This window comes from Leclercia pneumoniae, assembly GCF_017348915.1.
Classification (GTDB): Bacteria; Pseudomonadota; Gammaproteobacteria; order Enterobacterales; family Enterobacteriaceae; genus Enterobacter; species Enterobacter pneumoniae.
Window position 1 is genome coordinate 1 of record NZ_CP071383.1, and the last position, 115343, is coordinate 115343.

Consider the following 115343-nt stretch of genomic DNA (forward strand, 5'->3'; position numbering starts at 1 on the left):
GTGTCACTTTCGCTTTGGCAGCAATGTCTTGCCCGATTGCAGGATGAGTTACCAGCCACAGAATTCAGTATGTGGATCCGCCCGTTGCAGGCGGAACTGAGCGATAACACGCTGGCTTTGTATGCGCCAAACCGTTTTGTGCTCGATTGGGTAAGGGACAAGTACCTTAATAATATCAATGGACTGCTAAACGATTTTTGCGGTACCGATGCCCCACAGCTGCGTTTTGAAGTGGGCACCAAGCCGGTCACCCAAACCCTTAAAGAGACCGTTAACGTAGCCGCTCCTGCGCAGGCGACACAGGTCCATCAGCCGCGCGTCGTGCCTGCGGCACGTTCAGGCTGGGATAACGTTCCGGCCCCGGCGGAGCCGACCTACCGTTCCAACGTTAACGTCAAACATACCTTCGATAACTTCGTAGAAGGTAAATCAAACCAGCTGGCCCGTGCGGCAGCCCGTCAGGTAGCGGATAACCCCGGCGGGGCGTATAACCCCCTGTTTTTATATGGCGGTACCGGTCTGGGTAAAACGCACCTGCTGCATGCCGTGGGCAATGGCATCATGGCGCGCAAGCCAAACGCCAAAGTGGTGTATATGCACTCCGAACGCTTCGTTCAGGACATGGTAAAAGCCCTGCAAAACAATGCGATCGAAGAGTTTAAACGCTACTACCGTTCCGTTGATGCCCTGCTGATCGATGACATTCAGTTCTTCGCTAATAAAGAACGATCCCAGGAAGAGTTTTTCCACACCTTCAACGCCCTGCTGGAAGGTAATCAACAGATCATTTTGACCTCGGATCGTTATCCAAAAGAGATCAACGGCGTTGAAGATCGTCTTAAGTCCCGCTTCGGCTGGGGCCTGACCGTGGCGATCGAACCGCCGGAGCTGGAAACCCGTGTGGCGATCCTGATGAAAAAGGCAGATGAAAACGACATTCGCCTGCCGGGTGAAGTGGCATTCTTCATCGCCAAGCGCCTACGCTCTAACGTGCGTGAGCTGGAAGGGGCACTGAACCGCGTCATCGCCAACGCCAACTTTACCGGCCGGGCCATCACTATTGATTTCGTGCGTGAAGCGCTGCGCGATCTGCTGGCGTTGCAGGAAAAACTGGTCACCATCGACAATATTCAGAAGACGGTGGCGGAGTACTACAAAATTAAAGTGGCCGACTTATTGTCGAAACGCCGTTCACGCTCGGTAGCCCGACCTCGCCAGATGGCGATGGCGCTGGCAAAGGAGTTAACCAACCACAGTCTGCCGGAGATCGGCGATGCGTTTGGTGGCCGTGACCACACCACCGTGCTGCACGCTTGTCGTAAAATCGAGCAGCTGCGGGAAGAAAGCCACGACATAAAAGAAGACTTCTCCAATTTAATCAGAACATTATCATCGTGACGCTATGAAATTTACCGTTGAACGTGAACATTTATTAAAGCCGCTACAACAGGTGAGTGGCCCATTAGGCGGCCGCCCGACGCTGCCTATTCTTGGTAACCTGCTGCTGCAGGTCGCAGACGGTACGCTGTCGCTAACCGGCACCGATCTGGAAATGGAGATGGTTGCGCGGGTGACGCTGACTCAGCCGCACGACGCAGGCGCCACCACGGTTCCGGCCCGTAAATTCTTTGATATTTGCCGTGGCTTGCCTGAAGGGGCAGAGATCGCCGTGCAGCTCGAGGGCGACCGCATGCTGGTCCGCTCTGGCCGCAGCCGTTTCTCTCTCTCTACCCTGCCAGCCGCGGACTTCCCGAACCTGGATGACTGGCAGAGCGAAGTGGAATTCACCCTGCCACAGGCGACGATGAAGCGTCTGATTGAAGCCACGCAGTTCTCTATGGCACATCAGGACGTTCGCTACTACTTAAACGGCATGCTGTTTGAAACCGAAGGGGAAGAGCTGCGTACCGTCGCCACCGACGGACACCGCCTGGCGGTCTGCTCTATGCCAATTGGCGTTAGCCTGCCAAACCATTCGGTGATCGTGCCGCGTAAAGGGGTGATTGAGCTGATGCGCATGCTTGACGGCGGTGATACTCCGCTGCGCGTGCAAATTGGCAGCAATAACATTCGCGCCCACGTGGGGGATTTCGTCTTCACCTCGAAGCTGGTTGACGGGCGTTTCCCGGATTATCGCCGCGTATTGCCGAAGAATCCCGACAAGACGCTGGAAGCGGGCTGCGACAGCCTTAAGCAGGCATTTGCCCGTGCGGCCATTCTCTCCAACGAGAAGTTCCGCGGCGTGCGTCTGTATGTGAGTGAAAACCAGATCAAAATCACCGCGAATAACCCGGAGCAGGAAGAGGCAGAAGAGATTCTGGACGTCACCTACGCCGGCGCAGAGATGGAAATCGGCTTTAACGTTAGCTACGTGCTGGACGTACTGAATGCACTGAAATGCGAGAATGTTCGCATTCTGCTGACCGACTCTGTATCGAGCGTACAGATTGAAGATGCTGCATCCCAGTCCGCTGCTTATGTTGTTATGCCAATGAGACTGTAGTGATAACTATCGGGCTATCTTACTTGCCATTTTCAACCTGGGCTGTGCTCGCCCCTGTCACGTACTGCGTGTACGCGCCAGGGTCTGCGCGCAGTCCGCGTTGAAACTGGCTGCGCCGATTACGCCCTGGCCCGAAGAAATTCAGATATGTCACTGACGCGCCTTTTAATCAAAGATTTCCGTAATATTGAAAATGCGGATCTCGCTTTATCCCCCGGCTTTAACTTCCTGGTTGGCGCAAACGGCAGCGGCAAAACCAGCGTGCTGGAAGCCATCTATACGCTTGGCCACGGTCGGGCGTTTCGCAGCTTGCAAATTGGCCGCGTCATTCGCCACGAGCAAGAGTCCTTTGTTCTGCATGGGCGTCTCCAGGGCGCAGAGCGTGAAACCGCCGTCGGCCTGACCAAAGACAAGCAGGGTGACAGTAAAGTCCGCATTGATGGTACCGACGGGCATAAGGTGGCCGAACTGGCGCTCTTGATGCCGATGCAGCTGATTACGCCCGAGGGGTTTACTTTACTCAACGGCGGCCCCAAATACAGAAGAGCGTTCCTTGACTGGGGATGCTTTCACAATGAAGCGGGATTCTTTAACGCCTGGAGCAACCTCAAGCGTTTGCTCAAGCAGCGCAATGCCGCGCTGCGCCAGGTGACGCGCTACGCCCAACTGCGCCCGTGGGACAAAGAGTTGGTCCCGCTGGCGGAACAAATCAGCACCTGGCGTGCCGAATACAGCGCAGGTATCGCCGAAGATATGGACGACACCTGCAAACAGTTTTTACCGGAGTTCTCTCTCACCTTCTCCTTCCAGCGTGGCTGGGAGAAAGAGACGGATTATGCCGAGGTGCTGGAGAGAAGCTTCGAGCGCGACCGCCTGCTGACCTATACCGCGCATGGCCCGCATAAAGCGGATTTCCGCATTCGTGCTGACGGTGCGCCGGTAGAAGATACATTATCGCGTGGGCAGCTTAAGCTCCTGATGTGCGCGCTACGGCTGGCACAGGGGGAGTTTCTCACCCGCGAGAGCGGCCGACGCTGCCTGTATCTGATAGATGATTTTGCCTCGGAACTCGACGACGCGCGGCGAGGGCTGCTAGCCAGCCGCTTAAAAGCCACGCAGTCGCAGGTTTTCGTCAGCGCGATTAGCGCTGAACACGTTATGGACATGTCGGACAAAAATTCGAAGATGTTCACCGTGGAAAAGGGTAAAATAACGGATTAACCCAAGAATAAATGAGCGAGAAACGTTGATGTCGAATTCTTATGACTCCTCCAGTATCAAAGTCCTGAAAGGGCTGGATGCGGTGCGTAAGCGCCCGGGTATGTATATCGGCGACACGGATGACGGCACCGGTCTGCACCACATGGTATTCGAGGTGGTAGATAACGCTATCGACGAAGCGCTCGCGGGTCACTGTAAAGACATCGTGGTGACGATCCATGCGGACAACTCCGTATCCGTCACCGATGATGGTCGTGGCATCCCAACCGGTATTCACCCGGAAGAGGGCGTATCTGCTGCGGAAGTTATCATGACCGTTCTGCACGCAGGCGGTAAATTCGATGATAACTCCTATAAAGTCTCCGGCGGCCTGCACGGCGTAGGCGTCTCCGTGGTTAACGCCCTGTCGCAGAAGCTGGAGCTGGTTATCCAGCGTGAAGGCAAAGTTCACCGCCAGATCTATCAGCATGGTGTGCCGGAAGCGCCGCTGGCAGTCACTGGCGATACCGAAAAAACCGGTACCCTGGTGCGTTTCTGGCCGAGCCTGGAAACCTTCACCAACGTCACCGAATTCGAATATGAAATTCTGGCCAAACGCCTGCGTGAGCTGTCGTTCCTGAACTCCGGCGTCTCCATTCGCCTGCGCGACAAACGCGACGGCAAAGAAGACCATTTCCACTACGAAGGCGGTATCAAGGCGTTCGTTGAGTATCTGAACAAGAACAAAACGCCTATTCACCCGAATATCTTCTACTTCTCTACCGAAAAAGACGGTATCGGCGTGGAAGTGGCGCTGCAGTGGAACGATGGTTTCCAGGAAAACATCTACTGCTTCACCAACAACATTCCACAGCGTGACGGCGGTACGCACCTGGCGGGCTTCCGTGCGGCGATGACCCGTACCCTGAACGCCTACATGGACAAAGAAGGCTACAGCAAGAAAGCGAAAGTCAGCGCCACCGGCGACGATGCTCGTGAAGGCCTGATTGCCGTGGTTTCTGTTAAGGTGCCGGATCCGAAGTTCTCCTCTCAGACCAAAGACAAACTGGTCTCCTCTGAGGTGAAATCGGCGGTTGAACAGCAGATGAACGAACTGCTGAGCGACTACCTGCAAGAAAACCCGTCTGACGCGAAAATCGTGGTCGGCAAAATTATCGATGCGGCACGTGCCCGTGAAGCGGCGCGTAAAGCCCGTGAAATGACCCGCCGCAAAGGCGCACTCGACTTAGCTGGCCTGCCGGGCAAACTGGCAGACTGTCAGGAGCGCGACCCGGCGCTGTCCGAACTGTACCTGGTGGAAGGGGATTCCGCGGGCGGTTCTGCGAAGCAGGGCCGTAACCGTAAGAACCAGGCGATCCTGCCGTTGAAGGGGAAAATCCTCAACGTCGAGAAAGCGCGTTTCGACAAGATGCTCTCTTCGCAGGAAGTGGCAACGCTGATTACCGCGCTCGGCTGCGGCATCGGTCGCGACGAATACAACCCGGACAAGTTGCGTTATCACAGCATCATCATCATGACCGATGCGGACGTCGACGGCTCGCACATCCGTACGCTGCTGTTGACCTTCTTCTATCGTCAGATGCCGGAAATCGTTGAACGTGGCCATGTCTACATTGCGCAGCCGCCGCTGTACAAAGTGAAGAAAGGCAAACAGGAACAGTACATCAAAGACGACGAAGCGATGGATCAGTATCAGATCTCTATCGCTCTGGATGGCGCAACGCTGCATGCGAACGCCAGCGCTCCGGCACTGGCCGGCGAGCCGCTGGAACGTCTGGTGTCCGAGTTCAACGCTGCGCAGAAGATGATTGGCCGTATGGAGCGTCGTTATCCGAAAGCGCTGCTGAAAGAGCTGGTGTATCAGCCAACGCTGACCGAAGCCGATCTGAGCAGCGAGCAGACTGTCAGCCGCTGGGTCAACGCGCTGGTAAGCGAGCTGAACGAGAACGAACAGCACGGTAGCCTGTGGAAATGCGATGTTCAGCAGAACGCTGACCAGCTGTTCGAGCCGATCGTCCGCGTGCGTACCCACGGTGTGGATACAGACTATCCGCTGGAGCACGAGTTTGTGACCGGGCCGGAATACCGTCGCCTTTGCACTCTCGGCGAAAAGCTGCGCGGTTTGATCGAAGACGATGCCTACATCGAACGTGGCGAACGCCGTCAGCCGGTTGCCAGCTTCGAGCAGGCGCTGGAGTGGCTGGTGAAAGAGTCCCGTCGTGGTCTGGCAATTCAGCGTTATAAAGGCCTGGGCGAAATGAACCCGGATCAGCTGTGGGAAACCACTATGGATCCGGAAAGCCGCCGTATGCTGCGCGTTACCGTAAAAGACGCGATTGCAGCGGATCAGCTGTTCACCACCCTGATGGGCGATGCGGTTGAACCCCGTCGTGCCTTTATCGAAGAGAACGCGCTGAAAGCGGCGAATATCGATATCTAAGCTGTTATCCCCCTCACCCTAACCCTCTCCCCATAGGGGAGAGGGGATGTACGGTACCGCCTTTTCTCCCTCGCCCCTGTGGGGAGAGGGCCGGGGTGAGGGGAGATTCTTAGCCTGCAAAAGAGGAATCCCCTCCTCATATCCAATCCCCTTTCTTACCGTGTTTTTTGAGCGGAATCGCGTTAGCATGAGTGCAGACTCATTCAATCCGGGGATCCCATGGCCATCAAACTCATTGCAATCGATATGGACGGCACGCTGCTGCTGCCAGATCACACCATCTCTCCAGCCGTTAAAAATGCGATTGCCGCCGCCCGTGCAAAAGGGGTGAATGTGGTACTGACGACCGGTCGCCCCTATGCCGGTGTGCATAATTACCTGAAAGAGTTGCACATGGATAAACCGGGCGATTACTGCATTACGTATAACGGTGCCCTGGTTCAGAAGGCCGCCGACGGCAGCACCGTCGCCCAGACCGCGTTGAATTATGACGATTACCTCTATCTCGAAAAACTCTCCCGCGAGGTGGGTTCACATTTCCACGCGCTCGATCGCAACACGCTCTACACGGCCAACCGCGATATCAGCTACTACACCGTACACGAATCCTATGTCGCCACTATTCCACTGGTTTTCTGCGAAGCAGAAAAAATGGATCCGCAAACGCAGTTCCTGAAGGTGATGATGATTGATGAGCCAGCCATTCTCGATAAAGCCATCGCCCGCATTCCGGCTGAGGTAAAAGAGAAATACACTGTGCTGAAAAGCGCGCCGTACTTCCTCGAAATCCTCGATAAACGCGTCAATAAAGGCACCGGCGTGAAATCGCTGGCCGATACGCTGGGTATCAAGCCTGAAGAGATCATGACCCTGGGCGATCAGGAAAACGATATTGCGATGATCGAATATGCGGGCATGGGTGTGGCAATGGATAACGCGATCCCATCGGTGAAAGAAGTGGCCAATTTCGTCACCAAATCTAACCTGGAAGACGGCGTTGCCTACGCGATCGAGAAATTTGTCCTGAACTAAGCGTGGCTAAATACATCGGCCCTGGTTATCAACCGGGGCTTTTTTTTGCCCTGAATTTATCAAATTGTTCTTTTTGTGATCCAGATTGTAGTACAACACAAATTTGATTGTACTACATTGCAACCAAGGTCTTAACGAATTGCATCACGTTTGTACTGCAAAAGTGAGGCGGAATTCAGCGGTCGCGGTAAAGTAGTGATGGACACAAAAATCATAAGGACCCTCCATGACTCTCAATAAAACCGACCGCATTGTCATCACGCTGGGCAGCCAGATTGTGGGTGGCAAATACGTACCCGGCTCGCCGCTTCCTGCAGAGGCGGAGCTATGCGAAGAGTTTGAAACCTCGCGCAACATCATCCGGGAAGTGTTCCGCTCGCTGATGGCGAAGCGGCTAATTGAAATGAAGCGTTATCGCGGAGCCTTTGTCGCCCCACGTAGTCAGTGGAACTACCTCGATACCGATGTTCTGCAGTGGATACTGGAAAACGATTATGACCCACGGCTGATTGGCGCCATGAGCGAGGTGCGAAACCTCGTAGAACCGGCGATAGCCCGCTGGGCCGCCGAACGCGCCACCTCGGGCGACCTGGCGCAGATTGAGTCGGCGCTGAACGACATGATCGCCAATAACCAGGATCGGGATGCCTTCAACGAAGCGGATATTCGCTACCACGAGGCGGTGCTCCAGTCGGTGCATAACCCGGTGCTACAGCAGCTTAGCGTGGCGATCAGCTCGCTACAGCGCGCGGTATTTGAACGGACCTGGATGGGCGATGAGGCCAACATGCCGAAAACGCTCCAGGAACATAAAGCGCTGTTCGATGCGATACGGCATCAGGACGGCGATGCGGCAGAGCAGGCGGCGCTCACGATGATCGCCAGCTCGACACGAAGGTTAAAGGAAATCACATGACATCTCGCTACATCGCTATTGACTGGGGATCGACCAATCTGCGCGCCTGGCTTTATCAGGGTGAGCAGTGCCTGGAAAGCAGGCAATCAGAAGCAGGTGTTACGCGCCTGAACGGTAAATCCCCCGAGGCGGTGTTAGCAGAGGTGACACAAAACTGGCGCGACGGCGCCACGCCAGTGGTAATGGCGGGCATGGTGGGCAGTAACGTAGGCTGGAAAATTGCGCCTTATCTGCCCGTACCGGCTCGTTTCTCCGCTATTGGCGAACAGTTAACGTCCGTTGGCGACAAGATCTGGATTATTCCCGGCTTGTGCGTCTCTCGCGACGATAACCACAACGTCATGCGCGGCGAAGAGACGCAACTGCTCGGCGCGCGCACGCTTTCTCCTTCTTCTGTCTACGTTATGCCCGGTACCCACTGCAAGTGGGTACAAACCGATGCAGAGCAGATCCACGATTTTCGCACCGTGATGACCGGTGAATTACACCATTTGCTCCTTAAGCATTCGCTGGTGGGGGCGGGTTTGCCGGAGCAAGCCCCCTCGCCGGAGGCATTTGCCGCCGGGCTTGCGCGCGGGATCGCTTCTCCTGCCGTTTTGCCGCAACTTTTTGAGGTTCGCGCCTCGCACGTGCTGGGACAACTCCCGCGCGAGCAGGTTAGCGAGTTTCTGTCCGGCCTGCTGATTGGCGCCGAAGTCGCCAGCCTGAGTGAACGCTTCGCCGGGCAGCAGGCCATTACTCTGGTCGCAGGCTCATCGCTGAGCTCACGTTATCGCCAGGCGTTTCACGCCATCGGCCGGGACGTGGCGGTGGTAGAGGGCGACACGGCATTTCAGGCTGGAATAAGGAGCATCGCTCATGCAGTGGCAAACTAACCTTCCCCTTATCGCGATATTGCGCGGCATCACCCCCGACGAGGCGCTGGCGCACGTAGGCGCGGTGATTGAGGCCGGATTCGACGCGGTGGAAATCCCGCTCAACTCCCCGGAGTGGGAAAAGAGCATCCCGGCCGTCGTCGATGCGTTTGGTGATAAGGCGCTGATTGGCGCAGGCACGGTGCTACAGCCGGAGCAGGTCGACAGGCTGGCGAAAATGGGCTGCAAACTTATCGTCACGCCCAACATCAACCCCGAGGTGATCCGCCGCGCGGTGGGCTACGGCATGACCGTCTGCCCGGGATGTGCAACGGCAACCGAAGCCTTTACCGCTCTCGATGCGGGCGCGCAGGCGCTGAAAATTTTCCCGTCATCGGCTTTTGGCCCGGAGTACATCAAGGCGCTGAAAGCGGTATTACCCGCCAGCGTACCGGTCCTGGCCGTGGGCGGCGTGACGCCAGAAAACCTGGCGCAGTGGATGAAAGCTGGCTGTGCAGGCGCCGGGCTGGGTAGCGATCTCTATCGCGCCGGACAGACCGTAGAGCGCACCGCACAGCAGGCGGCAGCATTTGTGAAAGCGTATCGAGAGGCAGTGAAATGAAAATAACCAAACTCACCACGTACCGTTTACCGCCGCGTTGGATGTTCCTGAAAATCGAAACCGACGAAGGGGTAGTGGGCTGGGGCGAGCCGGTAATTGAGGGCCGTGTGCGCACCGTCGAGGCCGCTGTGCACGAGCTGGGTGAATACCTGATTGGGCAGGATCCCGCGCGCATTAACGATCTGTGGCAAGTGATGTACCGCGGGGGCTTCTATCGCGGCGGCCCCATTCTGATGAGCGCCATCGCCGGTATCGACCAGGCGCTATGGGATATCAAAGGGAAAGTGCTGAATGCTCCGGTGTGGCAGCTGATGGGCGGCCTGGTGCGCGACAAAATTAAGGCCTACAGCTGGGTAGGGGGCGATCGCCCTGCCGAAGTCATTGATGGCATCAGAAAGCTGCGCGGGATTGGTTTTGATACCTTCAAGCTCAACGGCTGTGAAGAGATGGGAGTCATCGACAATTCACGTGCGGTAGACCGGGCGGTAAACACCGTGGCGCAGATCCGCGAAGCCTTTGGCAACGACATTGAGTTTGGCCTGGACTTCTACGGCCGCATCAGCGCGCCAATGGCGAAAATATTAATTAAAGAGCTGGAACAATACCGCCCGCTCTTTATTGAAGAGCCGGTGCTGGCGGAGCAGGCAGAATATTATCCACGGCTGGCGGCGCAAACCGCTATTCCTATCGCTGCAGGGGAACGTATGTTCTCGCGCTTCGAGTTTAAACGCGTACTGGAGGCGGGCGGAATCGCGATCCTGCAGCCGGATCTCTCCCACGCGGGGGGCATCACCGAATGCTACAAAATCGCCGGTATGGCAGAAGCCTACGACGTGGCGCTGGCTCCGCACTGCCCGCTGGGGCCGATTGCGCTGGCGGCCTGTCTGCACGTCGATTTTGTCTCCCGCAACGCGGTGTTCCAGGAACAGAGCATGGGGATTCACTATAACAAGGGCGCGGAACTGCTCGACTGGTGATGCTGCCAACTTACTGATTTAGTGTATGATGGTGTTTTTGAGGTGCTCCAGTGGCTTCTGTTTCTATCAGCTGTCCCTCCTGTTCAGCTACTGACGGGGTGGTGCGTAACGGCAAAAGCACCGCCGGACATCAGCGCTATCTCTGCTCTCACTGCCGTAAAACATGGCAACTGCAGTTCACTTACACCGCTTCTCAACCCGGTACGCACCAGAAAATCATTGATATGGCCATGAATGGCGTTGGATGCCGGGCAACCGCCCGCATTATGGGCGTTGGCCTCAACACGATTTTACGTCACTTAAAAAACTCAGGCCGCAGTCGGTAACCTCGCGCATACAGCCGGGCAGTGACGTCATCGTCTGCGCGGAAATGGACGAACAGTGGGGCTATGTCGGGGCTAAATCGCTCCAGCGCTGGCTGTTTTACGCGTATGACAGGCTCCGGAAGACGGTTGTTGCGCACGTATTCGGTGAACGCACTATGGCGACGCTGGGGCGTCTTATGAGCCTGCTGTCACCCTTTGACGTGGTGATATGGATGACGGATGGCTGGCCGCTGTATGAATCCCGCCTGAAGGGAAAGCTGCACGTAATCAGCAAGCGATATACGCAGCGAATTGAGCGGCATAACCTGAATCTGAGGCAGCACCTGGCACGGCTGGGACGGAAGTCGCTGTCGTTCTCAAAATCGGTGGAGCTGCATGACAAAGTCATCGGGCATTATCTGAACATAAAACACTATCAATAAGTTGGAGTCATTACCGGATTAGGCCTGCCGCCTGTTTTAGGCAAGATTAAGGATTTGACCAACAGCTATCACTACGGCCTGCTGATTGTAGCTATTGCGCTGATACTAGGGGGGATTATCGGTATCGCCGTCTCTCGCCCGGGTAAAAGCACATCGCTCAAGCAGTCAGCCCCCTCTTCTTTATAAGTGAACGGATAACGATGAAATTGAAAGTTTTGAAACAAGCCTCCCTGCCTGACCAGCTAACGGCAGAACTGGAAAAACGTTACGACGTTTATGAATATGCAGCGCTTAGCGAGGAGGCATTCGCGGACCTGGCCGGACAATTTACCGTGATGATTACTAACGGTGAGGCCGTCGTCACGCGCCAGCTGATCGCCAGCCTGCCCTCTCTGGAACTGATTGCTGTTTTTGGCGTGGGATACGACGGTGTCGATGTGGCGGCTGCGGCAGATCATCATGTGGCCGTCAGCCATACGCCGGGCGTGTTAACGGACGATGTTGCCGATTTGGCGATGGGACTCATGCTGGCGACATCGCGCCAGATCGTTTCTGCTCAGAAGTTTATTGAGGCGGGAAGCTGGCATCAGGGAGGATATCCGTGGACACACAAGGTTTCGGGGGCGCGAGTCGGCATTGTGGGCATGGGGAGAATTGGCCAGGCCATCGCACAACGTTGTGAAGGCTTTGCCATGCACATTGCTTATAGCGATAGCAAAGTTATCCCGGGGCTGAATTATACCCGAATTGAGGACATTGCCTCCCTGGCGGCAGAAAGTGATTTCTTGATGATATGTACGCCGGGTAGTGCAAAAAACCAGGCGCTGATTGATGGCCGGGTTCTCGCGGCGCTGGGTGAGAAAGGAATATTGATCAACATTTCGCGTGGTAGCGTAGTGGATGAGCCCGCGCTGATTAACGCGATTGAACAGGGCACCATCGCCGGGGCCGGACTGGATGTGTTCAGTCGCGAGCCGGACGTTCCGCAGGCGTTGCTCCAGCGCGCTAACGTGGTGGTGACGCCACATATGGCCAGCGCGACCTGGAGCACCAGAGAGGCGATGTCCCGGTTAATGCTGGAAAATGTTTTGGGTTGGGCCAGCAATAAGCGTCTGGTAACCCCCATCCCTGAGCTGGACGCGTAGTCATTTTCCGGCAGATCCATTACTCTGAAGCGCAACTGTCGCTTCAGAGTTTATTCGTTCATGAAACAAGTCACCTTCGCTTCCCGCCATCACCAGCTCACCAATATCAACACCTGGACGCCAGATAGCCAGTGGTTGGCCTTTGACGTACGCCCATCCGGCGCATCGTTCACCGGTGAAACCATCGAGCGGGTAAATATCAGTACGGGCGAGGTTGAGGTGATTTATCGCGCCACAAACGGCGCGCATGCCGGGGTGGTGACCGTTCATCCTGCAGAAGACAAATATGTCTTTATCCATGGCCCGGAAAACCCGGATGCCGACTGGCAGTACGATTTTCACCATCGTCAGGGCGTGGTTGCGCACAATGATCGGGTGGATAATCTCGATGCGATGGATATCACCGCTCCCTACACGCCCGGCGCACTGCGCGGCGGCAGCCATGTCCATGTCTTTAGCCCGAACGGGCAGTTCGTCAGCTTCACCTATAACGACCATGTTCTGCACGAGCGCGACCCAGCGCTTGATTTGCGCAACGTGGGGGTCGCCGCGCCTTTTGGTCCCGTGAACCCACCGGCTACGCATCCCCGAGAATATGCGGGCACCTTCTGGAGCGTGCTGGTCACTCGCACGACGCCGAACCCGCCGCCAGGCAGCGATGCGATCAATCGCGCCTACGAAGAGGGCTGGGTAGGGAACCACGCGCTGGCGTTTATTGGCGATACCCTGTCTGAGAAAGGCGACAAGGTGCCGGAGCTCTTTATTGTCGATTTACCGAAAGATGAGCAGGGCTGGAAGCACGCCGGGGATGCACCGCTACAGGGTACGCCAGAGACCCTGCCGGCACCTCCGGCGGGCATGGTGCAGCGTCGGTTAACCTTTACGCATCAGAACGCGTACCCGGGGCTTGTGAACGCGCCGCGCCACTGGGTGCGTAGCAATCCGCAAGGTACGCAGATTGCCTTTTTAATGCGCGATAACCAGGGAGTGGTGCAACTCTGGCTTCTCTCACCCGAGGGCGGCGAGCCGCGCCAGTTAACCGCTAACCGCAGCGATATTCAGTCGGCCTTCAACTGGCATCCGTCCGGCAACGGGCTGGGATTTGTGCTGGAAAATCGTCTTGCATACTGCGATGCGGTGACGGGGAGCGTGACGTTTTTGACGTCCGATCACGGCAATCCGCCTTCTGCGGATGCCGTGGTCTTTTCACCGAATGGGCGTTATATCGCCTGGATGGAAGAGGCGGAGGGCTTCCGCCAGCTGTGGATCACTGAAACCGGGCGCTGATCAGCGCACGGGCATGGCGGCAGGGGGAATAACCGAGTTGGTGGCCAGCGTCTCCTGCTCGCTTTTTTCAACGCGCGAGCGCACGGAGCTGTCCGTACGGAAGAAATCCCAGGGCAGCAGAAGCGTATCGAATACCGCCGTAAAGGGCATATCCAGAATCACCAGAGATTTGGTGCCCCAGTTGGTGTCATCATCTGACAACATTGTGGCACTGGCTCGCGTGCCGGGATAGGTCCCTTCTTTACCGCCGGTGTGCGACATCACGCTTGAACATCCGCAAAGCAACACCACCGCGCTGAACGTCGTCAACTTTATCAGAACATTTTTCATCATCAGTTTGTCATCATCAATGGCGCGATATGAACCAGCAACCCGGTTTATAACGGGCCATATGCAAATTGAACAGTTGAAAAGCGCCGCTCTGTGGCAGCCATCGCAATTTAACCCTTTGTGCTGCCATCCCAGTCTAAGCCAGTGACAGTAAAGTGCAAAAAAAACTGTTCAGGATCCGCTTGAAATGATCGAAATCAGACCCATTTTAGAGATGTGTCCATGAACAAACGCGCCTGATGGGTGTTTGGGATACCGCAGCCTGTCCATGGTGGAAGGCTACAATTTCTCGCTGATTTCAGGAGTTTTAACTTATGCGTAATTTCGATCTCTCCCCGCTATACCGTTCTGCAATTGGTTTTGACCGCCTGTTCAACCATTTAGAAAATAACCAGAGCCAGAGCAACGGCTACCCTCCTTACAATGTTGAACTGGTTGACGAAAACCACTACCGCATCGCCATTGCCGTCGCCGGTTTTGCAGAGAGCGAACTGGAGATCACCGCCCAGGATAATCTGCTGCTGGTGAAAGGCTCGCATACGGCCGAACAGAAAGAGCGTACCTACCTCTATCAGGGCATCGCCGAGCGTAACTTTGAACGCAAGTTCCAGCTTGCTGAGAACATTCACGTTAAAGGCGCAAATCTGGTCAACGGCCTGCTGTTTATCGAACTGGAACGTGTGATTCCGGAAGAGAAAAAACCGCGTCGTATCGAAATCAACTAATTAGACGGGTCGCCATCGCGGCCCACTCAGAATTGCTTGCCGAACCGGGAGCATAGGCGAATCCGTAAGGATTTGCAGGAACAACTGCGCACAAAATTAGACTGTGCCGAACTCGCTTCTCAGAAGGAGATTTAGTATGCGTAACTACGATTTATCCCCCCTGCTGCGTCAGTGGATTGGTTTTGACAAACTGGCTAACGCCCTGCAAAGCACCACCGAGCAACAGACATTTCCGCCGTACAATATCGAAAAAAGCGACGATAACCACTATCGCATCACCCTTGCGGTAGCCGGATTCCGCCAGGACGATCTGGATATCCAGCTTGAAGGAACGCGCCTGACGGTGAAAGGTACCCCGGAAAAACAAGAAACCGAGACGAAGTGGCTGCATCAGGGTCTGGTGACGCAGCCGTTCAGCCTGAGCTTTACGCTGGCGGACCATATGGAAGTCTCTGGTGCGACCTATACCAACGGTCTGCTGCATATCGACCTGACCCGCAACGTGCCGGAAGCAATCGCTCCGCAGCGTATCGCCATTAGCGAACGCCCTGCGTTAAACAGCTAACAGTATGCGGGCTGATGCCTTCTCCCACAGGGGGAGGGCGCAAACACTAAAAACGGTCACCTTCGGGTGACCGTTTTGCTTTTACCTTCGGTTTTTTTGTGCGCCATCGCCCATACAACCGCCACCGGTTCTGAGAGAATCCCCACCATAACTAAGGTTATGCACAGGGAGTGGATCATGAGTGATATCGCGTTAACCGTCAGCGTGTTGGCCCTGGTCGCAGTAGTAGGACTGTGGATTGGCAACATCAAAATCCGCGGCGTCGGGTTTGGGATTGGCGGGGTCCTGTTCGGGGGGATTTTTGTTGGCCATTTTGCCGACCAGTTTGGCCTGGTACTCAGCGCCGATATGCTCCACTTCATCCAGGAGTTCGGCCTGATCCTCTTCGTCTACACCATCGGTATTCAGGTCGGTCCGGGTTTTTTCGCCTCCCTGCGCGTCTCCGGGCTACGGCTAAACCTCTTTGCCCTTGGTATCGTGGTAATGGGCGGGCTGGTCACCGCCATTCTGCACAAAATCTTTGCTATCCCTCTGCCGGTGGTACTGGGTATTTTCTCCGGTGCGGTCACCAATACGCCGGCGCTCGGGGCAGGCCAGCAAATTCTGCGTGATTTGGGGATCGAGCCCGGCATTGTCGACCAGATGGGGATGAGTTACGCCATGGCTTATCCGTTTGGCATCTGCGGTATTCTGCTCTCTATGTGGCTGGTACGGGTGCTGTTTCGTATCAACGTCGAAGAGGAGGCGAAGGCGCACGAAACCGCGCATACCAACGGCCATATGCCCATCAAAACCATCAATATTCGTGTCGACAACCCCAATCTCAATAAGCTGGCGATTCAGGATGTGCCGATTCTGAACAGCGTAAATGTGGTCTGCTCGCGCCTGAAGCGGGAAGAGATACTGATGGTGCCGTCACCGGGCACGGTGATCCATACCGGAGATTTGCTGCACCTGGTTGGTCAGCCTGACGATCTGCACAATGCGCAGCTGGTCATTGGCAAGGAGGTCGATACCTCGCTTTCCACCCGCGGCACCGATATGCGCGTAGAGCGCGTCGTCGTCACCAACGAGCATGTTCTTGGAAAGAAAATCCGCGATCTGCAGGTAAAAGAGCGGTATGACGTGGTGATCTCGCGGCTTAATCGCGCCGGGGTTGAGCTGGTTGCCAGCCAGGACGCCAGCCTGCAGTTTGGGGATATCCTCAACCTGGTTGGGCGCCCATCCTCTATCGATGCCGTGGCGGATATGGTGGGTAACGCCCAGCAAAAATTGCAGCAGGTACAGATGCTACCGGTCTTTATCGGCATTGGCCTGGGCGTGCTGCTGGGCTCCATTCCGCTGTACGTGCCGGGCTTTCCGGTGGCGCTCAAGCTGGGGCTGGCGGGCGGGCCGCTGATTATGGCGCTGATCCTCGGGCGCATCGGTTGTATCGGCAAGCTTTACTGGTTTATGCCGCCGAGCGCCAACCTGGCGCTGCGCGAGCTGGGGATCGTGCTCTTTCTGGCCGTGGTCGGGCTGAAATCCGGTGGGGATTTTATCGCTACCCTGGTCAAGGGCGAAGGGATGAGCTGGATTGGCTACGGGATCGTTATCACGGCCATCCCGCTTCTGACCATGGGGATCCTGGCGCGAATGTTCGCCAGAATGAACTACCTGACGATCTGCGGTATGTTGGCCGGCTCCATGACCGATCCCCCTGCGCTGGCCTTTGCTAACAACCTGCACGCCACCAGCGGCGCGGCGGCGCTGTCTTACGCCACGGTCTATCCGCTGGTGATGTTCCTGCGCATTATCACCCCGCAGCTACTGGCGGTGCTGTTCTGGGGGGCGGGTTAACAACGCTGCCCGCATTAGGCTATGCTGAAGCCAGGCCGTAGCACGACAAGGACTCTTGATGAAAATGTCCCGCCTCGGCGAAGCGCCGGACTACCGCTTCTCTCTGGCTAATGAACGCACTTTCTTAGCGTGGATCCGTACCGCACTGGGCTTTCTGGCCGCCGGGGTGGGTCTTGACCAGCTGGCGCCTGATTTTGCCACGCCGCTGATCCGTGAAGTGCTGGCGCTGCTGCTGTGCCTGTTCGCCGGCGTGCTGGCCATCTACGGCTACCTGCGCTGGCTGCGTAATGAGAAGGCGATGCGACTCAAGCAGGATCTGCCCTATACGCGCGGGTTATTCATCATCAGCGCGATTCTGCTGACGGTGGCAGGCGTCGTGATGGTGCTGGTTTTCTATGGCGGATAGCCGCAAAGCGCGACGCGAAGCGGACCCCGGCCTGCAGCCGGAGCGGACATCACTCGCCTGGCTGCGCACGCTGCTGGGGTACGGCGCCCTGATTGCGCTGGCGATTAAACACAACTGGCACCGTACCGGCCTGCCGTTCTGGATCTCACTGGTGGTGCTGGCGCTGGTGGCCCTTATGTTATGGCGTTATACCCGCAGCCGTAACCTGATGGACGTCACGCAGGATGAATTCGTACAGCCGAAAGCCGTCCGGGATAAGCTCTTGATCGCGCTTGCGGTGCTGTCGCTCTCTCTGCTGTTTGCGGTGACGCACCTGGAGGTTATTTTTTCCCTTTAGCCAGATATGTCGCCATCTCCTCTTCCGGCACCATGCCGCCGCCGGTCGCCCAGACCAGATGGGTGGCCTGTGCATCGGCTTTGAAACGCACCGGGCCGGCCATACCCGCCAGCGCCGACGGCTCCAGACGAATATTTTCCGCCTGCGCCAGCCAGCCGAGCATGTCATACATGCTCTGATCGGACAGGGTATAGAATCCGTCCAGTAACCGCTCCATCGCGCGCCCCACGAAGCCAGAGGCCCGACCTACTGCCAGTCCGTCTGCCGCCGTCACGTTATCGATACCGAGATCCTGCACCGCAATGTCGTCGTGCAGTCCGGTGTAGACCCCCAGCAGCATGCAAGGGGAGTGCATCGGCTCGGCGAAGAAGCAGTGGACGTTATCACCAAAAGCCAGCTTCAGACCAAACGCCACGCCGCCGGGGCCCCCGCCAACGCCGCACGGCAGGTAAACATACAGCGGATGTTGAGCATCGACCACGCGGCCCTGTTCGGCAAACTGGGCCTTCAGGCGCTCGCCCGCTACCGCATAGCCCAGGAACAGGGTGCGGGAGTTTTCATCGTCAATAAAGAAACAGTTTGGGTCGTTTTCGGCCGCTTTTCGTCCCTGTTCAACCGCCACGCCGTAGTCCTGCTCATATTCCACAACGATCACGCCGTGGCTGCGTAGTTTGGCTTTCTTCCATTCGCGGGCATCGGCAGACATATGCACCGTCACCTTAAAACCGAGGCGGGCGCTCATCATGCCGATGGACATCCCGAGGTTGCCGGTTGAGCCCACCGCAATGCTGTACTGGCTAAAGAACGCCTTAAAGCGGGGCTCCAGCAGGATGCTGTAGTCGTCATTGAGGTTCAGCAAGCCTGCTTCCAGCGCCAGTTTTTCCGCATGCGTCAGCACCTCATAGATGCCGCCGCGGGCTTTAATGGAGCCTGAGATGGGCAGATGGCTGTCTTTTTTTAGCAGCAGCGTGCCGGGGATCGCGACACCCGTTTCGCTCGCCAGCCGCGTTTGCATCGCCGGGATCGCGACCAGCTCGGATTCGATAATCCCTCCCGCTGCTGCCGTTTCCGGGAAGGCTTTCGCCAGATATGGCGCGAAGCGGCTGAGGCGAGCATGCGCGTCGTTGACGTCGTCCTGGGTCAGCCCGACATAAGGCAAGCCTTGCGCAAGGGTTGTGGCGCGCGGATTAAGCCAGGTGAGCTCTTTCAGGGCGATCAGATCGGCAACCAGGGGGAATTTGGCGGTCAGCGTGTTAACGGCGTCGTTATTCATAATCTGTCTCAGAAATTAGTTCATTCTGACTCTACACGAAATGGTAAAAAGCGTGCTAAATACGGCTTATTACTTTCGATTTTTTCGCAAGGTTGATCGTGTTAAGACCCTTAATGGCCACCCTCTTATTGTGCGCTTCTGGCTGGGCCGCCGCCGCGGAGCCGCCGCTGACGGCGGCACGTTATGCTCAGCAGTTGGGCGTGGGAATGGATGTTGACTGGGCGCGTACCGAGCGTGGTATACGCGAATTTGACCCGCTGGTGGTGCGTGACTTTCACGCTAAAGGACTAAGCCATGTGCGTATCCGCGTTGCGGGGGCACCCACCGAGGCGCGGCTGATTCATCTGCGTAAGCTGGTGGAGGCGTGCGAGCAGTACGGCGTGATCCCGATTATCACTTATCAGGCGGATGCCTGGAAAAGCGACCCGAAGCCGGAAAATGAGAAAGCGGTAGTGAACTGGTGGATAGCGGTAGCCCGCTATTTCGGCCAGAGTTCTCCGCTGCTGGGTTTTGATCTGATTTATGAGCCTGCCGAAAAGCTCAACCATAACCTCGCTGCGCTTAATCGTGTCTACGAAAAAACCATCAAAGCCATCCACGGCATCGACCCGCAGCGGATGATTTTTATCGCCCCGCGTCTGCGGGCCGCACCTGAGGATCTTCCCGGCCTGAAATTACCGGCCCACAGCCAGGGCTATGTACTGGCAGAGTGGCACATCTTCCCCTGGGGGCCGCTGAAGAGTAACGGTAAATACCCCTGGACCTCCGGCACGGCGGCCGAAAAGGCGGCGATTCATGGGCGGATAAGCGCGGCCCTGCGCTGGCAGCAAAAAACCGGGCACAGCAGCTGGGTAGGGGGCTGGACGGTAGGGGAGACCATCAACTCTACGCCGACGGCCTCGCAGCTGGCCTTTGCTACCTTTATGGCCTGTGAACTGCAAAAGGCAAAAATACCCTATGCCATCAATGCGGATAATCAATTCTACGACGGAGAAGAGGGGGCGTGGCGACCCTCATCAGAGCCGTTACTGCAAACGATGATAGCCCCGCGCTGTGAAAAGCCCGACGAGAAGTCGGGCCATCATGGGATTAAACCGGCTGCTCGTGATGCGGCACGCGCGACGCCAGCGGCAGCCAGCACAGCAAAATCAGCAGCCCCATCAGCGTCATCAGTAAACCTAAACTAGCCTGTCCGGTTTGCGGCATCATGGCGGAAAGCCAGGCCAGCGCGCCAGAACCGATGTTCTGCAAGCCGCCAACCAGTGCGCCGGCGGTGCCTGCCAGGAACGGAAACGGCTCCATCGCGCCGCTGGTGGCGAGCGGGAACAGCATTCCCGCCCCGAAGAAGAACAGCGCCGCCGGGATGAGCAGCGTCCAGACGGTCATCACGCCAAACAGCCCTGGGATCCACATCATCAGCCCCGCCAGCAGACAGCTGATAACGGACTGCCACATCAGCGTGGAGAAACGCTTGTTGGGGCGACCCGCGAACCAGGCGCCGAAAAACGCCGCCGGGATCGGCAGAATAAACAGAATACTTACCACCATGCTGCTCAGGCCAAGCCCCGCACCCAGCAGCACCCCGGAACAGGCTTCAAACACCGCGATACCCGCCAGGCCACCGATCAGCATCAGCAGATAGCAAGTAAACGCCCCGTTGCCGAACAGCGTCTTATAGCTGGTGAGAAGTTTGGTGCGCGGCGCATCCACCGGACGCGTTTCCGGCATCCAGCGCGCCATGCTGAAGGTGACTATCATGCACAGCACCAGCAGGAAGGCGTAGCAGGCGCGCCAGGACCACACCGTATCCAGCAGGCCGCCAATCAGCGGTGCCAGTAGCGGACTGACCAGAATGCCCATATTCAGCAGGCTGTTAGCATGACGTAGCTGGGTGCCCTGATACATATCGCGCGGTAAGGTGCGCGCCATCACTCCACCGACGCCGGTTCCGACACCCTGCAGGGCGCTGGCGGCGATCAGGACGGTCAGGCTATGGGTCGCGATCGCTATCACCGTCGCGACCATAAAAATGGTCATGCCCACCAGGATCACCAGACGACGCCCGACCCGATCAGAGAGCGGCCCGTAGAAGAGCTGCGATACGCCATAGGTCAGCAGGTAGGCCGCCATTACGCTCTGTACTGCGCCCTCGCGGACATTCAGTTCCTTTGCCATATCGGCAATCGCCGGTATGTAGATGGTTTGCGCCATCTGCCCGACGGCCACCAGTAACACCAGCATCAACAATAAATTAACGTTCCGTTGCTTTTTCATGTCGCTGAATATGTTTGCTTAAAGATAAAAGAAAGAATAAGTGACTGCGCATTCCCATAAATGCGCGAGGAATCTACCACAATGAGATGACAATTTAAGCATTGCGATAAGGAATGGAAAAACCGGGTCAGGCAGGATTTGTAAACATGGGCGGCAACGAATGTTGCCATGAATTTATGCCAGGCGAAGCAGCATGGCTCCGCCTGCTATACCCAGCGCCGCAGCGATGCGTAAACCGGCAACCTTTTCTTTTAAAAGCACAAAGGCGATAAGCGCCCCGAAGAGTATCGAGGTTTCGCGCAGGGCAGCAACGACGGCAAGCGGTGCCTGGGTCATCGCCCATAACGCCAGACCGTAGGATCCCAGCGTGCCCACGCCACCGAGCAACCCTTTTTTCCAGTGCAGGCACAGATAACGGGTGGCTTCCCGGCGGCGGGCCACCATCGCCCAGGCGAGCAGGCAGAAGCCGTTCATCAGAAAGGTCCAGAGCGTATAGCCCAGCGCGGTATCAGACAGACGCACGCCGGTGCCGTCCACCAGGGTGTAACCGGCAATAAAACAGGCATTCAGCAGCGCCAGCCCGATCCCTTTACGCGACCGCATGCGACCGTTCATCGCCATAGCAAGAATCGACAGGCAGATCACCCCGATGCCGGACCATGCCAGCCCTGAGAGGCTATCCCCCAGCGCCAGCACGCTGATTAGCGCCACCAGCAGCGGCGCCGTGCCGCGCATAAGCGGGTAGGTCTGGCTCATATCAGAGACCTGATAGGTCTTTGCTACCAACACCGTGTACACCACCTGCAGCGCGCAAGAGACGACCAAAAACGGCCAGCTGGCAGCAGAGGGTTGTGGAGAGAAAGGGAGTATTACCAGAGCGATAAGCGCGGCAGAGCCGCTCACGCCGAGCGCGGAGTAGAGTTTGTCCGTTCCGGCTTTGACGATGGCATTCCAGCTGGCATGCAGCAGAGCGGCAAACAACAGAATGCAGAAAACGGTGAAGGTCATAGCGTATCGGGTGGTGAATTGTCATCTAACTGTAACATTCACATCCTGAGCCTGCCAGGCGGTTATACCGCACAGAAAAGGCGGTGCGTCACCCGGGGTTCGTCGCAGACCAGCGTAAAACCAGCCCGATGATAAAATCCGTACGCGGTGTCCGGTGCATGGGTATTCAGAAAATCAAACCAGATGCTGGCATCGGCCATTACGACGGTCAAAAGCTGCTTCCCGATGCCCAGCCCCCGGCACTTCTCGCTGACGTAAAGGTGGCGAATACGCCCCGCACGGGGCTGCTGGCTAAAGGGATCGCGGTTTAAGCCGCACACGCCCACCAGCTTGCCGTTAAGAAACGCTCCCAGCAGCTTTTCGCCCGGCGCGTTAAAGCGATTCTCACCCCGTTGCCAGTTCTCTTCCAGCCTGCGCAGCATATTGAAACGTAGCGCAATACTCTCCGCCTTCAGGGCGATATATCCCGGTTCGTCCGGGGTGACAGGCTCAATTAACAGACGCGACATAGCATTCCCTCGTTATTAAAGAGGGGCGGTTTCCCGCCCCTCTCAGGTGCGACTTGAACCTGAATTACCGAGTGTATTTCAGGACAGCATCAAGCAGTTGCAGTGCTGCAACAATGAGTTTGAGGATAAGTACAACCATATCCACTACGCTCATACGCGTCTCCTTTTGGTAAAAAGGAGCACGATGCTGGCGTACCTTTCCGCCGCCTGTTACCAGCACCTGGATTGACGTAACACAGTGTGCTCACTTCAGGGGGTTAAGGCACTGACGGCACCACCCGTTTCAGCCAGGACGTCGTTGCGCCGGTAGAACTGCGGCCCCCTCGCTCACTGCGAACAGACTCAGTATAGATAAATACTGTATGTATGAACAGTATTTTATGGACAAAAATCAGAAGGCGGTCCATACTCAAAAACGTCAAAATCCGTGCCAGAAATTGCGCGTTCGTCTTCGATCGCGTATACTTTTGCCGTTGACGTAACACAGTGTGTTCTGCGGAAACCAACCGCAAAACCCTGATAAAAACCTCGCTTAGGCGGGGTTTTTTGTTTTCACGGCGCAACAAACGAAACGTGATCCCTGACGCATTTTTATGCGGATATCTATTTTTCCATTGTCACGCCTTAAAACCTGTGGTTGTATAAATTCTATCAATGATTCCAAACACAGGTTCCTCATGACTCCATCCCTGTTCACCGCGACCCTACTAAAAACTGCTCAACCCGCCGCAGTGGTCGTCGTGCGTGTGGTGGTCGTCGTCGGCAATGCGCCGTAGGGACTGGATCAACACACGAATCCAAAACCCCGCCGGCGCAAACCGGGCGGGGTTTTTCGTTTTAGCGACCCTCTCCCGGAAAGTCGGCTCAGATCAGAATAAAAGGACTGGAGCATGGCAAGTTCGGGCACAACATCCAACAAGACGCGTTTTACGGGCGCGCAGTTAATCGTTCATTTACTGGAACGGCAGGGCATCACCACGGTGGCAGGTATCCCTGGCGGCACGGTACTCCCGCTGTATGATGCGTTAAGCCAGAGCAGCAAAATCCGCCACGTGCTGGCACGCCACGAACAGGGCGCGGGTTTTATCGCCCAGGGCATGGCGCGTACCCAGGGTAAACCGGCAGTCTGTATGGCCTGTAGCGGCCCGGGGGCCACTAACCTGGTCACCGCCATCGCCGATGCGCGTCTCGACTCTATCCCCCTGATCTGCATTACTGGCCAGGTTCCCTCGTCCATGATCGGCACCGACGCCTTTCAGGAAGTAGATACCTACGGCATCTCTATCCCCATCACCAAACATAACTACTTAGTTCGCGACATCGCCGAGCTTCCGCAGGTTATCAGCGATGCGTTCCGCATTGCGCAGTCCGGCCGCCCAGGCCCGGTGTGGATAGACATTCCTAAGGATGTCCAGACCGCAGAGATTGACATCGATGTCCTGCCAGAGCCGGGCGATCGCGCCACTGCGCCAGAATTCAGCGCAGAGAGCGTGCGTGATGCCGCGGCCATGATTAACGCCGCCAAACGCCCGGTACTCTATCTGGGCGGCGGGGTGATCAACGCGCCGGAGGCGGTGCGCGAGCTGGCCGAAAAGGCGCAATTACCCACCACCATGACGCTGATGGCGCTGGGTATGTTGCCAAAAGCGCACCCGCTGTCGCTGGGCATGCTGGGGATGCACGGCGCGCGCAGCACCAACTACATCCTGCAAGAGGCGGATTTACTGATTGTGCTCGGGGCCCGTTTTGATGACCGGGCGATTGGTAAAACCGAGCAGTTCTGCCCGAACGCGAAAATCATTCATGTGGATATCGACCGCGCCGAGCTGGGTAAAATTAAGCAGCCACACGTGGCCATTCAGGGGGATGTGGGCGAAGTGCTGGCCCAGTTGACGCCGCAAATTGAGGCGGCCCCGCGTGCGGAGTGGCACCAACTGGTGGCCGATTTACAACAGGAGTTCCCGGGTGCCATCCCAACCGGCGGCGATCCGCTGAGCCACTATGGCCTGATCAACGCCGTGGCCGCCTGCGTGGACGACAGCGCCATTATCACCACCGACGTGGGCCAGCATCAGATGTGGACTGCGCAAGCCTATCCACTGAATCGTCCCCGTCAGTGGCTCACCTCTGGCGGCCTGGGCACCATGGGCTTTGGCCTGCCTGCGGCGGTGGGGGCGGCGCTGGCCAACCCGGATCGCAAAGTGATCTGCTTCTCCGGCGATGGCAGCCTGATGATGAATATTCAGGAGATGGCGACCGCGGCGGAAAACCAGTTAGACGTGAAAATTATTCTGATGAATAACGAAGCGCTGGGGCTGGTACACCAACAGCAGAGTCTGTTTTACAAGCAGGGCGTCTTTGCGGCGACCTATCCGGGGATGATTAATTTTATGCAGATTGCCGCCGGGTTTGGTCTGCACACTTGCGATTTGAATGCCGAAGCCGATGCGCACGCCGCCCTGCAGGAGGCGATTTCCCGCCCTGGCCCGGCGCTGATCCACGTGCGTATCGACGCGCAACAAAAAGTCTATCCGATGGTCCCACCCGGTGCGGCCAATACAGAAATGGTGGGGGAATAAGCCATGCAGAAACAACACGACAACGTCATTCTCGAACTTACCGTCCGCAACCACCCGGGGGTGATGACCCACGTCTGCGGGCTGTTTGCCCGCCGCGCATTCAACGTGGAAGGCATTCTTTGTTTGCCAATTCTGGGCAGTGAACACAGCCGCATCTGGCTACTGGTCAACGATGACCAGCGCCTGGAGCAGATGATGGCGCAGATCGATAAGCTGGAAGATGTGACCAAAGTGGTGCGTAACCAGTCCGATCCCACCATGTTTAACAAAATTGCGGTCTTCTTCGAATAAATCGCTCATTGCTTGAACGCCCGCGCGCTTATCGTTAAGGTAAGCGCGTTTTTTTATCCGCCCGCTAGGAACGCGCATGACCACCATTGCCCTCATCGACGACCATCTTATCGTCCGCTCCGGCTTCGCCCAGTTGCTGAGTCTGGAGGCCGATTTCCAGGTTGTCGCGGAATTTGGCTCTGGCCGTGAGGCGCTGGCAGGTCTGCCGGGGCGCGGGGTGCAGGTCTGTATCTGCGATATCTCCATGCCGGATCTCTCCGGTCTTGAACTGTTAAGCCAGCTGCCGAAAGGGATGGCGACCATCATGCTGTCGGTTCACGACAGCCCGGCGCTGGTGGAGCAGGCGCTTAACGCGGGGGCGCGTGGGTTCCTCTCAAAACGCTGTAGTCCGGACGAACTGATTGCCGCCGTACGCACCGTTGCCACCGGCGGCTGTTATTTAACCCCGGATATCGCCGTCAAGCTGGCGACCGGACGCCAGGATCCGCTCACAAAGCGTGAACGTCAGGTGGCAGAGAAACTCGCCCAGGGAATGTCGGTTAAAGAAATTGCCGCTGAATTGGATCTATCGCCAAAGACCGTACACGTTCACCGGGCAAACCTGATGGAAAAACTGGGCGTCAGTAACGACGTTGAACTGGCCCGACGTATGTTTGATAACTGGCAATGAGCCCGGTGTTTTCGCGGCTGATCGCCGTCGTTGCCAGCTTTTTTATCTTCTCCGCCGCCTGGTTCTGCCTGTGGAGTATTAGCCTGCATCTGGTTGAACGCCCCGAACTGGCAGTGCTGCTGTTCCCGTTCGGCCTGCGTCTTGGACTGATGCTGCAATGCCCGCGCGGCTACTGGCCGGTGCTGCTGGGCGCGGAGTGGCTGATGCTGTTCTGGCTGGCGCAGGAAGTGGCGCTGGCCCATCTGCCATTATTGATGATCGGGAGTGTGCTGACGCTTCTTCCAGTCACGCTGATCTCGCGCTATCGCCATCAGCGGGACTGGCGCACGCTGCTGTGGCAAGGCACGGCGCTGATGGCCGCCGCGCTGTTACAGTCATTGCCGTGGCTCGGCGAGCAAGAGATGCTGAACGCCCTGCTGTTGACCCTCACCGGCGGCCTGACGCTGGCCCCCACCTGTCTGGTCATCTGGCATTACCTCACCAGCACCGTATGGCAGCCGCTTGGCCCGGCGCTGGTCTCCCAGCCGGTAAACTGGCGCGCCCGGCATCTTATCTGGTACCTGCTGCTGTTTGTTCTGAGCCTGTGGCTGCAGCTTGGCCTGCCCGCCGAGCTTTCCCGCTTTACGCCGTTTTGTCTGGCGCTGCCGATTATCGCCCTCGCCTGGCACTATGGCTGGCAGGGGGCGCTGATCGCGACCCTGATGAACGCCATCGCGCTGATCGCCAGCCAGACATGGCACGATCACCCCGTTGATTTGCTGCTCTCGCTGCTGGCCCAGAGCCTGACCGGGCTGCTGCTGGGGGCGGGTATCCAGCGCTTGCGCGAACTGAATCAGTCCCTGCAAACCGAGCTGGCGCGCAACCGGCTCCTGGCAGAGCGTCTGCTGGAGACCGAAGAGAGCGTGCGCCAGGAAGTGGCCCGCGAGCTGCACGATGACATCGGCCAGACCATCACCGCTATCCGCACCCAGGCGGGCGTTGTCCAGCGTCTGGCGGCGGAAAACGCAGGCGTGAAGCAGGGCGGGGCGCATATCGAGCAGTTGTCGCTGGGGGTGTACGATTCCGTGCGCCGCCTGCTCGGCAGACTGCGTCCGCGCCAGCTCGACGATCTTTCGCTTGAGCAGGCGGTGCGCTCCCTGATGCGCGAAATGGAGCTGGAAAGCCGGGGCATCGTCAGCCATCTCGACTGGAATATTGATGAACGGACGCTGAGCGAAGGCCAGCGCGTCACGCTGTTCCGCGTCTGCCAGGAGGGGCTAAACAACGTGGTGAAACACGCCAACGCCAGCGCGGTTACGCTGCAGGGCTGGCAGCAGGAAGACCGCCTGATGTTGATTATTGAAGACGATGGCTGCGGCCTGCCGCCGGGCTCCGGCCAGCAGGGCTTTGGCCTGGCGGGGATGCGCGAGCGCGTCGTGGCGCTGGGCGGCACCCTGACCCTCTCCTGCACGCACGGCACACGCGTCAGCGCCAGTTTGCCGCTACGGAGTCACCATGTTTAATACCCCCGCCAATGCCGCGCCCGTCGGCAACCAGGCCGACATCGACGCGCGGTACCGCTACTGGCGGCGCCATATCCTGATCACTATCTGGCTCGGCTATGCGCTGTTTTACTTCACCCGCAAAAGCTTTAACGCCGCCGCGCCGGAAATCCTCGCCAGCGGTGTGATGACCCGCACCGATATCGGCCTGCTGGCGACGCTGTTTTACATCAGCTACGGCCTGTCGAAGTTCTTCTCCGGTATCGTCAGCGACCGCTCTAACGCACGCTACTTCATGGGCACGGGGCTGATCGCCACCGGCGTGGTGAACATCCTGTTCGGCTTCTCCACCTCCCTGTGGGCGTTTGCCCTGCTGTGGGCCCTGAACGCCTTTTTCCAGGGCTGGGGGGCACCGGTGTGCGCCCGCCTGCTCACCACCTGGTACTCACGCAATGAGCGCGGCGGCTGGTGGGCAATCTGGAACACGGCGCATAACGTCGGCGGGGCGCTGATCCCCATCGTGGTGGGCGCGGCGGCGCTGCACTACGGCTGGCGTGCGGGAATGATGATTGCGGGCGGGCTTGCCATCCTTGCCGGGCTGTTCCTCTGCTGGCGCCTGCGCGATAAGCCCCAGACCGTCGGGCTTCCTCCCGTTGGCGACTGGCGGCACGACGAGATGGAGATCGCCCAGCAGCAGGAGGGGGCGGGGCTGACGCACAAAGCGATTCTGACGAAATATGTGCTGAAAAATCCCTACATCTGGCTGTTATCGCTGTGCTACGTGCTGGTGTATGTGGTGCGCGCGGCGATCAACGACTGGGGCAACCTGTACATGTCCGAGACGCTCGGCGTCGATCTGGTCACCGCCAACTCGGCGGTCACCATGTTCGAGCTGGGCGGATTTATCGGCGCGCTGGTGGCGGGCTGGGGATCGGACAAACTGTTTAATGGCAACCGCGGGCCGATGAACCTGATTTTCGCCGCCGGCATTTTGCTCTCCGTTGGCTCGCTGTGGCTGATGCCTTTTGCCAGCTATGTGATGCAGGCGGCGTGCTTCTTCACCATCGGCTTCTTCGTCTTTGGCCCACAGATGCTGATCGGCATGGCGGCGGCAGAGTGCTCGCACAAAGAGGCGGCAGGTGCGGCGACGGGCTTCGTCGGGCTGTTTGCCTACCTCGGCGCATCGCTCTCTGGCTGGCCGCTGGCATGGGTGATCGACGTTTGGCACTGGAGCGGCTTCTTCGCGGTGATCGCCATCGCGGCGGGGATCTCTGCTCTGTTGTTGCTGCCGTTTTTGCACGCGCAGGCTCCGCGCGAAGCGTGACGCGCCTCACCTTTTGGCGCCGAGTGGCGCAAAACTAAGAAATTTTCCCGGTTTCACCTGGACGCTGTCTCAGGCGTCGCACCCGGCTGATTTTTACAATGCCTGCCATTCGCAGGTATAAAAATCAGCTCAGGAGCAACCCATGCTGGCCTTCCTTAACCAGGTGCGCAAGCCGACCCTGGATCTGCCGCTCGATGTGCGGCGCAAAATGTGGTTCAAACCCTTCATGCAGTCTTACCTGGTGGTCTTTATCGGCTACCTGACCATGTATCTGATCCGCAAGAACTTTAACATCGCGCAGAACGACATGATCTCAACCTATGGTCTGAGCATGACGCAGCTGGGGATGATTGGCCTGGGCTTCTCCATCACTTATGGCGTGGGGAAAACGCTGGTGTCGTACTACGCGGACGGCAAAAACACCAAGCAGTTCCTGCCGTTTATGCTGATCCTCTCCGCCATCTGTATGCTTGGCTTCAGCGCCAGCATGGGTTCAGGCTCCGTCAGCCTGTTCCTGATGATCGCTTTCTACGCCCTGAGCGGCTTCTTCCAGAGCACCGGCGGGTCGTGCAGCTACTCGACCATCACCAAATGGACCCCGCGCCGCAAGCGTGGCTCGTACCTCGGCATGTGGAACATCTCCCACAACCTCGGCGGAGCGGGCGCGGCAGGCGTGGCGCTGTTCGGCGCCAACTATCTGTTCGACGGTCACGTCATCGGTATGTTTATCTTCCCGTCGATTATCGCCCTGATCGTCGGCTTTATCGGCCTGCGCTTCGGCAGCGACTCCCCGGAATCCTACGGCCTCGGCAAAGCCGAAGAGCTGTTCGGTGAGGAGATCAGCGAAGAGGATAAAGAGACCGAAGAAAACGAGATGACCAAATGGCAGATCTTTGTTGAGTACGTGCTGAAAAACAAGGTGATCTGGCTGCTCTGCTTCTCGAACATCTTCCTGTACGTGGTGCGTATCGGTATCGACCAGTGGTCAACCGTGTACGCCTTCCAGGAGCTGAAACTCTCGAAAGAAGTGGCAATTCAGGGCTTCACCCTGTTTGAAGTGGGTGCGCTGGTCGGCACGCTGCTGTGGGGCTGGCTCTCTGACCTCGCCAATGGGCGTCGTGCGCTGGTGGCCTGCGTTGCGCTGGCGTTGATTATCGCCACGCTCGGCGTATACCAGCACGCCAGCAACCAGTACGTGTACCTCGCCTCCCTGTTCGCGCTCGGCTTCCTGGTGTTTGGTCCGCAGCTGCTGATTGGCGTGGCGGCGGTCGGTTTTGTGCCGAAAAAAGCGATCGGCGCCGCCGATGGGATTAAGGGCACCTTCGCTTACCTGATCGGCGACAGCTTCGCCAAGCTCGGTCTGGGGATGATTGCCGACGGCACGCCGGTCTTTGGCCTCACCGGCTGGGCAGGCACCTTCGCCGCGCTGGACGCCGCCGCCATCGGCTGTATCGTCCTGATGGCGATGGTCGCGGTGCTGGAAGAACGTAAGATCCGCCGTGAGAATCGTGCGCAGAAACAGAAATTGAAAGCAGCCTGAGTGTGCAGGTGACCTCTTTGCCCGGTGTGATGCCGGGCTTTTTTGGTTTGTCGGTAAGGCTGTAGCGCCTCTGGTGTGCAATTTGACCCCATGCTCGCCTCGCCCGGTGCGAAGCGCGCTCGAAGGGCCGCGGTTTTCTACGTAATTTCAGTTCACTTATATGACGTTGTCTGCTGGCGACCACGCTGCTTTTCCCGATATTATGAGCGGCTGTTACTTAGGAGAACTCATGATCTGGATAATGCTGGCGACCCTCATAGTCGTGTTTGTCATAGGATTTCGTATCCTGACCTCCGATTCTCGCCGCGCCATCAAACGTTTAAGTGAACGTCTGGGCATTTCGCTGGTGACGGTCGAGTCGATGATCGACCAGTTTGGTAAAACGTCCGGAAATGAGTTTATCCGCTACCTCGAGCGCCCGGACGAGGCGCATCTGCAAAACGCGGCCCAGGTGCTGTTGATCTGGCAGGTGTGTATTGTTGATGGCAGTGAACAAAATCTGCTCAGCTGGCACCGCCTGCTGCGTAAAGCCCGTCTCGCCGCACCGCTCACCGATGCGCAGGTCCGCCTGGCCCTTGGCTTTATGCGCGAAATGGACCCCGATCCGCAGGAGCTGAACGCCTTCCAGCTGCGCTATAACCAACTTTTCCTGCCGGAAGAGGGTGTGTTTTATCTTCACTGAGGCCTTGCAGGCCGGGGCCAGCACCACCTCATCCGGCAAACCCCGGCAAAAGTTGTCGAAACGTTAAATTCGTCACACTTTTGATGATAAACTGCGCGACTTTTCCGCACATTTTTATCTTCAGGTGACGTCATGACAGAACATATTCAGCCCGCTCCCCACGCTAAAGAGGTCGCCCGGCCCAACTGGTCGGCGGTTTTCTCGGTGGCGTTCTGCGTGGCCTGCCTGATTACCGTTGAGTTTCTGCCGGTGAGCCTGCTGACGCCGATGGCGCAGGATCTGGGTATTTCGGAAGGTGTGGCGGGGCAGTCCGTTACCGTCACCGCCTTTGTGGCGATGTTCGCCAGCCTCTTTATTACCCAGGCAATTGGCACCATCGACCGCCGCAAAGTGGTCATTCTCTTCAGCGTGCTGCTGACGGCATCCTGCCTGCTGGTCTCCTTCGCCAATAGCTTTAGCCTGCTTTTGCTCGGGCGCGCCTGTCTGGGGTTAGGGCTCGGCGGCTTCTGGGCGATGTCCGCTTCGCTCACCATGCGCCTGGTGCCCGCCCGCACCGTGCCTAAAGCGCTGTCGGTGATTTTCGGCGCGGTCTCCATCGCGCTGGTGATTGCCGCGCCGCTGGGCAGTTTTCTCGGCGGGATCATCGGCTGGCGTAATGTCTTTAACGCCGCGGCGGTGATGGGTCTGCTCTGCATTGTCTGGGTATGGAAAGCGCTGCCGTCGCTGCCGGGTGAAGCGGCACATCACAAACAGAACATGTTTACGCTGTTGAAACGTCCGGGCGTGCTGGCGGGGATGACCGCTATCTTTATGGCCTTCGCCGGGCAGTTTGCCTTCTTCACCTACATCCGCCCGGTGTTTATGACCATGGCCGGCTTTGACGTGGATGGCCTGACGCTGGTGCTGCTGAGCTTCGGTATCGCCAGCTTTGTCGGCACCTCGCTGTCGGCGCAGTTCCTGAAACGCTCCCTCAAAGTGGCGCTGGCCGGTGCGCCGCTGGTGCTGGCGATCAGCGCCGCCGTGCTGATTCTGTGGGGCAGCGACAAGTGGGTCGCCTCGGCGATTGCCATTATCTGGGGCTTCGCCTTTGCGCTGGTGCCGGTGGGCTGGTCGACGTGGATCACCCGCTCGCTGGCCGATCAGGCGGAAAAAGCGGGGTCGATTCAGGTAGCGGTGATCCAGCTGGCGAACACCTGCGGCGCGGCGGTGGGCGGTGTGGCGCTCGACCATCTGGGGCTGACCTCACCGCTGGTGATTTCCGGTACGCTGATGCTGATGACGGCGCTGCTGGTGGCAGCGAAGGTGAGGGCGCGTTGATTGATAAATAGTCACTCCGGCGATATACTTGTACCGTAACTTGTACAGGAGGGAATATGCAGGTTGTGACCTTTACTGAAGCGCGAAGCCGACTCAAAGATGTGTTGGACGACGTGAATGACAATGTGGAGACGACAATCATCAGCCGCCGCAACGGCGGGGATGCGGTTGTTATGTCTCTTCAGCACTACAACTCGATGATGGAAACGATCCATTTGATGAGTTCGCCTGCTAATGCCAGCCGACTGATGGAGTCAATCGCACAGGCAAACACGGGTAAAACCACGCAGAGGGATCTGATTGATGACCAGGCTACTAATTTGGACAGATAACGGCTGGGACGATTATCTGTGGTGGCAAGAGCAGGATAAGAAAACGCTTTGCAGAATCAACAAGCTGATTGAAGATGCGAAGTGCCAGCCTTTCAAAGGACTGGGAAAGCCTGAACCGCTTAAAGGGAATCTTTCTGGTTACTGGTCCCGCCGGATAAACGATACTGACCGACTTGTTTACGGCGTGTCGGGTAGCGCACTCACTATTTTGATGTGCCGCTATCACTATCATGTGTAATTCAGGTTAATGCCTGAACCCGTCTTCTCGAATTTATCGACGGCGTTGCTGGTGGCAGTGAAGGTGAGGGCGATGTTGTAAATTACCCCTCACCCCGGCCCTCTCCCCAAAGGGGCGAGGGTGAAAAGACCGCACCGGGTAATCCCCTCGCCCCTTTGGGGTTAGGGTGAGGGGATATCAGGCTGATGTCTGAACCCGTCTTCTGGAATCCATCGAAATCAGCACCACCGACGAGACAATCAGCAGCGTGCCCAGCCAGTCCGGCAGGGTGAAGGCCACGCCCAGCAGGATCACCGACAGCAATGCACTACTCAGCGGTTCGGCGCAGCTCAGGATGCTCGCCTTTGGCCCGCCGATCATCTGTGCCCCTTTCAGATACAGGCTGAACGTCAGCGCCGTACCGATCACCACCAGATAGAAGAACGCCAGCAGCAGGCTACCGTCGAACGCAAAGGTGGTGCCGCGCCCCGCGTAGAACGGCGTCAGCACCAGTCCCGCAATCAACATGCTCCAGCCGACGATCGGCAGCGTACCGTAGCGGGCGATCAGCGTTGACGGGTAGGTGGTATAGAACGCCGCAGCAAAGGCCGAGGCGATGCCGAAGAACAGCGCGGCAGGCGAGATTGAGAGCGACGTCGGGTCGCCGTGCGTCACCAGCAGGAAGGTGCCGACAAGCGACGTGAATATCGCGGATAACACAAACAGGCCGGGGCGCTTTTTCCGCGCCAGCGCGAACCACGCCACGATAATGGTTGGCGACAGGAACTGCAGCACGGTGGCGGTGGCGGCGTTGGATTTTTCAATCGTCAGCAGGAAGGTGAGCTGCACGGTGAGCGCGCCGACCAGCGAGAAAAATAGCAGGCTGATGGCGTCCTTACGGTTTTTGATGACCGAGAAAATTTTGTCGCCGTGAACGAAGGAGAGCGTCAGCAGGATCACCCCGGTAAACAGCAGGCGAACCATGGTCAGATAAGGTGAAGAGATGTGGCTTTTCTCCATGATGTACTGCGCGCAAACGCCTGAACTTCCCCATAAAACGGCGGCGATCAGGACGTTGAGCATCCCTTTACGTGTGGAACCCATGTTCTCCCCTGTTATGTTGGTTTTTTTGTAGCATAACATGAGGATTGGTGGGTTTGGTGCGGTCTGATGCCCTCACCCCGGCCCTCTCCCACGGGAAGAGGGGGCAAAGACTAAAAACGGCAACATGGCGTTGCCGTTTTGCATTTACCTTGTGCGGTCTGATGCCCTCACCCCGGCCCTCTCCCACGGGGAGAGGGGGCAAAGACTAAAAACGGCAGCTGTCGTTACCGTTTTGCGTTTACCTTGTGCGGTCTGATGCCCTCACCCCGGCCCTCTCCCACGGGGAGAGGGGGCAAAGACTAAAAACGGCAACTGTCGTTGCCGTTTTGCATTTACTTTAGAACCAGGCTTCCCACATGGCGCCGACGTTGAAATCGTCAAGCGTCTCGTCCTGGGTACCGTTCACGCGGGCGGTACGTTCGTTATCCACTTTGCCGCCGGTGACGTAGAAGCGCAGCATCGGACGGAACTCTGGCCCCATGGCGATAGACATGTTCTGCGACAGGGTCAGTTTCCAGCCTTTGTTATCGCCGCCGTTGTCGTAATCAACGTGCTGCCAGCCCGCTTCCAGCCAGGTCGAGTGGACGTCGTTCCACCAGTGCATTGGTCGGACAATGGCGTTGTAGTTCTTGCGGTTATCGGTGCCGTCGCGGCTATTGTCATAGTCGTGGAAGGCGAGGATGTACTCCACCTGGGTGGCCTGGGTGTATTTATGCAGCCCTTCGAAGCTGGCGTAGACCGTGGTCAGATCCTCGGTCTTGTTGAAGACGCTGTTATCCGAGTTATCAGAGTAACGGGCAATCACTTTGTTCACGCCGCTGTCGTTGGTGTGGCTCAGCACCACGCCACCCTGCCAGGCCTTCAGACGCTCTTCACTGTCGATCGCTTTCGAATCAAAGCCGTAGTTCGCATACAGCTCCAGATCGATCGGGCCGAGCTTCATGCCGTGGATTTTAGAGGTTGCCGCGTAGTTACCTTTGTCGCCCGTGCCGGAACCGCCGGTACAGGTGATGCGCGATGGGTTCGCTTCGTCTTCCATCACTTCCGGGCTACAGGACTCTACGGCCGCCACGGTCGCCACGTCAAATTGCACGCCGCCAATGTCGAAGTTCTTCACCCCGGCGCCCTGGCCATCGTGGTTCATCCAGAAGTAGTCGTTGATACCCTGCTGCGGACGCTGGTGGAAGTCACGACCGGCCCAGAAGTAGGCGTTCGGGTTGGACGCCATGATGTTGGTGACGCCCGCATAGGCTTTTTTCAGGTTAACTTCATCGCCCCAGTGGTCGATCATCACGTTGATGTCCCAGATGGCGCCGTTATCGCCTTTAAAGGCTTTGGAGAGCTGGAATTCACCGCCGTTGCCTTCGTTACCCAGACGACCAATCGCCGACGCACCGTTATAGGAGCCATCCACCGCTACGTATTTTTGATCGGCGGCCTGGAAATGGGCGCCATAGCGGGCATAACCGGTAAATTTAACCCCGAACGGAATAGCCATATCCGGCGACTGCGCCGCGCTTTGCGGCTCGGTGACCACGTCGGCTTTTTTTGCCACCGCAGCATCCATTTTTGCCTGACGTTCTGCCAGGGCTTTATCCACCGCTTTGGCCACAATGGCGTCGATTTGCTCTTGAGTGAACTCCTGTGCGAGTACAGAAATTGGGCAAAGCGCGGCGATAACCGCCATTGTTAATGGAAGTTTTTTAATTGTGTTCATGGTTATCTCAATATAGTTTAATTTTATTCAGACAATAACCATCCCGCTCCGTTCTGACAGAATATGTCGCTATCATCAGAACAAGTGGATTTCTATTATTAGGTACAGAGGTATTACATTACCGTTTTTTCGCCATAGATTATCTCTGATATAAATGAATAATTTCTTCGGATAATTCACGCGCCAGTAGCGAGTTCATTAAATGATCCTGGGCATGCACCATAATTAACGTCATCGGCTGACGGGCTTCGCCTGCATCCTGCTCAATGAGTTTGGTCTGCATATGGTGCGCCTGACGCGCGTAGCCATCGGCTTCGCGCAGCAGGCTTTTGGCTTCATCAATATCGCCATTACGCGCGGCGTGCAGCGCTTCAAAGCACAGACTGCGCGACTGACCGGCGTTAACGATAATTTCCATTACGGCTTCTTCTAATGCGATCATGAGTGATTACTCTTTTTCAAAACCATTATTCAGAGAGGTAGCGGCAAACCACTCTCCACTTTTCTTTATCGTGCGTTGCTGCGTCGTTAAATCCAGCTGAATAAAGCCGTAGCGGTTTTTATACGCATTGCACCATGACCAGTTATCGATAAATGTCCACATATGGTAGCCAAGGCAATTTGCCCCTTCGCTAATACCTTTATGCAGCCATTTAAGGTGTTCGGAAATAAACTTGATACGATACTGGTCGTTTATTTGTCCGGCTTCGATAAATCGTTGCTCGTTTTCTACGCCCATGCCGTTTTCCGAAATAAAGCAGCGCGGGTTGTCATAATTATCACTCAGATTAACGAGAATATCGTAAATACCCGGTTCATAGATTTCCCAACCGCGATACGGGTTCATCTTCCGGCCGGGCATTTCGTAGTTATCAAAGAACCACTCCGGCATAAACGGCGCCTGAGGGTTCACCGCACTGTCACGACACTTCACGCGACGCGGCTGATAGTAGTTAATGCCCAGCAGATCGATACGTCCGTCGGCGATCAGGTTGCTGTCCTCAGGCTGGCAGGCAGGCAGCTGATCGTAAGACTTCAGCAGCGCCACCAGGTCGGCCGGATATTTCCCGCGCAGCACCGGGTCGAGGAAGCTCCGGTTAAACATCAGGTCGGCAATATGCGCCGCTTTCACATCCGCCGGATGCTGCGAACGGGGATATGACGGGGTCAGGTTGAGTACGATCCCAATCTCACCGGCATGGTTTCCGGCGCGGAACGCGCGCACCGCGTGGGCGTGGGCCAGCACGGTGTGATACGCCACGGTCGCCGCACGACGGAAATCCACCACGTTGGGATAGTGGAAATCGTACAGATAGCCCCCTTCAACCGGCACAATTGGCTCGTTGAAGGTAAACCAGTGCAACACCCGGTCGCCAAACAGTTTGAAACAGGTCTGGGCATAGCGGCCATAGGCGGCCACCACGTCGCGGTTTTCCCAGCCGCCAATCTCCTGCATCGCCATCGGCATGTCGAAGTGGAACAGGCAGATAAACGGCGTGATGCCCTGCTCAATCAGTTCATCGATCACCTGATTGTAAAACGTGACCGCCTCAGGGTTCACTTCACCGATGCCATCAGGGATCAAACGCGCCCAGCTAATCGAGGTGCGAAAGCTGTTGTGGTTCAACGTTTTCAGCAGCTGAATATCCGCTTTCCAGTTCTGGTAAAAGGTCGATGTCTGTTGCGGCCCTATACCCTGATGGAAACGGTTTGGTTGCTGGCTAAACCAGTGATCCCAGGTGGTCAATCCCTTGCCGCCGCCCTGGCTCTCCCCTTCGGTTTGCAGCGCGGAGCTTGCGCTACCCCACCAAAAGTTCTCGGGAAATGAGTAGTTCATAATGCTTCCTCTTTAACTTAGTTACTGGCCGGCTCAGCGCCTACAACAGCCGCCTGGGCTTTTTGCTCTTCGTTTTTCACCAACGTACGCTCATAAGCGCGCAGGAAAGGCAGGTACATCAGCGCCGACATCACCATGCACACCACGCACATCACCACCGGGCTCAATGCCCAGTTCGCCGCCCATGAGGCGCCAATCGGTGCCGGCGTGGTCCATGGGGTTAACGACACCACCTGCGCCAGCCAGCCGAGCTTAGTGGCACCGTAGGCCAGACACGCATTCACCAGCGGCACAAACACGAACGGGATAAACAGCATCGGGTTCATGATGATCGGCGCACCGAACAGGATCGGTTCGTTGATGTTAAAGAAGCTTGGCACCACGCCCATTTTGCCAATGGTACGCAGATGGGTGACGCGGCTGCGCAGCAGCAGGAACGCCAGCGGAAGGGTAGAACCGACGCCGCCAATCAGCAGGTAGTGATCCCAGAAGCCCTGCAGGTATACGTGCGGCAGGGCAGCCCCTGCGGCCAGTGCGGCCTGGTTTGCAGAGAGGTTTGCCATCCAGAACGGGTTCATGATGCCGGTCACAATCAGCGAGCCGTGGATGCCCGCGAACCAGAAGATCTGGCACAGCAGCACAGAGAGCAGAATGGCAGGCAAGGAGTCAGACGCCGAAACCAGCGGCTCCAGCAGGCGCATAATCGCCTGGGGAATGATCATGCCGGTCTGCGCTTCAATGAACAGGTTCAGCGGGTGCAGCGTACCGATCACCACCATCACCGGGATCAGGATCTCAAACGAACGGGCCACCCCGGTCGGCACCTCTTTTGGCAGGCGGATGGTGACGTTGTTCTGCTTCAGCCACGCATAGACGCGGGTGGAGTAGATGGCGGTGATCAGCGCGGTGAAAATCCCCTGGCCCGACAGATACTGGGTGGAGATTTTGCCATCGCATAGGGCGCAGCCACCAGCAAGAATGCCATAAACGCCAGCAGGCCAGACATCACCGGGTCGAGGTTAAACTGACGACCCAGGCTTGCGCCGATACCCACCGAGATAAAGAAAGTCATTACGCCCATGCTGAGGTTGAAGGGCAGCATCAGCTGTTCGCGGTAGGTCTGAGAGAAATCCAGCCAGCCGCGGGCAAAGCTGTTGGTGGTGTCCGCTGAGAACGGCGGGAAGATAAACACCAGCATAAACGAGCCGATGATCATGAACGGCAGCGCGGCGGTAAAGCCGTCGCGGATGGCAATCACATACTTCTGCTGGCCAAGCTTCGCCGCCAGCGGGGTAATGGACTGCTCAATGACGGCAACCATAGACTGATATAACGAACTCATGAGAACACCTTCTTAGTGTGCCGCTTCAATGAGCGACAGAGCGTAATCCAGCACCTTATCACCACGCTGCATGCCGTAGTCCATCATATCGATGGCCTGCACCGGAATGCCTTGCGTAGCAGCCTTGTCTGACAGCGTCTTTATCATGTATTTCACTTGTGGTCCGAGAAGTACCACCTGGTATTGCGGAAACTGCGTATCAAATTCGGCCACGCCGTACGCATCAATCTTCACCGGCAGACCTCGCTCATCCGCCGCTTCAACCATTTTCCTGACCAGCAGGCTGGTGGACATTCCGGCAGAACAACACAGCATTATCTTGAACATCGACGACCATCCTCTAAATGTAAAAAGTTATTGCGGGTCTGATTGGACATCATGCGGAAACCGGTTTCCATTTATAAAAGACAGAAGTGTGACAGCTATCAATATCCGTTACTTATGGCGCTAATTATCACGATCGGTGTCACACTATTTGGCGTGTTTTGCATCAAAATGAGTGGAAACGGAAAATCGGTTTCCATAGAAAACGGAAACGGATATACTTCTTTTTGGCTAAAATGTGAGCCAATGCGGTAATGGAATTTGCAGGGCGGGGCCGTCCTGTCAGGGGAGAAAGATGTCTACAATCAACGATGTATCACGTCTGGCCGGGGTGTCCAAAGCCACGGTATCACGGGTGTTGAGCGGGTCGCGCGGTGTAAAGGAAGCCAGCCGTCAGGCCGTTTTGAAAGCGGTGGATGAGCTGAACTATCGACCCAATGTGATTGCGCAGTCGCTGCTGAGCCAGTCAACCGGCTGTATCGGGGTGATCTGTGCGCAGGATAATATCAACCAGAGCACTGGTTACCTGTACGCGCTGGAAAAACAGCTTAGTCAGCATCAAAAGCATCTGCTGTTGCGTTTTGCCAACACCAAAGCCGAGGTGATGAACGCGCTTGAAGAGCTTTCGTGTGGGTTGTGCGACGACATTCTCATTATTGGCGCCCGTTTTCCGCTGAGTGTCGATCAGGAAAATGTCATTCTGGTGGACTGCATGCAGGCGGCGGATAACGTCAACAGCATTCAGTTCGATCACGCGTTCGCCGCAGAAACCGCCTGTAATTTCCTCACCAGCCAGGGGCGCCGCCAGATAGCGCTGATCCATCCGCAGGGCAGCGGCTTTGCCGATCAGGTGCTGCTGGGCTACAAACACGCGCTGGAGAAAAACTTCCTGCCCTTTAATCGCAACCTGGTCTTTATGGAGGCCACCTCGTCATCCGTGGCGTTGCAGGAGTTGTTGAACAATGCGAGCACGCTGAACTTCAACGCCTTACTGGTTGCTGATGAGCAAGAGGCGCAACGGGTGATCCCGCAGCTGCAGGCATTTAACAAGTCCGTACCGGGTGACATTATGGTCTTCAGTCTGGCCGGCTCCCTGCATTTACCGGGTATCCCAACCATTCCGGCGATTGAATACTCGATGGATGCGATGGCTGCACGCATTGTGAGCTGGCTGAACGAAAAAACCCAGATGCTGGAATCCTGGGTTCTGCGGGGCGATTTAATTATTCCTGAAATACGTAAACGTTAATCAGCAAGCGTGAAGCCCGCTTCACGCTTAATAATCCTCCATGCAGTCCATGCGGCTGACGGCGTCCCAGTAGGCCTCCTGGTTGTTACGATCTACCGCCAGCATGGCGTTGCGCATCAAAAGCTTATTCGCCTCTGAAGACATAATCATCGCCTGCCACTCCGAGTCAGACTGTTTACGCTGCGGAGCGCAGGCTTTTTTCACATCCTTCAAAATCAGCTGTTTTTTCTGTTCGAGTTTGGCGGGATCGTCGTTGTCTTGCGCATGGGCGAAGGCGGCAAAAAGCAGACAGACTATCAGGCAAAACAGGTGTGCTGACTTCATGTTGACCTCCGGTTGATAACCACGGCACTCCATTTGAAATATATCGTTACATTCGCCGATGCGATCCAGGTGGAAAGTATGAATTTGCGCATTCCAGCGACTAAACGTTAAAAGCGTAGCCGCACTTTTTGCCAAATTCTTGGGCGCCAACAAAAATTTATTGTCTCCTTTCTGCCGTTGCGCGAACTTAGGGTAACGATAAAAAAATGAGGGAAAACAGGATGCAGCTAGACATTGTCGATACCATCACTGCCGAGGATCAGGAAGCGTTATTAACCGGGCTGCGCGCCTATAACGAGCAGTTTGTCGATACCCGCACCTGGGGCAATCTGGCGGTCTTTGCCCGCGATGACGACGGTACCCTCATCGGCGGGGTTATTGGGCGTCGCAAAGGGGAGTGGCTGGATATCAGCTATGTGTGGGTGAGCAGCGCGGTGCGTGGCAGTGGTGTAGGCAGCCAGATCATGCTGGCCGCCGAAGAAGAGGCGAAGCGCAAAGGGTGCCTGAATGCGCTGGTGGATACCGTCAGTTTCCAGGCGCGGCCCTTCTACGAAAAGCTGGGCTATCAACTCCAGATGACATTGCCCGATTTCCCGAACCAGGGGATGCAGCGCCACTATCTGACCAAAGCGCTTTAAGCGCCAATGCCCTGGCCCATCACCGCTAAGGCGTGGCGCACAATCTGTGCAGACGAGAGAGCGCTTAGCCTCTCGTCATTACGCCTTCTCGCGAAGGGCACCAGCACCAGGCTTAGCAGCGTGGTAAACAGCAGCTCCGGAGCCAGTTCGCGGTTCAGTTTCCCCTCCTGCTGCCAGCGCTTCAGCGTGGCAAGCGTCACGGAGTAGTTATCTTCACCCACCCGATTTCGCAAATGGGCGCGTAAAACCGGCATTTCACCGATCACCTCCTGCATCCACAGCGGCGCAAACCAGTGATGCTGCCCGGCGAGGCTCGCCAGCGTTTGGACCATCAGGGTCAGGGAAGCCACCGGATCGTCGGGATGGGCGCTAAAGGTGGCAGCGATGGTGCTGCGCAGCGGCAGAAAACGCTCCTCGATCATGGCATCCAGCAACTGCTCCCGGGAGTTGAAGTAGTAGTGCAGCATCGCCGGCGTTACGCCCGCCTCTTTGGCAATGGCGTTTAAAGAGGTGTTGGCGATCCCCTGACGGGAAAAGAGATCCAGCGCAATGTCCAGCAACTGCTCGCGGCTGGTGGTGGCACGTTTGCCCCCGCGAGGGCGACCGGGGCGGCGCGGTTCAGAATTATCTTTATGTGCTGACATGCTGGAGCGATCCCTTGACCGTATTCATAACTTCATTGAATATTAATTATCTCATTAATTAATTTCAAGCGGTCTCTTATGATGCCTGACGCGCAAAAGCCCCCTTCGATAAAGCTCTTGTTCAGCGCGCTACTGCTGGTGATGCTGCTGTCTGCCCTCGATCAGACCATCGTCTCCACGGCGCTGCCCACTATCGTGGGTGAGCTGGGCGGGCTGGATAAACTCTCCTGGGTCGTGACGGCCTACATTCTGAGCTCCACCATCGTGGTGCCGCTGTATGGCAAGTTCGGCGATCTGTTTGGCCGAAAAATTGTACTGCAGATTGCGATTGTGCTCTTCCTGCTGGGCTCGGCGCTGTGCGGACTGGCGCAAAACATGACGCAACTGGTGCTGATGCGTGCCCTGCAGGGGCTGGGCGGCGGCGGACTGATGGTGATCAGCATGGCAGCGGTGGCCGATGTGATCCCGCCTGCCGAGCGCGGCCGCTATCAGGGGCTCTTCGGCGGCGTATTTGGGCTGGCAACGGTGATTGGGCCGCTGATCGGCGGGTTTATCGTGCAGCATGCCTCGTGGCGCTGGATCTTCTACATTAATCTGCCGCTGGGGCTGTTTGCCCTGCTGGTAATCGGCGCGGTGTTCCACAGCAATACCAAACGAAACAAACATGAAATCGACTATCTCGGGGCAATTTACCTCAGCATGGCGCTGCTCTGTATCATCCTCTTCACCAGCGAAGGGGGAACGGTACGCTCCTGGAGCGACCCACAGCTGTGGTGCATTCTGGCCTTCGGCCTGACGGGGATTGCCGGATTTATCTATGAAGAGCGTCTGGCCTGGGAGCCGATTATCCCGCTCTCGCTCTTTCGCGATCGCAGCTTCCTGCTGTGTAGCCTGATTGGCTTCATCATCGGGATGTCGCTGTTCGGTTCAGTGACCTTCCTGCCGCTGTATCTGCAAATTGTGAAAGAGGCCACGCCAACCCAGGCCGGATTACAGCTGATCCCGCTGATGGGCGGTCTGCTGCTGACCTCCATCATCAGCGGGCGCATTATCAGCCGTACCGGCAAGTACCGCCTGTTCCCGATCCTCGGTACCCTGCTGGGGGTGATCGGCATGGCGCTGCTCACGCGGATCACCATCGACTCCCCCACCTGGCAGCTGTACCTCTTCACCGGCGTGCTGGGGATGGGTCTGGGGCTGGTGATGCAGGTGTTGGTGCTGGCGGTGCAGAACAGCGTCTCGTCCAGCCAGTACGGTGTGGCGACGTCGGGTGTCACCTTGTTCCGCTCTATCGGCGGGGCGATTGGCGTGGCGCTGTTTGGCGCGGTATTTACCCATCAACTGCAATCAGGGCTGATGGCACGCATCCCCGAAGGCAGTGAACTGCCTCGAGGGCTGGATCCTGACGCTATCCACCATCTGCCGGATGCCCTCAGGGCGGACTATCTGGATGCCTTTGGCTCCGCCATTCACGCGGTGTTTATCATGGCGGCAGGGATTATGGTGCTGGCGTTTGTGCTGTCATGGTTCTTGCGCGAAGCGCCGTTACGCAAAAGTCAGGCGTAAGCTAGCGCAAAAAAATGGTCGTCCATTTTTCGGTTGTGAGCACAGAGGTGAAAACGCCACTCTGGACTCACTGCTCACAACCGGAGAGACCCATGAACTTTACGACCCTGGATACGCCGGGCAGCCTGTTTCAGCAGGCCGTCTGGCAAGGGATTGCCCGCGTCGGCTACGGTGAGACATCGCATTACCAGGCGCTGGCGTTGCCCGCAAAGCGTGGCTGCTTGCCCATGAGAAAAAGCACCGCTGAGCGGCATATATCTTTTTCTTCTGTTTGATTCCTTTTCGTTTTTTAGCCTGCCGCTGGGTTACCGATATAGTCGGGTAAACATTTATCAAAAGGAACCGGCTGGTGAAATGTCGATTGGGTGCACTTCTTCTTGCGGGCCTGCTGCTGGCGGGCTGCGATCAGGGTGGCAGTAATGCTAAACACATTAAAGTCGGCGTGATTAACGGCGCCGAGCAGGAAGTGGCAGAGGTCGCCAAAAAGGTGGCGAAAGAGAAATACGGCCTGGATGTGGAGCTGGTCGGCTTTAGCGGCTCGCTGCTGCCGAACGATGCAACTGACCACGGCGAACTGGATGCCAACGTCTTCCAGCATCGTCCGTTCCTTGCGGAAGATAATAAAGCGCACGGTTATAAGCTGGTGGCGGTGGGGAATACATTTGTCTTCCCGATGGCAGGCTATTCCCGCAAGATCACATCAGTGGCTGAACTGAAAGATGGCGCCACCATCGCGATTCCCAACGACCCAACCAACCTGGGGCGTGCCCTGTTGCTGCTGCAAAAAGAGAAGCTGATTACCCTTAAACCGGACATCGGCCTGCTGCCCACCGCGCTGGACATCACGGCTAACCCGAAGAAGCTTAACATTATGGAGCTGGAAGGGGCGCAACTGCCTCGCGTGCTGGACGATCCTAAAGTCGATGTGGCCATTATCAGCACCACCTATCTGCAACAAACCGGGCTGTCGCCGGTGCATGATGGGATATTTATTGAAGATAAAAACTCACCCTATGTGAATATCGTGGTCGCACGGGAAGACAATAAAGACGCCGAGAACGTCAAAGCGTTTATTCACGCTTATCAGTCGCCGGAGGTGGCGAAAGCGGCGGAGAAGATCTTTAATGGTGGCGCGGTGCCTGGCTGGTAATCACGTGAATAACCCGCTTCTGAATTTTTGCGGGTGTTAGCATGACTAAACTATTAATAAAGCTATTCTGAATAATTCAGGAGGGTGATTTTACTCTCCTCCTGAAAATACGTTATTGAGTAAGAACGAACTGAGGATATATTAAATATCCTTCTCGCTAATATTATTAAAACCTGACGTAATTCACATAATTAATTTTAGCCTGTGACATAAGTTAAATTTTATATAACTCAAATTAGACTCGTCCTATATTAATAACTCTCTTTTATTAGGGTTTATTTTCAGGGCACGGATGAGCACCCTCATGCACAAAGGTGGAATAATTTCCGCCAGTAACTATATCCTTATCTTGATGGTCGCACTTTTATCTCTCCCGGTGAAAGCGGCCCCGCTGTCGCCTGCCGATCGCGATACCATTCAGCAGCAACAACAACAGCTTTTAATACAAAATCAGCAGCAGCGAGATGAACTGGAACGCAGTATCCCCCTTCCAGCCCCCACCCGGCCGCAGCCCGCCGCGCAAGGCTCCGGGCCTTGCTTCACCATCCATACGATTACTCTTTCAGGCGCTACCGTAATCGCTGAAAAAGCCCGTAAGCGGCTGGTAGAGCCCTGGCTAAATCGCTGTCTGGATCAGGTGAAAATAAACGAATTAACCACCCATATTTCTGACTGGTATATTAGCCGCGGCTATATCACCAGCCGGGCATTTTTGACCGAACAAGATCTCTCCCACGGTCAGTTAAATATTGTGGTGCTGGAAGGGAAGCTGGAAGCGATTCGCCTTGAGGGCAAAACCCCGCTGATGCTAAAGATGGCTTTTCCGGGTCGGACAGGGCGCATCCTCAATTTACGCGATATCGAACAAGGCATGGAGCAAATTAACCGTTTGCGTGCCGAACCGGTGCAGATTGATATATTACCCGGATCGCAACCGGAATATTCAGTGGTAAATCTTACGGCGAAACCCGAATTTCCGTTAAGGGCAACTATCAGTCTGGATAATAGCGGGCAAGAGAGTACCGGAGAGAATCAGCTGAATGGTGCGCTGTATGCCAATAATATGTTAGGTCTGGCAGACCAGTGGTTTATCAGCGGCGGTCGAAGCAGTGATTTTGCCACCCGCTACGACGCGCAAAATTTCCAGGCGGGAGTAAGCCTGCCGTTCGGCTACGGGCTGCTGGATTACAGCTACGCGTGGAGCAACTACCGCACCACCATCGATAATATGGGGTTTGACTGGATCTCGACCGGCGATACCAAAACTCACCGTGTTAATGCCTCCTGGGTCGTCTATCGCAATGGCGATATTAAAACCGGTCTCGCGGCGGGCATGGTGCAGCGCTCAAGCCGCAACTGGCTGAATGACGCCCCGCTGCAAAGCAGTACCCGCAATCTTTCCAGCCTGATCCTTGGCATCACTCACACGCAAAAACTGGCGGGCGGCGTCGCCACCTTCAACCCCACCTGGAGCCACGGCATGCCCTGGTTCAACGCCGAAACGGACGAAGATAAAACCGGTGATGAGCCGCGCGCCGAGTTTCGCAAGTGGAGCCTGAACGCCAGCTTCCAGCGTCCGCTCACCAATAACTTGTGGTGGTTGACCAGCGCCTACGGTCAGTGGTCGCCGGATCGCCTCTACGGCGCCGAGCGGCTCACGCTGGGGGGAGAAAGCTCAGTGCGTGGGTTTAAAGAGCAGTACCTCTCTGGTGATAACGGCGGCTACTGGCGTAATGAACTGGGCTATTCGCTGTTTACCCTGCCGTTTATCGGCCAGGTGAACGCCACCCTGGCGGTGGATGGCGGCTGGCTGGAAAAAGATCGCGAAGACCGTTTTGCTTCCGGCACCTTGTGGGGCGCGTCTGTGGGCTTAAGCAGCGCCGGACGCGGGTACAGCAGCCAGATCTCAGTGGGCACACCGCTGCACTACCCCGACTGGCTGGGCCCGGATCATGTGACTGTTAACTGGCGTATCGCCTTTATGCTTTAAGAGAATTTACGACTATGGAAACCCGTCATCCTCCCGTTCGTTTCTCACAGCGCCTGATTAGCTGGGCTGTCTGCGGCTTAATGGTCTGGCAGCCGATGGCGCCCGCCATGGCGGCGGTGATGACGCCGACCGGCAACACCACTATGGACAAAGCCGGTAACGGGGTGCCCATCGTTAACATCGCCACGCCAAACGGGGCGGGTATTTCGCATAACCAGTTCAACCAGTACAACGTAGGCAAAGAGGGGCTGATCCTTAATAACGCCACCAATAGCCTGAATCAGACCCAGCTTGGTGGGCTAATCCAGAATAACCCGCATTTGCAGGCAGGACGTGAAGCGAAGGGGATCATCAACGAGGTGACGGGCGGCAGCCGGTCGCAACTTCAGGGCTATACCGAGGTGGCCGGGAAAGCGGCCAACGTTATGGTGGCGAACCCTTACGGCATCACCTGTAACGGCTGCGGATTTATCAATACGCCCAATGTGACCCTGACCACCGGCAAGCCACAGCTTGATGCCAACGGCAACCTGCTGGCGCTGGATGTGACGAAAGGGGCCATCACCATTGAGGGGCAGGGGCTTGATGCCAGCAAAAACGATGCCCTCTCTCTGATTGCGCGCGCCACCGAGGTGAACGCCGCGATCCACGCCAACGATCTTACCGTGACCGCCGGGGCCAACCGCGTTGCTGCGGATGGGCGTGTCAAATCCCTTAACGGCGAGGGTGTAGCGCCCAAAATCGCCGTGGATACCGGCGCGCTGGGCGGTATGTATGCCAACCGCATCCGTCTGGTCTCCAGCGAGAAGGGGGTGGGTGTAAACCTGGGCAACCTGAATGCCCGCCAGGGCGATATTCAGCTCGACGCCAACGGCAAGCTGACGGTCAACAACAGCCTGGCCAGCGGGGCGATTACCGCGAAGGGTGCGGGCGTGACGCTCAACGGCAGCCATCAGGCGGGTGGGGCACTTGATGTGACCAGCTCGCAGGGAATGACGCTTAACAACAGCACCCTCGCCAGCGGCGGCGAGATGCGCCTCACCAGTGACGGAAAACTGCAGATCACTGGCGGCGGTACCGACAGCAAACGGGGCCTGACGATAAACAGCGGGCAGGATATGGTTCTGCAGGAGACCTCGCTGGTTGCCGCCAACAGCGCCACGCTGAACAGCCAGGGCAAGCTGACCCAGACCGGGGGCGGCGTCTCTGGCAAAGGCGGGGCATTAAGCGTGACGGGTAAAGCGGGAGTCGCCCTCTCGGATGCCACGCTGGTCGGGCAGGGAAATACCACTCTGGCCACCGACGGCGCGCTGTCGGTGAAAGGCAGTTCGCTGACCAGCAAAGGGGAAATGAACGTGCGCGGCGGGCAGGATATGACCCTGACCCACGCCACCGTCGGCAGCGATGCCCGCACCACCGTCACCAGCGGTGGCACGCTTACGGCCTCTGACAGTGCGATCGCCGCCGGCGGTGATTTGACCCTGAGCGGCGCAGGACTGACGCTGAACGGTCAAAGCCGGGCGGATGCCAGCGGCAATATTGCCCTGAGCGGGAATACGATGACGCATCAGGGCCAGGTGAACGCCGGGAAAGACATCACGATCACCGGTAAAAATGTAGCGAACAGCGGCCAGTTAGCGGCGAAAGGGAAACTCTCTACGCAGACGAACTCCTTGACGAACAGCGGCACGCTGCAGGGGAATGACGTCACGCTTCAGGGGCGCACGCTGACTAACAGCGGGGCAGTACAAAGCGGCGGCCAGCTAACCTTAAACGCAGATACCCTGAACCAGCACGGCACGCTAAGTGCCAAAGGCGATGCCAGCCTGGCGGTTAACGATGGGCTGACCAACACTGGCTCTACCCTTGCCGAAGGCACGCTAAACCTGAAAGCGGCCACGCTTACTCAACAGGGCACGCTGTCCGGGACGAAGGGACTGACGGCAGAGACCGGGGTGCTCACCAGCGGGAAAGCGTCCCTCACCACCAGCCAGGGCGATATACAGCTCACCGCCGGCCAGCGTGCGGATCTGAATGGCCTGACAGATGCCGCAGGCAACCTTGATCTCAACGCCGCAACGCTGACCACGCAGCAACAGGCGCGGCTGCAAAGCGGCCAGCGACTGAGAGTGCAGGCAGACAGCGCGACGCTGAACGGCATTCAGGCCGCGAAGGGCGAGCTGGACCTCTCTGCCGACACTCTGGTTCACGGCGGCAAATCCACCGGGCAGACGCTGGATTTTCGCGCCGCGCAGGCGCTCAGCAACAGCGGCGAGTTAACCGCCGATACGATAACGCTTAGCGGACAACAACTCTCGCAGAGCGGGATCGCGAAGGCAGACAGCCTGACCCTGACGGCCCCCGAGTGGATCGCCAACAGCGGTACGCTGGTGGCCAATACCCTGTCGTTAGAAAGCCGCGCCATCAGCAACGGCGGGCTGTTGCAGGGCAACACACGGTTTACCCTGCAGGCCGACACGCTCACCAACCTCGCCCAGGGCTCGCTCTACGGCGTGAATGACCTGACGCTGAACATCCCCACTTTTACTAACAGCGGCCTGATCACCACCGACGGTACGCTGCGGCTGAAGGGAACCTCCCTGGTCAACCGGGGCGAGATCAACGGCGCCAGTCTGGAGAGCGATTACGCCAGCCTGAGCAACCTCGGAGCAGGGCGACTGCTGGCCGACGACCAGCTCACCCTCAACGGGACGACGCTGACCAACGAAGGGAGTATTGCGGCGAATAACCTGCATCTTGCAGGGAATAGCCTGCAAAACGGGGGATTGCTGCAGGGCGATAACGGCATCACGCTGGAGGTCGCCGACACCACCAACAGCGGCACCCTGCAAAGTGGTGATGCGCTGAAACTGGACGGCAACACCCTGACCAACAGCGGCGAACTGAGCGCAACAACGCTCCTGCTCACCCTGACGCAGCAGGTCGCTAACGACGCGACCGGGCGGGCGATTGCCCGGGACGGGTTAACTCTTACCACGGCGGCACTGACCAATGGCGGACTGCTGGCGGGCAAAAATACGCAGCTCAACAGCGAGGCCCTCACCAACAGCGGCACGTTACAGGGCACGGCGACGCTGACGGCGATCGGTAACCAGTTGAATAACCTGCAGGCCGGAAAAATGCTCGCAGGCGGCGGGCTGGATCTGCAACAGGTTACGCTCAACAACGCCGGTTTGTTGCAGGGTAAAACGCTGAATCTGGCGACCGGGGAGTGGATTAACAGCGGTAATGCGCTCGGTGAAGCGGGCGTCACCGCGAAGGTAACAGGTCAGTTCACCAACCAGGGCAAGGTACTGAGCCAGCAAAACCAGGAGGTGGGCGCTGCCAGTATCGACAACCGCGGACAGCTGATGGCCAAAGTGCTGGCCCTGCATGGCGATCTGCAAAACAGCGGCCTGCTGCAGGGGAGCAGCGATTTGCGCTGGCGCGGTAACGCCTTCACTAACCAGAGCCAGGGCCAGGTGACGGGCGGCGACACGCTGAACCTGACCGGGAAAACCCTCACCAATCAGGGGCAAATGCAGGCGCAGCGTGCGACGCTGAGCGCCGATAACCTGACCAACAGCGGCGCGGTACAGACCCTGGATAACCTGACGCTCACCCTTACGGGTAAGGCAGAGAACCAGGGGGCATTACTCAGCCAGAATCTCTTTGACCTGACGGCGGCGCAGCTCTTCAACGACGGACAGCTGGCCGGAAAGGCGCTCTCTCTTCATGCTCCTGAGATCACCAACACCGGCATTATGCAGGGTAATGAGCGCCTGCAGCTCACCACCCGGACATTGCTGAATGACCAGCGCGGACAGCTGGTGAGCGGTAGCGGACTGGATCTGAACCTCGACAGGCTGGGTAACGCCGGGCTGCTGCTGCTGGGCGATGACTTTACTCTGCAGGGTAACGCGCTGATCAACCGGGGCGATATTCAGGCCGAGAACCTGAACCTGCGCCTGACCAACACCTTTACTAATCAGGGCAACACCCTGGCCAGCAACGCGGCCACCCTCGCTGCGGCGAACCTGACCAACAGCGGTACCGTGGCGGCTAAAACCCTGGATCTGACGGCGACCGAGCTACGCAACAGCGGCCTGATGCAGGGCACTAACGCCATCGACGCCGCCGCTACGCGCTTCATTAACGAGACGACCGGGAAAGGGCTCTCCGGCGGGGCACTCACCCTGCAGGGCGGACAATTCAGCAACGCGGGGGTTCTGCAGGGCGATACGCTGGCAGTGAACGGCGGTGCGCTGACCAACAGCGGCACCCTGAATGGCCTGTCGGGGCTGACAGGCACCTTTACCGGCACGCTGACCAACACCGGACTGATGCAGAGCGCGGGCACCACGACGCTGGCGGCGGATGCGTTGCTCAACCCTGGCCGCATGATGGGCGGTACCCTGGCGCTCAGTGGCCGGGATCTGAATAACGGCGGGCTCTGGCAGGGGGCTAACGGCCTGACCCTCACCGGGGATACGCTCACCACCGGGGCGGCGTCACGCACTCTGACCAGCGGGCAATTAACCCTGGAGGCGGGGCAACTGACCACCCAGGGCACACAGCAGGGGAACGGCATAGAGGTAAGCGCCGCGGAGTGGACGCACAGCGGGTCGCTACTAAGCCAGGGGACACTCACCGCGAACACCGGTGGAACCCTGACCTCCAGCGGATCGCTAATGAGCCAGGACGATACGACCCTCACGGCCCAGACGCTGGATAACCGTGGGCAGATCCTCAGCGAAGGCGACGTCACGCTCGGCGGCGGCGCGCTTAAAAATAGCGGCACGGTACAGGGTAAAACCCTCGCGCTTCAGCAGCGCAGCATTAACAACCAGGGCACCCTTACCGGCCTGCAAAGCCTGACGCTGCAGGCGCAGCAGCGGCTGATGGCACGTATGGCGATGGCTGCGCCGCAGCAGGAGCTGATCAACGGCGCGAACGGCAAGTTGCTCACCCAGGGTACGCTGAACATCACCTCCGGTGCGGTGAACAACGCCGGCAACTGGCAGGCGCAAAACATCCTGCTAAACGCGCAGTCGCTTAACAACAGCGGCGCCGTGCAGAGCGCAGACGGGCTGCAACTGACGCTGACGGATACACTCACCGCCACAACAGGCAGCAAGATCACCGCCCTGGGGGCGGCGACGCTGCAGGCCGCCTCGCTTACCAACCAGGGACAGTGGGTCGCAAAAAACCTGACCCTGAAGGGCGGCTCGCTGAGTAACAGCGGGGCGGTGAGCGGAGTGAATGGTCTGACGCTGAGCCAGACGGGAGCGGTTAATCAGCTCGCCGGCGGCACAATGCTGACCGGCGGGGCGCTAAATCTCAATGCCGCCTCCGTCGCTAACGCGGGCAAGATCCAGGGGGCCACGCTCGGTATCACCACCGGCGGGTTGACCAACAGCGGGCGTCTGCAGGGGGATAACGGCGCGACCTTCACGCTGGGCGGCACGCTCACCAACAATGCAGGTGGGGAGATTGTCAGCCGTCAGGGGCTGACGGTGACGACCCCGACGCTTCTGAATGACGGGCTGATTCAGGGGGGCGGCGAGACCCTCCTGAAAGCCACCAGCCAGGCGCGTAACGACGGTAAACTGCTCTCTGGCGCGCGTCTCACGCTGAATACACCGCAGTACACCGGCAGTGGCTGGCTGCAGGCCACCGATCTGATCCTCAACGCCGCCAACGCCGCCAACGGCGGCGGCACCTGGATTGCCGACCGCGCCACGCTGACCGGCACCACCTTCACCAATCAGGGCACCACTCAGGCGGGCACCCTGGCGGTAAATTACGGGCAGCTTACGAATGGCGGGACGCTGCTCGGCAATTCTCAACTGAATATCGACGCGGATTCGTTGACGCAAAGCGCCAGCGGCAAGCTGTTCAGCGGCGGCGACCTGTGGCTGGAGAGTAAAGGGCTGGATCTGATGGGTCAACTGGTGTCGCTGGGTAATCTGACCCTGAAGCTGACCAACGCCTTCACCAGTAAAACCGCCATTGCGGCGGGGAAAACCCTCGCCATCACCAGCAATGGGGGGATCGATAACCGCAGCGTACTGCAGGGCCTGGCCGTCAACCTGACGGCGGGCGGGCAGCTTAGCAATAACGGACAGATCACCACCGGCAGCGGTTCCAGCACGCTCTCTGGTAGCAGCGTGGCGCTGAATAGCACTGGATCAGTTCAGGGCGGCGGAGATATCACCGTTGCCAGCCGTGGCAATATGACGGTGGACGGTTTCACCGGCACGCGCGGCTCGCTCACCCTGAGCGCACCGGGCTCGATCATCAATACAGCCCTGCTGTACGCGGCCAATAACCTGACGCTCTATGCAGACAGCATCACCAACCAGCGCGGCGACATCATGGCGGGCAATAACCTGTCGATGCAGAGAGATGCGGCCGGGAATGCCAGCGCCCAGATCGTGAATACGTCGGGGAATATTGAGACGCAGAACGGCGATATTACGATTAAGGCGGGGAGCCTGTTAAACACTCGTGACGGGTTAACGGTGAATACCTGGACCGAGACGTCGCAACTTGCCGAGAACGTAGGCGATGCCACGATCGAACTTCTGGTCAGGAATCTTCCATCAAGTTCTTACGAGCTAAGGCATAGTATCGGTAAAGGCTATCGCAACTGCACCTGTGCGATTGAGTACGATATTTACAGTTCTTCGTATGCTCCGACGGCTGAAGCCATGGCCATGCAGTTTGCGGGTTCCGTTACGCATGTTGAGGCGAGCGCAAGCGGTGGCGCGGGACGTATCTCCTCCGGGCGCGATATAAGGATAGATGCAGGTAACCTTGAGAATAAATCCAGCCTGATCCTCAGTGGACGCAATGCTACATTAACAGGCTCTCAGCTAAATAATGAGAGTTATCAGTCCGGTACAACAGGAAGTTACTATAATTACAAATTCTTCGGCAGTACGGGCGGAACGTCGTCGGAGTGGAACTATACCTCACCGAGCGGTAGTTCGACTTTCATCTACAAGCTTGAGGGTATTACAACCAAAACCGTGCAAGGCGAGACGCTCCGCGCCGTCATCCAGGCCGGCGGCAACGTTACCGCCAACTTCGCCAATAACATCAGCAACACCAATACCACCGCTAACGCGGGCGGTGTCAGCAACGTTATCTCTACGCCGTCGCTGAACACCCTCAGCAACCAGAGCATTGCCAGCGGAGCGCAAAAGCAAAATCTGACGAACACCGGGACCGTGGCGGTCGGCTCGCCCCAGTGGCAGGATCAGCTGCAGGGCGCCCTGCAACAGCTTAACGGCGGCGGTGCGCTGGACAATAACAGTGCCGGCAGCACGCCTCTCAGCAACATCGGCACCACCCAAAAAGGTAACGCCAACCTGGGACAGCTGGGTGCGCTGGCAAACGCGGGCGTAACCACCGCCGACCTCAATACCGCCAAAGGCAGCGCCAGTGGGCAGTACCAGGGCCAGCGCGTCGATACCAGCGCGTACCCGCTGCCGTCGGGCAACAACGGCTATTTCGTTATTTCAGATAATCCAAAAAGCCCCTATCTCATCAGCGTTAACCCCAAACTCAACGAGCTGGGGCAGCTAGATCCTGCTCTGTTTGCCAATCTGAACGCGATGTTAGGCAATAAGCCTGCCTCCAGCGCCCCGCAGGAGACCCGGGCGCTCTTCACCGATGAGAAGCAACTCCTCGGCTCCTCTTACATGCTCGGCAGGCTGGATCTGAACCCGGACTACGATTACCGCTTCCTGGGCGATGCGGCCTTCGATACCCGGTACGTCTCGAATGCACTCCTGAACCAGACCGGTAACCGCTACCTGAACGGCATCGGCTCCGATCTGGATCAGATGCGCTACCTGATGGACAACGCCGCAGCGGCCCAGCAATCGCTGGGGCTGCAATTTGGCGTCTCGCTGACGGCGGAGCAGATTGCCGCCCTCGACCACAGTATTTTGTGGTGGGAAAAAGCCGTCATCAACGGCGAAACGGTGATGGTGCCGAAGCTCTACCTCTCACCGAAGGATGTCAGCGTCAATAACGGCAGCGTCATCGCCGGTAATAACGTCACCCTGAAGGGCGGCAACATCACCAACAGCGGCAGTACGCTGCTGGCGGGCAATAACCTGACGCTCGACAGCCAGAACAGTATCAGCAACCTTAACGACAGCCTGATAAAAGCCGGGGGCGATCTCAACCTGAGCGCCATTGGCAATATCAACAACATCAGCTCCACCATCAGCGGCAAAACGGTGGCGCTGGAGAGCACGGATGGCAGCATCAACAACCTGACGCTGGCCGGGCAGACGATCCTCAACGCTAAAGGCAAATACGATAACGTCGGCCTGAAAGATACCCTGCTGGGTAGCACGGCGTCGATTGTGGCACAGGATTCCTTGTCTCTGGACGCCGGGAAAAACATCACCGTTACCGGCGCGAGCCTGGCCGCAGGCGGCGATATGCTGTTGAACGCGTGGGGCGACATCGCCGTGAATGCTCATCAGGTGAACGACGCGTACAGCTCAAGTCGGGTAAATACCGCACGCTCATCCGTCTCTTATGCGGGTAGCAGCCTCAGCGCGGGCGGTAACCTGGTGGTCAACGCCGGGAACAATGTTGATGTGACCGCCAGCGACCTGAAAGCGGGCGGCGGCCTGGGGCTGAGCGCAGGCAATGACCTCAATCTAAACGCAGGGCAGACCAGCGAAAGCAACCGCAGCGGCAAGAGTGAAACTCACAGTACCGGGCTCGATCGCACCACCCTGGCGGCCGGCGATAATCTGGTGTTGAAAGCCGGGCAGGATATCAACGCGCAGGCCGCAGCGCTGGCCGCCGGGAAGAGCGTCGGCCTGCAGGCGGGCCGCGACGTAAATCTAAACGCAGAGGCCACCACAGAGGGCGACAGCTACAAAGCCAGCAAGAAAACGGTCATTAACGAGTCGGTGCGTCAACAAGGTACCGAGATTGCCAGCGGCGGCGATACGGCGATTATTGCCGGACGTGACGTGACAGCCGAAGCCGCTCAGGTGACGGCGAAGGGCGATATTGCGGTGGCAGCGGGTCGCGATGTCGATCTTAATACTGCTACCGAGAGCGATTACTACTACAAAGAGCAGACCAAAACCAAAAGCGGGTTCCTCAGTAAAAAAACCACCCACACCATTGAGGAGAGCAGCGCAACGCGTGAAGCGGGCACGCTGCTCAGCGGAGACAACGTACAGGTGACGGCAGGTAACAACCTGCTGGTGCAGGGGGCGTCCGTGGTGGGCGACGGAGCGGTCGGCCTGACGGCGGGCAATAACGTCGACATCGTTGCCGCCACCAACAGCAATACCGACTGGCGCTTCAAAGAGACCAAAAAGAGCGGCCTGATGGGCACCGGCGGCATCGGCTTTACCATCGGCAGCAGTAAATCCACCCATGATCTGCGTGAAAGCGGCACTACCCAGAGCCAGAGTTTTAGCACCATAGGCTCCACGGGCGGAGATGTGAGCATCACGGCGGGTAATCAGCTGCATGTGGGCGGCGCGGATCTGGTGGCGGGCAAAGATATGTCGCTCACCGGCGATAGCGTGATGATCGAGCCGGGTCATGATAAACGCACCCGGGATGAGACCTTTGAACAAAAATCCAGTGGCCTGACGGTCGCGCTATCTGGCGTCGTTGGTAGCGCGATCAACAGCGCGGTGACCACGGCGCAGGAGGCAACCAAAGAGAGCGACGGTCGACTGGCCGCGCTTCAGGCAACGAAAGCTGCACTTTCCGGCGTACAGGCGGGGCAGGGTGCAGTGGTGGCCCAGCAGACGGGCGATCCTTCCAACGGATTTGGCGTCAGCCTTTCCCTGACCACGCAAAAATCCAAATCGCAGCAGCATGCCGAGAGCGACACGGTGACGGGCAGTACGCTGAATGCCGGGGACGATCTGACAATCACTGCGACGGGGAAAGGCACCAGCGCCAACAGTGGTGACATTTTGATCGGCGGCAGTCAGATGAAGGCGGGAGGCGATACGACGCTGAATGCCGAAAACGACATCCTGCTGACGGGTGCGGCGAACACGCAAAAAACGACCGGTAAAAACAGCAGCAGCGGCGGTGGCGTGGGCGTCAGCATTGGCGCCGGTAGCGGGGGGGCGGGCATCAGCGTCTTTGCCAACGTGAATGCTGCGAAAGGTAATGAAAAAGGCAATGGCACCGCCTGGACCGAAACCACGATCGACAGCGGCGGCAAGGTCTCTATGACCAGCGGGCGTGACGCCATACTGAACGGCGCACAGGTCAACGGCGAGAAGATTGTGGCCGACATAGGCCGCGATCTCTGGCTGAGCAGTCAGCAGGATAGCAACGATTACAACTCGAAGCAGACCAGCGTGGCGGCGGGCGGCAGCTTTACCTTTGGCAGTATGACCGGCTCCGGCTACATCAGCGCCAGGCAGGACAAGATGAAGAGCACCTTCGACTCGGTGCAAGAGCAGACCGGACTGTTTGCTGGCGACGGCGGCTTTGACGTGACCGTAGGGCGGCATACCCAACTGGACGGCGCGGTGATCGCCTCGACGGCGACGGCGGATAAAAACAGTCTCGATACCGGCACGCTCGGCTTTAGCGATCTGCATAACGAAGCGGATTACAAAGTCAGCCATACGGGGGTGAGCCTGAGCGGCGGCGGCAGCTTTGGCGATACCTTTAAAGGCAATTTGCCTGGCGGCATGATCGCGGCGGCAGGCAGCAGCGGCCATGCGGAAGGTACCACCCAGGCGGCAGTGGCGGATGGCACCATTACCGTTCGTGATAAGGCTAACCAGCAGCAGGACCTGGCGAACCTGAGTCGGGATACGGTGAATGCTAACGACAGCATTAGCCCAATCTTCGATAAGGAGAAAGAGCAGAATCGCCTGAAAGCGGTGGGGCTGATCAGCGACATTGGCAGCCAGGCGGCAGATATCGCCCGCACTCAGGGTGACATCTACGCCCTCGAGGCTGCGAAGAAAGAGATGGCGCCGCTGAAGGCCAACGCCACGGAGAAAGAGCGCCAGGATTACGTTGCTGCCCTGCGTAATTCCCCGACATACCAGAAAGAGATGAAGAGTTTCGGTACCGGCAGCGAACTTCAGCGCGGTATTCAGGCCGCGACGGCGGCGCTGCAGGGGTAAGCGGGCGGTAACGTGGCCGGCGCGCTGGCCGGCGCATCGGCACCGGAACTGGCGCATCTTATCAAATCCACCGAAGAAGACCCGGCGGTGAACACCCTCGCACACGCCATTCTCGGCGGGGCGGTGGCGGCACTGCAGGGCAATAACGCAGCGGCGGGTGCGATGGGGGCGGCTGCGGGTGAGCTCGCGGCAAAAGCGATAATTGCGACGATGTATCCGGGTAAATCGGTCAATGACCTGAATGAATCAGAAATGCAGACCGTCAGTACCCTGGCATCGATATCCGCAGGCATGGCTGGTGGGCTGGTGGGAAACAGCACGGCCTCGGTGGGTGCGGGGGCACAGGCCGGGAAGAATGCGGTTGAGAATAACTCGCTGAGTCCTGAAAGCTTCGGAAAAGGCATGGCTGATATGGGGTTATCCCAGCAGTCGCTTGCTGTCAGTATGATCCAGAATGGCGCTACAGCAGATGAGTTAACAGAAGCGCTGATTAAAAACTCACAGGGTCAGATACCTGAAGGGCAGGATGCAGTTAAAGGTCTGTTAACCGCCTGGGGCGAGTTCTTTGGGGTTCCGGTCAGTGCGTTGACGGCTGATGGAGAAATGACGCCGCAACGGGCAGCGGAAATCCTGGCGAGTGGTGTGCCGACCAGTGAAGCAAAACTGATTCAGTATGTAGCAGCTAAAGCGTTTTTATCTGTTGCGAAAAGCTCCGATCTTGGATTATCACCTACAAACCAGAAATATGTGGATATCCTTTCGCCGGAAGCGAAACAGCATATTTTATATGGGGATAGCCCTACACAAGGTGGACATCTGTATCCCGGAAATCCAGGAAAAACAGTTTTCCCTCAAAGTTGGTCAGCAGACAAGGTTGTTCATACTGTGGGTGATATAGCTACTTCACCCGATACCAAATGGTTTGCCCAGACCGGAACGGGCGGGACGTATACAAATGCAGGGAGACCAGCAAGATGGGTTGCCTGGGAAGAGCGAGAGGGTGTTAGAGTTCGTGTGGTATACGAGCCAGCTAGTGGGAAAATAGTAACAGCGTTCCCGGATAATAATCCGGCTCCTCCAGCTTTAAAGGCAATTAAGAAATAGTGTGGGCGCGATGGATATTAATGACAAAATTAGATCATTAGGTGAAAGGTTAAAGGATCGGTTGGATCCTTCGCTAGTTGACTTTGCCCTAGATTATATTGGGTTCTCAGAGAACGTATTAGCATTCGAAACGCTATGTGATCACATCGCTGATCATGATGTTGTGATTAGCAAAGATGAATACACACAAGTGCTTAAAATAGCTAATGATCTTGGACTAGAAATAAATAGTAGATATACATATATCAATCCAGAGAAATAACATCCTGATAGCTATGACTAATCCCGGCCTCAGGCCGGGATCTTCTTCTTAACCATCAGCCCTTAACCGGCTCGATCACCAGTCGTCCCGGTTCCACGCTGACCGTAACCGCCCTGTCGGTGCTGAATCCCGCATCTGCCAGCCAGTTGCCGTTGAGACGCAGGCTGGGGCTGCGGGAATACTGAGTGGCCTGGTAGTTGTGGTGATAAAAATGCCGGATACTGAATCGCCACGGATAATTTAGACACTTCTGAGCCGTTGATAATATAGGTTTTCATATTCAGCCGGTGGCATCTGCTCGCTCGAACCATGCCGACGCTTACTGTTATAAATCATTTCGATGTAATCAAAAATATCGCTTCTGGCTTCGTCCCTTGTTTCGTAGATCTTTTTCTTAATCCGTTCGCGTTTCAGTAGCAGGAAAAAGCTTTCCGCAACCGCATTGTCGTCGCAGTTACCGCGACAACTTATGCTGCCCTCCAGATCATGTGATTTCAGGAACGACTGCCACTCATGGCTCGTGTACTGACAGCCCAGATCAGAGAGAACCAATACCTTTTTTTGAGAATTATGCCTCCATACCGCCATAAGTAATGCGTTCAGGACAATCGCTTTTGTCATGCGGGGTTGCATTGACCAGCCGATAACCTTACGTGAGAACAGGTCAACAACCACGGCCAGATACCGCCAGCCTTCGTGGTCCCTTATGTAGGTTATGTCCGTTACCCAACGCTCATCCGAAGCATCCGGATTGAACTGTCGCTGGAGCCTGTTGGGCGACACGATGCTGGCTTCGCCTTTACATGCCCGTGGGCTACAGTACCCAACCTGAGCTTTTATTCCGGCACGCTTCATCAGCCGCCAGACCCGGTTCACTCCGCACTGTTGCCCGGTATCACGCAGATCGAGATGGATCTTGCCATAGCCATAGACGCAGCCAGACTCAAGCCAGAACTGTTTGATCTGCCCGGTCAACATCTGGTCCGCTGGGTAAACCAAATGATTTAGAGACGAAAGCATCCACTTTCCGCAGTGGTTCATATTCAGAAACGTTGTAGAGACGGACATCTAACTTTATAAAGACTTCGGAGGGGGAGTTTATCGGTAATGCCGTTAAAGATGAGGTGAACAAAAATGATAAAAAATAAACCGACTATCGGCAGGCTATTGTTGGCTATTGTCTACTTGTTTATCTGCTGCCTGATATTTTTCTCTCTGGCCCTGATTACCATTAAGTTCATTATCCACCATGAGGTTGTGATTGAACGGGCAGATATTAAGCAGGTGGCTGTCGTAAGCGCGATTGCAGCAACCGCGGCAGCCTTCAGATCGTGGTTATTCGCCCTCCTCGATGAGCGGAAGAGGCGTAAAAAACCGCCTGAGTAACGGACCAGAAGGCAGCTATTTCGCTATTGAAAATAAGGTTCCTAATCCAGCCTCTCCATCCGCGTCTCGCCCTCCGCCATCGACAGCTGGTACAGCGAAAACGAACGGTGCTTCTCAATTAAGGTCGCCAGCTCTGGCGAGTGGCTGGTCAGCCAGATCTGCGAATAGCGGCTGGCTTCGGCGATCAGGCTTGCCAGCGCAGGCAGCATCTGCGGGTGCAGGCTATTTTCCGGTTCGTTGAGGGCGATAAACGCTGGCGGACGCGGGCTGAGCAGCGCCACCGCCAGGCAGAGAAAGCGTAGCGTACCATCAGAAAACTCAGCAGGCTCCAGCGGGCGGCTTAGCCCCTCGCGCTGCATCATCATCCGAAAACGGCCGTCGCGGTTGTCGCTGTAAAACACGCAGCCGGGGAAGGCCTGATCGAGAATTCGCATCAGCAGCAGCTCGTCGCCAATCTCCACAATGGTCTGAAAGGCCGCCGCCAGGTTTGCGCCGTCGCTCGCCAGCACCGGGGAGCGGAATCCCACCTGCGGGGCGCGCATCGCCGAGCCAGAAGCCACCGAAAACTCATGATAAAAACGCCAGTTGCGTAGCGATTCGCGCATCTGCGATACCTCAGGGTACAGATGCGGCTCCCCCAGTTGACCAAACACCGACTCATTCTCATACAGCGTGCCGCTGTGGGTCACTTTTTCGTGATGCACGTTGTTCAGGAACACAGTCTGGTTTTTACGCTGCATCAGCCGCGCCGAGGGGCGGCGGTGCTGCTGGCTCAACCAGATAGTCTCCTCTTTTATCACCGGATCCAGCTGAAACTGCGACGGATACGGCAGTCTCTCAACAAACCCCACCTGCAGCTCGTACTCGTACGTTTCGGTCTCTACCGCCAGATTCATCCGCCGCAGCTGGTCGCTGCGCGTCTTGCCGGCCCAGAACACCTTTAAAATCCCGCCCTCGTTCGCCAGCGCCTGAGAAAACTGCCCCTGCGCCGCGCTGTGCATCAGATGGATAGCTTTATAGATGTTTGATTTACCGGTGCCGTTTGGCCCGAAAACGATATTAAGCTGCTCCAGATCCAACGACAGGCGGCGGATGGAGCGGTAGTTTTCGATATGCAGCGTCTTGATCATGGGGCATTCCCGAAGCGGCGAAAAGACCTGTATATATTGCCAGTATTCTTGCGCAAAATGCAAAAAAAAGACGACAGTGAGGGTGTCGTCTAAAGGGGTACAGTATGGGCCTCTGCGGGTCAACGGGGCCTTCGCTTCATTGATATTTAGCCAGTAGCAAGACGTAAACCTAAATGATTAGGGTAGGGATCAAAGTAGTTTTGCGTCAGCAGATAACTGTGTGGGTGTTCCGCAAGATAATGTTTCAACAGCGTCAGCGGGGCGAGGATCGGTAACAGACCGGCGCGGTAGTTAAGGATCACTTCGCGTAACTCGTCGCGCTGGCGGGCGTTAAGCTGATTACGGAAATAGCCCTGCACGTGCATCAGCACGTTAGTGTGATTCTTGCGCGAGGCGGGTTGCTTCAGGATCGCCATCAGCTTATCCCGGTAAACCTCGAAAAAGGCGTTCAGGTCGTCCCACTCATACAGCGAGGCAACAAAAGGCCCGATAGCGCGATATCCCGCCTGATGGTGGGACAACAGCTGCAGTTTATAGCGGCTGTGAAAATCGAGCAGGGCGCGGCGGCTCAGGCCGTTTGCGCGCAGGGTATTCAGTTCATGCAGGGCAAAGACCCGCTCGACAAAGTTCTCGCGCAGTACGGGATCGTGCAGGCGACCGTCCTCCTCGACGGGCAGCCATGGATACTTCTCCATCAGGGCGGCGGTGAACAGCCCGGTGCCGGCTTTCGCCCCCCGGTTGCCTTGCTCATCGTATAACCGTACGCGTTCCATGCCGCAGCTCGGAGATTTGGCGCAGACGATAAACCCGGCAAAGTCACTGATGCCCGGCAGGTAGCTGGCGGCAAAGCTCGCCATTTTCTCTGATACGTCTTCGGTGCTGTCCTTGCTAAAACGCATACGCGTTTCACCGTCGGTGGTCTGGACCAGCCTCAGCGCCGGGCGCGGTACCGGCAGGCCAATCGCCATTTCAGGGCAAACCGGTTTAAAGCTTACCCACTGGGCCAGCTCGTTCATCACAAAGCCCATGCGTTTATGACCGCCGTCGAAGCGCACGGCGGACCCGGTTAAACATCCGCTAATTCCGAGTACGGGTTTCGTATTCATGGTGTGCTACCTCCTAAGCCTTTCTTAAAACTTACACACCATGAATAATTTGTCCAAGTATTCGCAGAATTATTTTGTTATAACTTGCGATATCAGAAGGTTACGAAACCACTTTTTTGTAAGCGATCAGCTGCCTTTGTAGGTTGAATAGCCATACTGGCTAAGCAGCAGTGGGATGTGCAGTTTTTCGTTGGTGCGAGTAACGGTGAAGAGCACCGGGATCTCAGGGAAGAAGCTGTCGGCCTTCTGGCTTTTGAAATAGTCGCCCGTTTTGAAGACAACGCGATAAACGCCCGGCTCCATCTCCTTGTCCTGCGGATAGAGTGATTTGATGCGGCCATCCTGGTCCGTTTTACCGCTGGCAAGCTGAGCCCAGTTACCCTGCTGCTCTTTTTCCAGGGTAACGGTCACGTCAGACGAGGGGACACCTGTCTGCTGATTAAGAATATGCACGCTAAGCGTACCGACCGGGGCGCTAAAGGCGGCAGGGGCGAAAGCGAGGGAGGACAACATCAGCAGTGCGGCACTTTTTTTCATCATGAATTCCTGTGTTTTGATAAGTAACAGGAAAACGTTAGCACTCTGGCGAAAAGAAAATATTCAACTTTTCGTGATAACTGGCGCTAGAGGATGACCACCTCAAGCGCGACTGCCTGCTGCCACTGCTCTATCTGTTTTTTTCGGGCGGCGCTCAGTTTGCCGCTGGCGATCAGCAGCCATTTGCGCTCCGGCAATATCTCGGGTGCCAGGGCGGCTGGCGGGATGGGCAGCACATCGATACGGTGACCCTGCCCGGTGCGTTTTAAGGCTTCGAGCCAGATTTCACAGGGATCGCTCAGGTGCCAGCCGGTAATTAAATAGTTGTCGCCAGGGGCTTTTTTATCCCCTTCAAGGCAGAACGAGGTGTAGGCAATGATAATGCCGTCGAGGATCTCACGCAGGGTCATCATTGCCGGCACGCGCGCCGAGACCTGGCTGCGCAGCGGACGCAATACTTCGGTGACCAGCTCTGGTCTGGGGTATTCCCGGCCGGCGTTGTACACCAACTGGCGCAGGGCATCGATTTTGCCCTCTTTCAGACGCTGCAGCATGCTCTCCTGGAGCGTCTGCCAGTTGTTGGTACGCCGCGCGGTAGGGCGCTCGAGCAGGGGTTTAACCTGGCCAATCGGCACCCCTTTTTTTACCCAGTCGAGGATTTTAAGCGCTTGCTGAACATCCTCTTCGCTGTACTGACGGTGGCCGCCATCGGTACGCAGCGGTTTAAGCAAACCGTAGCGGCGCTGCCACGCGCGCAGCGTGGTGGCTGTAATGCCACAAAGTTTGGCGAATTCGCCAATGGAGTAAGCCATGCGCCTGTCCGGTGAGAAAGAATAATCTCAATATACTACGAATATTTGTATCCGGAATGAAGCAGTCGACCTCTGCACTACACTTACATCACGCAAACGAAAGGAGCTCACATGAAATTATGGCCAGTTGTGACCGGTGTGGCGATCGCGCTGACGCTGGTAGCGTGCAAAACGCCCACCCCGCCGAAAGGGGTGCAGCCGATTACCCATTTTGATGCCTCGCGCTATCTCGGCAAATGGTATGAAATCGCCCGCCTGGAAAACCGCTTCGAACGCGGACTGGAGCAGGTGACTGCCACCTACGGCCAGCGCAGCGACGGCGGTATTAGCGTGCTGAACCGGGGTTACGATCCACGTAAACAAAAATGGAACGAAAGCGAAGGCAAAGCGTACTTTACCGGTGCGCCGACCACCGCCGCCCTGAAGGTGTCATTCTTTGGGCCTTTCTACGGCGGGTATAACGTGATTGCCCTGGATGATGAGTATAAATATGCGCTGGTAAGCGGCCCGAACCGTGATTACCTGTGGATCCTGGCGCGTACGCCAACCATCCCGGATAAGGTGAAAGACGATTACGTGCACATCGCCCGTAGCCTCGGCTTCCGCGTCGATCAGCTGGTCTGGGTGAAACACTAACCCAGGCGGGAATTCGTGCTTTCTTCGTAGGGTAATGCTGCCAGGCATGAATACACTTCCGTTATCGGCCAAACGGGAGACAACGACATGACCTGGCAAGCCTATCGCGGTAAAGCACCTGCAAACATGACCATTTACAGCGCCTCGTTTCCCGATGTCAGTGATAAATGGCCGATGAAAGACGAAACGACCCGGGAAATTAACGCCATCGATCGGGCGCTGAAGGCCGACCCGTCCCTGCAGCCGCCGCTGATTGAGCAGGGAGACCGCGGTGAGTTAACGCTGATCGCCCAACATGCCTGGTCGCAGGAGGCATTCCGTCATCGCCCGGCGCTGGCGGCCTGGCGCGTGCGGTTGGTGCCCTCGGCGCTGGCGTTGTTTGCGGTGCAAAACCCTCTGGAGGATAAACTGCCGGAAGGGACGGTAATGGACAGCGCCAGCCGCCAGTGGTTTATCCACGCCAACGATGCCATTGGCGTGCGTTCCCGCGCCCGGGTGCTGGCGACGCTGGTGGACAAATACATCCATAACGATATCGAGAGCGACTGGGTGAGCCTGGCCAGCGGCGCGGCCATCCCGGTGCTGGAGGCGCTGTGTGCCGCGAAGCTCGATGGACAGAAGGTGCATCTTTCGCTGGTTGATGACGACCCCGTCGCCCTGCGCTGGGCCGAGACCATGGCGGCTCAGCAGAGGCTGGTCGTGGGCGAGCAGATCACCCTGCTGCGCCGGAATCTGGTGTATCACCTGATCCGTAACGACGATCTGGTGCTGGAGCTGGGGGAGCAGCAGGCCGAGCTGGTGGATGCTCTGGGCATCTTCGAATACTTTAACCATGACGATGCCGTGACCTTTCTAAAACGCGCTCTGCGGCTGGTGAAGCCCGGCGGAGCGGTGATCCTGTCAAACATGCTGAATACCAGCCCACAGATCGATTTTGCCCTGCGCTGCATTGGCTGGCAGCACCTCTTCCCACGTTCCTTAGACGAGCTGCAGGAGATACATCTCGCTGCCGGCGTGCCGGTAGAAAATGTCACCGTGGTCGTGCCTGAAGATGGGGTCTATGCGGTGATGGAGGTGCGGCTGCCCTGAACCGCGCGCAGATAATCGCTGTTTCGTTGCGTAAAACTCCCTTTGCACTGACACGGACTGTCAGCGGCCTGTCTTACTCTTCTCGCTATCGTTACCACCAAAATTCGCAGGGTTACTGCAGTTTTCGGATGGTATGCCGTTAATAACTCTTAATACGCAACGTCCTCAAAAATAACTCATTAACGTAGCGAGATATTTATCATGGCTGATGTCAGTACCTCTCCACACGCCTCGTTATTACACAAGGCGGATGCCTTGCTGGAACAGCAACTCGCCCCCGGAAAACCGGTTGTCGCCGCCTGGGGATTAATGAATGCCGGTAAAAGCTTCCTGTTGAATATGTTAACGAACCATATTCAGACGGAATGTTTTCGCACTAACGACATTCGTGAAACGGCGGAACTCAAAGAGTGTGAGACTGAAGATTTTATCTTTCTGGACACCCCAGGCCTGGATGCCAACAACGCCGACGATCTGATTGCCCTGCAGGGGGCAGCAAAGGCCGACATCGTGCTATTTGTCCACCAGCCCCAGGGTGAGCTGGAGAAGATTGAGATCGATTTTTTGCGCCAGTTAAAAGACTCGTTTGGCCAGTATGCCGAGCAAAACATCATCCTTGTACTCAGCAAAGCGGACGTAGAAAGCGCCGAAAGCATTGCGGCGATTGAAAAACGCATGCTGGAACAGTGCCGCGACGATCTCGGTTTTACGCCGCGCTGCTATGCCCTGTCTGGTTCCCGTTTCCAGGCCGGGGTGACGCAGAAACAAGACGGCCTGATCCGCGCCAGCCACCTTTTCGATCTCGCTCAGCATCTGGATGCGCTGAACACTGACGCCTACGCCGTAAAACGCGAGCGCCAGCGGGTGGCGATTGAAGAGATCCTCGCCGAGTTTATGCAGGCCGAGCACGCGCTGCAGGAGAAGCAGGCGCAAATTCATCAGCAAATCAACAGCGGTTTCCAGCCCTTCAATACGATCATGACCGATTTCCGCGGCTGGATGAAAAACACCCTCAAAAAATTCCCGGCTGTCTAAGGAGCGCGAAAATGGCATTACCCTGGTTAATTGGTGCAGCGGTGCTGGGCGTGGGCGCATTAATCGCCTCTTCGTCCAGCGATGATGACAGCTCGAATGGCAATGGCGACGACGAAGAGCGCAAACGCCGGGAACGAGCAGAACGTGAGCGCCGCGAACGCGAGCAAAAAGAGGAGCGCGAAACCATTAAGGCCTCGCTTCAAAACGTCGGCACGCTGCGCGCTGACGACTTAAAGCAGGCGCTCTCCGGCTGGGTTGAGGTGCACTATCAGAGCACATCGCCCTTTAAAGCCAACGTGCTGGCAACGGGTAAGCAGTATCAGCGCGTGGTGGCAGAACATTTTACCGAAAGCCATGAGCTAACCTTCCTGGACGCCAAAACGCGCCAGAACCTGAATGCGTTGGAATCCTGCTACGACGTGGAACTGACCATGACCGAAGACTTTTATGACGTGGTTGATACCCTGATAGATTGCCAGGTCCAGCTTGAGACACTGCAAGTTTATCGCGAACAATTTGAACGTATTCGCCAGCATTTGCGCGGCTAAGCAGACAGGAATAAAGATGAGTAACGAGATGCTTCGCGAGGATCTTCTAACCTCTTTCGAAACGCTGGAGATGCAGTTCGCCTCTTCATTAGAGCAGGCTAAAGAGCTGGATAAAGCCTTTGCGGCTCACTACAGCCAGTTTCATTCTAACCTTGCCGGGCTGCTGGCCGACGCGCAGGAGAAATTACCTGAGACCAGCCCGTTAAGCCAGTCGCTGGCGGGGTTTATCAACGGCCTGAAAGAGATCGACAGCGGCTGGAAAGCAAAGCTGGATAATCAGAACAAGGGGCTGAGTTTCCGGAAAAACTTTGAAGATTCGCTGCTGGTCTATGTTTACGGCAAGGTGAAGTCGGGTAAAAGCTCGCTGGGCAATTATATGGCCTGGGGCCATACCAACCCGACTCCGGCCCAGCAGGCCGGGAATACCACGCTGAAATATGACTCCCACGTCAATACGGACGCAGAGAACGGTGATGCGCATAACGAAGCGGCGCTGCAGGGCAAATTTCGCGTGGATGCCACCGAGGCGACCAGCTCGATTCAGAGCTTCCGTCTGCCGGGGCTGACCTGGGTGGACTCCCCTGGCCTGCACTCGGTGCGTTCGCAAAACGGCGAGCTGGCGAAAGCGCACGCCGACCATGCTGACCTGATCCTCTACACCATGAAATCGGATGCGCCGGGACGCGCCAGCGATTTAAACGAGATCCGTCAACTGCTGGGGAAAGAGAAGGAGATCATGTTGCTGCTGACGGGCAGCGATAAAAAGCAGCATGGCTGGGATGAGGTCAATGAGGTGCCTGTCGATATCTGCGTGATGAAACCAGCGCAGGATCGCCAGATGCAGCAGGATTTCGTAAAGCGCGAGCTGGAGGCAGAGGGCGTTGATACCGGGCGTGTGCAAGTACTGTCCCTTTCCGCCCGCTATGCCGAACTGCACGGGAATGACCCGGCGGCCATCGCCGACAGCGGCATGGGGCAGCTATTTACCCGCCTGAAGCAAATCTCGCAGGAAGAGGGCGTCCGCATGAAGCGTGCGGTGCCGATGACGAATTTCAAAAACTTCCTCTCCGGCTGCCTGGTGGAAGTGGAGAAATATCAGGCGTTGACGGCATCTCTGGCTACGATGATTGCGACGGTCGACCAGGACGTAAAAAAACAGATTACCCCGGCCGTACGCCTTGCCCAGTCTGAATTACGTCAAACCATTCAGGCCAGTTTTAACGAGCTGGCCGCCAGCCGCGACGACGAAGCCGGGCTGAATAGCGCCCTGCTAGCCGCACAAAAAAGATGGGACAGCCGGATGGCGACCCTCACCGGGGATGCGCTGGAGGCGATCCTGAACAAGGCGATGAAGGCCTTTAAATCAGCGGTTGTCACCACCTGGACCTCCTCCTCGCTCACGCTGCCTGCCTTCTCGGTAGAAAAAGTGACCGAGCAGATCCCTGAAGGCTACACCAAAAGCACGCGTAGCCGTAACGGTGGGCTGGGGGCATTGATCGGCGGCGGCATTGGGATGCTGCTTGGGCCTGCGGGCGCGGCCATAGGCGCCACTCTCGGGGCCGGGCTGGGATCGATGACCGGAGACAGCGCCCAACAAACCACCCGCACCATTGAAATGGTGGTGGGAGATAACCTCAGCGAAGTCCGTAACCGGATCCTGAGCCTTTACCTGGACGGTATCGAAAACGAGATCACCACTCAGGTTGGTACGCTCTTAAGCACCTTACTCAACGAGATGGAGAAGGACTGTAGCCAGCTAAATCATGAAGTGGAACAGTTTAAGCGGGCGATTGGCAGACTGAAGCAGCAAGCAGAGCAGCAATTAACGAGTGAGGGGAACGCATAATATGGCGATGTCAGCGGCAGAACTTTTTGAAACTTACGACCTGACGGCGAAACTGGCAAGCCAGTATCCTGCGCTGGCGGCAGAATTTGCGCCTGTGCAGAAACAGTTTGAAGACAAGCGCAACCAGCCGGATGCCAGCATTATGGTCTACGGCGTGTATAACGCCGGCAAAAGCACGCTTATCAACGCTCTGGTTGGCGAATGCGTGGCAGCGACCGGCGATGTTCCGTTAACCGCCTCTGTTGACTCCTATTGCTGGAATAACAGCACCATTCTGGACACCCCGGGCGTGGATGCGCCGCTGGATCATGAAGCGGTCACCCGGGAACAGATGCTGAAAGCGGATGCGGTGATTTTTGTGGTAAACCCGTCCGGTGCCGCCGAAGAGGAGAAGACACTCAAGGTGCTGGTCGAAATTTTACAGGCCCGGAAAAAGCTGTTCCTGGTGCTCAACGACAAAGATCGCATGGACGTCGAGACCTTAACCCGCCTTAAAAACGACATTCGTATTCGTCTGCAAAGCCTGGCGGAAGCGCAGGGTCTGCAGGATGTGCTGCAGGATATCCCTATCCTGCGCGTCAATGCGGAGATGGCGCTGCAGGCGAAGCTAAACAATGTGCCGGGACTGCTGCGCGCCAGTGAGTTCCCGATCTTCGAAGAGGCGCTGACCACCTTTATCGCCAGCATTGATAGCCAGCATATCTACCGTCGACTGGGCGCGACTCTGAACGGCTTCCTCGACAGGTTGCTGCACACGTTAGAGCAGCAGACCACCAGTGACACCGTGCGCAGTTTCGATACCCTTTTGAAAAATATCGTTGCGCAGCAGCAGCTTTGCCGTAACGCGGTGATCGATGAGGTGAAGAACCAGCGTGAGGTCATGTACCGGGGCAGCAAGGCGGCATTGCGCCAGGATCCTGAACACGCGCAGGCAAACATCGAGGCGCTGTTCCGGCAGGCCAGCGGCGAGGTGGAAGCGGCGCAAAACCGTGAGATGACCTATCTGGTGCAGCGTTTTGCCGATGATGTCGACAGCCTGCAAGCGGCGATCGCCCGACAGGCAGAACAGGGTGCCTCACAGTCGATTCCGCACATGCCGGGTGCGCAGGCAACTCAGGAGCAGGGGGTATCGCCAGAGTCCGGGGGCATTAACGCCGAGATGATGAACCACGCGGTCAATACGCTGGGTTCGATGGCAAAACCGGAACACGTGGTCAGCGGCCTGAAAGTGGTGAAAGAGTGGCTACCGTCACTGATGAAGGGGATTGGCCCAAAAACCATGGAGAAGTGGGGTACGCTGGTGGTGGGCAAATGGCTGCCGTACGTAGGGCCAGCCATCACTGTAGTCAGTTCGCTGTGGGATATCTTCGCAGAAGATCGCGAAACCAAACAGGCGCGTGAACAAAGTGAACAACAACGCCGCGAATGGGAGCGTTATCAGCAAGAGATCGACGATTTTGCCTTCACGACGGCCGCACAGTTTGAATCCGGTGCGTTACGACTAGTGGATGAGTCGCTGGAGCCCTGGTTCGCAGAGTTACTGGACAAAGTGAAAGCCGCGCGGGATATCGCCAGCCAACAGGATCGTGAATTGAGCGATCGCATCATAGAAGTACAGCGCCTCGCTTCGTCGTTATGTACTCAGGCATGAGTGACGACGCGTTAACGCCTTTCCCCTGCAATGCCTGCGGCAAGTGCTGCCGCAGGGTCAACGCCAGCCCCGAAACCGCGTTTCTCGATCGCGGCGACGGGGTGTGCGGCCATTTCGATGAAACAACCCACCTGTGCGCCATCTACGCCACCCGACCGCTGGTCTGTCGCGTAGAGGACTACTACCGCGCCAGGCTGAGCGAGGTCATTGCCTGGGACGACTTTGTCCGGCTGAACGTGGCGATTTGCGAGAGATTGTAAGGGGCAGGAGGTTGATTTTATGGCGGCTGACACGCATCGTTAGCGAATGAAAATCGAAACCGCACTGCCCTCACACTTCGAGCGTCTGGCCGCGATCTGGGAATCCTCCGTTCGTGCCACGCACCATTTCTTGCAGGAAAGCGACATTGCGACGTTACGCCCGCTCCTGCTCAATGTGTATCTGCCGAATTTACAGGTGATCATTGCCCGCGATGAGCAGGGCAGTATTCACGGCTTTTTAGGCGTGGACAAGAACCGCATCGAAATGCTGTTTGTGGATGCTGCGAGCCGGGGGAAAGGCGTCGGCAAACTGTTACTGACCTGTGCAGTTAATCATTTCGGCGTCAACGAAGTGGATGTGAACGAGCAAAACCCGCAAGGGGTGGCGTTTTATCAACACATGGGGTTTGTGCAGGTGGGGCGCTCGGCCCTGGACGGGCAGGGGAACCCGTTTCCGCTGCTGCATATGCGGCTGGCTGTTCCCTGATTTAACCATTCTTCTCAAATATGAAAGGCAATACGTTTTCCGGTCGGTAGTTCAACGTCGATACTCAGTTTTCCACCCATCGCTTCGATATAGCGTTTGAGCGTTGCGATTTTGAGCTCGTTACCTCGTTGCTCCAGTTGCGTAATAGCAGGCTGACTGATACCCATTAATTCAGCAAGCTGCTTCTGTGACAAATTGAGTTCCTCCCTCACCAGTTGCAAACCGGTTTCGAGGATCATTTCATCAGCCATCTGTTGAATACGCTGTTGGCTTTCAGGCGAACGAGATGCAATCGCTTCATTTAGGGTTTTCATTTAACGTCTCCAGGACAGTTATGTGAAGAGAAAAGGCTTCATCTGCAATGCGAATAAGGTTGTCATAGAATCTTTTGTCATTACTTTTATCCCCTGCGCACAGCACGATGGCCCGGCGTAGTGGATCGAAAGCAAAAAGTGCGCGCACCGGACGGCCAGCATACTGAATTCGCAGCTCCTTCATATTTTTATGCTGTGATCCCTTAACCGTGTCGGCATAGGGCCGGGGAAGACGCGGCCCGTAAACTTGCAAGTTAAGCAAAGCAGCCAGGACTTTTTCCTGTAGCCCTTCATCTTGCGCATTCAGCCATTGTTCGAAATGCGCTCCCAACAGAATCGTCCACATGCTTTCGTCCATGATAAGCTGTAGCTTATATACCAGGAAATATAAGCTGTAGTTTATAATTGTAATGAATGCCGTTGGCAGCCATTTTTCTGGTGAAGCGAGTATGGCAAAGAGCGCAATGGAAGCAGATTGCGTCTTTATGACCGTGCGAGCACGCTTCAAGAATTTATCATTTGGCGAGCTTTAGCTTTGGCTGAATGAGGAAACGATCGGAAAGACAGAGGTGCTTTTAATCAGGGAAAGTAGTAAAGAGGCAGAAAAAATAAAAACATCTTCATAAACAAGTGTTTATTAAGCATTTTGGCGGAAGATCACAGGAGTCGAACCTGCCCGGGAACGCTGGCGTCCCCAACTGGATTTGAAGTCCAGCCACCTCACCGGAGATGACGATCTTCCGCGCCTCGATTGCTACATGGAGGCGGGGCGCATTATAGCTACTTTCAGACATTAACCACATACCCTGACACACTTATTTTCACCCCTGACAGGGCCTGCATTGATCCATTTCAGGTAAATCTCAACGAATTCCTCAGCTTAGCATTTTGTGCTCATCGAATTTTACCGCGATCACAAAAAAGAAGAATCGTAATCTGCTAACCAGAAAACAGAATACCCGCTTCATCGCCAATGGTTTACAACCTCTGTAACCGGTCTCAGCGCCCCCTACAGCGTGAAGGATAAAAAAAGATGAGCGAAGTACTATCTGTAAAAGAGAAAATTGGTTACGGCATGGGTGATGCCGCCAGCCATATTATTTTTGATAACGTCATGCTTTACATGATGTTTTTTTATACCGATATCTTCGGCATCCCCGCCGGGTTTGTCGGCACCATGTTCCTGCTGGCACGCGCGCTGGATGCGATTTCGGACCCCTGCATGGGGTTGATTGCTGACCGCACCCGCAGCCGCTGGGGCAAGTTCCGGCCGTGGATCCTGTTCGGGGCCATTCCGTTTGGCCTGGTCTGCGTGCTGGCCTACACCACGCCGGACCTCAGCCTCAACGGCAAAATGATCTACGCCGCCGTCACCTACACCCTGCTGACCCTGCTCTATACGGTGGTCAACATCCCGTACTGCGCGCTGGGCGGGGTGATCACCAACGACCCGACGCAGCGTATCTCCCTGCAATCCTGGCGTTTCGTGCTGGCGACGGCGGGCGGCATGCTCTCCACGGTGCTGATGATGCCGCTGGTGAACCTGATTGGCGGCGACGATAAAGCGTTCGGCTTCCAGGGCGGGATCGCCGTGCTGTCGGTGGTGGCCTTCCTGATGCTGGCGTTCTGTTTCTTTACCACCAAAGAGCGCATTCAGGTGCCGCCAAGCACCACCTCCATGCGCGAAGATCTGCGTGACATCTGGCAAAACGACCAGTGGCGCGTCGTGGGTGTGCTCACCATCCTCAACATTCTTGCCGTCTGCGTGCGCGGCGGCGCGATGATGTACTACTGCACCTGGATTATGGGGTCGCCGGAGGTGTTCGTCGCCTTCCTCACCACCTACTGCGTGGGCAACCTTATTGGCTCCGCGCTGGCGAAACCGCTCACTGACTGGAAATGCAAAGTCAGTATCTTCTGGTGGACTAACGCCGCGCTGGCAGTGGTGAGCGTGGCGATGTTCTTCGTGCCGATGCAGGCCACTGTCCTTATGTTCGCTTTTATCTTCGTCATTGGTGTGCTGCACCAGCTGGTAACGCCAATCCAGTGGGTGATGATGTCCGATACCGTCGACTACGGCGAATGGACTAACGGCAAACGCCTGACCGGCATCAGCTTTGCGGGCACGCTGTTCGTACTGAAACTGGGCCTGGCGCTGGGCGGGGCACTCATCGGCTGGATGCTGGCAGGCGGCGGTTACGACGCGGCGGCCAAAACCCAGAATAGCGCGACCATCAGCATCATCATCGGCCTGTTTACCCTGGTGCCGGCGGCCTGCTACGTGCTGAGCGCCATCATCGCCAAACGCTATTACACGCTGAAAACCCCCTTCCTGACCAAAATCATGGGCGAGCTGGCACAAGGCGCGCGCCGCAATCAGCAAGAGTTTGAAACCCTGCCGGTCAGCAAAGAATTACGGAACTAAGAGGACGAGAGTATGAAAATCAGTGACGGAAACTGGCTTATTCAACCGGGTCTGAACGTGACTTATCCGGTTCAGGTGTTTGATGTGGAGCAGCAGGGCAACGACCTGGTGGTCTACGTGGCGCCGCGTGACGTGTGCGAACGCACCTGGCAGCTCGACACATTGATGTTCACGGTTCGTCTGTTTGCCCCGCAGGAGGGGATTGTCGGGGTGCGCATCGAGCATTTTCAGGGGGCGCTGGATAACGGCCCGCACTATCCGCTGAACGTTCTCAACGACGTGAAGGTCGAGATTGAAAACAACGCGGCGTTTGCCGAGCTGAAAAGCGGCAGCGTTAGCGTGCGCGTCACCAAAGGCGAGTTCTGGGCGCTGGATTTCCTGCGCAACGGGCAGCGCATCACCGGCAGCCAGCTGAAAAATAACGGCTACGTGCAGGATGGCAACACCGATCGCAACTACGTGTTTGAGCGCCTGGACCTGGGCGTGGGCGAAACGGTCTACGGCCTGGGCGAGCGCTTCACCGCCCTGGTGCGCAACGGTCAGACGGTGGAAACCTGGAACCGCGACGGCGGTACCAGCACCGAGCAATCGTATAAAAACATTCCGTTTTACCTCACCAACCGCGGCTACGGCGTGCTGGTGAACCATCCGGAAAACGTCTCCTTTGAGATCGGCTCCGAGAAAGTCTCTAAGGTGCAGTTCAGCGTCGAAGGCGAATATCTGGAGTATTTCGTGATCGACGGCCCGACGCCAAAAGAGGTGCTGAACCGCTATACGCAGTTCACCGGGCGTCCGGCGCTGCCGCCGGCATGGTCGTTCGGCCTGTGGCTGACTACCTCATTCACCACCAACTACGACGAAGCGACGGTAAACAGCTTTATCGACGGCATGGCCGAGCGCGATCTGCCGCTGCATGTTTTCCACTTCGACTGCTTCTGGATGAAAGCCTTCCAGTGGTGCGATTTTGAGTGGGACCCGGTGACCTTCCCGGACCCGGAGGGGATGATCCGCCGCCTGAAGGAGAAAGGGCTGAAGGTCTGCGTCTGGATTAACCCCTATATCGGCCAGAAGTCGCCGGTATTTAAGGAGCTGAAAGAGAAAGGCTATCTGCTGAAACGCCCGGAAGGCTCCCTGTGGCAGTGGGACAAATGGCAACCGGGGCTGGCGATTTACGACTTTACCAACCCGGAAGCCTGCCGGTGGTATGCCGACAAGCTCAAGGGGCTGGTGGATATCGGCGTAGATTGCTTCAAGACAGACTTTGGCGAGCGAATTCCGACGGACGTCCAATGGTTCGACGGATCCGATCCGCAGAAGATGCACAACCACTACGCCTACATCTACAACGAACTGGTGTGGAACGTACTGAAAGAGACGGTGGGCGAAGACGAGGCGGTGCTGTTTGCCCGCTCGGCGTCCGTCGGTGCACAACAATTCCCGGTTCACTGGGGCGGCGACTGCTATGCCAATTACGAATCCATGGCAGAAAGCCTGCGCGGTGGGCTGTCGATTGGTCTGTCCGGCTTTGGTTTCTGGAGCCACGATATCGGCGGGTTCGAAAACACCGCCCCGGCGCACGTCTACAAACGCTGGTGCGCGTTCGGTCTGTTCTCCAGCCACAGCCGGCTGCACGGCAGCAAATCCTATCGTGTGCCGTGGGCGTACGATGACGAGTCCTGCGACGTGGTGCGCCACTTTACTCAGCTGAAATGCCAGATGATGCCGTACCTGTATCGTCAGGCGGCGCTGGCGCGCGAGTTCGGCACGCCGATGCTGCGCGCGATGATGCTGGAGTTCCCGGACGATCCGGCATGTGATTATCTTGACCGTCAGTACATGCTGGGGGAGGCGGTGATGGTTGCTCCGGTCTTCTCCGAAGCGGGTGACGTACAGTTTTATCTGCCGGAAGGGCGCTGGACGCACCTGTGGCATAACGATGAACTTCAGGGTAGCCGCTGGCATAAGCAGCAGCACGACTTCCAGAGCCTGCCGGTCTATGTGCGCGACAATACCCTGCTGGCGCTGGGCAACAGCAACCAGAAGCCGGATTACGCCTGGAACGAGGGGACGGCTTTCCAGCTGTTTAACCTGAGCGATGGCGCAACGGCGGTAAGCGAAGTGCCTGCGGCAGACGGCACTGTCGTGTTTACGCTAACGGCGACGCGCAGCGGCGGCACTGTGAGGGTGAAAGGCGAGGGCGATGCCCGCAGCTGGACGCTGTGCCTGCGTAATGTGCAGCAGGTTGGAGGTGTGCAAGGGGCGTCTCATGCGGGGAGCGAGTGGGGTGTGGTGGTGAAACCGGAGGGGAGTGAGGTGGTGATTCAGCTCTGATGCGGTTTTCCTCCCCTCACCCTAACCCTCTCCCACAGGGAGAGGGGACCCTTATGTGCGGGCTTGGGGTTGCCCGCTCTCCCTTTCGTGTAAAGGGGACCGTTATGTGCGGGTTGGGGGTTGCCCGCTTTCCCTTCCGTGACAAGGGGACCGTTATGTGCGGGCTGGGTTTTACCCCCTCTCCCTTCAGGGAGAGGGCTGGGGTGAGGGTGAAACAGCCGGCGCCGTTGAAACCACGCCACCCGTCATCGTCTGCACCACCTGCTGTTTATCCATATTTATCGCACGCAGCTTGCCGTTCACCGTCGGTTTTAGCGGTGCGTTAGCCTGCACGCTTCCACTGGCGGTAAGCTGTATATTGCCATCTCCGGTCACAGGCAGCGCGGGCCAGCCCCACTGCTGCAGCACGTTTAGCGGCACGCCGCGTCCGTTGAGGCTGACAGTAGTTTGCCGTGGCGGCAACTGCGAAACGGTGCCGGTGGCTTCCAGAATACCGCGCTCGGTGAAGGCGCTCAGCTCACTAATATTTATCGTCGAGGCGTTGGCATTGAGCGCCAGCGACGGTCGACGTACATCCACGCGATTAAAGGTCGCCGCTGCGCCGTTCAGCGTCGCGCTACCGCTCCAAACTCCCCACTGACGATCTTTCGCCAGCTGCAGATTCGCGCCGTAGCCATCCAGCGCGGTGATCTGCCATGGGAAGGCGGGATCCACATCAATCACCAGGTTACGGCTCAGGCCAAATTTCTTCAGCGTCACGCTATTCAGCCAGGTCGGTAGCTCAGCCATCCACTGATTTTTCCAGTTCTGCGGCAGGGTGTACTCCAGCCCGGCGATGGCCACATCGTCCAGCACCAGCGCCTTACCGTTGCGCAGCCAGTTACCGGAAGTACGGACCATCCCCCCCTCCCAGCGGGAGGTAAACTGGCGCAGCGCCACGCCCTGCGGGGAAAACTCCGCGTTCAGAATCGGGTCAAACAGGTGCAGCGAGCCATAAATAAACTCACTGGCGTTCATCGACAGGCGGCCATCGTCGCTCTGCCAGTCGCCATTGCTTAACGTCAGGTTGCGCAAGCTCAGATCGAGATCGGTCACCGCCCAGTCCGGCCCCTGTAGCCGGGCGTCGGTCACTTCGAGTCGGCCAATTTTAAAAGACGGCAAAGTCGTGATGGGGGTAAAGAAATCGGCTAAGGCTTTATCGCTCTGCAGGCGAATCTCGTTCAGACGCAGGTTATCCACCACCCACCCGCCGTCGGCATTGCGACGAGCGGTGCCCGTGAGCGAGCCGCGCGCCATATCGGCGCCGATGGTGCTTAGCACCACCTCTTTGCCATTCAGCTCGCCCTGAATCAGCACGTTGCTGGTCTCTACGCCGTTCAGGGTCAGCGACCCGGCGCTGATTTGAATCTGCGCTTTTTTGCCCAGCACATTGCCTGCCTCGGGCTGCCATGGGTTAACGCCGCCGGTCACCTTCTGCGCGCTCAGATCCCACTCCATATTCGGGCTGTTAAAGGCCATGTTATTCAACTGCAGGCGATCGGCCTGGAAAGGGAGCGGCGCGGTCTGCGGGGAGAGGTTCAGGGTGCCGTCAGAGAGGGTGATGGTATCCATATGCAGCGGATCGGTCACCTGGCGGCTGCTCAGGCCGATATCCACGGTTTTGGCAACCAGCGTGGCAGGTTTCCCGTCCCGGCCAAAGGTGACATTTTTCAGCAGGATATGCGTCGGGGACGAAAAACGGTGATCCATCAGGTCGAAATTGAGCTCGTAATCGGTATTGACGGTGATCCAGCCACTCACCTGAGCCGCGCCCCAGCGGGTCTGGACCAGAAAATAGAGCGCAATAATCGCAATCAATATGGCGACAAGAATATAGACGAGCAGCTTTCCAATAAATTTCATGGTCTTCCATCCCGCAAAACGCACATAGAGGAGTTATGCAACATTTGGGCGCAATGCTCAAGGCGGGATTGGTAAATCGATGTCACGGCAGCCGGACGCGGCTGCCGTGAAATGGGGATCAGCTCTTCTCTGGCGGGAAGATCAGGTTGAGCACGATAGCGGTGATACCGCCGGCGGCAATGCCGGAAGAGAGCAGGTTTTTCACCCAGTCCGGCGCAAACTGCAGGATCAATGGCTGCTGAGAAACGCCAAGGCCTACGGCCAGAGAGAGTGCAATAATCATGATTGCACGACGGTTCAGCGGCTCACGCGAGACAATGCGCACGCCAGAGGCAGCGATGGTACCAAACATCACCAGCGTCGCGCCGCCCAGTACCGGTTCCGGAATGTGCTGAACAAAGCCGCTCACCGCCGGGAACAGACCCAGCACAATCAGCATCAGCGCCACCACAAAGCCAACGTAACGGCTGGCAACGCCCGTCAGCTGGATCACGCCATTGTTCTGGCCGAAGCAGGAGTTCGGGAAGGTGTTAAAGACCGCAGAAACAAACGAGTTCAGCCCGTTTGCCAGTACGCCGCCTTTCAGGCGTTTCATATACAGCGGGCCAGACACCGGCTGCTCAGAAACATCAGAGGTGGCGGTGATATCACCGATGGTTTCCAGAGAGGTGATCATAAAGACCAGCATCAGCGGCAGCAGCAGACCCCAGTCAATGCCCAGGCCGTAATACAGCGGCGTCGGGACGGTGATCAGCGCACTGTTTGTCGGTGCGGTGTTCTCGGGCAGCATGCCCATGGCCCACGCCGCCAGGTAGCCTGCTGCCATTGCGATCACCAGCGAAGCGACGCGCAGGTAAGGGTTACGCTGGCGGTTAAGCAGAATGATGATGGCCAGCACAATACCTGCCAGCAGCAGATTTTTCGGTGCGCCGTAGGTGTGGTCGTTCATCGCTGCATAGCCGCCGCCGATAGACGTCAGTCCTACCTGGATCAGCGACAGGCCGATAATCATCACCACCACGCCGGAGACCAGCGGGGTAATGATGCGGCGCGCCAGATGCAGCACGCGGGAGATAACCATCTCGGTGCAGCTTGCCAGCATCAGGGTGCCAAACAGCGCTGCCATCATTGTCGGCACATCGGCGCCGCCGGTTTTCAGCGCGGTGCCGCCCATAATCAGCGGCGCCACAAAGTTAAAACTGGTGCCCTGGATCGACAGCAGGCCAGAGCCCACCGGACCCCAGGCTTTAATCTGGATAATAGAGGCCACGCCAGAGGCGAACAGCGACATACTGATGATGTGCTGGGTGTCCTGTGCCGGTAAACCGAGCGCCTGGCAGATCAGCAACGCCGGCGTTATCACCGCGACAAACATCGCCAGCAGATGCTGGCAGGCGGCAAACAGGGTTTGCGCCAACGGTGGGCGGTCTTCAAGACGGTAAATCAGTTCACTGTTATGCTGCTGCGCAATCGGTTGCGCATCTTGCTGTTCTACGGCGTTAACGGACATCGGCTGCGATCCCAGGAGGAAAAGCGGGCATTCTAGCCGATGGCGCAATAAAAGCAAACGATTGCCAGCGAAATTTACGGATAAAGTCCTCCAGTTTGTGCGGCTTTTTCTATATCGGGAGAAAAAAGTTAATTACACTTCCATCGCCGGGGCTCATGAGGAGCGCAAACCGGCCAGGATAACGCCGTGTGTGCATGGAACATACGCATAAAAGGAGCCTTCTATGATTCATCTCGATACGTTGTCGACGCTTGTTGCGGCAACGCTGGTTTTACTGCTCGGACGTAAGCTGGTTCATCGTGTTTCCTTTCTTCGTCGCTATACCATTCCCGAACCCGTCGCCGGCGGCCTGCTGGCAGCGCTGGCGCTGCTGGCTTTGAAACAAAGCATGGGCTGGGAAATCAACTTTGATATGACTTTGAAAGAGCCGCTGATGCTGGCGTTCTTCGCGACGATCGGCCTGAACGCAAATCTGGCCAGCCTGCGCGCCGGTGGCAAAGTGCTGGGGGTGTTCCTGATTGTGGTGGTCGGGCTGCTGGTAATGCAGAACGCCATCGGCATTGGCATGGCCTCTCTGCTGGGGCTGGATCCGCTGATGGGACTGCTCGCGGGCTCAATTACCCTTTCAGGTGGACACGGTACCGGGGCGGCGTGGAGCAAAGTCTTTATTGAGCGCTACGGCTTTCAGAATGCCACCGAAGTGGCGATGGCCTGCGCAACGTTCGGGCTGGTGCTGGGCGGGCTGATCGGCGGCCCGGTGGCGCGCTATCTGGTGAAACGCTCCTCCACGCCAAACGGCAGGCCGGACGATGAAATGGTGCCGTCGGCTTTTGAAAAGCCCGAGGTTGGCCGCGTGATCACGTCGCTGGTACTGATTGAAACCATCGCGCTTATCGCCATCTGTTTGACCGCCGGTAAACTCATTGCGCAATGGCTGGCGGGGACGACGTTTGAATTACCGACCTTCGTTTGCGTGCTCTTTGTTGGGGTTATCCTCAGCAATGGCCTGTCGCTGATGGGGTTCTATCGTGTGTTTGAACGCGCGGTGTCGGTGCTGGGGAACGTCTGCTTGTCGCTGTTCCTGGCGATGGCGTTAATGAGCCTGAAGCTGTGGGAACTGGCCTCGCTGGCCCTGCCGATGCTGGCGATCCTGGCAGTCCAGACGCTGTTTATGGCCTTTTATGCCATCTTTGTGACCTGGCGATTGATGGGTAAAAACTACGATGCGGCGGTGCTGGCGGCAGGGCATTGCGGGTTTGGTCTGGGGGCTACGCCAACGGCGATTGCCAATATGCAGGCGATAACCGAGCGGTTTGGTCCATCGCATATGGCGTTTCTGGTGGTGCCGATGGTCGGTGCGTTCTTTATTGATATCGTGAACGCGCTGGTCATAAAACTCTATCTGATGCTGCCCATTTTTGGCTAAGCCTCAGGCGTTGGAGTAGCGCTCGGTCTCGGGCATCCAGCGATCAATTAACGCTGCCGCTTGCTCAGGGTAGCGTTCGTGAATATGCCGCGCCAGGCGCTGAACTTCGGGGATCATTGCCTGGTCGCGCAGTAAATCGGCCACTTTGAATTCCGCATTCCCGGTCTGGCGCGTGCCCAGCAGTTCGCCAGGCCCGCGGATCTCCAGATCTTTTTGTGCAATCACAAACCCGTCGTTACTGTCGCGTAACACCTGCAGGCGCATTTGGGCGGTTTTCGAGAGCGGGGATTTATAAAGTAATACACAATGAGACGCCACCGCGCCACGGCCGACGCGGCCACGCAGCTGGTGGAGTTGCGCAAGGCCCAGACGCTCCGGGTTCTCGATAATCATCAGGCTGGCATTGGGCACGTCTACGCCCACTTCAATGACCGTGGTGGCAATCAGCAAATGCAGCTCGCCCAGTTTAAATGCCTGCATCACCGCCTGTTTATCGGCCGGCTTCATACGGCCATGTACCAGGCCGATATTCAGCTCCGGCAGGGCGAGCTTTAGCTCTTCCCAGGTCGCTTCGGCGGCCTGCGCTTCCAGCAGGTCGGACTCTTCAATCAGGGTGCAGACCCAGTACGCCTGCCGCCCTTCCTGCATGCAGGCGTTGCGCACGCGGTCGATAATCTCGCTGCGGCGCGTATCCGGAATAGCGACCGTGGTCACCGGCGTTCGGCCTGGCGGCAGCTCGTCAATGGTGGAGGTATCCAGATCGGCGTAGGCGGTCATCGCCAGGGTGCGCGGAATGGGGGTCGCGGTCATGATCAGCTGATGCGGATGGAAACCCTGCTGCAGCCCTTTCTCCCACAGCGCCAGGCGCTGATGCACGCCAAAGCGGTGCTGCTCATCAATAATGACCAGCGCCAGGCCATTAAACTGCACCTGTTCCTGGAATATGGCATGGGTTCCGACAATCATCTGCACATGGCCGCTGGCGATGGCCTCTTGTTGCGCAAGGCGTGCTTTGCCTTTTTGCTTTCCGGCCAGCCAGCCGACTTCGATGCCCAGCGGGGCAAACCAGTTGCGGAAGTTATTGGCATGCTGTTCGGCCAGCAGTTCGGTAGGCGCCATCAGCGCCACCTGTTTACCGTGCGCAATGGCGCGCAGGGCGGCAAGCGCGGCAACCAGCGTTTTACCGGAGCCCACATCCCCCTGAACCAGACGCATCATCGGTACGTCGAGCCCCATGTCGCGCTCAACTTCAGCCACCACCCGGGCCTGGGCACCGGTGGGTTTGAACGGCAGCGAGGCCAGCAGCTTATCTTTTAAATCATCGCGCGGCGTAAGAGGCAGAGCGTGGAAGCGCTGGGCGCCCGCACGCAGGGCCAGCATACTGAGGTTATGCGCCAGCAATTCTTCAAGGATAAGCCGCCGCTGGGCGGGATGTTGTCCGCTCTCTAAATCGCTGAGCTGCAATGACGGCGGCGGACGGTGCAGGGTGCGCATCGCTTCCGGCAGGCTCATCATCCCTTGCGCCAGCTCCGGCGGCAAAAGCTCGGCGATAGCGCAGGTATCCAGCAACTCCAGCGCCTGGTCGGTGAGTTTACGCAACGTCGCCTGTTTAACCCCTTCGGTGGTGGGATAAACCGGCGTCAACGTCTCTTGCAACTCAGGCGTACTGAGATCCCCCTGCACACGATACTCCGGGTGGATCATCTCCGCGCCGTATTTGCCGCGTTTGGCTTCGCCATAGGCTAAAATCCGTCGCCCGGTGGCAAGACTGTTTTTCATCGCCGCGCTGAAGTTGAAGAAACGCATCGTAAGAACGCCGGAGCCATCGCTAATCTGGCAGGTCATCATCCGGCGGCCGCCGAAGGTGATATTGCAGTTCAGGACTTCGCCTTCAACCGTGGCGTATATGCCAGGTAACAGGTCGTCGATGCGGTAGAGATGGGTGCGATCTTCGTAACGCAGGGGGAAGTGAAGCAGCAAATCCTGCACGGTATGCAGGCCAATCTTCGCCAGTTTACTGCTTTGCGCCGCACCCACGCCCGTAAGCGTGTTAAGAGGAACGGCGTCGAGCAGGCGGCCTTTCATGATTTATCCCGCGTACTGCATGGTAGCCCACCACCCGGCATCGGCTTCGATCTCGCCCTGCGCGTTGACGTGGGGGTAGGGTAATTTTTTCTGCTTCGCCACGCGGGCCAGCACCGGATAACCGCCTTCGAACAGCAGGCGCTGTTGCTCCTCTTCCGGCAACATGCTGTTACTACGCTGGTACATACCGGCGTTCTGACGCTGGCGCTGTGCTTCGTAGAGAATCAGAGCGGAGGCCACCGAGACGTTTAACGACTGCACCATGCCAATCATCGGGATGATAATGTCCTGATCCGCCAGATCTAACGCTTCCTGGGTGATCCCGGTCTTTTCCTGACCCATCAAAATGCAGGTAGGACGGGTGTAGTCGATCTCGCGGAAATCGACGGCCTTATCGGAGAGGTGGGTTGCCAGCACCTGCATTCCGCGCCCTTTAAGGTGCGAAACGGCTTCGCTGATGGTTTTGTGATTTTTTACCTGCACCCAGCTGTTGCTGCCCGCCGCCGCGGACACCATCGGGCGCATGCGGTGATCCTGCCAGACGGCGTGCACTTCGTGCACGCCCACGGCATCGGCGGTACGGACGATAGCAGAGACGTTATGCGGCTTATGTACCTGCTCCATGCACACCGTCAGATCCGGCTGTCGCCTGGCGAGCATCTCACAGATACGCTCGTAACGTTTCGCGTTCATCAGCTTAGTTTCTGTTACGGGTGACTTTGATGACGTCCGGCATCACGCGGATTTTGCGCATAATGTTCGCCAGATGCACACGGTCACGGGCCGTCAGACGAATGAAGGCGCTGTAGACGCGGCCATCTTTCTCTTCCGTGTTCAAACTCTGGATATTGGAGGATGCCGTATTGATGGCAGCCGTCAGGTTCGCCAGTGCCCCCTGGTGGTTGAACATATCGACCTTAATTTCGGTGATAAATTCTTGCTCGGTCTCTTTATCCCACTCAACCGCCATGAACTTCTCAGGCTCTTTCTGGTAGCCGCGGATGTTACGACAGGATTCGTGGTGAATAACCAGGCCTTTACCTGGGCTGACGTGCGCCAGAATCGGGTCGCCAGGGATCGGGCGGCAACATTTGGCGAAGGTGATAAGCACCCCGTCAGCGCCTTTGATGGGCAGATGGGTATGGCCAGACGCGCCAGGCGCTATTGGCGTGGCTTCGCCCTGTTGCAGGTTCTTCGCCACGACCACACTCATGGCGTTGCCAAGACCGATTTCCGCCAGCAGATCGTCCATCGTGGCGAGCTTCATGCGCTCAAGCTCACGCTGAATGTTCTCTTTCGGAATCTCGTTCAGTTTACGGCTACCGCCCAGCGCATGGTTGAGCAGACGACGCCCCAGGCTGACGGAGTCGTCACGCTTGAGGTTCTTCAGCAGCTGGCGAATTTTGGCGCGGGCTTTGGAGCTGACGACAAAGTTAAGCCACGCCGCATTTGGGCGAGCGCCGGGTGCGGTAATGATTTCCACGGTCTGACCGCTGGTCAGCGGCTGCGACAGCGGATACGGCTGTCTGTCGACGCGGGCACCTACGCAGGCATGACCGATATCGGTGTGCACGGCATAGGCGAAGTCAACCGGCGTGGCGCCGGCAGGCAGTTCGACAATGCGCCCTTCCGGCGTGAAAACGTAAATCTCATCCGGGAAGAGATCGGATTTAACGCTCTCGATAAATTCAAACGAGCTGCCGGCGCTTTGTTGCAGCTCCAGCAGGCTTTGCATCCAGCGCTGGGCGCGAATTTGCGCCGTAGTGCTGGTTTCACCGTGCTCTTTATACGCCCAGTGTGCCGCAACCCCCATCTCTGCCATCTGATCCATGTCTTCGGTACGGATCTGCACTTCGACCGGCACGCCGTGTGGCCCGATCATCGAGGTGTGCAGAGACTGATAGCCGTTCGCTTTAGGAATGGCGATATAGTCTTTCATGCGCCCCGGACGCGGCTTGTAGAGGCTGTGCATCTGGCCCAACACGCGATAACAGGTGTCGGAATCATGGACGATGACGCGGAAGGCGTAGATATCCATGATCGAGTGAAAACGTTGCTCTTTAAGCACCATTTTGCAGTAGATGGAGTAGAGATGTTTTTCGCGACCGCTGACGCGGCATGGAATACCCGCTTCCTGTAGACGCCCTTCGATTTCAGAGAGGATTTTTTGAATCATCTCTTTACGGTTGCCACGTGCGGCTTTCACCACCTCTTTGATCACGCGGAAGCGGTTCGGGTACAACGCTTCAAAGCCCAGCTCTTCAAGCTCGGTCTTGATGTGATGAATACCTAAACGGTGCGCCAGCGGGCTATAGATTTCGAGGGTTTCACGGGCGATGCGGCGACGCTTATCCGGGCGAAGTGAGCCCAGCGTGCGCATATTGTGGGTACGGTCAGCGAGTTTAATGAGAATGACGCGGATATCCTGCACCATCGCCATTATCATCTTGCGAAAGTTTTCGGCTTGCGCCTCTTTCTTATCCTGGAATTTAAGCTTATCCAGCTTAGAGACCCCTTCCACCAGCTCGGCAACGCTTTTGCCAAACAGCTGTTCCATATCCTGGTAGGTGGCGGGGGTATCTTCGATCACATCATGCAGCAGCGCGGCCATCAGCGTTTCATAGTCGAGTTTCATCTCGGCCAGAATGCAGGCAACCGCCACCGGGTGCGTGATGTAGGGTTCACCGCTTGAACGTGTCTGGCCCTCGTGAGCGTCACGTGCAACGAGATACGCCTGCTGAAGACGCTTAATCTGGTCTTCAGGCAGGTAGGTTTGAATCAGTTGATTCAGGCTTTCAAACAGATACAAGGGCGACCCGCAGGTTTAATTAACGACGACCTTCAGCAATGGCGGTAACGGCCTGCAGTTCTGCGGCTTCCTGATCTTGCTGCTCCTGGCGCTCACGCACGTCGAGGATCTGGTTGTTGATCAGACCTTCTTCGATTTCGCGAAGTGCAATAACGGTGGTTTTATCGTTTTCTTCCGGTACCAGCGGATCTTTACCGCCAACCTGCATCTGACGAGCGCGACGCGCGGCGACCAGCACCAGGTCAAAACGGTTACCAATTTTCTCTACAGCGTCCTGAACAGTTACGCGTGCCATACTTGAAATGCTCCACAGATGAAGAAATGACTGGGCATGATACTGAATGTAGGTTCAGTCTGCCAACAGTTTGGTGATTAATGCGTCATGTCGCTGCTTCTGGCGGCTCATACGCAGACGTTCGGCGCGAAGAATGGTTTTGAGATCGCTCAGGGCGGCATCAAAGTCATCATTCACAATCAGGTAATCATATTCAGCGTAATGGCTCATTTCCGCAACTGCCTGAGCCATACGTTTGGCGATTACCTCTTCGCTATCCTGGCCACGGCCACGCAGGCGGCGGTCTAGCTCATCTTTCGACGGCGGTAAAATAAAGATGCTACGCGAATCAGGCATTTTATTGCGGATTTGCTGCGCGCCCTGCCAGTCGATATCCAGAAACACATTTACGCCCGTAGCCAGAACTTGCTCAATGGTCTCGCGGGATGTGCCGTAATAGTTGCCAAAGACCTCGGCGTGTTCAAGAAACGCATCTCTGGCAATCATCGCTCTGAATTCGTCGTGATTAACAAAGAAATAGTGTTCACCGTGCACCTCACCTGGACGCGGCGCTCGCGTGGTATGAGAAACGGACACCTGCGTGTCGTACAACGGTTGGGTTTTTAACAGCGCCTGAATCAGACTGGATTTACCCGCGCCACTAGGGGCAGAAACAATATAAAGCGTGCCTTGAGCCATGAGAGTCTTTTGTATGTGTTAACGAAGAAAGTCCTACATACGGGCTTATTATACACGTCGCCGCTGCGCGACGTAGCCTTTGTCACATTTTTTCCCTCTCTTGCAGATTTTTGCCTGCTTTTTTCCAGATTTATTGCCCGTTTGCTGCAACAAAAACAATTTCTGAATAACGCCTCGTGGAATTGGCTTTTGCCCATCGCACCCGGGAGTCGGTCTGCGTTATACCCATTCTCATTGCAGGGAGGGGTAACAATGTGGCGATGGGCTGGAGCAGTAATGATGGTATGGAGCGGCTACGGAATGAATCGCCACAGATAATCTAGACACTTCCGAGCCGCTGATAATATTGTTTTTCGTATTCAGTTGGTGGCATATGATCACTCGAACCATGCCGACGCTTACTGTTATAAAACATTTCGATGTAATCAAAAATATCACCGCGAGCTTCTTCTCGCGTTCCGTAGATCTTTTTCTTTATCCGTTCACGTTTCAGTAGCTGGAAAAAACTTTCTGCGACTGCGTTGTCATGACAGTTACCGCGACGGCTCATACTGCCCTCCAGCCCGTGTGATTTCAGGAACGACTGCCACTCATAGCTTGTGTACTGACTGCCTTGATCAGAATGAACCAGCACCTGCTTTTGAGGATTACGTCGCCACACGGCCATCAGAAGTGCATTCAGGACAATATCCTTTGTCATCCGGGGCTGCATTGACCAGCCAATAACTTTGCGCGAGAACAGGTCAACAACCACAGCCAGATACAGCCAGCCTTCGTGAGTCCGGATGTAGGTGATGTCCGTTACCCAACGCTCATCCGGTGCTTCCGGGTTGAACTGCCGCTGGAGCCTGTTGGGCGTCACGATGCTGGTTTCACCCTTACGTGCCCGTGGGCTACGGTACCCGACCTGAGCCCTTATCCCGGCACGCTTCATCAGTCGCCAGACACGGTTAACTCCGCACTGTTGTCCGGTATCCCGCAGGTCGAGGTGGATCTTGCGATAACCATAAACGCAACCCGACTCCAGCCAGAACTGCTTTATCAGCCCCGTCAGCCTCAGGTCAGCATGATGCCGCCGTGAATCCGGCTGCTGAAGCCAGGCGTAAAAACCACTCGGATGCACATCCAGCACCCGACAAAGCAGTCGGACAGGCCAGCAATAGGTGTTGTCACGGATAAAGGCGTACCTCAGTCGGACAGCTTTGCGAAGTACGCCGCGGCTTTTTTTAATATGTCCCGTTCGTCGGTAACCCGCTTCAGCTCTTTCTGGAGGCGTCGGATCTCAGCCTGAGCGTCTGACTGGACTTTATTGGTTGAGGAATCCGGGCCATATGCCTTTATCCAGGCATAAAGACTGTGGGTGGTGATACCGAGACGTGTTGCCACGCTGGAAACAGAATGGCCGCGATCAACAACCTGTTTTACCGCTTCAATTTTAAACTCTTCGGGATAACGCTTACCGCTCATGGGCACCTCTCTTTAAGTCATCTTAAATGACTCTGAGGTGTCTGTTAAACCCGTGGCGATTCAAACCTCTCTCAGGAAGGAACCAGAAATAAGTGGCATACCCTGGTATACTTCCCCCTTGTACCGCGTTTAAGATAACCTCTGGATCGGCGCCGAATCTTGCGGTTTCACTTATGGAAGGTACTTGTTGTCCATTGGTTGGAATCTCATTCCACATAAGCAATGTCCAGTCATCCCCATTCCTTTTTGCATCCACAAGATAACAAGGATATCTCTCTTCATTGGCTTCGAAGGTTTTAGTCTGCTTCAAGGTCTTCGTACTAGCCCAGTGTTGCAGATCTGCCAACATTTCCGTTACATTTCCGAATTCTGGAACTGGTTTGCCATGTGCGTAATAACCCGCTTTATTTATCCTATAAAAAGTAAAAACCGCCTGCTCAAATGCCATGTGTATAGACCTGTAATGATTATGAAAATCCTAATGTAATATCATTTTACGGTTCTATGCTACTGATCGTTTAAACGCGATACTGTATAAGTATACAGTATCGCGTCTGATCTGCAATTCGATTTTCAGTTTGTTGCGGATGCTATCCTGAAACAGGACGTGCTGATGCTTAGGCCACGGTAGCTGACTACAGGCTGCAATAGCCTGACAAACTGAGTTTTCATTTGCCTTATGCCATGTCCTTTCTCAATGGCATCACGTTATAACCCTCGCCTCTTTCTAAAGAAACAAGCAAGTCAGCCCAAAGCTCAAGCGCTTGCCTCCTCTCATCGAAATACTGATAACGGTTATAAATCCCTTCAACGCCTTTGATTCTGTGGTTCAGGCAGCGTTCTGCAACTACCGGATCAACTCCTAACGCAGCCAGATGTGATCGTGCGGTACGCCGAAAATCATGAATAGTAAAATTAGGTACGTCAGGAAGATTACCCTTTACCTTGCTTAAGGCTACAGGCAATGTGCTTTCTTGTATGTGGGGGATCATACGGTGCTGCATCTTTCTGGCTGGAAGCACCCACTGGCTATTGCAGGACATCTGATGCAGCTCTTTTAGCCATTCAAGCGCAGGTGCAGGGATAGGGATATCTATCGCATCACCATTCTTAACTCGTTCTGCGGGTAAGTGCCAGGCTGCTTCATCAAGGTCGAACTCCTCCCAGCGTGCACCACAAAGCTCCATTTTACGGCAGCAAAACACCAGCAGAAGCTTCATTGTCAGCTCGTTTTGACGTGAGAAACCTTTTGTCATGGGCATAGCCTGAAAGAGCTTCATCAATTCGTCACGGCTCAGCCAGCGTTCTCTGCTTTGCTCCTGTCCGCCAGCATCTGAGATTTCAAAAGCACTGGTAGGATTGCTTTCAAGCATATGTCGCTTGATACCGTAATCAAAAATACGGCGAGTCCAGCGAAGAACGTCATTGGCAACTGTAGGAGCACCACGTTGGACGATTTTTTGTAGCATATCGTCGATATGCCAGGGTTTAACATCTTCGATTCTGTGATTCCCGATTGCGGGATTGATGTCTTTGTCTATGCGGCGGCGCAGAATGTCGGGGTGCTTCCACCGATTGAGGATCTGACGTTCAAAGTATTCTGCCGCCAGTTCTGAAACGCGCAGTGCATGTTTCACCTCCTCCATCTTCTTCAGCGCTTCAGCCTTACGTTCCTGCTTCTCTCCCGCTACGTCATGTCCCAGAGCGACACGGGCAGAAAGTTCTTTAGCAATTTCCCGCGCTTTCGCGAGCGAAATACTGGAGTAATAGCCAATCAGCATAACTCTGGCTTTGCCCGCCATTTTGTAGCGAAATCGCCAGAATGGGGCGCTATAAGTTTTTGGAAAACAGATGTATAGCCCATTCCCGTCAGAGCGACCCGCAAAGTGCTCATTGTTTCTAATCCATGTACGGATTTGTATGTCTGTCAGTTTTCCCATATGTCTCTCATCATCAGGGGGGGTGTACTTAAACGTGTGTACTTAAACCTGAATAAGTACACCTTTAAGTACACGCAGAACACGCGCTGTAGTGATACTTCATGAGACTATATAAAACAAAAAAGACCATGATTTACAATGGTCTTTTTATCCTGACGAGACTTAGTGAGACGACGCGAGATCGCGTGAAACGTTACTCGATATTCTGAATCTGCTCGCGCATCTGCTCGATCAGCACTTTCAGCTCAATAGCAGAGTTGGTCACTTCAGAGTTAATAGACTTTGAAGCCAGAGTGTTCGACTCACGGTTGAACTCCTGCATCATGAAGTCGAGACGACGGCCTACTGCCTCTTTCTTCTTCAGGATGTTATAGGTTTCTTTTACGTGCGCTTCCAGACGGTCCAGCTCTTCTGCAACGTCTACGCGCTGAGCCATCAGCACCAGCTCTTGTTCCAGGCGATTGTTCTCGAGCTGAACTTCGGCCTCTTCCAGTTTGGAAACCAGGCGTTCGCGCTGCCATTGCAGGACTTCTGGCATGTGAGTGCGCACTTTCGCCACTTCACCGCTCACCCCTTCCAGACGCTGCTCAATAAGCGCCTTCAGTGCCTGGCCTTCGGTTTCACGTGCGATGATGAAATCATCCAGGGTGCTGTCGAGCGCGGCGAGGATTTCTGCGGCAATGGCGTCCAGATCCTGTTCCTGAGCCGCCATCACGCCTGGCCAGCGCAGGATATCAACCGGGTTAATTTCCCCTTCGTCACTCTGCATTTTGACCCAGTTCGCGGCATTAACCAGCTGTTTAGCCAGTTTTTCGTTCAGGACCAACTCCCCCTGCGCGCTGGCATCGGGTTCGTAGCGCAGGCTGCACTCGATTTTGCCGCGAGTCAGACGGGAGCGGATACGCTCACGAATCACTGGCTCGAGGCCACGGAACTGCTCCGGCAGACGAAAATAGGTCTCCAGGTAGCGCTGGTTTACCGAGCGCATTTCCCATGTGGCGCTACCCCATGCACCTTTGATTTCACGCCGGGCGTAGGCGGTCATACTGCGGATCATAGTCGTTCCTGTTTTTAAAGGAGAGATGGGGGGATTATAGCTTTCGGGGCCTTCCCAGGATAGGAATAAGCAGCATTAATCCGTATAATGCGCAGCCACATTCGTTTCAAGCCGGAGATTCCATCATGCGTCCAGCAGGTCGTAGCGCCAATCAGGTGCGCCCCGTCACCCTGACCCGTAATTACACAAAACACGCTGAAGGTTCCGTGCTTGTTGAATTTGGTGATACCAAAGTGCTCTGCACCGCCTCGATTGAAGAGGGCGTTCCACGCTTTCTGAAAGGCCAGGGCCAGGGCTGGATCACCGCCGAGTACGGTATGTTGCCGCGTGCCACACATACCCGTAACGCCCGCGAAGCGGCGAAAGGTAAGCAGGGCGGCCGTACTATGGAAATCCAGCGACTGATCGCGCGTGCGCTGCGCGCAGCTGTTGATTTGAAAGTGCTGGGTGAATTTACCATTACGCTGGACTGCGACGTTATCCAGGCCGATGGCGGTACTCGTACAGCGTCTATTACCGGTGCCTGTGTGGCGCTGGCCGATGCCCTGAACAAGCTGGTGGCGGCTGGTAAACTGAAAACTAACCCAATGAAAGGGATGGTGGCGGCGGTGTCCGTCGGGATTGTTAATGGCGAAGCGCTATGCGATCTGGAATATGTAGAAGATTCCGCTGCAGAGACCGACATGAACGTGGTGATGACCGAAGACGGGCGCATTATCGAGGTGCAGGGCACCGCAGAAGGCGAACCCTTCACCCATGAAGAACTTCTTACCTTGCTGGCGTTGGCCCGAGGGGGGATTGAGTCCATCGTAACGACGCAGAAGGCGGCGTTGGAAAACTGATTTTAAGGGCGACGTTGTCGCCCTTTTTTTTGTCTGTAGAAAAGTGAATGAGGAGCGAATCCATGAAAGCATATCAGCGCCAGTTTATTGAATTTGCGCTTAACAAGCAGGTACTGAAGTTTGGCGAGTTTACGTTGAAATCCGGGCGCAAGAGCCCCTATTTCTTCAACGCCGGGCTGTTTAATACCGGGCGCGATCTGGCACTGTTAGGCCGTTTTTATGCCGAAGCGCTGATGGATTCCGGCATTGACTTCGATCTGCTGTTCGGCCCTGCTTACAAAGGCATTCCGATTGCGACCACCACGGCGGTGGCGCTGGCTGAACACCATGAACGCGATGTTCCATACTGCTTCAACCGTAAAGAGGCCAAAACACACGGCGAGGGCGGCAACCTGGTCGGTAGCGAACTTCAGGGACGTGTCATGCTGGTGGATGACGTGATCACGGCGGGAACTGCGATTCGTGAATCGATGGAGATTATCCAGGCAAATAACGCGGAGCTAGCAGGCGTGCTCATTTCGCTGGATCGCCAGGAGCGTGGTCGCGGCGAGATTTCTGCCATTCAGGAAGTGGAGCGTGATTACGGCTGCAAAGTGATCTCTATCGTGACCCTGAGAGATCTGATTAGCTATCTGGAAGAGAAACCGGAAATGGCAGATCACCTGGCGGCGGTGCGTGCGTACAGGGAAGCATACGGCGTGTAATAAATAGCCCGGTGGCGCGATGCTTACCGGGCTTATACTTTTTGCAGAGTGAAACGGATGTTATTGCAATTGCGCGGCGACGAGCGGCCAGCGGGCGTCGAAATCGTCGGTTGGGCGATATTTGAACTCGCTGCGCACGAAACGGGAGAGCATGCCTTCACAGAAAGCCAGCACCTGGCTTGCCAGCAGCGTTTCATCGATGGTGTAACCTTCACCTTCACGCATTCTCTTTTCGCGTAGCACTTGACGCAATTGCGCTTCGATACGCTCAAAAAGCTGGTTAATCCGCCCCTGCAGTCGATCTTGTTCGAACATCAGCGCGTGTCCGGTCAGGATACGGGTTAGCCCGGGGTTACGTTCACCGAATCCCAGAATCAATAGGACAATCAGGCGCAGGCGCGCAGAGGTGTCTTTCTCATCTTTCAGAATCAGGTTGATACGCGTAATCAGACTGTCTTCGATAAACTCGATCAGACTGTCGAACATGCGTGTCTTGCTGGGGAAATGACGATACAACGCCGCCTCCGACACGCCGACAGAGGCGGCCAGCTTAGCGGTGGTGATGCGTTGACTGCCGTCGCTGGATTCAAGCATCAGAGCCAGAGATTGAAGTATTTCTTCGCGACGATTCCTTTTCGCAGTTTGTTTTTCTGCCATGTTACAAAATACCCCTGAAAATAAGCACTTGTCAGGCTCGCATCCACACAGCGACCGCAAACTGGCGTTTGCGGTTTGTTATGACATTATGGCGCTGTGAAATACGGAGTGTTCGGGCGTTTATTTGCGCCCGGAATGGCCGAAGCCGCCTTCGCCACGGTCGGTGGCATCAAAGTCTTCCACCAGGTTAAATTCTGCCTGAACTACGGGTACAAACACCATCTGCGCGATACGCTCGCCCGGTTCAATGGTAAAGCTGTCCTGACCACGGTTCCAGACAGAAACCATCAACTGGCCCTGGTAATCGGAGTCAATCAGCCCGACCAGGTTGCCCAGGACGATACCGTGTTTATGGCCAAGGCCAGAACGCGGCAGAATAACCGCTGCCAGAGAAGGATCGGCAATGTGAATTGCCAGGCCAGTCGGTAACAGGGTGGTGGCGCCCGGAGCCAGTTCTACGGCGTTGTCGAGACAGGCACGCAGGTCAAGACCGGCAGAGCCGGAGGTGGCATAGGTTGGCAGCGGAAATTGCTGTCCAACACGCGGGTCCAGAATCTTAACGTCGATTTTTTTCATCATAACGGGTAACGATCTCGTCCAGTAATTGTTGGCCCAGGAGCGCTTTTCGCTCAAGCGGTAAGCGTTTTTCTCCATCCTGCCAGAATAAGTGCAGCGCGTTGCTGTCGCTGTTAAATCCTTGTGTAGCCAGCGATACGTCATTCGCACAAATCAAATCGAGATGTTTGCGGGTACGTTTTTGCCGGGCGTATTCTTCCACATTATTTGTTTCAGCAGCAAATCCAACAACAAAAGGTCGATTGATCTTTAATGCCCCCACATTCGCAACGATATCGGGGTTTTTGACCATTTTTATTGTAATTTCATCGCCTTGCTTTTTGATTTTCTGCTCGGCGATGTCAGCTGCGCGGTAATCCGCGACGGCGGCGCAGCCGATAAAAATATGCTGCTGCTGGACGTCTGACTGAACAGCCGCATCCATCTCCAGCGCGGTGGTCACATCAATACGATGGACCTGCGGCGGCGTGGGTAGTGAGACCGGTCCGCTGACCAGCGTCACTTTTGCCCCGCGCTCTGCAGCGGCGGCAGCGATAGCGAAACCCATCTTACCGGAGCTCTTGTTCGTGATGTAACGCACCGGATCCAGGGACTCACGTGTCGGGCCCGCGGTAATCATGATGTTGAGATGTTGCAGATCGTTTACAGGCGAAAAATGGTCAGCGGCAAGATCGACAATCGCAAGCGGGTCGAGCATGCGCCCTGGACCGACATCGCCACAAGCCTGGCTGCCGCTGTCCGGACCCCAGATAAGCAGATCGCGCGACGCAAGCGTCGCAAGGTTATGTTGGGTTGCGGCATTGCGATACATCTGCTGGTTCATGGCCGGCACCACTGCTACGGGGGCCGGTGTAGCCAGGCAAATTGTCGACACAAGGTCGTTAGCCATGCCCGCTGCAACGCGGGCGATTAAATCTGCTGTCGCCGGGGCAAGAATCACAAGGTCTGCCCATTTCCCCAGCTCAATATGGCCCATGGCGGCTTCTGCTGCCGGGTCGAGAAGACTATCGGAAACCGGAAAACCGGAGACGGCCTGTAAGCTCATGGGCGTGATAAAGGCTTTACCGCCTTCGGTGATCGCCACCCGTACTTCCGCTCCGCGCTCGCGCAAACGGCGCACCAGCTCTGGCGCTTTATAGGCAGCAATACCGCCGCTCACGCCAAGAACGATTTTTTTACCGGCCAGGCTCTTCATGATTCTTTCCTGTTGGGTTCACCAGAGAGTGGAGCATTTTATCACAATCCGAAAAGCATCGTGTTGTTGTCCCTTGAATCACTTTGCGAGGCGCTACGCAAGACGGCAAATTTCAGGTCGAGTGCTGTCCAGGCCTGTGGCAGCATGCTTTTGCAATAGTAAGGAGATAAGCATATGGAAATAACCTGCCCGATGCTGCCCCGGGAAAAGCTGCTGAAAGATGGCGTTGCCACCTTAACAGATACCGAGTTACTGGCGCTGTTTTTGCGCACCGGTACGCGCGGCAAAAACGTCTTTACGCTTGCCAGCGAAATGCTCGAACACTTTGGCTCATTGTATAGCTTGCTGTCGGCCGAGCTGGTTGATTTTGAGCGTGTCGAAGGTATCGGCATCGCGAAATACGCGCAGTTAAAAGGAATTGCTGAGCTGGCCCGTCGTTATTACGTGTCACAGATGCACGAGGATGACTCGCTGCTGAGTCCTGACCAGGCCCTCACCTTTTTACAAAGCCAGCTAAGTGAAGAAGAACGTGAGATCTTTATGGTGATCTTTCTGGATAATCAGCATCGAGTCATTCATCATTGCCGTCTGTTTTCAGGAACGCTGAATTCTGTTGAGGTACATCCGCGTGAAATCGTGCGGGAGGCAGTAAAAGTAAATGCAGCCGCCGTGATCCTCGCGCATAATCACCCCTCGGGGCGCGCAGAGCCGAGCAACGCCGACAAAGAAGTGACCCAACGTATCATAAAATGTTGTCAATTCATGGACATTAGAGTCGTTGACCATCTGATCATTGGCCGCGGAGAGTACGTTTCTTTTGCAGAACATGGTTGGATTTAGGTCATTTCACGCGATCCATAGGGATCTTTGTCTGTTCGGGACTTGAGCACACCGCCGAGTCAGCGTATACTACGCCACCTTTGAGAATCTCGGGTTTGGCATTTGGGCCTGGCAATCGAGAGTTCACTTAGAACTGCGATGACCGGGCTGTAAAGCCTGACGAGGCGCCGATACCCCATACGAAGCTCGAGCTAATTTGATTTTTGGAGAATAGACATGTCCCGAGTCTGCCAAGTTACTGGCAAGCGTCCGGTGACCGGTAACAACCGTTCCCACGCACTGAACGCGACTAAACGCCGTTTCCTGCCGAACCTGCACTCTCACCGTTTCTGGGTTGAGAGCGAGAAGCGTTTTGTCACCCTGCGTGTATCTGCTAAAGGTATGCGTGTTATTGATAAGAAAGGCATCGATACAGTTCTGTCCGAACTGCGTGCCCGTGGCGAAAAGTACTAAGTACTTAAAGAGGAAATAAATCATGGCTAAAGGTATTCGCGAGAAAATCAAGCTGGTTTCTTCTGCTGGTACAGGTCACTTCTACACCACCACGAAGAACAAACGTACTAAGCCGGAAAAACTGGAACTGAAAAAATTCGATCCAGTTGTACGCCAGCACGTACTGTACAAAGAAGCTAAAATTAAATAATTTTAGACTCCTTGTAGAAAAACCCCGCTTCGGCGGGGTTTTTTGCATTCTGCGTAGCCCAACGGAGGAAACATGCCTGAATTACCCGAGGTAGAGACCAGCCGCCGCGGTATTGAGCCTCACCTGGTCGGCGAAACTATTCTTCATGCGATTGTGCGCAACGGTCGCCTGCGCTGGCCTGTCTCCGATGAGATTCATGCGTTGAGCGACAAACCCGTGCTCAGTGTGCAACGTCGCGCGAAATATCTGCTTCTGGAGTTGCCTGATGGCTGGATTATTATCCACCTCGGCATGTCCGGGAGCCTACGCATCTTGCCTCATGAGCTGCCACCAGATAAGCATGACCATGTTGATCTGGTCATGAGCAACGGTAAAGTGCTGCGCTATACCGATCCGCGTCGCTTTGGCGCCTGGCTATGGACGAAAGAGCTGGAAGGGCACAATGTACTGGCTCATCTCGGCCCTGAGCCGCTGAGCGATGATTTTGATGCGCATTACCTGAAGGCTAAGTGCGAGAAGAAGAAAACCCCTATCAAACCCTGGCTGATGGATAACAAGCTGGTCGTGGGTGTCGGTAACATTTATGCCAGTGAATCGCTGTTTGCAGCCGGGATCCATCCGGATCGCCTGGCGTCGTCACTCTCTGCTGATGAGTGCGCGTTGCTGGTAAAAGTGATTAAAGCCGTTTTACAGCGCTCGATTGAGCAGGGCGGCACGACGTTGAAGGATTTTCTGCAAAGCGACGGTAAGCCAGGCTACTTTGCGCAAGAACTGCAGGTTTATGGCCGCAAAGGGGAGGCTTGTCGGGTATGCGGCTCGCCCATAGTGGCGACAAAACATGCCCAGCGAGCAACATTTTATTGCCGCCAGTGCCAGAAATGACATGGCAAGCCAGGCGTTTATTTCAGCCTGGCTAACAGCGCCTGATGGACATTTTCTGGCAGGAAGTGTGTGACATCTCCGGCATGACGCGCCACTTCTTTCACCAGCGATGAAGAGATAAATGACCACTCTTTTGATGGCATCAGAAAGACACTTTCCAGCTCGGGCATCAGATGGCGGTTCATATGCGCCAGCTGCATTTCATACTCAAAATCAGCAACGGCACGCAGGCCACGTATCAGAATGTTGGCCTGCTGTGTGCGGGCAAAATTCGCCATTAAATCGCTAAAACCGACCACTTCGACATTGGGCAGGTGAGCCGTAGCGCTTTCCGCAAGGGCGACACGTTCATCCAGGTCGAACAGCGGCTTCTTGCTGGGACTGGCAGCGATGGCCAGGATAACCTGATCAAACATGCTGGCTGCGCGCGTGACAATATCAATGTGACCATTGGTAATGGGATCGAAAGTGCCCGGATAAATCGCCCGTTTAAGCATAACAGCCCTCAATGCGTTTTAGGTGGCAGATACGGTTCCAGTAACTGGAGTAGGCGTTGCAGTGCGCCCTGGTTTTGATACAGCACTTCAACGGCATGGCGACCGTAAAAATTGCGGTAATCGGCATCGGTTAGCAAAGAGGAGACCTCTTTCGCCAGCGTCGCAGCATCGGTCACGGTAATCAGACCGCCTGCACTATCGAGACGGGCACAAATATCTTTAAAATTAAAGGTATGTGGCCCCATCAAGACGGGAATAGCATGCGCTGCCGCTTCCAGAGGGTTATGCCCACCACGTTCAACCAGCGAACCGCCCACAAAAGCGAGATCGGCAATGCCGTAAAGCAGCATCAGCTCGCCCATTGTGTCGCCGACTACAACCTGCGTGCTGGCAGAAGGTACTTCGCCAGATGAACGAGTGATATAGCTTAGACCCGCGCCACGCACAAGGTTAACGGCATCCGGGAATCGCTCGGGATGACGTGGCACCAGAATCAGCAGCAGATTAGGAAACTGTTCTAACAATGCCTGATGGGCTGCGATCACCGCGCTCTCTTCGCCATCGTGCGTGCTGGTAGCAATCCACACTGGACGGTGCGGCGCCCATTGACGACGCAGCGTGACGGCTTTCGCTGCAAGCTGCGGCGTGACGGAAATATCGAACTTAAGGCTGCCGGTGACGGTAACCTGATTGTTCTTTGCTCCTAATGTCACAAAGCGTTCGCCGTCTTCTTCATTTTGTGCGGCAATCAGGGTAATACGACGTAGCAGTCGGCGTACAAATTTGCCCAGCTTTGCATACCCCGCCGCCGAGCGAGCAGAGAGACGCGCGTTGGCAATCACCAGGGGGATTTTGCGTTTATGCAGGGCCGCAATCAGGTTTGGCCACAGCTCCGTCTCCATAATTAACACCAGCTTCGGGTCAACTTTATTCAGGAAACGGCCAACGGCATCAGGTAGATCGTAAGGCAGGTAAACATGCTGAACATCGCTACCAAAAGCTGACTGCACGCGCTCTGACCCTGTTGGAGTCATGGTAGTTACGGTGATCGGCAGATCGGGGTAACGGTGGCGTAAAGCACGAACGAGTGGGATTGCGGCCAGCGTTTCGCCCACAGAGACCGAATGCAGCATGATGCCGCCTGGCTTGAGTGGACGACGGTAAAACCCGTAGCGTTCCGCCCAACGTTTACGATAAGCCGGTGCTTTACGTCCACGCACCCATAGCCGTATCCAGATCAGTGGCTGAATGAGGTATAGAAGGGCGGTGTAAAGCAATTCGAGCATAGTAAATCGCTGGGTTATGGATGTGCTGGGGATTCTATGTATTTAGCTGCGCCTTTGCCATTACTTTTCCTGTTTTTGGTCTATTTAGACGCCTGTACACCGCCACTTGCGATGCCTATGATTTTTGTATTTTTATGCGATTTGTTGAATTTTACCGCCAGGGGCACCCGGAACCAACGTGAACAAGCCGCTTTTACCACAAATTATCATGCTTATCATGCTGATTTAACTGCATAAAATGAATGCTCTGATTAAATTTTATTCGTATCGGATTGAAGCGAAAGAAGTGTTACACTAGCGCACAAAAGTGAGTGCGGTATCAGTATTCAGGTAGCTGTTGAGCCTGGGGCGGTAGCGTGCTTTTTTCTGCCTGCCTTTACCGGACAATCACAACAAAAGAGCCGCTTGTGGAAAAGTCATTTCGAAAAATTCTGGTTATAAAGATGCGTTTCCATGGAGATATGTTATTAACAACTCCTGTCATCAGTACGCTAAAACAGAATTATCCTGACGCAAAGATTGATGTGCTTCTTTATCAGGATACGATGCCGATATTGTCAGAGAATCCTGAAATTAATGCGCTGTATGGCATTAAAAATAAGAAGGCAAACGCGGCAGAGAAAATAGCGAACTTCGCAAATTTAATTAAAACCCTCCGCGCTAATCGGTATGACCTGATTGTTAACCTGACAGATCAGTGGATGGTTGCGCTATTAGTCAGGCTTCTCAACGTACCCGTTCGGATTTCACAAGATTACAGCCATCGCCAGTCATCGTTCTGGCGCAATAGCTTTACTCATCTTGCCCCTTTAGTAGGCGAGAATGTTGTTGAAAGTAACCTTTCAGTACTGGCTCCCCTGAACCTGACCTCGTCCGTCAGTCGTACCACGATGAGTTATAACCCGTCATGCTGGGAACGTGTGCGTAGCGAACTGGATAAAGCAAGAGTCGGCGAACATTATGTTGTCATCCAGCCTACGGCACGTCAGGTTTTTAAATGCTGGAACAACGAGAAGTTTTCCAAGGTCATCGATGCCCTGCATGCAGAAGGCTATCAGGTTGTACTGACCTCCGGGCCTGGTAGTGATGATCTGGCCTGTATAAAGGCGATTGCCGAAGGCTGTAAAACGCCTCCCGTAACGGCGCTTGCCGGTAAAGTGACTTTCCCTGAGTTGGGGGCGCTGATTGATCATGCGGAACTGTTTATTGGCGTGGATTCCGCGCCCGGACATATCGCGGCGGCGGTTAACACACCTCTGGTGTGCTTATTTGGTGCGACAGACCATAATTTCTGGCGCCCCTGGTCTACGAATATGATTCAGTTTTGGGCCGGTGATTACCGACCAATGCCGCCGCGCGAGCAACGCGATCGCAATGAGATGTATCTGTCCGTCATTCCTGCCAGTGATGTTATTGCGGCGGTAAAGAAAATGTTGCCTGTAAGTCATGTGACGACAGTGGAAGGTGACGCACTATGATCGTTGCTTTCTGTTTATATAAATATTTCCCGTTCGGCGGTCTGCAGCGTGATTTTATGCGCATTGCGCAGACCGTTGCGGCTCGTGGGCATCATGTTCGCGTGTACACCCAGTCCTGGGAAGGTGAGTGCCCGGACGTATTTGAGTTGATACGCGTCCCGGTAAAATCCCGCACCAATCATGGACGTAACGCGGAATATCATGCCTGGGTACAGGCACATCTTCGTGACCATCCGGTGGATCGGGTCGTTGGCTTTAATAAGATGCCTGGCCTCGATGTCTATTATGCAGCCGATGTCTGTTACGCCGAGAAAGTGGCGCAGGAGAAGGGATTTTTCTATCGTCTGACTTCGCGCTATCGGCACTATGCGGCCTTTGAACGTGCGACCTTCGAGAACGGCAAGCCAACGCAATTACTGATGTTGACGGATAAGCAGATCGCTGATTTTCAGAAACATTATCAGACTGAAGCTGAGCGTTTTCACATCCTTCCGCCCGGTATTTACCCCGACCGGAAGTACAGCCAACAGATTCCAAACAGTCGCGAAATCTATCGTCAGAAAAATGGCATTAACGAGCAGCAGCACTTAATCCTGCAGGTCGGCTCTGACTTTAGCCGTAAGGGCGTAGACCGTTCTATCGAGGCGCTGGCGTCGCTACCTCAGGCGCAGCGTCAGAATACCCAGCTTTTTGTCGTTGGCCAGGACAAACCGCGGAAATTCGAGGCGCTGGCGGAAAAACTCGGCGTTCGCAGTAATGTTCATTTCTTCTCCGGACGTAACGATGTTGCAGAGCTGATGGCAGCGGCAGATTTACTGCTGCATCCTGCCTATCAGGAAGCCGCCGGTATCGTATTGCTGGAGGCGATTACCGCAGGCTTGCCCGTACTGACAACGGCAGTTTGCGGCTATGCACACTATATTGAGGATGCTAATTGCGGCGTCGCCATTGCAGAGCCTTTCCGGCAAGAAGCGTTGAATGAAGCGTTACGCAAAGCGCTGACACAACCGTCACTGCGCGCTGCCTGGGCGGAAAATGCGCGCCATTATGCGGATACCCAGGATTTATACAGCCTGCCGGAGAAAGCGGCGGATATCATAACAGGTGGTTTAGATGGTTGAGCTGAAAGAGCCGTTAGCCACATTATGGCGCGGTAAAGATGCTTTCGAAGAGGTCAAAAATCTGCAGGGTGAGGTCTTCCGGGAGCTGGAAACTCGCCGTACCTTGCGCTTCGAGCTGGCTGGTAAAAGTTATTTTCTGAAATGGCACCGCGGGACGTCCCTGAAAGAGATCGTGAAAAATCTGCTCTCGCTGCGTATGCCGGTTTTAGGTGCCGACAGAGAGTGGCACGCCATTCATCGGCTGAGTAAGCTGGGCGTAGATACCATGTATGGTGTCGGCTTTGGTGAGAAAGGCCTCAATCCCCTCACGCGTACGTCCTTCATCATAACGGAAGATTTAACCCCGACGATTAGCCTGGAAGATTACTGTGCGGATTGGGCAACCAATCCTCCGGACGTGCGCGTGAAACGTATGCTTATCGATCGTGTTGCGACCATGGTTCGTAAAATGCACGCGGGAGGGATCAATCACCGCGATTGTTATATTTGTCACTTTCTTCTGCATCTGCCGTTCAGTGGCGACGAAGCGGATTTAAAGATCTCAGTGATTGACCTCCATCGTGCGCAAATTCGTGAAAAAGTCCCACGCCGCTGGCGCGATAAGGACCTTATTGGACTCTATTTTTCGTCAATGAATATTGGATTGACGCAGCGGGATATCTGGCGATTTATGAAGATTTATTTTGAGTTGCCATTAAAAGACATTCTTCGCCAGGAGAGCGATCTACTGACGCAGGCAGAAGAAAAAGCCAGTAAAATTCGCGAAAGAACGATTCGCAAGTCGTTGTAACCCGCCCGGGGCTATCCTTTCTCTTTATATTTAGCGGACAAGAATTAACATGTCTCAGTTTAGTGACAAAGATGTCATCCTTTCAGTATTTGATTATGACTGTCGAGAAATTAAATCGAACGATAGCCTTAATATTGCATTCGGCATCGATAAAAACTTCCTCTTTGGCTGTGGTGTTGCGATAGCATCAATATTGCTGAATAATAAATCGCTAAATTTTGAATTCCATGTATTTACCGATTATTTTAGCGACGAAGATAAAGTACGTTTTTCCGAGTTGGCTGCGCAATACCACACTTCTGTTAAAGTTTATCTGATTAATTGCGATAAACTTAAGACGCTTCCGTTTACCAAAAATTGGTCTTATGCAACTTATTTCCGTTTTGTTATAGCGGATTATTTTTATCATAAAATTGATAAGTTATTGTATCTTGATGCAGACATCGCCTGTAAGGGCAGTATTCAAGAACTAGCCGAATATACGTTTGCGGAAAATGAAGTTGCAGCGGTGGTAACAGAAAGGGATAGCGAATGGTGGACCAATCGCGCGAATACCCTCACTACCCCAGCCCTGGCTTCAGGGTATTTTAATGCCGGATTTTTGCTGATCAACATTAATGAATGGCAAAAAAATGACATTTCTACCCGAGCGATTGAAATGCTGCGTATACCTGAGTGGGTAGAGAAAATCACGCATTTGGATCAGGACGTACTGAACATTTTACTGGCAGGTAAAGTGAATTTTATCGACGGGAAGTACAACACACGTTTTAGTATCAATTATGAACTGAAAGATGATGTTGTGAATCCTGTGAATGATAAAACAGTATTTATTCACTATGTCGGTCCTACAAAACCCTGGCACGAATGGGCAAATTATCCGGTATCGCAAAGTTTCCTTGATGCTAAGAAGCATTCTCCATGGCAAAACGTTGAGCTTTTAAAACCAGTAAATAGTAATCAGTATAGATATTGTGCCAAGCATAAATTCAGGCAAGGAAAGACCTTGCAGGGTATTTTGAGTTACATTAATTATTATAAAAATAAACTTATTAAGTAATAATAAATACTTACTAAAAATTTAAAAATAACGGTTTCATTATGATTCAAAAAAAGACAATAGATAATTTAGTGGTTTTCGTAAAAGATAACGATCCCTTTTATGAAAAAATTTTGAAAGATTTTCTTCGTTTTAATCTTAAAGTGACAAAAGTATTTCGTTCAATTGAAGATACTAAAGTCATACTGATCGAAACCGAACGCGGGCCGATAGTACTAAAAGTCTTTGCGCCGAAACATAAAAAAGTAGAGCGATTCCTGAAATCGTGCGTAAAGAGAGATTACTACGAAAACTTAATTTATCAGACTAATAGAGTCAGAAACGAGGGTGTATCCTCGATTAATGATTACTATCTATTGGCTGAGAAAAAGACATTGAATTTCTCCCATTACTTTATAATGTTAATTGAATACATTGAAGGTACAGGTTTAGAACAATATGTTGACGTCCCTGAACATATTAAGAAAGAGATTTCAGATTCAATAAAAGAGTTACATGATCATGGTATGGTGTCAGGCGATCCACATAAGGCTAATTTCATTGTGTCGGAGCAGGGATTACGCTTGATAGATCTTTCTGGTAAAAAAACGAGCCCATTATTGAAAGCGAAAGACAGGCTTGATCTTGAGCGTCATTACGGAATCAAAAATACACTGCATGATTCTGGATATAACTCGCTCCTCTTTAAAAAGAAAGTTAAAAACATTATTAGAGAAATAAAGGTTAAGCTGGGTCTGAAGAAACGCTAGTTATTTCTGAAGACTTAGTAAGTAACAGTACGTATAGATAATACGCCTGAAAGGTAAATAACTTGGATTTTAAACAATTAACCCGGTTTAAAGACATAATTGTGCTGGATAAACGCATTGAAAAATGCGACGACCGCGATACTTTTAATATTTCATGGGGTATCGATAAAAACTATCAGGTCGGTGCAGCAATATCCATCGCATCGATCCTGGAGAATAACAAGCAGCATGACACGCCGTTTACCTTTCATATTATTTCGGATGTCTTAGATACTGACTTTGTTCATCTGCTTACTGAGCTTGCTGAACAGTACAGAACAGTTATTAAACTCTATCATATTGATGCAGCACCTTTATCGACACTACCCAAAACGAATATCTGGCCCGTGTCGATTTATTATAGACTGCTCTCGTTCGATTACTTCTCTGAACGACTGGATAAACTGTTGTACCTTGATGCTGACATCACCTGTAAAGGCTCACTAGAAGAGTTGATTGCTCTGGAGTTTAACGATCAGTACGGTGCGGTAGTTGTTGATGTCGATTCTATGCAGAAGAAGAGTGCCGAACGACTGAAAAATCCAGAGTTCGAAGGGCATTATTTTAACTCTGGTGTGATGTATATTAATCTGAAGCAGTGGTTGAATTCGCATCTGACGGAAAAGTTTTTTGATTTGCTTTCTGATCCTCAAGTGACAGAGAATATAAAGTATCCAGACCAGGATATTTTAAATATTATGTTCCTCCACCATGCTGAGCTTCTTCCGCGGGAATATAATACAATCTATTCTCTTAAATCTGAGTTTGAAGAAAAGAATAAAGAGTATTACCTTTCGTTTATCACAGATAAAACAGTGTTTATACACTATACGGGCGTGACGAAGCCCTGGCATGACTGGGCAAGCTATCCGTCAGCCCGATTTTTCCGTGATGTTTATGCGCTTTCGCCATGGAAAGTAAAGCCCTGGCAGCCAGCCGTAAGAAAACACGAGTGCCGCGAGAAATACAAACATTTATTATATCAAAATAAGTACTTTGCTGGTTTATACACAGCAATTAAATATAATTTGATGAAGAGCTAAATTAGAATGGTTGATAAAATCATCTTTACGGTTACGCCGATATTCTCTATTCCTCCTCGGGGCGCCGCAGCAGTAGAGACATGGATGTATCAGGTTGCTCAACGAACCACCATTCCTAATCGTATTGTGTGTATTAAAAACGAAGGATATTCTGATTATACGCAGGTGAACGATAACTGCAGTATACATCGCATCGGTTTTAGTCGGGTTTACAAACGCATTTTTCAGAAATGGACGCGTCTCGATCCTTTACCCTATTCGCAACGTATTCTTAACATAGCAAAAGATTTTCCGATTACCGATAAAAGCGTCATTGTCGTACATAACAGTATGAAGCTTTATCGACAGATCAGGGAGCGCGCGCCACAAACTAAAATTGTTTTACACATGCACAACGCGTTCGAGCCGAAAGGACTGAATCCTGATATTAAAATGATTGTGCCGAGTCAATTTCTTAAGAATTACTATCAGGCTTATTTGCCTGATGCGGATATTGTCATAGTTGATAACGGTATCGATCTGGACGCATATCAATCAGACTGTTCATCACAGCTAAGGTCGGAGTTGAACCTTTCCACTCGCGATAAGGTTATTTTCTATGCGGGACGTATAGTTCCTGATAAGGGTGTATTGCTGCTTCTGAAGGCTTTCGAAAAACTCGTGGAAGAACAGAGTGATTTGAAGCTTGTCGTCGTTGGCGACCATATGGAAGTGAGTAAAAGCGATAAAGGTGCGTATCAGCAGGAAGTCCGGGACGTCGCGGCTCGTATGCAGAATAAGTGTCTCATGCTGGGTAGTATTCCGCCTGAGAAGATGCATCTTTACTATCCGCTGGCTGATTTAGTTGTTATCCCTTCTCAATTTAAAGAGCCGTTTTGTATGGTGGCGATAGAGGCAATGGGGGCAGGTAAGCCTGTCCTTGTCAGTACTCGCGGCGGAATGGTGGAGTTTGTTAAGTCTGAGGAGACTGGTTACCACTTACGCGAACCCATGACAGTCGATTCGATAGCGCAAGACATTAAGGATGTCCTCGCTAGAGAGGATCTTCATCGGACCGCTGAGCAGGGTCAAAATCAAATATTCGAGCGTTACAGTTGGTCAAGTGTGACACAAAGTTTTGAAGCGGTTATTCACAACTGGTTTGATTGAAAAAAAGGCTACTTAACGTAGCCTTTTTTTTATGCCGTTTTATTTTTCATGGCTAACAGTAAGCCTGCAAAAATTCCTAGCAGGTCTAATTCAATTTGCTCGAAATTGCCTCTGACGATGAAATAGCCAATGAACGATAGCAAAATAAACATATACGCATTAAAGGGCGAATAGCGATCATTCTTAAACCCATTTGCGACACACTCTTTAATAATGCCCGCGTAGATCAGTAAAAGGCCGAACAAGCCAAGTATTCCCGTACCGAACCAGACAAACAGTGCAAGGTTATGGGGGCCAATAGACTGTCGGAATGTCCACTGAGGATAATCAACAACACGCTTGTTGTAGACGTCTTTATAGGCCGCATTACCAAAACCATAACCGATGACAGGATTTTCCATAATCAGGTCGAATGCGCTTCCCTGAGTACCATTTGTATAACGATGAGTGCTGTCCGTCTGCTGCAATTTGTAAGCCAATCGCTTAGCAACATCTTTGTGCGACATAAGGGCTGTGAAGCAGAGTGCACCAATAATGATCCCACTAATCAATAACTTCCACTGCCTGTACAGCAATGTCCAGACAAGGCCAACTATCAATACAGCGAGCCATGCTCCCCGTGAAAGCGTACCTAGCATCAAAAAGAGATAAGCGGCACTCAGTATAACGAATGCAATACGATATTTTGTAGATTTGATAAGCCACAGATTTAAGAGGGCAGGGAAAAGAAATACCAGTGAATCTGACACCCCGCGATGACGATAATCGCTAAAGGGCAGTACGCCATTTTGAAAATCAATATAATAGTAAACCAGCGAGGTTAAACTGCGAAGACTTAATGCTGTCAAGAATGCAGACAATACCAGTCTGGTAATTAGCTGTTTACTCTCCTCCCGCAATAATACCGGAAGGCTAAGGGTACATAGCAACATGTTTTCAACGACAGAGTTGTTGATTTCTTTTAAGCTTGCTCTGATGTCTGGTGTCTGGAAAAGTGATAAAAAAGTAATAATTGTCAGGAAAACAATACTTCCAAAGAGGAAGGTTTTGAAAATGGGAAAATACTGCCTGGGCTGTTTGCATAGGTAAGTAATAGTGGTAATCGTCATCAAAATGACAATAAGATGCTTATAGCGAGTAATACCATCTAAAAAGTAAGTCGCAATGAACAAAAAAACCAATGCTCTGTTCCAGTATTGCTTCCAGTTTTTATTCTCATTATTGAAAAGTAATGCTAAGGCCATTTTTTCTCCGACGTTTGCTCATGAGAGTTAAAATTTAGACGTTAATTGGTCAAACACAATAGAAGCGGGTAAGTTCGCAAGCATTTTATTTGCAGAACGGCACTCCAACTGGTTCATCCCATAACCCCCTATCAATCCAGGATCCGTTGGGCCATATAAAGTGATATTTGGGCGATCCAGCGCCGCGGTAAGATGGCTCAGACCTGTATCCACCGACACAACAAATTTCGCGCCAGCCAGGACCTTCGCAACATTTTCAAGACTCATTCGTGGCAACACTTCCACGTAGTCAAACCCTTCAGCCAGCCTTTTGGCTCGCGCCTCTTCATGCGGCGCACCCCACGGCAGTTTGATTCGAATCCCTGACGCTGCCAGTAATCCGATCAACTCTCTCCAGTTTGCTTCCGGCCAGTGCTTATCATCACGGGTCGTGGCGTGTAAAAATACCGCATACTGGCCTGCATCTGCATTAAGATGATTCAAAAAATGCTGCGCTATCGCATAGTTGCCCTGTGCTCGTGGTTTGTTGTAGCCCAGACTGAGCGCAAAAAGTTCACGAGTACGTTCCACCGCATGTTGCTGCTTTGGGACAGAGTGACGTTGGTTATAGAAAAGCGAAGCCAGGGGTTCGCGGGCGGACTGCCAGTCCATGCCGTGCTTAATACCGCGCGCGAGGCGGGTGACCAGCGCAGCGCTTTTAACCAGACCCTGTGCGTCGATAACCGCATCGTAATTTTCAGCCTGTACAGCCTCACGAAACGCTTTACGTTCTGCTTTTACCGCCGCTGAAAACCATGCTTTACGCCAGCGACGAATGGCTACCGGGATAACGCGATCGACCGCTGCATGCCATGATGGGATTTGAGCGAAACCTTCCTCAACCACCCAGTCGAATCGAATACCCGGTATTGCCTGCTGTGCGTCAGTCAGCGCAGGTAGCGTATGTAATACATCGCCCATTGAGGATGTTTTGACGATCAGAACCCGCATCTGTCAGCTTTCCTCTTGCAGTAACAGGCTGTTGAGTTCTTCAAGCACGCGCTGTGGAGTAATGTCGATGAGGCTTTGATGGTAACCCTCAGCCGTATCGCCTTTACGCACTTTGTGATAGCCCGTAATCAGGCGGATCACGCGAGCCTTATGCGACAACGGTGGCGTAAAGTCCGGGCTGCTGGGACCATAAAGGGCAACCAGCGGGCGGTTAAGTGCGGCAGCGACGTGCATCAGCCCTGAGTCGTTAGTGACTACGGCTTTACAGGCGGCTATCAGAATGACCGCCTGCTCCAGCTGGGTCTCTCCTGCCAGGTTACGGCACCACGCCTGCTGCTCGTTGCTGAGTGTGGCGAGAATTTCATTGCCGGCTTCGTGATCTTTGGCTGAGCCAAACAACACGATTTGGAAGCCTTCATCAATAAGCTGTTTTGCCAGTTCGGCATAGTGGTAGTGCGGCCAGCGCTTTGCCGGGCCGAATTCTGCGCCCGGACAGAAGCCGATCATCGGACGTTCTGAAGAAAGACCAAACGTACTGCAAACCTGGGACTTTTCACCGTCATTAACCTGCAGTTGAGGCCAGAGCAGGGGCTGCGGTAAGTCCTTCGCTGTTTGCATCACGCCTTTATCATAGGCCAGCGCCACATAGCGCTCGACCATAAGTGGCCAGGCTTCTTTATCCAGCACGCGCGCGTCATTGAGCAGGCCGTAGCGCATTTCGCCGCGCCAGCCTGTACGATGAGGAATACTGGCAAAAAAAGGCACCAGGGCAGATTTAAAGGAGTTGGGCAGCACATAGGCGCGGTCATAGCGTCGTTCACGCAGACTGTGGCCGAGCTTACGTCGCTCGCCAATTTCCAGCGCCCCGTGGCCGAGCGGCATCGGGATCGCTTCGTTCACTTCTGGCATACGCGATAAGAGCGGACGGCACCACGCAGGTGCCATCACATCAATAATCGCCTGGGGATAACGCGCCTTGAGCGTGCGATAGAGACTTTGCGACATCATCATGTCGCCCACCCATGACGGGCCGATCACCAGTATTCTCATTGCTTGCCTGCCTTACGCGTCGCGGTTCAGCCAGGCCATATATTCCGTTACCCCTTCGGCAACGGTCTTGAACGGCTTGTCGTACCCCGCTTTACGCAGGTTTGTCAGGTCAGCCTGCGTGAACGCCTGGTAGCGGCCTTTCAGTTTGTCCGGGAACGGGATGTATTCAATGCTGCCTTCTTTGTGGTATGCCAGCGTGGCGTCAGCGACCGCCTGGAAGGACTCTGCGCGGCCTGTGCCCAGGTTATAGATACCGGACACACCGTTTTCCCAGAACCACAGGTTCACCGCTGCCACATCGCCCACGTAGACAAAGTCGCGCTTGAAGCCGTCGCTGCCTTCGAACAATTTCGGGCTTTCACCGTTATTCAGCTGAGTGTTCAGGTGGAACGCCACGCTCGCCATGCTGCCTTTGTGCCCTTCACGCGGCCCGTAGACGTTAAAATAACGGAAGCCAACAATCAGGGAATTTGCTTCAGGTAGCACCTGACGTACATATTCATCAAACAGGAATTTGGAGTAGCCGTAGACGTTCAGCGGCTGCTCATACTCGCGGGATTCGATAAAGTCAGATGTACGGCCGCCGTAGGTGGCTGCAGAAGAGGCATACAGGAACGGGATTTCACGTTCCAGACAGTAGTGCAGGATCTCTTTGGAGTACTGATAGTTATTGTCCATCATGTACTTGCCATCCCACTCGGTGGTGGAGGAGCATGCCCCCTCGTGGAAGATGGCTTCGATCTCGCCGAACTCTTCACCCGCCATAATCTGGATAAGGAAATCTTCTTTATCCATATAGTCAGCAATGTTCAAATCCACCAGGTTGACGAACTTGGTGCCATCTTTCAGGTTGTCCACCACCAGGATGTCGGTGATGCCTTTGTCATTAAGGGCTTTAACGATGTTACTTCCGATGAAACCTGCGCCGCCGGTAACGATGATCATAACTGTAACCTTTGAAGTGTGGAGCCCGGGGACAATCCCGGATGCTAATGTCTGTAATCATATCATCACAACGGCATCCCTTCAGCCATTTGAACCGCGTCCTGAGGAGTTTCTGAAGGTAACAAGGGCTTTTCAGTTGCTTCCCATAAAGGCGGCTGGAAAAAATATTATATCGGGATAATTTGCCTTAATATTTTCAATCGTTATTAGTTAAATACACTTTGTTGGTTAATAAATGAACTATGTACAGCCTGTAGTCAGTTATGTTATAATTATTCTTTTATAATAACGGTTATATCTACGATGAATTCATCTACCACGATTGTGACAGCATATTTTGATATTGGTAGAGGAGAGTGGACTTCTAATAAAGGATTCCGCGAAAAACTTGCGCGTTCAGTTGATGTTTATTTTAGTTATTTTGAACGTTTAGCCGCGCTTGAGAATGACATGGTGGTTTTTACCTCTCCGGATTTAAAAGCAAGAGTCGAAGCTATTCGTGAGGGTAAACCAACAACGGTTATTACGATTGATATTAAAAATAAATTTAAACATATCCGTTCGCGCATTCAAAAAATTCAACGAGATGAAGCTTTTACCAGCAAACTAGAGACGCGACAACTTAAAAATCCTGAATACTGGTCGCCGGATTATGTACTGGTTTGTAATCTAAAATCCTATTTTGTAAACAGAGCTATTAATGCTGGTCTTATTAGGACGCCGCTTGTCGCCTGGATCGACTTTGGCTATTGCCGTAAAGATAATGTGACCCGCGGTCTTACTGTCTGGGATTTCCCGTTCGATCCAAATAAAATGCATCTTTTTACCATTAAAAAGGGTCTTAGCGTTAATTCCCTGCAACAAGCTTTCGATTTTATGATCGGTAATCATGTGCATATTATTGGCGGGGCACTTGTTGGTTCACAAGAGAAATGGAAAGAGTTTTACCCTCTTGTTTTCCAGAGCCAGAAATTGACCCTTGAAAATAATATCGTGGATGATGATCAAGGGATCTTTGTTATGTGTTATTACAAAAGACCCGATCTGTTTGCTTTGAACTACCTGGGACATGGTAAATGGTTTGATCTGTTCCGCTGTTTCAAACGTTCCCGGTTCGGTGCAAAAATGCAGGCACTCAGGATTTTCTTGTCCAGAAAATAATCATTCCAACCGACGCCGTCTCCTCTTCTTCTTTATTACATTTCTGTTTTCCCGGCGCCTTTACCAAAGGCGCTTTCGGATATTTCTTTCCTGCGCCGTTAAAAGCCACATAAAACTCATGGTTTATTGTGGTTCTATAATTGCCATGCCCGTGTAAAAGCACCGACATACCACAAGGATACACGTGATTTATGCTGCAAAAACGACAACAGATGATGCGTCATCTCGTATCCCCGTATAGCTTTGGGTAATATGTGCCAAAATTTGCCGAGTCTGGAGAATTGCAATGCGTGGGGATTTTTACAAACAGTTAAACAGCGACCTGGAAACCGCACGTGCGGAAGGGTTGTTCAAAGAAGAGCGTATTATTACCTCTGCTCAGCAGGCCGATATCACCGTTGCCGACGGCAGCCATGTGATCAACTTCTGCGCCAACAACTACTTAGGTCTCGCGAATCATCCTGAGCTGATTGCCGCAGCCAAAAATGGCATGGACTCCCACGGTTTCGGTATGGCCTCCGTGCGCTTCATCTGCGGCACGCAGGATAGCCATAATCAGCTTGAGCAAAAGCTGGCGAATTTCCTCGGGATGGAAGATTCCATTCTGTACTCCTCCTGTTTCGATGCTAACGGCGGTCTCTTTGAGACGCTGCTTGGCGCAGAGGATGCAATCATTTCCGACGCGCTGAACCACGCCTCCATTATTGACGGTGTGCGCCTGTGTAAAGCGAAGCGTTACCGTTACGCCAACAACGACATGGTTGAGCTGGAAGCCCGTCTGAAAGAGGCGCGTGAAGCCGGCGCTCGCCATGTGCTGATTGCCACCGACGGCGTATTCTCTATGGACGGCGTGATCGCCAATCTGAAGGGCGTATGCGACCTGGCGGACAAATACGACGCGCTGGTAATGGTTGATGACTCTCACGCCGTCGGCTTCGTGGGTGAGAATGGCCGTGGCTCGCACGAATACTGTGAGGTGATGGGCCGCGTGGACATCATCACCGGTACGCTGGGCAAAGCGCTCGGCGGCGCGTCCGGCGGCTATACCGCTGCGCGTAAAGAGGTGGTGGAGTGGCTGCGCCAGCGTTCTCGCCCGTATCTGTTCTCCAACTCGCTGGCCCCGGCGATTGTTGCGGCCTCTATCAAAGTGCTGGAGATGGTAGAAGCGGGCAGCGAACTGCGCGACCGTCTGTGGTCCAACGCCCGTCTATTCCGCGAGAAAATGAGTGCGGCAGGTTTTACCCTGGCGGGTGCTGACCACGCGATCATCCCGGTGATGCTGGGCGATGCGGTGGTGGCACAGAACTTTGCTCGCGAGCTGCAAAAAGAAGGAATTTACGTTACCGGGTTCTTCTTTCCGGTGGTGCCAAAAGGTCAGGCGCGCATCCGCACCCAAATGTCTGCGGCGCATTCGCCTGAACAAATTGAACGTGCGGTAGAAGCCTTTACCCGCATCGGTAAACAGCTGGGCGTAATTGCCTGAGGACGTGTAATGAAAGCGTTATCCAAACTGAAAGCGGAAGAAGGGATTTGGATGACCGACGTGCCGGAGCCGGAAGTCGGTCATAACGATCTGCTGATCAAAATTCGTAAAACGGCCATCTGCGGCACAGACGTTCATATCTACAACTGGGACCAGTGGTCACAGAAAACCATCCCGGTACCGATGGTTGTAGGTCATGAATATGTGGGCGAAGTGGTCGGTATCGGGCAGGAAGTCAAAGGCTTTAAAATTGGCGACCGCGTCTCTGGCGAAGGTCATATTACCTGCGGCCACTGCCGTAACTGC

At 55.2% G+C, this 115343-nt stretch carries 106 protein-coding genes, 1 tRNA gene, 4 pseudogenes and 1 other annotated feature (1 of these 112 running past the window's edge); of the genes and pseudogenes, 68 read left to right on the top strand and 43 right to left on the bottom strand.

The features are described 5' to 3' along the window. The 13 genes and pseudogenes from dnaA to JZ655_RS00065 all read left to right on the top strand — a co-directional run bounded on the left by dnaA (position 1) and on the right by JZ655_RS00065 (position 13745). A complete protein-coding gene (dnaA, locus tag JZ655_RS00005) occupies positions 1 to 1398 on the top strand; it encodes a chromosomal replication initiator protein DnaA (RefSeq protein WP_040077736.1) in 1398 nt (465 codons plus the stop codon). 4 nt (positions 1399 to 1402) lie between these two features. Further along, positions 1403 to 2503, top strand: coding sequence for a DNA polymerase III subunit beta (gene dnaN / locus JZ655_RS00010; protein WP_040077737.1), 1101 nt, complete (start codon positions 1403 to 1405; stop codon positions 2501 to 2503). A 147-nt stretch (positions 2504 to 2650) separates the two neighbouring features. Then, on the top strand, positions 2651 to 3724 hold the full coding sequence (gene recF / locus JZ655_RS00015; RefSeq protein WP_207292683.1) for a DNA replication/repair protein RecF: 1074 nt from the start codon (positions 2651 to 2653) through the stop codon (positions 3722 to 3724). Between the two features lie 28 nt (positions 3725 to 3752). After that, the gene (gyrB, locus tag JZ655_RS00020) at positions 3753 to 6164 is read left to right on the top strand and encodes a DNA topoisomerase (ATP-hydrolyzing) subunit B (RefSeq protein ID WP_040077741.1); all 2412 of its coding nucleotides are present in this window, start codon (positions 3753 to 3755) and stop codon (positions 6162 to 6164) included. 219 nt (positions 6165 to 6383) lie between these two features. Beyond that, positions 6384 to 7196 (top strand): sugar-phosphatase, encoded by an 813-nt coding sequence (gene yidA / locus JZ655_RS00025; RefSeq protein WP_040077742.1) that lies wholly within the window; start codon positions 6384 to 6386, stop codon positions 7194 to 7196. A gap of 226 nt (positions 7197 to 7422) precedes the next feature. Further along, positions 7423 to 8112 (top strand): FadR/GntR family transcriptional regulator, encoded by a 690-nt coding sequence (gene dgoR, locus JZ655_RS00030; RefSeq protein WP_207292684.1) that lies wholly within the window; start codon positions 7423 to 7425, stop codon positions 8110 to 8112. Beyond that, complete coding sequence (locus tag JZ655_RS00035; RefSeq protein ID WP_040077744.1) at positions 8109 to 8987, top strand: 2-dehydro-3-deoxygalactonokinase; 879 nt, start codon at positions 8109 to 8111, stop codon at positions 8985 to 8987. Before dgoR ends, JZ655_RS00035 begins: the two co-directional genes overlap by 4 nt. Further along, the gene (locus JZ655_RS00040) at positions 8971 to 9588 is read left to right on the top strand and encodes a 2-dehydro-3-deoxy-6-phosphogalactonate aldolase (RefSeq protein WP_207292685.1); all 618 of its coding nucleotides are present in this window, start codon (positions 8971 to 8973) and stop codon (positions 9586 to 9588) included. Before JZ655_RS00035 ends, JZ655_RS00040 begins: the two co-directional genes overlap by 17 nt. Then, a pseudogene (dgoD, locus tag JZ655_RS00045) lies at positions 9585 to 10562 on the top strand (galactonate dehydratase); the annotation flags it as partial. The gene JZ655_RS00040 and the pseudogene dgoD, both read left to right, overlap by 4 nt. 53 nt (positions 10563 to 10615) lie before the next feature. Further along, positions 10616 to 11313 (top strand): IS1-like element IS1A family transposase gene (locus tag JZ655_RS00050; protein WP_242637262.1). Its coding sequence is split into 2 segments (ribosomal slippage): positions 10616 to 10865 and positions 10865 to 11313, totalling 699 coding nucleotides; the frame shifts between segments, so codons are not numbered across the junction. Further along, positions 11314 to 11499, top strand: a pseudogene (locus JZ655_RS00055) (MFS transporter); the annotation flags it as partial. Positions 11500 to 11513: 14 nt separating this feature from the next. After that, a complete protein-coding gene (locus JZ655_RS00060) occupies positions 11514 to 12458 on the top strand; it encodes a 2-hydroxyacid dehydrogenase (RefSeq protein WP_207292686.1) in 945 nt (314 codons plus the stop codon). 60 nt (positions 12459 to 12518) lie between these two features. Beyond that, complete coding sequence (locus JZ655_RS00065; protein ID WP_207292687.1) at positions 12519 to 13745, top strand: YidR family protein; 1227 nt, start codon at positions 12519 to 12521, stop codon at positions 13743 to 13745. Here JZ655_RS00065 and JZ655_RS00070 read toward each other — a convergent pair whose 3' ends face one another. Beyond that, the gene (locus tag JZ655_RS00070) at positions 13746 to 14078 is read right to left on the bottom strand and encodes a YceK/YidQ family lipoprotein (protein ID WP_040077750.1); all 333 of its coding nucleotides are present in this window, start codon (positions 14076 to 14078) and stop codon (positions 13746 to 13748) included. It abuts the gene before it with no gap. A 244-nt stretch (positions 14079 to 14322) separates the two neighbouring features. Beyond that, positions 14323 to 14396: a sequence feature (ROSE (Repression Of Heat Shock gene Expression) occurs in the 5'-region of heat shock genes and acts as an RNA thermometer to modulate expression.), on the top strand. Between JZ655_RS00070 and ibpA the strand changes: the two genes are divergently transcribed. The 5 genes from ibpA to JZ655_RS00095 all read left to right on the top strand — a co-directional run bounded on the left by ibpA (position 14390) and on the right by JZ655_RS00095 (position 17947). Further along, a complete protein-coding gene (ibpA, locus tag JZ655_RS00075; protein WP_112012366.1) occupies positions 14390 to 14800 on the top strand; it encodes a small heat shock chaperone IbpA in 411 nt (136 codons plus the stop codon). (Overlaps the previous feature by 7 nt.) Positions 14801 to 14936: 136 nt before the next feature. Next, entirely contained in the window at positions 14937 to 15365 is a 429-nt protein-coding gene (gene ibpB, locus JZ655_RS00080; protein WP_040077752.1) for a small heat shock chaperone IbpB, read from the top strand. A 177-nt stretch (positions 15366 to 15542) separates the two neighbouring features. After that, complete coding sequence (locus tag JZ655_RS00085) at positions 15543 to 17204, top strand: putative transporter (protein WP_207292688.1); 1662 nt, start codon at positions 15543 to 15545, stop codon at positions 17202 to 17204. 58 nt (positions 17205 to 17262) lie between these two features. Then, on the top strand, positions 17263 to 17610 hold the full coding sequence (locus JZ655_RS00090; protein WP_207292689.1) for a YidH family protein: 348 nt from the start codon (positions 17263 to 17265) through the stop codon (positions 17608 to 17610). Further along, positions 17600 to 17947 (top strand): DUF202 domain-containing protein, encoded by a 348-nt coding sequence (locus JZ655_RS00095; RefSeq protein ID WP_040077756.1) that lies wholly within the window; start codon positions 17600 to 17602, stop codon positions 17945 to 17947. Before JZ655_RS00090 ends, JZ655_RS00095 begins: the two co-directional genes overlap by 11 nt. On the opposite strand, the gene dsdA is transcribed toward JZ655_RS00095, so the two are convergent. Continuing rightward, the gene (gene dsdA, locus JZ655_RS00100; protein WP_207292690.1) at positions 17931 to 19220 is read right to left on the bottom strand and encodes a D-serine ammonia-lyase; all 1290 of its coding nucleotides are present in this window, start codon (positions 19218 to 19220) and stop codon (positions 17931 to 17933) included. The genes JZ655_RS00095 and dsdA overlap by 17 nt on opposite strands. A gap of 98 nt (positions 19221 to 19318) precedes the next feature. On the opposite strand from dsdA, the gene JZ655_RS00105 reads away from it, so the two are divergent. Next, positions 19319 to 20407, top strand: a complete 1089-nt coding sequence (locus JZ655_RS00105; RefSeq protein WP_207292691.1) for a cellulase family glycosylhydrolase — start codon at positions 19319 to 19321, stop codon at positions 20405 to 20407. On the opposite strand, the gene emrD is transcribed toward JZ655_RS00105, so the two are convergent. From emrD to tisB, 4 genes are all read right to left on the bottom strand, one after another. Further along, positions 20310 to 21494 (bottom strand): multidrug efflux MFS transporter EmrD, encoded by a 1185-nt coding sequence (gene emrD / locus JZ655_RS00110; protein WP_207292692.1) that lies wholly within the window; start codon positions 21492 to 21494, stop codon positions 20310 to 20312. The two genes, JZ655_RS00105 and emrD, sit on opposite strands and share 98 nt — an antisense overlap. 174 nt (positions 21495 to 21668) lie before the next feature. Beyond that, positions 21669 to 22502, bottom strand: coding sequence for an EamA family transporter (locus JZ655_RS00115; RefSeq protein WP_207292693.1), 834 nt, complete (start codon positions 22500 to 22502; stop codon positions 21669 to 21671). 62 nt (positions 22503 to 22564) lie between these two features. Continuing rightward, the gene (locus JZ655_RS00120; RefSeq protein WP_040077762.1) at positions 22565 to 23011 is read right to left on the bottom strand and encodes a GNAT family N-acetyltransferase; all 447 of its coding nucleotides are present in this window, start codon (positions 23009 to 23011) and stop codon (positions 22565 to 22567) included. Between the two features lie 64 nt (positions 23012 to 23075). Further along, on the bottom strand, positions 23076 to 23165 hold the full coding sequence (gene tisB, locus JZ655_RS00125) for a type I toxin-antitoxin system toxin TisB (RefSeq protein WP_040077764.1): 90 nt from the start codon (positions 23163 to 23165) through the stop codon (positions 23076 to 23078). Between the two features lie 523 nt (positions 23166 to 23688). Here tisB and ivbL point away from each other — a divergent pair. From ivbL to JZ655_RS00180, 11 genes are all read left to right on the top strand, one after another. After that, positions 23689 to 23787 (top strand): ilvB operon leader peptide IvbL, encoded by a 99-nt coding sequence (gene ivbL / locus JZ655_RS00130; RefSeq protein ID WP_088208941.1) that lies wholly within the window; start codon positions 23689 to 23691, stop codon positions 23785 to 23787. Between the two features lie 114 nt (positions 23788 to 23901). Continuing rightward, on the top strand, positions 23902 to 25590 hold the full coding sequence (gene ilvB / locus JZ655_RS00135) for an acetolactate synthase large subunit (protein ID WP_207292694.1): 1689 nt from the start codon (positions 23902 to 23904) through the stop codon (positions 25588 to 25590). A 3-nt stretch (positions 25591 to 25593) separates the two neighbouring features. Next, entirely contained in the window at positions 25594 to 25881 is a 288-nt protein-coding gene (gene ilvN, locus JZ655_RS00140; RefSeq protein ID WP_040077766.1) for an acetolactate synthase small subunit, read from the top strand. A gap of 76 nt (positions 25882 to 25957) precedes the next feature. Next, entirely contained in the window at positions 25958 to 26551 is a 594-nt protein-coding gene (gene uhpA, locus JZ655_RS00145; protein ID WP_040077767.1) for a response regulator transcription factor UhpA, read from the top strand. After that, positions 26548 to 28053: a signal transduction histidine-protein kinase/phosphatase UhpB gene (gene uhpB / locus JZ655_RS00150; RefSeq protein ID WP_207292695.1), complete on the top strand. Its 1506-nt coding sequence runs from the start codon at positions 26548 to 26550 to the stop codon at positions 28051 to 28053. The genes uhpA and uhpB overlap by 4 nt, the downstream gene beginning before the upstream one ends. Further along, a complete protein-coding gene (gene uhpC / locus JZ655_RS00155) occupies positions 28046 to 29356 on the top strand; it encodes an MFS transporter (RefSeq protein WP_040077770.1) in 1311 nt (436 codons plus the stop codon). Before uhpB ends, uhpC begins: the two co-directional genes overlap by 8 nt. A 142-nt stretch (positions 29357 to 29498) precedes the next feature. Then, a complete protein-coding gene (uhpT, locus tag JZ655_RS00160; RefSeq protein ID WP_006177624.1) occupies positions 29499 to 30896 on the top strand; it encodes a hexose-6-phosphate:phosphate antiporter in 1398 nt (465 codons plus the stop codon). Positions 30897 to 31125: 229 nt separating this feature from the next. Continuing rightward, positions 31126 to 31578, top strand: a complete 453-nt coding sequence (locus tag JZ655_RS00165; RefSeq protein WP_207292696.1) for a DUF1198 domain-containing protein — start codon at positions 31126 to 31128, stop codon at positions 31576 to 31578. A 132-nt stretch (positions 31579 to 31710) separates the two neighbouring features. Next, positions 31711 to 32895, top strand: a complete 1185-nt coding sequence (gene nepI, locus JZ655_RS00170) for a purine ribonucleoside efflux pump NepI (RefSeq protein ID WP_207292697.1) — start codon at positions 31711 to 31713, stop codon at positions 32893 to 32895. A 56-nt stretch (positions 32896 to 32951) separates the two neighbouring features. Beyond that, entirely contained in the window at positions 32952 to 33227 is a 276-nt protein-coding gene (locus JZ655_RS00175; protein WP_207292698.1) for a type II toxin-antitoxin system Phd/YefM family antitoxin, read from the top strand. Further along, positions 33199 to 33465: a Txe/YoeB family addiction module toxin gene (locus tag JZ655_RS00180; RefSeq protein WP_207292699.1), complete on the top strand. Its 267-nt coding sequence runs from the start codon at positions 33199 to 33201 to the stop codon at positions 33463 to 33465. Before JZ655_RS00175 ends, JZ655_RS00180 begins: the two co-directional genes overlap by 29 nt. Before the next feature lie 177 nt (positions 33466 to 33642). Here JZ655_RS00180 and JZ655_RS00185 read toward each other — a convergent pair whose 3' ends face one another. The 6 genes and pseudogenes from JZ655_RS00185 to JZ655_RS00210 form a co-directional block, all read right to left on the bottom strand. Beyond that, complete coding sequence (locus tag JZ655_RS00185; RefSeq protein WP_207292700.1) at positions 33643 to 34548, bottom strand: EamA family transporter; 906 nt, start codon at positions 34546 to 34548, stop codon at positions 33643 to 33645. A 337-nt stretch (positions 34549 to 34885) separates the two neighbouring features. Next, positions 34886 to 36265 carry a carbohydrate porin gene (locus tag JZ655_RS00190; RefSeq protein ID WP_207292701.1) on the bottom strand — a complete coding sequence of 460 codons (1380 nt, stop codon included), beginning with the start codon at positions 36263 to 36265 and terminating at the stop codon, positions 34886 to 34888. 139 nt (positions 36266 to 36404) lie between these two features. Beyond that, positions 36405 to 36707, bottom strand: a complete 303-nt coding sequence (locus JZ655_RS00195; RefSeq protein ID WP_040077777.1) for a PTS lactose/cellobiose transporter subunit IIA — start codon at positions 36705 to 36707, stop codon at positions 36405 to 36407. Between the two features lie 6 nt (positions 36708 to 36713). Next, positions 36714 to 38102, bottom strand: coding sequence for a glycoside hydrolase family 1 protein (locus JZ655_RS00200; RefSeq protein ID WP_207292702.1), 1389 nt, complete (start codon positions 38100 to 38102; stop codon positions 36714 to 36716). Between the two features lie 17 nt (positions 38103 to 38119). Next, positions 38120 to 39444 (bottom strand): annotated as a pseudogene (locus tag JZ655_RS00205) (PTS sugar transporter subunit IIC). 12 nt (positions 39445 to 39456) lie between these two features. Next, positions 39457 to 39771 carry a PTS sugar transporter subunit IIB gene (locus tag JZ655_RS00210; protein WP_040077780.1) on the bottom strand — a complete coding sequence of 105 codons (315 nt, stop codon included), beginning with the start codon at positions 39769 to 39771 and terminating at the stop codon, positions 39457 to 39459. A gap of 292 nt (positions 39772 to 40063) precedes the next feature. Here JZ655_RS00210 and JZ655_RS00215 point away from each other — a divergent pair, with 292 nt between their 5' ends. Beyond that, complete coding sequence (locus JZ655_RS00215) at positions 40064 to 41017, top strand: LacI family DNA-binding transcriptional regulator (protein ID WP_040077783.1); 954 nt, start codon at positions 40064 to 40066, stop codon at positions 41015 to 41017. A 27-nt stretch (positions 41018 to 41044) separates the two neighbouring features. Here the strand turns inward: JZ655_RS00215 and JZ655_RS00220 are convergent, their stop codons facing one another. Next, positions 41045 to 41341: a YicS family protein gene (locus JZ655_RS00220; RefSeq protein ID WP_040077784.1), complete on the bottom strand. Its 297-nt coding sequence runs from the start codon at positions 41339 to 41341 to the stop codon at positions 41045 to 41047. A 221-nt stretch (positions 41342 to 41562) separates the two neighbouring features. Here JZ655_RS00220 and JZ655_RS00225 point away from each other — a divergent pair, with 221 nt between their 5' ends. Further along, entirely contained in the window at positions 41563 to 41979 is a 417-nt protein-coding gene (locus JZ655_RS00225; RefSeq protein ID WP_207292703.1) for a GNAT family N-acetyltransferase, read from the top strand. Here JZ655_RS00225 and JZ655_RS00230 read toward each other — a convergent pair. After that, complete coding sequence (locus JZ655_RS00230; RefSeq protein WP_040077788.1) at positions 41976 to 42623, bottom strand: TetR/AcrR family transcriptional regulator; 648 nt, start codon at positions 42621 to 42623, stop codon at positions 41976 to 41978. The two genes, JZ655_RS00225 and JZ655_RS00230, sit on opposite strands and share 4 nt — an antisense overlap. Before the next feature lie 78 nt (positions 42624 to 42701). Between JZ655_RS00230 and JZ655_RS00235 the strand changes: the two genes are divergently transcribed. From JZ655_RS00235 to JZ655_RS00265, 7 genes are all read left to right on the top strand, one after another. Next, a complete protein-coding gene (locus JZ655_RS00235; RefSeq protein WP_207292704.1) occupies positions 42702 to 44189 on the top strand; it encodes an MDR family MFS transporter in 1488 nt (495 codons plus the stop codon). Between the two features lie 92 nt (positions 44190 to 44281). Continuing rightward, complete coding sequence (locus tag JZ655_RS00240) at positions 44282 to 44464, top strand: hypothetical protein (RefSeq protein WP_207292705.1); 183 nt, start codon at positions 44282 to 44284, stop codon at positions 44462 to 44464. A gap of 56 nt (positions 44465 to 44520) precedes the next feature. After that, entirely contained in the window at positions 44521 to 45339 is an 819-nt protein-coding gene (gene nlpA / locus JZ655_RS00245; RefSeq protein ID WP_207293793.1) for a lipoprotein NlpA, read from the top strand. A gap of 292 nt (positions 45340 to 45631) precedes the next feature. After that, positions 45632 to 47329 (top strand): ShlB/FhaC/HecB family hemolysin secretion/activation protein, encoded by a 1698-nt coding sequence (locus JZ655_RS00250; RefSeq protein WP_207292706.1) that lies wholly within the window; start codon positions 45632 to 45634, stop codon positions 47327 to 47329. A 14-nt stretch (positions 47330 to 47343) separates the two neighbouring features. Further along, positions 47344 to 58485: a hemagglutinin repeat-containing protein gene (locus JZ655_RS00255; protein WP_207292707.1), complete on the top strand. Its 11142-nt coding sequence runs from the start codon at positions 47344 to 47346 to the stop codon at positions 58483 to 58485. Between the two features lie 12 nt (positions 58486 to 58497). After that, positions 58498 to 59589 (top strand): VENN motif pre-toxin domain-containing protein, encoded by a 1092-nt coding sequence (locus tag JZ655_RS21565; protein WP_207292708.1) that lies wholly within the window; start codon positions 58498 to 58500, stop codon positions 59587 to 59589. A 10-nt stretch (positions 59590 to 59599) separates the two neighbouring features. Then, the gene (locus JZ655_RS00265; protein ID WP_207292709.1) at positions 59600 to 59851 is read left to right on the top strand and encodes a MafI family immunity protein; all 252 of its coding nucleotides are present in this window, start codon (positions 59600 to 59602) and stop codon (positions 59849 to 59851) included. A 55-nt stretch (positions 59852 to 59906) separates the two neighbouring features. Here JZ655_RS00265 and JZ655_RS21520 read toward each other — a convergent pair whose 3' ends face one another. Continuing rightward, positions 59907 to 60119, bottom strand: coding sequence for a SymE family type I addiction module toxin (locus JZ655_RS21520; protein WP_207293794.1), 213 nt, complete (start codon positions 60117 to 60119; stop codon positions 59907 to 59909). Further along, positions 60092 to 60835: pseudogene (locus JZ655_RS00275) on the bottom strand (IS3 family transposase); the annotation flags it as partial. The gene JZ655_RS21520 and the pseudogene JZ655_RS00275, both read right to left, overlap by 28 nt. A gap of 150 nt (positions 60836 to 60985) precedes the next feature. Here JZ655_RS00275 and JZ655_RS00280 point away from each other — a divergent pair. Then, positions 60986 to 61237 (top strand): hypothetical protein, encoded by a 252-nt coding sequence (locus tag JZ655_RS00280; RefSeq protein WP_207292710.1) that lies wholly within the window; start codon positions 60986 to 60988, stop codon positions 61235 to 61237. A gap of 41 nt (positions 61238 to 61278) precedes the next feature. Here the strand turns inward: JZ655_RS00280 and JZ655_RS00285 are convergent, their stop codons facing one another. The 4 genes from JZ655_RS00285 to JZ655_RS00300 form a co-directional block, all read right to left on the bottom strand. Next, positions 61279 to 62367, bottom strand: a complete 1089-nt coding sequence (locus JZ655_RS00285) for an AAA family ATPase (protein ID WP_207292711.1) — start codon at positions 62365 to 62367, stop codon at positions 61279 to 61281. 146 nt (positions 62368 to 62513) lie between these two features. After that, a complete protein-coding gene (locus JZ655_RS00290; RefSeq protein ID WP_207292712.1) occupies positions 62514 to 63473 on the bottom strand; it encodes a YbgA family protein in 960 nt (319 codons plus the stop codon). A 126-nt stretch (positions 63474 to 63599) separates the two neighbouring features. Continuing rightward, positions 63600 to 64010 (bottom strand): hydroxyisourate hydrolase, encoded by a 411-nt coding sequence (gene uraH, locus JZ655_RS00295; RefSeq protein WP_040077801.1) that lies wholly within the window; start codon positions 64008 to 64010, stop codon positions 63600 to 63602. Between the two features lie 86 nt (positions 64011 to 64096). Then, a complete protein-coding gene (locus JZ655_RS00300; RefSeq protein ID WP_207292713.1) occupies positions 64097 to 64822 on the bottom strand; it encodes a MerR family transcriptional regulator in 726 nt (241 codons plus the stop codon). 111 nt (positions 64823 to 64933) lie between these two features. Here JZ655_RS00300 and JZ655_RS00305 point away from each other — a divergent pair, with 111 nt between their 5' ends. From JZ655_RS00305 to JZ655_RS00340, 8 genes are all read left to right on the top strand, one after another. Continuing rightward, entirely contained in the window at positions 64934 to 65458 is a 525-nt protein-coding gene (locus JZ655_RS00305) for a lipocalin family protein (protein WP_207292714.1), read from the top strand. A gap of 87 nt (positions 65459 to 65545) precedes the next feature. Beyond that, the gene (locus JZ655_RS00310) at positions 65546 to 66547 is read left to right on the top strand and encodes a class I SAM-dependent methyltransferase (RefSeq protein ID WP_207292715.1); all 1002 of its coding nucleotides are present in this window, start codon (positions 65546 to 65548) and stop codon (positions 66545 to 66547) included. Between the two features lie 201 nt (positions 66548 to 66748). Further along, positions 66749 to 67582, top strand: coding sequence for a GTPase (locus JZ655_RS00315; protein ID WP_080346633.1), 834 nt, complete (start codon positions 66749 to 66751; stop codon positions 67580 to 67582). A gap of 11 nt (positions 67583 to 67593) precedes the next feature. Then, on the top strand, positions 67594 to 68130 hold the full coding sequence (locus tag JZ655_RS00320) for a hypothetical protein (RefSeq protein ID WP_040077805.1): 537 nt from the start codon (positions 67594 to 67596) through the stop codon (positions 68128 to 68130). A 16-nt stretch (positions 68131 to 68146) separates the two neighbouring features. Next, positions 68147 to 69976, top strand: a complete 1830-nt coding sequence (locus JZ655_RS00325; protein ID WP_207292716.1) for a dynamin family protein — start codon at positions 68147 to 68149, stop codon at positions 69974 to 69976. A gap of 1 nt (position 69977) precedes the next feature. Then, positions 69978 to 71627 carry a GTPase gene (locus tag JZ655_RS00330; RefSeq protein ID WP_207292717.1) on the top strand — a complete coding sequence of 550 codons (1650 nt, stop codon included), beginning with the start codon at positions 69978 to 69980 and terminating at the stop codon, positions 71625 to 71627. Continuing rightward, positions 71624 to 71887: a YkgJ family cysteine cluster protein gene (locus tag JZ655_RS00335; protein ID WP_040077809.1), complete on the top strand. Its 264-nt coding sequence runs from the start codon at positions 71624 to 71626 to the stop codon at positions 71885 to 71887. Before JZ655_RS00330 ends, JZ655_RS00335 begins: the two co-directional genes overlap by 4 nt. A gap of 46 nt (positions 71888 to 71933) precedes the next feature. Next, positions 71934 to 72374 carry a GNAT family N-acetyltransferase gene (locus JZ655_RS00340; RefSeq protein ID WP_207292718.1) on the top strand — a complete coding sequence of 147 codons (441 nt, stop codon included), beginning with the start codon at positions 71934 to 71936 and terminating at the stop codon, positions 72372 to 72374. A gap of 14 nt (positions 72375 to 72388) precedes the next feature. On the opposite strand, the gene JZ655_RS00345 is transcribed toward JZ655_RS00340, so the two are convergent. From JZ655_RS00345 to JZ655_RS00355, 3 genes are all read right to left on the bottom strand, one after another. Then, positions 72389 to 72688: a helix-turn-helix domain-containing protein gene (locus JZ655_RS00345; RefSeq protein WP_207292719.1), complete on the bottom strand. Its 300-nt coding sequence runs from the start codon at positions 72686 to 72688 to the stop codon at positions 72389 to 72391. Continuing rightward, positions 72672 to 73034, bottom strand: coding sequence for a type II toxin-antitoxin system RelE/ParE family toxin (locus JZ655_RS00350; protein WP_207293795.1), 363 nt, complete (start codon positions 73032 to 73034; stop codon positions 72672 to 72674). Before JZ655_RS00350 ends, JZ655_RS00345 begins: the two co-directional genes overlap by 17 nt. Positions 73035 to 73335: 301 nt before the next feature. After that, positions 73336 to 73430: transfer RNA gene (locus tag JZ655_RS00355), tRNA-Sec, on the bottom strand. 291 nt (positions 73431 to 73721) lie between these two features. On the opposite strand from JZ655_RS00355, the gene JZ655_RS00360 reads away from it, so the two are divergent. Beyond that, positions 73722 to 75113 carry a glycoside-pentoside-hexuronide family transporter gene (locus JZ655_RS00360; protein ID WP_046886314.1) on the top strand — a complete coding sequence of 464 codons (1392 nt, stop codon included), beginning with the start codon at positions 73722 to 73724 and terminating at the stop codon, positions 75111 to 75113. A 12-nt stretch (positions 75114 to 75125) separates the two neighbouring features. Next, entirely contained in the window at positions 75126 to 77444 is a 2319-nt protein-coding gene (yicI, locus tag JZ655_RS00365) for an alpha-xylosidase (protein WP_207292720.1), read from the top strand. A 186-nt stretch (positions 77445 to 77630) separates the two neighbouring features. Here yicI and JZ655_RS00370 read toward each other — a convergent pair whose 3' ends face one another. Together JZ655_RS00370 and JZ655_RS00375 are read right to left on the bottom strand one after the other, a co-directional pair. Continuing rightward, complete coding sequence (locus tag JZ655_RS00370; protein ID WP_207292721.1) at positions 77631 to 79346, bottom strand: AsmA family protein; 1716 nt, start codon at positions 79344 to 79346, stop codon at positions 77631 to 77633. Positions 79347 to 79464: 118 nt separating this feature from the next. Further along, positions 79465 to 80856 (bottom strand): nucleobase:cation symporter-2 family protein, encoded by a 1392-nt coding sequence (locus JZ655_RS00375; RefSeq protein ID WP_207292722.1) that lies wholly within the window; start codon positions 80854 to 80856, stop codon positions 79465 to 79467. A gap of 223 nt (positions 80857 to 81079) precedes the next feature. Here JZ655_RS00375 and gltS point away from each other — a divergent pair, with 223 nt between their 5' ends. Continuing rightward, positions 81080 to 82282, top strand: coding sequence for a sodium/glutamate symporter (gene gltS / locus JZ655_RS00380; RefSeq protein WP_207292723.1), 1203 nt, complete (start codon positions 81080 to 81082; stop codon positions 82280 to 82282). Between the two features lie 3 nt (positions 82283 to 82285). Here the strand turns inward: gltS and recG are convergent, their stop codons facing one another. The 9 genes from recG to JZ655_RS00425 form a co-directional block, all read right to left on the bottom strand. After that, complete coding sequence (gene recG, locus JZ655_RS00385; protein WP_207292724.1) at positions 82286 to 84367, bottom strand: ATP-dependent DNA helicase RecG; 2082 nt, start codon at positions 84365 to 84367, stop codon at positions 82286 to 82288. Positions 84368 to 84370: 3 nt separating this feature from the next. Beyond that, positions 84371 to 85060, bottom strand: a complete 690-nt coding sequence (trmH, locus tag JZ655_RS00390; protein WP_040077819.1) for a tRNA (guanosine(18)-2'-O)-methyltransferase TrmH — start codon at positions 85058 to 85060, stop codon at positions 84371 to 84373. A gap of 4 nt (positions 85061 to 85064) precedes the next feature. Continuing rightward, on the bottom strand, positions 85065 to 87176 hold the full coding sequence (gene spoT / locus JZ655_RS00395; RefSeq protein ID WP_040077821.1) for a bifunctional GTP diphosphokinase/guanosine-3',5'-bis pyrophosphate 3'-pyrophosphohydrolase: 2112 nt from the start codon (positions 87174 to 87176) through the stop codon (positions 85065 to 85067). A 19-nt stretch (positions 87177 to 87195) separates the two neighbouring features. After that, a complete protein-coding gene (gene rpoZ, locus JZ655_RS00400; RefSeq protein WP_207292725.1) occupies positions 87196 to 87471 on the bottom strand; it encodes a DNA-directed RNA polymerase subunit omega in 276 nt (91 codons plus the stop codon). A gap of 54 nt (positions 87472 to 87525) precedes the next feature. Beyond that, entirely contained in the window at positions 87526 to 88149 is a 624-nt protein-coding gene (gmk, locus tag JZ655_RS00405; RefSeq protein ID WP_040077822.1) for a guanylate kinase, read from the bottom strand. Positions 88150 to 88468: 319 nt separating this feature from the next. After that, positions 88469 to 89616, bottom strand: a protein-coding gene (locus JZ655_RS00410; RefSeq protein WP_160435769.1) for an IS3 family transposase whose coding sequence is annotated in 2 segments (ribosomal slippage) — positions 88469 to 89379 and positions 89379 to 89616 — 1149 coding nt in all. Because the reading frame shifts where the segments join, the coding sequence is not laid out codon by codon here. A 22-nt stretch (positions 89617 to 89638) separates the two neighbouring features. Next, positions 89639 to 90064: a hypothetical protein gene (locus JZ655_RS00415; RefSeq protein WP_242637288.1), complete on the bottom strand. Its 426-nt coding sequence runs from the start codon at positions 90062 to 90064 to the stop codon at positions 89639 to 89641. Between the two features lie 229 nt (positions 90065 to 90293). After that, a complete protein-coding gene (locus JZ655_RS00420; protein WP_207292726.1) occupies positions 90294 to 91556 on the bottom strand; it encodes a tyrosine-type recombinase/integrase in 1263 nt (420 codons plus the stop codon). 193 nt (positions 91557 to 91749) lie between these two features. After that, positions 91750 to 92613 (bottom strand): YicC/YloC family endoribonuclease, encoded by an 864-nt coding sequence (locus JZ655_RS00425; protein WP_207292727.1) that lies wholly within the window; start codon positions 92611 to 92613, stop codon positions 91750 to 91752. A gap of 125 nt (positions 92614 to 92738) precedes the next feature. Between JZ655_RS00425 and rph the strand changes: the two genes are divergently transcribed. Both rph and pyrE read left to right on the top strand, forming a co-directional pair. Next, entirely contained in the window at positions 92739 to 93455 is a 717-nt protein-coding gene (gene rph / locus JZ655_RS00430) for a ribonuclease PH (protein WP_040077825.1), read from the top strand. 62 nt (positions 93456 to 93517) lie between these two features. Then, positions 93518 to 94159 carry an orotate phosphoribosyltransferase gene (gene pyrE, locus JZ655_RS00435; RefSeq protein WP_207292728.1) on the top strand — a complete coding sequence of 214 codons (642 nt, stop codon included), beginning with the start codon at positions 93518 to 93520 and terminating at the stop codon, positions 94157 to 94159. A 60-nt stretch (positions 94160 to 94219) separates the two neighbouring features. On the opposite strand, the gene slmA is transcribed toward pyrE, so the two are convergent. The 3 genes from slmA to coaBC all read right to left on the bottom strand — a co-directional run bounded on the left by slmA (position 94220) and on the right by coaBC (position 96587). Beyond that, positions 94220 to 94816: a nucleoid occlusion factor SlmA gene (slmA, locus tag JZ655_RS00440; RefSeq protein WP_040077827.1), complete on the bottom strand. Its 597-nt coding sequence runs from the start codon at positions 94814 to 94816 to the stop codon at positions 94220 to 94222. Positions 94817 to 94936: 120 nt separating this feature from the next. Beyond that, positions 94937 to 95395: a dUTP diphosphatase gene (gene dut, locus JZ655_RS00445; RefSeq protein ID WP_040077828.1), complete on the bottom strand. Its 459-nt coding sequence runs from the start codon at positions 95393 to 95395 to the stop codon at positions 94937 to 94939. After that, positions 95373 to 96587 (bottom strand): bifunctional phosphopantothenoylcysteine decarboxylase/phosphopantothenate--cysteine ligase CoaBC, encoded by a 1215-nt coding sequence (coaBC, locus tag JZ655_RS00450; RefSeq protein ID WP_046886309.1) that lies wholly within the window; start codon positions 96585 to 96587, stop codon positions 95373 to 95375. The genes dut and coaBC overlap by 23 nt, the downstream gene beginning before the upstream one ends. 174 nt (positions 96588 to 96761) lie before the next feature. Here coaBC and radC point away from each other — a divergent pair, with 174 nt between their 5' ends. The 4 genes from radC to mutM all read left to right on the top strand — a co-directional run bounded on the left by radC (position 96762) and on the right by mutM (position 98952). After that, the gene (radC, locus tag JZ655_RS00455) at positions 96762 to 97427 is read left to right on the top strand and encodes a RadC family protein (protein WP_046886308.1); all 666 of its coding nucleotides are present in this window, start codon (positions 96762 to 96764) and stop codon (positions 97425 to 97427) included. Between the two features lie 216 nt (positions 97428 to 97643). After that, complete coding sequence (rpmB, locus tag JZ655_RS00460) at positions 97644 to 97880, top strand: 50S ribosomal protein L28 (protein ID WP_002436699.1); 237 nt, start codon at positions 97644 to 97646, stop codon at positions 97878 to 97880. Positions 97881 to 97902: 22 nt separating this feature from the next. After that, positions 97903 to 98070, top strand: a complete 168-nt coding sequence (gene rpmG / locus JZ655_RS00465; RefSeq protein ID WP_003024094.1) for a 50S ribosomal protein L33 — start codon at positions 97903 to 97905, stop codon at positions 98068 to 98070. A 72-nt stretch (positions 98071 to 98142) separates the two neighbouring features. Next, entirely contained in the window at positions 98143 to 98952 is an 810-nt protein-coding gene (mutM, locus tag JZ655_RS00470; protein ID WP_207292729.1) for a bifunctional DNA-formamidopyrimidine glycosylase/DNA-(apurinic or apyrimidinic site) lyase, read from the top strand. Positions 98953 to 98969: 17 nt separating this feature from the next. On the opposite strand, the gene coaD is transcribed toward mutM, so the two are convergent. Continuing rightward, positions 98970 to 99449: a pantetheine-phosphate adenylyltransferase gene (coaD, locus tag JZ655_RS00475; protein WP_046886306.1), complete on the bottom strand. Its 480-nt coding sequence runs from the start codon at positions 99447 to 99449 to the stop codon at positions 98970 to 98972. Between the two features lie 8 nt (positions 99450 to 99457). Then, complete coding sequence (gene waaA / locus JZ655_RS00480; protein WP_040077834.1) at positions 99458 to 100735, bottom strand: lipid IV(A) 3-deoxy-D-manno-octulosonic acid transferase; 1278 nt, start codon at positions 100733 to 100735, stop codon at positions 99458 to 99460. Positions 100736 to 100771: 36 nt separating this feature from the next. Here waaA and JZ655_RS00485 point away from each other — a divergent pair, with 36 nt between their 5' ends. From JZ655_RS00485 to JZ655_RS00520, 8 genes are all read left to right on the top strand, one after another. After that, positions 100772 to 100972, top strand: a complete 201-nt coding sequence (locus JZ655_RS00485; protein WP_156132636.1) for a hypothetical protein — start codon at positions 100772 to 100774, stop codon at positions 100970 to 100972. A gap of 170 nt (positions 100973 to 101142) precedes the next feature. Beyond that, positions 101143 to 102213 carry a lipopolysaccharide core heptosyltransferase RfaQ gene (rfaQ, locus tag JZ655_RS00490; RefSeq protein WP_207292730.1) on the top strand — a complete coding sequence of 357 codons (1071 nt, stop codon included), beginning with the start codon at positions 101143 to 101145 and terminating at the stop codon, positions 102211 to 102213. Continuing rightward, entirely contained in the window at positions 102210 to 103334 is a 1125-nt protein-coding gene (locus JZ655_RS00495; protein WP_040077837.1) for a glycosyltransferase family 4 protein, read from the top strand. The genes rfaQ and JZ655_RS00495 overlap by 4 nt, the downstream gene beginning before the upstream one ends. Further along, positions 103327 to 104124, top strand: a complete 798-nt coding sequence (gene rfaP, locus JZ655_RS00500) for a lipopolysaccharide core heptose(I) kinase RfaP (protein ID WP_207292731.1) — start codon at positions 103327 to 103329, stop codon at positions 104122 to 104124. The genes JZ655_RS00495 and rfaP overlap by 8 nt, the downstream gene beginning before the upstream one ends. 49 nt (positions 104125 to 104173) lie before the next feature. Beyond that, entirely contained in the window at positions 104174 to 105184 is a 1011-nt protein-coding gene (waaO, locus tag JZ655_RS00505) for a lipopolysaccharide 3-alpha-galactosyltransferase (protein ID WP_207292732.1), read from the top strand. Between the two features lie 41 nt (positions 105185 to 105225). Continuing rightward, positions 105226 to 105933, top strand: a complete 708-nt coding sequence (gene rfaY, locus JZ655_RS00510; protein ID WP_207292733.1) for a lipopolysaccharide core heptose(II) kinase RfaY — start codon at positions 105226 to 105228, stop codon at positions 105931 to 105933. A 62-nt stretch (positions 105934 to 105995) separates the two neighbouring features. Next, positions 105996 to 107015, top strand: coding sequence for a glycosyltransferase family 8 protein (locus tag JZ655_RS00515; RefSeq protein WP_207292734.1), 1020 nt, complete (start codon positions 105996 to 105998; stop codon positions 107013 to 107015). A 6-nt stretch (positions 107016 to 107021) separates the two neighbouring features. Then, a complete protein-coding gene (locus JZ655_RS00520) occupies positions 107022 to 108164 on the top strand; it encodes a lipopolysaccharide N-acetylglucosaminyltransferase (protein ID WP_207292735.1) in 1143 nt (380 codons plus the stop codon). 29 nt (positions 108165 to 108193) lie between these two features. On the opposite strand, the gene rfaL is transcribed toward JZ655_RS00520, so the two are convergent. From rfaL to rfaD, 4 genes are read right to left on the bottom strand one after another with little or no spacing between them, the layout of a single operon-like run. After that, the gene (gene rfaL / locus JZ655_RS00525) at positions 108194 to 109408 is read right to left on the bottom strand and encodes an O-antigen ligase RfaL (protein WP_207292736.1); all 1215 of its coding nucleotides are present in this window, start codon (positions 109406 to 109408) and stop codon (positions 108194 to 108196) included. Between the two features lie 27 nt (positions 109409 to 109435). After that, positions 109436 to 110398 carry a lipopolysaccharide heptosyltransferase RfaC gene (gene rfaC, locus JZ655_RS00530; RefSeq protein WP_207292737.1) on the bottom strand — a complete coding sequence of 321 codons (963 nt, stop codon included), beginning with the start codon at positions 110396 to 110398 and terminating at the stop codon, positions 109436 to 109438. A 3-nt stretch (positions 110399 to 110401) separates the two neighbouring features. Then, a complete protein-coding gene (gene rfaF, locus JZ655_RS00535; RefSeq protein WP_207292738.1) occupies positions 110402 to 111448 on the bottom strand; it encodes an ADP-heptose--LPS heptosyltransferase RfaF in 1047 nt (348 codons plus the stop codon). Positions 111449 to 111460: 12 nt separating this feature from the next. After that, on the bottom strand, positions 111461 to 112393 hold the full coding sequence (gene rfaD / locus JZ655_RS00540; protein WP_207292739.1) for an ADP-glyceromanno-heptose 6-epimerase: 933 nt from the start codon (positions 112391 to 112393) through the stop codon (positions 111461 to 111463). A gap of 303 nt (positions 112394 to 112696) precedes the next feature. Here rfaD and yibB point away from each other — a divergent pair, with 303 nt between their 5' ends. The 3 genes from yibB to tdh all read left to right on the top strand — a co-directional run. Then, positions 112697 to 113554 (top strand): protein YibB, encoded by an 858-nt coding sequence (yibB, locus tag JZ655_RS00545; protein ID WP_207292740.1) that lies wholly within the window; start codon positions 112697 to 112699, stop codon positions 113552 to 113554. Positions 113555 to 113840: 286 nt separating this feature from the next. Then, positions 113841 to 115037, top strand: coding sequence for a glycine C-acetyltransferase (kbl, locus tag JZ655_RS00550; protein ID WP_207292741.1), 1197 nt, complete (start codon positions 113841 to 113843; stop codon positions 115035 to 115037). A gap of 9 nt (positions 115038 to 115046) precedes the next feature. Next, on the top strand, positions 115047 to 115343 hold the 5' end (the start) of the coding sequence (gene tdh, locus JZ655_RS00555) for an L-threonine 3-dehydrogenase (protein WP_040077852.1). Its footprint extends 732 nt past the window's final position; the window shows 297 of its 1029 coding nt (coding positions 1-297); the start codon lies at positions 115047 to 115049; the stop codon falls past the right edge of the window.

Coding starts and splice junctions, on each gene's coding strand:
- dnaN (WP_040077737.1), top strand. CDS start 1,403: ATGAAATTTACCGTTGAACGTGAACATTTATTAAAGCCGCTACAACAG.
- recF (WP_207292683.1), top strand. CDS start 2,651: ATGTCACTGACGCGCCTTTTAATCAAAGATTTCCGTAATATTGAAAAT.
- gyrB (WP_040077741.1), top strand. CDS start 3,753: ATGTCGAATTCTTATGACTCCTCCAGTATCAAAGTCCTGAAAGGGCTG.
- yidA (WP_040077742.1), top strand. CDS start 6,384: ATGGCCATCAAACTCATTGCAATCGATATGGACGGCACGCTGCTGCTG.
- dgoR (WP_207292684.1), top strand. CDS start 7,423: ATGACTCTCAATAAAACCGACCGCATTGTCATCACGCTGGGCAGCCAG.
- JZ655_RS00035 (WP_040077744.1), top strand. CDS start 8,109: ATGACATCTCGCTACATCGCTATTGACTGGGGATCGACCAATCTGCGC.
- JZ655_RS00040 (WP_207292685.1), top strand. CDS start 8,971: ATGCAGTGGCAAACTAACCTTCCCCTTATCGCGATATTGCGCGGCATC.
- JZ655_RS00060 (WP_207292686.1), top strand. CDS start 11,514: ATGAAATTGAAAGTTTTGAAACAAGCCTCCCTGCCTGACCAGCTAACG.
- JZ655_RS00065 (WP_207292687.1), top strand. CDS start 12,519: ATGAAACAAGTCACCTTCGCTTCCCGCCATCACCAGCTCACCAATATC.
- JZ655_RS00070 (WP_040077750.1), bottom strand. CDS start 14,078: ATGATGAAAAATGTTCTGATAAAGTTGACGACGTTCAGCGCGGTGGTG.
- ibpA (WP_112012366.1), top strand. CDS start 14,390: ATGCGTAATTTCGATCTCTCCCCGCTATACCGTTCTGCAATTGGTTTT.
- ibpB (WP_040077752.1), top strand. CDS start 14,937: ATGCGTAACTACGATTTATCCCCCCTGCTGCGTCAGTGGATTGGTTTT.
- JZ655_RS00085 (WP_207292688.1), top strand. CDS start 15,543: ATGAGTGATATCGCGTTAACCGTCAGCGTGTTGGCCCTGGTCGCAGTA.
- JZ655_RS00090 (WP_207292689.1), top strand. CDS start 17,263: ATGAAAATGTCCCGCCTCGGCGAAGCGCCGGACTACCGCTTCTCTCTG.
- JZ655_RS00095 (WP_040077756.1), top strand. CDS start 17,600: ATGGCGGATAGCCGCAAAGCGCGACGCGAAGCGGACCCCGGCCTGCAG.
- dsdA (WP_207292690.1), bottom strand. CDS start 19,220: ATGAATAACGACGCCGTTAACACGCTGACCGCCAAATTCCCCCTGGTT.
- emrD (WP_207292692.1), bottom strand. CDS start 21,494: ATGAAAAAGCAACGGAACGTTAATTTATTGTTGATGCTGGTGTTACTG.
- JZ655_RS00115 (WP_207292693.1), bottom strand. CDS start 22,502: ATGACCTTCACCGTTTTCTGCATTCTGTTGTTTGCCGCTCTGCTGCAT.
- JZ655_RS00120 (WP_040077762.1), bottom strand. CDS start 23,011: ATGTCGCGTCTGTTAATTGAGCCTGTCACCCCGGACGAACCGGGATAT.
- tisB (WP_040077764.1), bottom strand. CDS start 23,165: ATGAGCGTAGTGGATATGGTTGTACTTATCCTCAAACTCATTGTTGCA.
- ivbL (WP_088208941.1), top strand. CDS start 23,689: ATGACTCCATCCCTGTTCACCGCGACCCTACTAAAAACTGCTCAACCC.
- ilvB (WP_207292694.1), top strand. CDS start 23,902: ATGGCAAGTTCGGGCACAACATCCAACAAGACGCGTTTTACGGGCGCG.
- ilvN (WP_040077766.1), top strand. CDS start 25,594: ATGCAGAAACAACACGACAACGTCATTCTCGAACTTACCGTCCGCAAC.
- uhpA (WP_040077767.1), top strand. CDS start 25,958: ATGACCACCATTGCCCTCATCGACGACCATCTTATCGTCCGCTCCGGC.
- uhpB (WP_207292695.1), top strand. CDS start 26,548: ATGAGCCCGGTGTTTTCGCGGCTGATCGCCGTCGTTGCCAGCTTTTTT.
- uhpC (WP_040077770.1), top strand. CDS start 28,046: ATGTTTAATACCCCCGCCAATGCCGCGCCCGTCGGCAACCAGGCCGAC.
- uhpT (WP_006177624.1), top strand. CDS start 29,499: ATGCTGGCCTTCCTTAACCAGGTGCGCAAGCCGACCCTGGATCTGCCG.
- JZ655_RS00165 (WP_207292696.1), top strand. CDS start 31,126: ATGATCTGGATAATGCTGGCGACCCTCATAGTCGTGTTTGTCATAGGA.
- nepI (WP_207292697.1), top strand. CDS start 31,711: ATGACAGAACATATTCAGCCCGCTCCCCACGCTAAAGAGGTCGCCCGG.
- JZ655_RS00175 (WP_207292698.1), top strand. CDS start 32,952: ATGCAGGTTGTGACCTTTACTGAAGCGCGAAGCCGACTCAAAGATGTG.
- JZ655_RS00180 (WP_207292699.1), top strand. CDS start 33,199: ATGACCAGGCTACTAATTTGGACAGATAACGGCTGGGACGATTATCTG.
- JZ655_RS00185 (WP_207292700.1), bottom strand. CDS start 34,548: ATGGGTTCCACACGTAAAGGGATGCTCAACGTCCTGATCGCCGCCGTT.
- JZ655_RS00190 (WP_207292701.1), bottom strand. CDS start 36,265: ATGAACACAATTAAAAAACTTCCATTAACAATGGCGGTTATCGCCGCG.
- JZ655_RS00195 (WP_040077777.1), bottom strand. CDS start 36,707: ATGATCGCATTAGAAGAAGCCGTAATGGAAATTATCGTTAACGCCGGT.
- JZ655_RS00200 (WP_207292702.1), bottom strand. CDS start 38,102: ATGAACTACTCATTTCCCGAGAACTTTTGGTGGGGTAGCGCAAGCTCC.
- JZ655_RS00210 (WP_040077780.1), bottom strand. CDS start 39,771: ATGTTCAAGATAATGCTGTGTTGTTCTGCCGGAATGTCCACCAGCCTG.
- JZ655_RS00215 (WP_040077783.1), top strand. CDS start 40,064: ATGTCTACAATCAACGATGTATCACGTCTGGCCGGGGTGTCCAAAGCC.
- JZ655_RS00220 (WP_040077784.1), bottom strand. CDS start 41,341: ATGAAGTCAGCACACCTGTTTTGCCTGATAGTCTGTCTGCTTTTTGCC.
- JZ655_RS00225 (WP_207292703.1), top strand. CDS start 41,563: ATGCAGCTAGACATTGTCGATACCATCACTGCCGAGGATCAGGAAGCG.
- JZ655_RS00230 (WP_040077788.1), bottom strand. CDS start 42,623: ATGTCAGCACATAAAGATAATTCTGAACCGCGCCGCCCCGGTCGCCCT.
- JZ655_RS00235 (WP_207292704.1), top strand. CDS start 42,702: ATGATGCCTGACGCGCAAAAGCCCCCTTCGATAAAGCTCTTGTTCAGC.
- JZ655_RS00240 (WP_207292705.1), top strand. CDS start 44,282: ATGAACTTTACGACCCTGGATACGCCGGGCAGCCTGTTTCAGCAGGCC.
- JZ655_RS00250 (WP_207292706.1), top strand. CDS start 45,632: ATGAGCACCCTCATGCACAAAGGTGGAATAATTTCCGCCAGTAACTAT.
- JZ655_RS00255 (WP_207292707.1), top strand. CDS start 47,344: ATGGAAACCCGTCATCCTCCCGTTCGTTTCTCACAGCGCCTGATTAGC.
- JZ655_RS00265 (WP_207292709.1), top strand. CDS start 59,600: ATGGATATTAATGACAAAATTAGATCATTAGGTGAAAGGTTAAAGGAT.
- JZ655_RS00280 (WP_207292710.1), top strand. CDS start 60,986: ATGATAAAAAATAAACCGACTATCGGCAGGCTATTGTTGGCTATTGTC.
- JZ655_RS00285 (WP_207292711.1), bottom strand. CDS start 62,367: ATGATCAAGACGCTGCATATCGAAAACTACCGCTCCATCCGCCGCCTG.
- JZ655_RS00290 (WP_207292712.1), bottom strand. CDS start 63,473: ATGAATACGAAACCCGTACTCGGAATTAGCGGATGTTTAACCGGGTCC.
- uraH (WP_040077801.1), bottom strand. CDS start 64,010: ATGAAAAAAAGTGCCGCACTGCTGATGTTGTCCTCCCTCGCTTTCGCC.
- JZ655_RS00300 (WP_207292713.1), bottom strand. CDS start 64,822: ATGGCTTACTCCATTGGCGAATTCGCCAAACTTTGTGGCATTACAGCC.
- JZ655_RS00305 (WP_207292714.1), top strand. CDS start 64,934: ATGAAATTATGGCCAGTTGTGACCGGTGTGGCGATCGCGCTGACGCTG.
- JZ655_RS00310 (WP_207292715.1), top strand. CDS start 65,546: ATGACCTGGCAAGCCTATCGCGGTAAAGCACCTGCAAACATGACCATT.
- JZ655_RS00315 (WP_080346633.1), top strand. CDS start 66,749: ATGGCTGATGTCAGTACCTCTCCACACGCCTCGTTATTACACAAGGCG.
- JZ655_RS00320 (WP_040077805.1), top strand. CDS start 67,594: ATGGCATTACCCTGGTTAATTGGTGCAGCGGTGCTGGGCGTGGGCGCA.
- JZ655_RS00325 (WP_207292716.1), top strand. CDS start 68,147: ATGAGTAACGAGATGCTTCGCGAGGATCTTCTAACCTCTTTCGAAACG.
- JZ655_RS00330 (WP_207292717.1), top strand. CDS start 69,978: ATGGCGATGTCAGCGGCAGAACTTTTTGAAACTTACGACCTGACGGCG.
- JZ655_RS00335 (WP_040077809.1), top strand. CDS start 71,624: ATGAGTGACGACGCGTTAACGCCTTTCCCCTGCAATGCCTGCGGCAAG.
- JZ655_RS00340 (WP_207292718.1), top strand. CDS start 71,934: ATGAAAATCGAAACCGCACTGCCCTCACACTTCGAGCGTCTGGCCGCG.
- JZ655_RS00345 (WP_207292719.1), bottom strand. CDS start 72,688: ATGAAAACCCTAAATGAAGCGATTGCATCTCGTTCGCCTGAAAGCCAA.
- JZ655_RS00350 (WP_207293795.1), bottom strand. CDS start 73,034: ATGTGGACGATTCTGTTGGGAGCGCATTTCGAACAATGGCTGAATGCG.
- JZ655_RS00360 (WP_046886314.1), top strand. CDS start 73,722: ATGAGCGAAGTACTATCTGTAAAAGAGAAAATTGGTTACGGCATGGGT.
- yicI (WP_207292720.1), top strand. CDS start 75,126: ATGAAAATCAGTGACGGAAACTGGCTTATTCAACCGGGTCTGAACGTG.
- JZ655_RS00370 (WP_207292721.1), bottom strand. CDS start 79,346: ATGAAATTTATTGGAAAGCTGCTCGTCTATATTCTTGTCGCCATATTG.
- JZ655_RS00375 (WP_207292722.1), bottom strand. CDS start 80,856: ATGTCCGTTAACGCCGTAGAACAGCAAGATGCGCAACCGATTGCGCAG.
- gltS (WP_207292723.1), top strand. CDS start 81,080: ATGATTCATCTCGATACGTTGTCGACGCTTGTTGCGGCAACGCTGGTT.
- recG (WP_207292724.1), bottom strand. CDS start 84,367: ATGAAAGGCCGCCTGCTCGACGCCGTTCCTCTTAACACGCTTACGGGC.
- trmH (WP_040077819.1), bottom strand. CDS start 85,060: ATGAACGCGAAACGTTACGAGCGTATCTGTGAGATGCTCGCCAGGCGA.
- rpoZ (WP_207292725.1), bottom strand. CDS start 87,471: ATGGCACGCGTAACTGTTCAGGACGCTGTAGAGAAAATTGGTAACCGT.
- gmk (WP_040077822.1), bottom strand. CDS start 88,149: ATGGCTCAAGGCACGCTTTATATTGTTTCTGCCCCTAGTGGCGCGGGT.
- JZ655_RS00415 (WP_242637288.1), bottom strand. CDS start 90,064: ATGGCATTTGAGCAGGCGGTTTTTACTTTTTATAGGATAAATAAAGCG.
- JZ655_RS00420 (WP_207292726.1), bottom strand. CDS start 91,556: ATGGGAAAACTGACAGACATACAAATCCGTACATGGATTAGAAACAAT.
- JZ655_RS00425 (WP_207292727.1), bottom strand. CDS start 92,613: ATGATCCGCAGTATGACCGCCTACGCCCGGCGTGAAATCAAAGGTGCA.
- rph (WP_040077825.1), top strand. CDS start 92,739: ATGCGTCCAGCAGGTCGTAGCGCCAATCAGGTGCGCCCCGTCACCCTG.
- pyrE (WP_207292728.1), top strand. CDS start 93,518: ATGAAAGCATATCAGCGCCAGTTTATTGAATTTGCGCTTAACAAGCAG.
- slmA (WP_040077827.1), bottom strand. CDS start 94,816: ATGGCAGAAAAACAAACTGCGAAAAGGAATCGTCGCGAAGAAATACTT.
- dut (WP_040077828.1), bottom strand. CDS start 95,395: ATGATGAAAAAAATCGACGTTAAGATTCTGGACCCGCGTGTTGGACAG.
- coaBC (WP_046886309.1), bottom strand. CDS start 96,587: ATGAAGAGCCTGGCCGGTAAAAAAATCGTTCTTGGCGTGAGCGGCGGT.
- radC (WP_046886308.1), top strand. CDS start 96,762: ATGGAAATAACCTGCCCGATGCTGCCCCGGGAAAAGCTGCTGAAAGAT.
- rpmB (WP_002436699.1), top strand. CDS start 97,644: ATGTCCCGAGTCTGCCAAGTTACTGGCAAGCGTCCGGTGACCGGTAAC.
- rpmG (WP_003024094.1), top strand. CDS start 97,903: ATGGCTAAAGGTATTCGCGAGAAAATCAAGCTGGTTTCTTCTGCTGGT.
- mutM (WP_207292729.1), top strand. CDS start 98,143: ATGCCTGAATTACCCGAGGTAGAGACCAGCCGCCGCGGTATTGAGCCT.
- coaD (WP_046886306.1), bottom strand. CDS start 99,449: ATGCTTAAACGGGCGATTTATCCGGGCACTTTCGATCCCATTACCAAT.
- waaA (WP_040077834.1), bottom strand. CDS start 100,735: ATGCTCGAATTGCTTTACACCGCCCTTCTATACCTCATTCAGCCACTG.
- JZ655_RS00485 (WP_156132636.1), top strand. CDS start 100,772: ATGTATTTAGCTGCGCCTTTGCCATTACTTTTCCTGTTTTTGGTCTAT.
- JZ655_RS00495 (WP_040077837.1), top strand. CDS start 102,210: ATGATCGTTGCTTTCTGTTTATATAAATATTTCCCGTTCGGCGGTCTG.
- rfaP (WP_207292731.1), top strand. CDS start 103,327: ATGGTTGAGCTGAAAGAGCCGTTAGCCACATTATGGCGCGGTAAAGAT.
- waaO (WP_207292732.1), top strand. CDS start 104,174: ATGTCTCAGTTTAGTGACAAAGATGTCATCCTTTCAGTATTTGATTAT.
- rfaY (WP_207292733.1), top strand. CDS start 105,226: ATGATTCAAAAAAAGACAATAGATAATTTAGTGGTTTTCGTAAAAGAT.
- JZ655_RS00520 (WP_207292735.1), top strand. CDS start 107,022: ATGGTTGATAAAATCATCTTTACGGTTACGCCGATATTCTCTATTCCT.
- rfaL (WP_207292736.1), bottom strand. CDS start 109,408: ATGGCCTTAGCATTACTTTTCAATAATGAGAATAAAAACTGGAAGCAA.
- rfaC (WP_207292737.1), bottom strand. CDS start 110,398: ATGCGGGTTCTGATCGTCAAAACATCCTCAATGGGCGATGTATTACAT.
- rfaF (WP_207292738.1), bottom strand. CDS start 111,448: ATGAGAATACTGGTGATCGGCCCGTCATGGGTGGGCGACATGATGATG.
- rfaD (WP_207292739.1), bottom strand. CDS start 112,393: ATGATCATCGTTACCGGCGGCGCAGGTTTCATCGGAAGTAACATCGTT.
- yibB (WP_207292740.1), top strand. CDS start 112,697: ATGAATTCATCTACCACGATTGTGACAGCATATTTTGATATTGGTAGA.
- kbl (WP_207292741.1), top strand. CDS start 113,841: ATGCGTGGGGATTTTTACAAACAGTTAAACAGCGACCTGGAAACCGCA.